Below are 112,202 nucleotides of genomic sequence, written 5' to 3' on the forward strand. Positions count from 1 at the left end.
TCGCTCGCCACCGTCTACAATTCGCTCCACCAGTTCACCGAGGCGGGCCTGCTGCGGATACTGGCCGTCGAAGGCTCCAAGACTTATTTCGACACCAATACCTCGGATCACCATCACTTCTACATCGAGGGCGAGAACCGTATCTTCGACGTCGAAGGCGAACAGATGACCGTGCACAACATTCCGGAACCGCCGGAGGGCATGGAAATCGCCAATGTCGATATTGTGATCCGGCTGCGGCCGAAGCAATAATCCGGAAAACCTGCCGTGACGACGGCGCTTCTGAGGCTGGAAGGCGCGGCGCTGCTGGCGGCCGCGCTGGCTCTCTATGCCGCTTCTGGCGCGAGCTGGTGGCTGTTCGCCGTCCTTCTCCTCGCTCCCGATCTCTCGATGCTGGCCTATTGGAAGGGCCCGCGCCTCGGCGCTTATGTCTACAACGCCTTTCACATCACGCCGTGGCCGCTGGCGCTGCTGGTCGGCGGCTATCTTTCCGATGCGGCGCTACCGCTCGGCCTTGGCCTGATCTGGCTTGCCCATATCGGCATGGATCGGGCGCTGGGCTATGGCCTGAAAGAGACAGTCGGATTCTGCGACACCCATCTCGGGCGCATCGGCAGGGGCTGAGCCTGGCTCAGTCCTTCACCTTCTCGCCCGGATAGGCACCCCAGACCAGTGACTGGCTGATCCAGCCCGAATTGCCCGAAAACGTCATTTCGCACCACCGGCCGTCGCACGACTTGATGGTGCCGATCACCCCGGGCTCCAGCATGGCGACCACGCCCGCGTCCTCCGCGGGACGGCGCATGAGGTTGATTTGCGTCTCCTTGCCCCGCTGCCAGGGAGCGACGATTGCCGTGCGCTTGCCCGACAGCAGCGACTGGTTGACCCAGCCTTCCGAGCCATCGGCATCGCGCACACGCCGCCAGTTGTCGTATTCCTGGATGATCTCCATCGGCAGGCCGGCCTTGGTGTACATCCAGTCCACCGAATAGTTGGTGCCGGGGCCGACGCGGGAATTGACGCGCGCCGACTTCAGGCTGACGAAGCGGGGCAGGGGCAGGCCGCTGGGGCCGAGCCGTACATTCTGGGTCTGGGAACCGGCCGACTGCGCGCCCGCCGACTGGGCGTAGGCGAAGTTCGGGGCGACAAGGCCGAGCAAAGCTGCGCCCAGGGCAAGATGGCTAAGGCGAAACGACACGAAACCAGACACTTTCGTTTCCTTGCAGGCATTCCGTTGAATGGGACGGGTGCGAATGCCACGCCCCTTTTTCTTTGTCTTCGCCGGTTCGGCTTGGTACATGAGGCTAACGAACCGGGACAGCTTTGCAGTTTCGCCGGTCTTGGTTAAAGAGGTCTCAACGGTAACCGCGATCGGGGTAAATATGGCCGGCAGGAAGAAGCCTCTCGTCGTCATCACGCGCAAGCTGCCCGACCCTGTCGAGACGCGCATGCGCGAGTTGTTCGATGCGCGGCTGAATGTCGAGGACCGGCCGATGAGCCAGGCGGAGCTGATCGCTGCGGTGAAGGAAGCCGACGTCCTGGTGCCGACCGTGACCGACACCATCGATGCGGCGGTGATTGCCGAAGCCGGCCCGAACCTGAAGCTGATCGCCAATTTCGGCAACGGCATCGAGAAGATCGACGTTGCCGCGGCAACCGCGAAGGGCATCACCGTCACCAATACGCCGGGCGTGCTGACCGAAGACACGGCCGACATGACCATGGCGCTGATCCTGTCCGTGCCGCGTCGGCTGACGGAGGGCGCGAATATCCTGCCCGAGGGCAAGAAATGGGCCGGCTGGTCGCCGACCTGGATGCTCGGCCGCCGCATCTGGGGCAAGCGGCTCGGCATCGTCGGCATGGGCCGCATCGGCACCGCCGTGGCCCGCCGCGCCAAGGCCTTCGGCCTGTCCATCCACTATCACAACCGCCACCGCGTCATGCCGGCGCTGGAGGACGAGCTGGAGGCGACCTATTGGGAAAGCCTCGACCAGATGCTGGCCCGCATGGATATCATCTCGGTCAACTGCCCCTCGACGCCGGCCACCTTCCACCTGCTTTCGGCGCGGCGGCTGGCCTTGCTGCAACCCTCCGCCTATCTGGTCAACACGGCCCGCGGCGACCTCATCGACGAGGAGGCGCTGCTCAAGATGCTGGAGACCGGCAAGCTTGCCGGCGCGGGCCTCGACGTCTACGAGAACGAGCCAGCCATCAATCCGAAGCTGCTCAAGCTGGCCGCCAAGGGCAAGGCGGTGCTCTTGCCGCATATGGGCTCGGCCACGCTGGAAGGCCGCATCGACATGGGCGAGAAGGTCATCATCAACATCCGCGCCTTCTGCGACGGGCACCGCCCGCCGGACCGTGTCATTCCAAGCCGCATTTGAGGCTCTCGCAGCGTAAACCCGCCCGCCATTGTCGGCGGCGGCCTCCCCCTCTATCGTCCACACAAGTGGAGGAGGGGACATGAAAAAGGTTCTTCGCCGGAGCCTCGGCATCGGGGCGGCTGTGATGGTGGCGGCTGGAGGGGCCGCCTGGGCCTATCGTGACACCATCCTCGATTATCGCGCGGCGCTTGAATATGCGGGCAACTTCAAGCCGGACGTGATCGATCAGAATTTTCGCTCCCTTTTCGTGAAGTACCCGTCGATCCGGGTGCCGAAGAGTGCGGCCGCCAGTCCGCTGGAAAAGCAGGAACGGCCGCTGCCGGACAGCTACGGTTTCGCGGGAGAAAGCAGGTCCGTCGAAGACTGGATCGCGCGCTCGCAGACGACGGGCCTGATCGTCATCAAGGATGGCGTCATCGTCCATGAACGCTATCTGCGCGGCAATGGGCAGGATACCCAGTCCATCGCCATGTCGCTTTCCAAATCCTTCGTCTCCGCGCTGGTCGGCAGGGCCGTGGAGGACGGGTTGATCGACATTTCACGGCCGGTGGAAAGCTACGCGCCGGCGCTGGCCGAAGGCGGCTACAAGGGCGTGACGGTCAAGAACGTGTTGCAGATGTCGTCCGGCATCGGCTTCAACGAGGATTACGGCGACCTCAATTCGGATATCGTCCGCTACATCATCCAGATCTTGCGCGGCTCGGTCGCCGAATTCACGGCGCATCTGAAGAACGACATCCCGCAAGGCACCCTCAATCGCTACGTTTCGGCCGATACGCAGGTGCTGGGCCTTGTGCTGGAAGGCGCGACGGGCAAGCCGCTGGCCGATTATTTCAACGAGATCCTGTGGTCGAAGCTCGGCACGGAGGCCGATGCCTTCTGGCTGGCGGACCAGAAGGGAGAGGCGGTCGCTGCCGGGGGTCTCAATGCGGTGCTGCGCGACTATGCGCGTTTTGGCTTGCTCTATCTGAATGAGGGCCGCAACCAGTCCGGCGAGCAGATCGTGCCCGTGGATTGGGTCAGGGCCTCGACCACGCCCGACGCTGAACACCTGATGCCGGGGCGCGACGATGGTTTTGGCGGCAAGAGCTATGGCTACGGCTATCAATGGTGGATACCGCCGGAGAGGAAAGGCGGCGACTTCACCGGCGTCGGCATCTACGGGCAGTTCATCTACGTCAACCCCGAGCGACGGGTGGTCATCGCCAAGACGTCCGCCTATGAGGACTACAACAACACCGGACAGGCGATGAAGCGCGAGAGCATCGCCGCCTTCCAGGCGATTGCCGAGGGTCTGTAGTCAGCCGTCACCGCTGTCGCGGCGCTTGTAGCGGATGGTGTCGAAGCGGGCGGCCAGCGCATCGTAGAGCAAAAGGCGTCCCACCAGCGGCTCGCCGATGCCGGTGATCAGCTTGATCGCCTCCATCGCCTGCAACGTCCCCATCACCCCCACCAGTGCGCCCACCACGCCGGCTGCGGCGCAGGAGGGCACTAGGCCCGGCGGCGGCGGCTCGGGGAAGAGGTCGCGGTAGGAGGGATTTTTGCCCCCGTCCGCGCTTGATTCGAACGGTTTCAGCACGGTGAGCGAGCCGTCGAAGCGCCCGACCGCGGCATGCACCAGCGGGCGCTTTTCCTGCGCGCAGGCGTCGGCCACGGCAAAGCGCGTCTCGAAATTGTCGGTGCCGTCGATGACCAGATCGTATCCGGCGACGAGGGCCGGGGCGTTTTCGGATGTCAGGCGCAGCTCATGCAACTCGACCTCGACATGCGGATTGATGCGCAGGATCGCGTCGCGGGCGCTTTCGGCCTTCGATCGGCCAAGCGAATCCGTGCCGTGGATGACCTGTCGCTGCAGGTTGGAGAGCGATACGGCGTCGTCGTCGACGATGCCGAGCATGCCCACGCCCGCCGCCGCCAGATAGGCCAGCACCGGCGCGCCGAGCCCGCCGGCGCCCACCACCAGCACCCGTGCCGCCTTGAGCTTGCGCTGGCCGGGGCCGCCGATCTCGGGCAGCACGATGTGGCGCGCATAGCGCTCAAGCTCGTCGTCGGTCAGGGGAGGCAGGGTCGTCATGCGGGGGAAACTAGCATTTTCCGTTGCGGCGTCATCCACAATACTTGCAACTTTCAGGCATGGATTCCCGACACTCTTCATTCGCTTCGCTCATTGCGAGGTCGGGAATCCATGCCTGAACATCGAAAAAAGTTGACGAGGGTTTCCGCCCTGCCCTGCCGCTACTGCGCCGTCTCACCAACCGTCCCGTGATCCACGGTCAGGAACTGCGCCCGTCCATCGAGGCTGGAGAACAGGGCGGCGTCGGTGCCGGTCATGAAGGCCTGGCATTGCATGTCCTCCAGAATGGAGAACAGTGCGGCGCGCCGTCCGGCATCGAGATGGGCGGCGATCTCGTCGAGCAGCAGGATCGGCGTCATGCCGGAAATCTCGCCGGTCAGCCTTGCATGGGAAAGCACGATGCCGACCAGCAGCGCCTTCTGCTCGCCCGTGGAGCACAGTTCGGCCGGCATGGATTTCGGCCGGTGCCGCACGATCAGATCGGAGCGGTGCGGCCCCTCCAGCGTGCGCCCGGCAGCGCGGTCGCGTTCGCGCCCGGCGGCCAGCGCGCGGCGGAAACCTTCCTCGACATCGACCGCCGGCATGGTGCCGACCTGCGCCTCCAGCTCGCCGGAAAGGGCGATATCGGCCTGCGGGAAGGGGCCGTCGCCCGGCAATTGCTCGATCTTGGCGGCAAGCAGCCGCACCAGTTCGGCGCGGGCGGCGGCGATCGCCACCCCGGTTTCGGCCAATTGCGTCTCGATGGCCTCGAACCATGCGCCGTCGCGCGAGTTTTCGGCCAGCAGCCGGTTGCGGCCGCGCATCGCCTTTTCATAGGCCAGCGCGCGCTGGCCGTGGACGGCGTCGATGGCCAGCACCAGCCGGTCGAGGAAACGGCGGCGGTCGCCCGCCGGCCCGGTGAACAGCGCATCCATGGAAGGCGTCAGCCACATCACGCGCAGCCATTGCAGCAGTTCGTCGGCATTGCGTGCCGGCGCGCCGTTGATGCGCACCCGCCTGCCGACTTCGGTCCCTTCGGCGGCCACGATGCCGGTGCCGATATCGACCTCGCCTTCGGGGCCGTCCAGCCTGGCATGCAGGGCAAAGCCGCCGTCGCCCCCCTCGCGCGCCACATCGGCATAGGGCGCCCGGCGCAGGCCGCGCCCCGGCGCCAGCAGCGATATGGCTTCCAGGAGGTTGGTCTTGCCGGCGCCGTTGTCGCCGCTCAGCACCACCGGCCCCGGCTTAAGCTCCAGCGACAGCGACGCGTAGTTGCGGAAGTTCGTCAGCGTGAGCCGACTTATGTAGGGGCCGGGAAGCGTTTCCATGGGTCGGGCATCGCAAGACACGTTGCGATGCGCGCTACACCCGCATCGGCATCAGCACATAGAGCGTGTTCTCGTCGCTGGTGTCGCGGATGAGGGTCGGCGAACCGGCATCGGCCAGCATGAACTCGGCATCGCCGCTGCCGAGCTGGGCGGCGACGTCCAGCAGGTAGCGGGCGTTGAAGCCGATCTCGATGGGCGCGGCGGTGTAGTCGGCGGCCAGTTCCTCGGTCGCGCTGCCGGAATCGGGATTGTTGACGGTCAGCGTGATCTGGCCTTCGCTGAGCGACAGCTTCACCGCCCGTCCGCGCTCGGACGAAATGGTGGAAACGCGGTCGACGGCGGCGGCGAAGCTCTGGCGGTCGATGAGGAGCCGCTTGTCGTTGCCGGTCGGGATGACGCGCTGGTAGTCGGGGAAGGTGCCGTCGATCAGCTTCGAGGTCAGCACGACCGAGCCGATGGTGAAGCGGATCTTGGTGTCGGAAAGCTCGGTCGTCGCCGCCACGTCCGGATCGTCGACCAGCTTCTGCAATTCGCCCACGGTCTTGCGCGGGATGATGATGCCCGGCATGCCTTCCGAGCCGGCGGGCGCGTCGATCTCGGCGCGGGCGAGGCGGTGGCCGTCGGTCGCCACCGAGCGCAGCTTGAGCTTGCCGTCCGCCTCATGCGTGTGCAGGAAGATGCCGTTGAGGTAGTAGCGCGTCTCCTCGGTGGAGATGGCGAACTGGGTCTTCTCGATCAGGCCCTTCAGCGCCGCGGAATCCAGCCGGAAGATGTGCGGGAAGGAGCCGGCCGACAGTTCGGGGAAATCCGACTGCGGCAGGCACTGGAGCCGGAAGCTGGAGCGCCCGGAGGTGACGGTCATGGCGTTGCCGTCCTCGTCGGTCTTCAGCATCACCTCGGCGCCGTCCGAGAGCTTGCGCACGATGTCGTAGAGCAGGTGCGCGGGCACCGTGGTGGCGCCGGGCTGCTCGACGCGCGCCGGCGTCGCCTCCGTCACCTCGAGGTCGAGGTCGGTGGCCTTCAGCTCGAGGCTGGAACCGTCGGTCGAGAGCAGGACGTTGGACAGGATCGGGATGGTGTTGCGCCGCTCGACCACGCGGTGGACGTGGTTCAGGGACTTGAGGAGGTTCGACCGTTCCAGGATTACACGCATGACGAAACAGGCTCGCTTGAAGGAAAGGGCAGGTTCCCGGACCGGCAACCTGCCTCAGTCTGCATTGCTTAGAGCATCGGGCCGAAAAGTGGAATCGGTTTTCGGAACATCCCGATGCTCAGTCAAGGTACCGGAGCGTTGCGTGTCCGCCCGCAAGGCCGCACACGGCTCCCGAATGGGAGCCAAACTGACAGGAAAAGCGCCCCGAAAGCAAGACCGAACGGCCTTTCGCAGCGGGTTTTGCAAGGTTTTCCGGCATGGCGGCAAAGGCTGCCGCCACGCCGCGATGGGCTTCGCTCAGGCCTGGTCGTTGATCAGCCGGCGCAGCAGTTCCAGTTCTTGCGCAAGCGTGTTGTCGCTGTCCGACATGCCCTCGATCTTGCGCACGGCATGCAGCACCGTGGTGTGGTCGCGGCCGCCGAAACGTCGGCCGATTTCGGGCAGCGAACGCGGCGTCATCACCTTGGAAAGATACATCGCCACCTGGCGCGGCTTGACGATGGTGCGCGTGCGCCGGTTGGACAGCAACTCCGTCTTGGAGACGTTGTAATGGCGGGCGACGATGCGCTGGATGTCCTCGATGCGCACCCGCTTCGGCTCGCCCGAGCGATAGATGTGGCCGAGGATCTCGTCGATGCGGTCGACCGTGATCTGCGGCTCGAAGGATTGGCGGAACAGAAGCTGGTTGAAGGCCCCTTCCAGTTCGCGCCCCGAACCGGTGACGGTGCGGGCCACGTGTTCCAGCACGGCATCGGAGATATCGAGCGCGGCATCCTCGGCCTTGGCTGCCGCCAGCCGCTGCTGGAGCATGGACAGGCGCATGGAGAAATCCGGCGTCGACATTTCCAGCGCCACGCCGCCATTGAGGCGCGAGCGCACGCGCGGCTCCAGCGATTCCAGCTCCGCCGGCGGCCGGTCGGCCGCCACCACCACCTGCTTGGCGCTGTCCAGCAGCATGTTGATGAGGTGGCAGAACTCGTGCTGGATCGACTTGCCCTGCAGGAACTGCATGTCGTCGATGATGAGCAGGTCGATGTCGCGAAGCTGCTCCTTGAGCGTCAGCGCATTGTTGTCGCGGATGGCGGTGGCGAAGCGCCACATGAAATATTCGGCCGTCAGGTAGACGACGCGCGACTTCGGGTTCTGGCGCAGCGATTCCGCCGCGATGGCCTGCAGGAGGTGCGTCTTGCCGAGGCCGACGGTGGCATGCAGGAACAGGGGGTTGAAGCGCACGGCGCTGGATTGCGATTCCGCCACGGCGCGGGCGGCGGCGAAGGCGACGCGGTTCGACGGGCCCTCCACGAAGGAAGCGAAGGTGTAGCGCGGATCGAGCGGGGAGCCCAGCACGTTCTGGCGGAACTCGGTCTCGACCGGGCCTGGGCGCTGCGCGGGCATGCGCTCGGCCTTGCCGGCATTGGTGCCGTTGTTGGCCATGGTGGAGGCAAGGGCCGTCTGCGACTGGCGCGACACCGGGCGCCGCTGGACCGCCGTTTCGGCATCCACCGCGCGGGTCTGCCTTGCGGCGGTGCGCACGATGATCTCCACCTTGAGGACCTCGGGGTCCTCTTCCTTCCACAGCCCGACGATCTGCTCGAGATAGTGGCCGTTGATCCAGGAGCGCAGGAAGGCGGTCGGCACCGAGATGCGCACCACGCCCTTGGAAGCCTCCGCCAGCTTCATGCGCCCGAACCAGCTCGAATAGACCTCTGCCCCCAGGCGCGCCTTGAGCTTTGCCTTGATCCGCTCGAACTTGTGATCCGCCTCCCCAAGAGTTGTCAGGTCATGTGCTTTGGCGACGTTCTCCTCATAGGAAAGATCGCCAAGCTCCGTGCCCATGCCGCTCTGCATCGTGTGATCCTTGTCCCGCACTTTCGCGCCATGGGCATGTCGCCCGTGGCGGCCTCGTTGTCATTTCTCCTCCGGCGCGGCCGCCGCTGGCCTTTGCCGGATGTTCTCGCTGCGGGCCGCACCGTCTCCGGCCCTGTCCCGCAACAGGGAAACTGCGCGCATGGCAAAGCAAGCCGTCCGGCGCGACGCCGGCCAAACTTCGATACGCCATACAAATGACTGGTCCCCTGCCAGTATCGAAAGCGAATAGTCGACCCGCCCGCGAACAAACGCCCGTGGTGCCAATGCTGCCATTTTTGATTAGGTCGAGGGCGTAGGGCCCGTCCCTTTCGATGAGGAGACACTACCGAAATCGTTGTGGAAAGGGCAAGGCCGCATCTTACCGGTTTTTAACGAATCTGGTTACCAAATAGCCCTTCGCAGCGGTGGTCCCGACACCGGCATTCTTGAAAGCCATTGGGATTCAAACTCTTTTCGCGAGCACCCCGAAACGGTAGCTGGCGAGATTCTTTTTTTTAATATTTTGCTTGACACTGGGTTGTCCCCTTTCGGCTGTCGCCGATATGAACAACCTGTGGACGACCTTCATCAAGCCTTTGAAATATATGCTACTTTTTTGCCATGCTCGCGATGCGGTGTTGCTGCCCGGTGCAACCTGAAAGACACATACCGGCAAAAATCCACGTTGTGAAAAAAATGCCGTAACGGAAGGTCGGGAGGGCCATTCCGGCTTTTCGCCGGGCAACGAAAAAAACCCGGCGCGAGCGCCGGGTTTCGAAGAATGGGTAAACTTTGTCTGGGATCAGGCCGACAGGCTCTTGAGCCGCTGGGCCAGGCGCGAGACCTTGCGCGAGGCGGTGTTCTTGTGAACCACGCCCTTGGTCGCGGCGCGCATCAGTTCCGGCTGCGCGGCCTGGAAGGCGGCCTCGGCGGCGGTCTTGTCGCCAGCGGCCAGAGCCTCCTCGACCTTGCGAATGAAAGTGCGGACGCGCGAGCGGCGGTTCTTGTTGATCGCCGTGCGGCGGGCGATCTTGCGCGTTGCCTTTTTGGCCGAGGGGGTGTTGGCCATGATGCCTCTCTTCTGATCTCAATGGTGGGCGCTTGCGGCAACCCGCAGGGCACAAAAACAAATGGGCAGCCGCAGGGCCACCTCAGTTGGGGCGGCTTATAGTTCAGCTTTCGAAGTCCGTCAATCTTGCTTCGCACGGAAAGGCTGATTTGAGCGGCATCGGGCCTGCTATTTGTTGCGGAATTCCGGCTTGCGCTTCTCCACGAAGGCGGCCATGCCCTCCTTCTGGTCGTCCAGCGCGAACATCGACTGGAAGACACGGCGCTCGAATCGCAGGCCCTCGGCCAGCGTCACCTCATAGGCGCGGTTGATGGCCTCCTTGTTCATGATCACCGAGGGCAGGGAGAAGCCGGCGATCTTGGCAGCCGCCTTCAACGCTTCCTCGACCAGTTCGCCGGCCGGCACGATGCGCGACACCAGGCCGGAGCGCTCGGCTTCCTCGGCATCCATCATGCGGCCGGTCAGGCACATGTCCATCGCCTTGGATTTGCCGACGAAGCGGGTGAGGCGCTGCGAGCCGCCCATGCCGGGCATGACGCCGAGCGTGATCTCGGGCTGGCCGAACTTGGCATTGTCACCGGCGATGATGAAATCGCACATCATGGCAAGCTCGCAGCCACCGCCGAGCGCGTAGCCGGCTACCGCCGCGATGATCGGCTTGCGGGTGCGGGTGAAATCCTCCCAGCCGGAGAACAGGTCGCCCAGATAGACGTCGACATAGCTCTTCGACTGCATCTCCTTGATGTCCGCCCCGGCGGCGAACGCCTTTTCGGAGCCGGTCAGCACCACCGCGCCGATATTGTCGTCGGCGTCGAAGGCCTTGGTGGCGGCGAGCAGTTCGCCAAGGACGGCGGAGTTCAGCGCGTTGAGGGCCTTCGGCCGGTTCAGCGTGATCAATCCGACCTTGCCGCGGGTTTCCACGATGATGTTTTCGTAAGCCATGCGCTTCCTCTCCTGAGCCGTTGTCCCGGACCTATCCTACTTCTGGCAGGCCCGGCAATAAAAGGTCGAGCGCCCGCTCTGCACGATCCGCTCGACATGGCCGGCGCAGCCCGGCGTGGGGCAGGGCTCGCCCTCGCGGTCGTAGACGGCGAAGCTGTGCTGGAAATAGCCCAGCGAGCCGTCGGTGTGCATGTAGTCGCGCAGCGAGGAGCCGCCGGCGGCGATGGCGTCGGCGATCACGGCGCGGATCGATGCAGCCAGTTTCTCGCGTTGCGCTGCCGCCTTGCGCCCCGGTACGGCGATGGTGCCAGCCGCCCTCAGCGGCGAGAGGCCGGCCCGCCACAGCGCTTCGCACACATATATATTGCCGAGGCCGGCGATCATGCGCTGGTCGAGCAGCGCGGCCTTCAGCGGGGCCTTGCGGTTGCGGAACAGGGTGGCGAGCAGGTCGGCGTCGAGGGCGTTGCCGGTCGGCTCCACGCCGAGGCCGGCCAGCATCGGGTGCTCGTCCGGCGGGGTTTCGGAAAACAGCATGAAGCCGAAGCGGCGCGGATCGTTGAACACGATGCGATGGCGGGCCTGCGTGGCGGACACCACGTCGAAGATGACGTGGTCATGGGCGGAATCCTTCGATCTCTCATAGTGGAAGCTGCCGGGGGTGGCGGTTTCCGCGCCGTCCTCGATGCGGAACGACCCGGTCATGCCGAGGTGGCAGATCAGCACGGGCCCGTCCTCGACATGCATGGTCAGGTATTTGGCCCGGCGGCCGAGGGCGGTGACGGTGCGGCTGTCCAGCCGTTCGGCGAAGCGCTCGGGCAGGGGAAAGCGCAGGTCGGGCCGCCTTGCTTCCACCTTGACGATCCGTGCGCCCTCCAGCACCGGCTGCAAGCCGCGCCGGACGGTTTCGACCTCGGGCAGTTCAGGCATGGCCACCGATCTCGCGATAGAAGGAGGTTCCGTATTTTCCGGGCGCGGTGCCCAGATGCCGGGCGACGGTTTCGCCGATGTCGGAAAAGGTGGGCCTCAGGCCCACGCTGCCGCCGGCAAGCCCGGGCGCCATGCCCATCAGCGGTATGCGCTCGCGTGTATGGTCGGTGCCGCGCCAGGTCGGGTCGTTGCCATGGTCGGCGGTGAGCAGGAACAGGTCGCCCGTTTTCAGCCGCGCCAGCGCTTCCGGCACGCGGCGGTCGAAGGCTTCGAGGGCCGCGGCATAGCCGGGCGTGTCGCGGCGATGGCCGAACTCGGTGTCGAAATCGACGAAATTGGCGAACACGAAGTCGCCGTCGCCGGCCTCGTCCATCGCCGCCAGCGCCTGGTCGAACATCGCCATGTTGCCGGCCGCCTTGCGCAGCTTGGTCACGCCGCGATGGGCGAAGATATCGCCGATCTTGCCGATGGCGAGCACGCGCCCGCCTGCCTCGGTGATGCGGTCGAGAAGCGTGGGCTCGGGCGGCGAGACGGAATAGTCGCGCCGGCCCGGCGTACGCGTGAATGTGCCGGGCGCTTCGCCGAGGAAGGGGCGGGCGATGACCCTGCCGATCTTCAGCGGGTCGCACAACCGCCGCACCACCTTGCAGAACCCATAGAGCCGTTCGAGGCCGAAATGCTCCTCGTGCGCCGCGATCTGCAGCACGGAATCCACCGAAGTGTAGCAGATCGGCTTGCCCGTCGCGATGTGCTCGGCCCCGAACTGCTCGATGATGGTGGTGCCGTCGGCATGGCGATTGCCGAGAATGCCCGGCACATGCCCCTCACGGATCATGGCTTTGGTAAGGGCGGCGGGAAATGCCGGCACCGTATCCGGAAACCGGCCCCAGCCGAAGCGCAGCGGCAGTCCCGCGATCTCCCAATGGCCGGAGGGCGTGTCCTTGCCGCTCGAAATCTCCTGCGCGGCGCCATGGAAGGCAAAGGGCAGGAGCGAACCATGGCCGGCCTCGAATGTGTATCCGGTCGCGACCCGCGCCGCTTCGCCGAGCCCGAGCGAGGCCATATGCGGCACATGAAGGGGGCCGGCGCGCAGGCCGGGCCGGTCGGCCAGCCCCGCGCGACAGGCATCGGCGATATGGCCGAAGGTATTGGCGCCCTCGTCTCCGAACTGGGCGGCATCCGCCGCACCGCCTATGCCGAAGGAATCGAGGACGAAGACGAATGCACGCGCCATTGCAGCCTTGCTGTGGCGATCGCGACGTTCGGAAGCGGCAAGGCGCCCGGGCGCGGATCGGAATGATCGGACGGGCAGGCATCAGGAGTGCAGCGACGCCGGCCCGGGCGCCCAGACATAGGCTTCGGGCCGGTCCTTTGCAATCGGCAAGCTGGAATGAACCCCTGCCGCCGCGTCAGCAATTGGTGCAGGAAATCTCGCGCCTGATGCGCGGACGGGCATAATAGACCTCGTTCATCTCGATATTGTTGAAGATGCCAATGAGGCCGGAGGCGTTCTCCTTGTCCGACCAGGCGATCACCGGCTTGTAGCCGAGGTTGCTTTCCACGCGGATGAGGAAACTGTCGCCGGTCTTGAGCGCCAGGGGCACCGTAACAGGGCTATTTTTGGCCGGGCCGGCAGCATAAGCGCCGTCGACCAGCTTTCCCGACCAGGCCACTGTGGGAACGGCGCCTTTCTCGTCGCTCGAAATCTTGATCGCGGTGACGGTGATCGTCGGGGTCGAGCGGTTATAGGGGCGCATCGTCGTCTCGCCGATCTGCATGATGCCTTTCAGCGCATCCGCCGACATGGTGTCCTGCTGTCCCACGAGATCGGCCACCATGGCGCCCAGCCGGCTGACCTGCCTGCTGGTTTCGATGCCCTGCACGGCCTCGACCGTGATGAAATAGAGGATGAGCATGATCGGCGCGATGAAGGCGAACTCCACCGCCGCGACGCCGCGCCGGTCACGGCCGAAGCGAATGATCCTTCCGGTAAGTGCCTTCATCATCTGCAGTGCCCCCGCACCAGCGCCATGGTTGCCGTTCCTCGCCATGGCCGATCAAAATGGCTCGTTCTGCCAGGTCATGGTGGCGAAGTGCAGTGTCTTGCCACCTTTGATATTGGCCATGTATTTGCTCATGAAATCGGTGATCACCGGCCATTTGTAGAACACCCGAAGCATGTTCTTCGACATGGTCGTTCCCGGATCGATGGCAAAGTCCTTTTCCTGGATATTGCCGGGTGTCAGGACAATCTTGTCCTCGTCGATAACAAAGCCGTATTGGGCGGCATCGGAGAATTTGTCGAAGCTGCGCAGGTCGATCAGCAGTCCCGGACATTCCTTGGTCACGATGATCTCGAGCCGCCGGCATATCTGTCCTTTGATCTCTTCCTTCAGCGCTTCCCTTTCCGGCGGCGTGGCCGGGGCCCTCAACTGCCCGGTCCGGAACTGGCGCGCCACGTCGTCGGCGGCATTGGCCAGAACCTGCTTGCCGGCGAACGATATGCAGCTTTCCAGGATGGCGAAGGTCAGCAGCGCGAACGGCAGGATCAGCATGCTGAATTCGATGGCGACGCTGCCGCTGGCGTCGCGCCGGAACCGCGAAAGCAGGCCGGTGCGCGGCTTGCCGCCTGCGCCGGAATTGTTGGAACCGCTGCCCATGTCTGTCTTGCCCGACCCCGTTGCCAGTGATCGGGACTATAGCCGCAAGCCGTTGAGGTCCGGTTTGGACGGCCGCTAAATTGCAGCGATCCGCATTAACCGCGCCTCAACCATCATCTGGGGTTCGGAAAAGCCTCGGCCCTTAATTGCCGCCGATGGGCGCGCCGTTCTGGGGCGCGTTTTCGCAATAGGGCGTGCAGAACAGGGTGAGCACGTCGGCACGACGGTAGATCCGCACGGTCGAGGCGGTCTGGCGCACCACTGTGACCTGCTCGTCCATGATCGGCGCGCCCTCCCTGTCGAGGATCACCAGATTGGTGACGCCGAAGCCCTTGCCGGTGAGGATGACGGTGGTGGCATCCTGCACCGACGCGTCGGCGATCGCCGAGTTGCCCACCACGATGGTGTCGGCGGCCCGCGGCAGCTTGACGATGCGCGCCTCGTTCATCACCACCTCGATGCCGGCCTGCATGGCTGCCGGCGCGGTGGCTTCCGCCACCGGTTCCGCCGGGGCGGGTTCGGCGGCGAAGGCCGCGCAGCCGCCGGCGGCAAGCATCGCGCCCGCAAGCAAAACCGATCTCGACATGGACATGCCAGTTCTCCCGCTCCGCCAGAGTGTTCAACGGAATATGAACGGCAGTGGTGAACCAACGGTTAAGCCGGCCGTCGAGCCTCGGATCGGCAAGATCACCGATCCTTAACGCCACGCCTGTAGAGTGCCGGTATCGCTCACTTCCGGTGTTCTGCCTATGCTTGAAGCTCTCATCTTCGTGGTTTTTCCGTTCTGCATGGTCTTTGCGGCGGTATCCGACATCTTGTCGATGACCATCGCCAACCGCGTCTCGCTGGTGCTGGTGGCGGCCTTCATGGTGATCGCGCCGCTGACCGGCATGGACTGGAGCGTGTTCGGCCTGCATCTGGCCGCCGGGGCGCTGGTCTTGTGCGCGACTTTCGTCCTGTTCGCCATCGGCGGCATGGGCGGGGGCGACGCCAAGCTCATGGCCGCCACTGCCGTCTGGATGGGCTTCGACATGCTTCTGGTGGAATATCTGATCTATGCGTCGTTCGTCGGCGGCCTGCTGACCCTGGCGACCATGGCCTACCGCAAGTCAGTGCTGGCGGATTTCACGCGCCACAATATGTTTCTGCGCCACTTCGCCGACACCCGGGTGGGCATCCCCTATGGCGTCGCGCTGGGCTTTGCCGGCTTGATGATCTATCCCAAGACGGCGCTCGTCGCCTGGGCGCTGGCGCGCCTGACGGTCTGATCCGTCCCGTTCTTCCGATTCCCGAGACGCCGCACCGCCTGTGCGGCGTTTCTTTTTTGCCGGACGGGAAGCGATAAACCTTGCGTTAAGCAAAATCGTAAGGGCGGCATTAACCATAATTTGAGGATTGCCGCTGCAATGTCCGACCCGGGTTGTGGTTTGCCAGGGGCTAGGGGTTGGACATATGCCTGCTTCCAGACTGATAATTCTGGGCGTTGCGGTCGCTGCTGCCGGCGGTGCGGGCTACGTCGCCAAGAACATGGCGGTGCCGCCGCCGCCCGAGGTCGTGGTGGCGCCGGGGCCGCAGGAACCGGCCATCAGGATGGTGGACGTGGCGGTGATGTCGGGCGATGTGCCGATCGGCGCCCCGCTCGGCTCCAACGTCACATGGGCTTCCTGGCCGGCCGACGCGGTCAACCAGCATTTCATCACACGCGAGAACGAGCCCGACGCGGTCGAGAAGCTCAAGGGCTCGGTCACGCGCATGGCCATGTACAGCGGCGAGCCGGTGCGGCGCGTCAAGCTGATCGACGAAGGCCAGAGCTTCATGTCCTCGATCCTGCCGTCCGGCCATCGCGCCGTGGCGACATCGATAGCCGCCGACACTTCGGCGGGCGGCTTCATCCTGCCCAACGACTATGTCGACGTCATCATGACGCGCCGCTCCGATACGGCCGGCGGTACGGGTTTCACCACCGAAACCATCTTGCAGAACATCCGCGTGCTCGCCATCGACCAGACCATCCAGGAGGATGAGGAAGGCAAGAAGACACGGGTCGGCCAGACGGCGACGCTGGAGCTGACGCCGCAGCAGGCCGAGATCATCACGGTTGCCCAGCAGATGGCCGACCGGCTGACGCTGGCCCTGCGCTCGATCAAGGACACGCAGGAAACCGGTCTGGACGAGGCCGACTATCTGGTCAGCGGTGCCGGCCGTCGGGGCACGGTACGGCTCATCAAGTCCGGCGAGATTTCCGAAGTGGGGGCAAGGAAATGAGGTCTTACGCAAAATTCCCTGCCGCCGTCGCCGCGGCCATGGTGCTGTTCGCTGTGGCCGGTCCGCCCGCAACGGTGCCGGCCGATGCCGCCAGCGGCGTGCGCGCCACGGCGGCCAACCAGCGCATCAAGCTCGGGCTCAACAAATCGGTGGTCGTCGACCTGCCGCGCGACGCCTATGACATTCTGGTGGCGAATCCCGGCGTGGCCGATGCGGTGACGCGCACCTCGCGGCGCATCTACCTGTTCGGCAAGTCGGTCGGCGAAACCAACATCTTCGTGTTCGGCCCCAACGGCGAGCAGATCGCCAGCTTCGACCTTTCCGTCGAGCGCGATGTGGCCGGCATCGAGGGCTATCTGAAGCGCTTCATCCCGAATTCCGACATCAAGGTCGAACTGGTCAACGACAATGTGGTGCTGACCGGCACCGTGGAGACCCCGCTGGACGCCAAGCGTGCCGTACAGCTCGCCAACGCCTTTGTTACCGGTGGTGAGGCCACGACCGGCCAGTATTCCCAGACCGCCGCCGGCGGTTCATCCAATTCGGGCGTCGATATCGACAATCCTGACAGCCAGCGCCAGCGCAGCGCCATCATCAACATGCTGCAGATCATGGGTGAGGATCAGGTCACCTTGAAGGTAACGGTGGCTGAGGTCAGCCGGTCGGTCATGAAGCAACTCGGCGTCAACATGGTGGCGCAGACGAGCGGCATACGCTTCGATATGCTCAATCCAACGAACCTCATCCAGGCCGGCACGGGTCTCGGGGGTGCCGATCTGGTGCGCGGCTATGTCAACGCCATGGAGCAGGCCGGCGTCATGCGTACGTTGGCCGAACCGACGCTGAGCGCGATCTCGGGTGAGAAGGCAACGTTCCGGGCCGGTGGCGAATACAACATCGTTGCCAATGTGGTTAATGAAGAAGGGCGGACCGTCCGCACTCTGGAAAAGATCGAATATGGCATAGGGCTCGAATTCCAGCCGGTGGTCCTGTCGCCCGGCCGCATCAGCCTGAAGGTTCGCACGTCGGTTTCCGAACCAACCCCGGAAGGTTCGGTCGACATGGAAGGCCAGAATATCCTGTCGCTGCGCAAGCGGCTGGCCGATACTACCGTCGAGTTGCCGTCGGGCGGTTCGATGATGATTGCCGGTTTGGTCAACGACAATTCACGCCAGATCTACAACCGCATTCCGGGCCTTTCGCAGGTTCCTGTGCTCGGCACCCTCTTTCGCAGTCGTGATTTTGTGCGCAGCGAGACCGAACTGGTGATCCTTGTCACGCCTTATCTGTCGAAGCCGGTGGCGCGGAACGAGCTGGCCAAGCCGGACGACAATTTCAATGCCGCCAGCGATGGCGCCGCCATGTTCCTCGGCCGGGTCAATCGCGTCTACGGCACCATGAAAACCGACAAGCCCGCTGGTCGCTATCACGGCGTGGTCGGCTTCATCTACAAGTGAGCGGGGAAACGAGCATGTTCAGGGCAAGGGCAAATGGTGCGGTCTTGGCTGTGGCCGTCGCCGCGCTGCTGGCAGGATGCGCCAAGCGCGACAGCATCGTCGTGGGGTCCATCCCCGACGACTACCGCACCAATCATCCGATCGTGATTTCGGAAAAGGACAGGACGCTTGACCTGCCGGTGGCGGCGTCGGCGCAAGGCGTTTCGAAGGCGCAGCGCCAGGCGCTGGCCGGCTTCCTCGACGGCTATGACACCGGCGCCGCACCTGTACTGACCATCGTGGCGCCGTCCGGATCGGCCAACGAATATGCGGCCGGCAAGGTCGCGCGCGAATTCGCCCGGCTGGCCGCCGCCAATGGCGTCAGGCCCAACCGCATCGCGATGGCCCGCTATCAGGCTTCGCCGGATGAGCTGACCGCGCCGGTAAGGCTCGTCTACAGCTCGATACAGGCGCAGACGGGCAAATGCGGCCGCTGGCCCAAGGACGTTCTGGATACGGCCGACAACAAGCACTACGCCAATTTCGGCTGCTCCTACCAGAACAACCTCGCTGCCCAGATCGCCAATCCGGCCGATCTGATGGGGCCGCGCAAGCAGACCACGATCGATGCGGAAAATCGCAATGAGGTCATTGATATCTATCGGGAAGCCGGAAACGGCACGACCGCCGGTGAAGTGAACTATTGACGAAGATGGCCTGTCCGGGGGGCAAGCAGCATGACCAATCTAGCCTATGAACATGCCATGGATGCCGGCGCCGATCTCCACGATTCGGCGGCCATGCAGGCCGTGCGGCCGATCCCGCGCATTTCCATCCAGGCCTTCTGCGAAAGCGAGGGGGTGACGGCCCCCATCGAGCGTGCCGGCGAGGACCGCCGCATGGCGAAGGCGCACCTCAAGGTGCATATGGGCGGCATCCCGACGGCCATCGAGTTCTACCAGACCGCGCCGACGCCGAACCTGATCCTGCTGGAATCGCGCAGCGAGCCGAGGGAATTGCTCGACCAGCTTGCGCGACTGGCCGAGCATTGCGACCCCAGCACCAAGGTGGTGGTCATCGGCCACTACAACGATGTCGGTCTCTATCGCGAGCTGATCCGCAACGGCATCTCCGAATATGTCGTCGCGCCGGTGTCCATGGCCGATATCGTCGGCGTCATCGCCGCCATCTTCGTCGATCCCGAGGCCGAGCCGATCGGCCGCTCCATCGCCTTCGTCGGCGCCAAGGGAGGCACCGGTTCCTCCACCATCGCGCACAATGTCGGCTGGGCGGTCTCCTCGCTGTTCAAGTCGGAGGTCGTGGTGGCCGACCTCGACCTGGCTTTCGGCACGGCCAACATCAATTTCGACCAGGACCCCGCGCAGGGCATCGCCGAGGCGGTGTTCTCGCCCGAGCGCGTGGACGAGGTCTATCTCGACCGCCTGCTGGCGCAGTGCGCCGACAATCTGTCGCTGCTCGCCGCGCCCTCGACGCTGGAGCGCGTCTATGATTTCGAGGCCGATGCCTTCGCGCAGATCATCGACACGGCGCAACGCACCGCGCCGATCCTCATTCTCGACGTTCCGCATATCTGGAGCGGGTGGAGCAAGCACACGCTCATCCATGCCGACGAGGTGGTCATCACCGCGACGCCCGAACTCGCCAATCTGCGCAACACCAAGAACCTGATGGATATGCTCAAGCGCCTGCGGCCGAACGATCCGCCGCCGAAGCTGGTGCTCAACCAGACCGGCGTGCCGAAGCGGCCCGAGATCTCCGCACAGGATTTCGCCGAACCGCTCGATATCGAGCCGATGGCGGTCATTCCGTTCGAGCCGCAGCTTTTCGGCAACGCCGCCAACAACGGGCGCATGCTGGGCGAGATGGACGCCAAGAGCCCGATCGTGGCCACCATCAACGAGATCGCCCATGTGCTGACCGGGCGCGCCGAGATCAAGACCCGCAGGAAGCCGGGCCTCGGAACGATCCTCGGAAAGCTGCGCCGCGCAAAGTAAGCGCCCCTGCGGCGCGTGATAGGTGAACGATCATGTTCGGAAGAAGAGGCAACGACGACAGGGGCAAGCCGGCATTCTCGCGCCCGGCGCCTGCACCGGCCGCACCCGCAACGGCCTCGGGCGGCGCGGATGCGCCGGCGGTCATGGCCCGCCCAGCGGCATCGCCCGCGGCCCCGCCGCCGGCCCGCCGCCCGGTCGAGGCGCCGCCGCTGGCGTCCCAGCCCCCGCGCACGCAGCGCCAGCGCAGCGAAAGCTACTACGACACCAAGAGCCAGGTCTTCGCCGCCCTGATCGACACGATCGACCTGTCGCAGCTTGCCAAGCTGGAGCCCGATGCGGCGCGCGAGGAAATCCGCGATATCGTCAACGACATCATCGCGATCAAGAATTTCGCCATGTCGATCGCCGAGCAGGAGGAATTGCTCGAGGACATCTGCAACGACGTGCTCGGCTACGGCCCGCTGGAGCCGCTTCTGGCCCGCGACGACATCGCCGACATCATGGTGAACGGCTCCCGCAACGTCTATATCGAGGTCAACGGCAAGGTCGAGCAGACCGGCATCCGCTTCCGCGACAACCAGCAACTGCTCAACATCTGCCAGCGCATCGTCAGCCAGGTAGGCCGGCGCGTCGACGAATCCTCGCCGATCTGCGACGCCCGCCTTCCCGACGGCTCCCGCGTCAACGTCATCGCGCCGCCGCTCGCCATCGACGGCACGGCGCTGACCATCCGCAAGTTCAAGAAGGACAAGCTCACCCTCGACCAGCTCGTGCGCTTCGGCGCCATCTCGCCGGAGGGCGCCGAAATCCTCAAGATCATCGGCCGCGTGCGCTGCAACGTGGTGATTTCGGGCGGCACCGGTTCGGGCAAGACCACGCTGCTCAACTGCCTGACCAACTATGTCGACCGTGAGGAACGCGTCATCACCTGCGAGGACTCGGCCGAATTGCAGCTCCAGCAGCCGCATGTGGTGCGCCTAGAAACCCGCCCGCCGAACCTGGAAGGCGAGGGCGAGGTGACCATGCGCGATCTCGTCAAGAACTGCCTGCGCATGCGACCCGAGCGTATCATCGTGGGCGAGGTGCGCGGCCCCGAGGTCTTCGACCTCCTGCAGGCCATGAACACCGGCCATGACGGCTCCATGGGCACCATCCACTCCAACAGCCCGCGCGAATGCCTCAACCGTATGGAATCGATGATCGCCATGGGCGGCTATTCGCTGCCGCAGCGCACCGTGCGCGAGATCATCGTCGGTTCGGTGGACGTCATCATCCAGGCCGCGCGCCTGCGCGACGGCTCGCGCCGCATCACCCACATCACCGAGGTGATCGGCATGGAAGGCGATGTCATCATCACCCAGGACCTCGTCGTCTACAACATCAAGGGCGAGGACAGCAGCGGCAGGTTGCTCGGCGAGCATGTCTCCACCGGCATCGGCCGCCCGCATTTCTGGGACCGCGCCCGCTATTATGGCGAGGAGCAGCGGCTGGCCAATGCTCTGGAAGCCATGGAGAAGCGCGCCGATTGAGCCGGTGAGCGTGGAGTGCGACCGCGATGTTTGGAATTGACAGCACCGTTCTGATGTTCATCGCGCTGGCCGGCGTCAGCGCCGGCGCTGTCGCCTATGCGTTCCTGTTCAACCGCATCAGCGAGGAAAAGAACGTCGGCAAGCGCCTGCAGACCATCAAGGCGGCCGAGACCGACCGCGGTGTGGTCAAGGCGTCGCGCGACCGCATGGCCGAGGCGGCCAAGCGGCGCAAGTCGGTGCAGGAATCGCTGAAGGAACTGGACGAGAAGCAGAAGCTCCAGGAGCGCAACGTCAAGAAGCCGCCGCTGAAGGTGCAGATCCGCCAGGCCGGCATGGACGTGACCATGGAGCGCTTCTACCTTTATTCGGCCGTCAGCGGCCTGGGGCTGACGCTGGTCGCCTTCGTCATCGGCCTGCCGACCATCATCCTGCCGGGCGTCCTGATCGCCGGGGCTCTGGGCCTGCCGCGCTGGTTCGTCTCCTTCCGGCGCGCGCGCCGCATCAAGGCCTTCCTGAACGAGTTCCCCAATGCGCTCGACATCATCGTGCGCGCGGTGAAGTCGGGCCTGCCGCTGAATGACGGCGTGCGCCTGATCGCCAACGAGGCGCCGGAGCCGGTGCGCGGCGAGTTCCGCCGCATCGTCGATTCGCAGCAGATGGGCCTGTCGATCCCCGAGGCGACCATGCGCATGCCCGAAACCATGCCGTGCTCGGAAGCGGCCTTCTTCGGCATCGTCATCCAGATCCAGTCCCAGGCCGGCGGCAACCTGTCGGAAGCGCTGGGCAACCTGTCGCGCGTGCTGCGCGACCGCAAGAAGATGAAGGCCAAGGTCTCGGCGCTGTCGATGGAAGCGCGGGCCTCCGCCGTCATCATCGGTTCGCTGCCGTTCATCATCGCCTTCCTGGTGTATCTCACCAGCCCGACCTACATCATTCCGCTGTTCACCACCTCGACCGGCCACCTCATCCTCGGCATATCCGGGGTGTGGATGTCGATCGGTATCCTGGTGATGCGCAAGATGATGAATTTCGAAGTCTAGAGCATGATGCCGAAATGGGGGAACCGGTTTCGGAAAGACCATGCTCTGACAAGATAGATGGAGCCAGATGACGTTCGGGAAAACGTCATCGAACTCTTCCGCGCCGGGATCGCCCGCCGGAGCCGTTGATTGGAGCATGCCGTGTCCGACCAAGCCATCAAGACCCTGACCGATCCGGCATTCCTGACGGCCATTCTGGTTGGCATCGCCGTATTCGCCACCATGATGACGCTGCTGCCGGCCTTCGGCGGCAACCAGCTCAAGAGCCGCATGAAGGCGGTGGCGCTGGAGCGCGACGAACTGCGCGCCAGGCAGCGCGCCCGCCTTGCCGCCGAGGCGGAGCAGCGCAGCCGCGGCCTGCGCGAGCAGCAATCCATCGGCATGCGCAATATCGTCGAGAAGCTCGACCTGCGCCGCCTCCTGGCCGACGAGAACACGGTCCGCCACCTCAAGACGGCCGGCTTTCGCGGCCAGAACCCGCTGACCAAATTCCTGTTCTTCCGCCTCGTCCTGCCGTTCGTCGGCCTCGCCTTCGCGGTGCTCTACATCTTCGGCCTCGGCGTGATGGAGGACAAGCCGCTGATGATCCGCATCTTCGCCTGCATCGGCGCGGCCTATGCGGGCTTCTATGCACCGGTCATCTACGTCACCAACCGGGCCACCAAGCGCAAGGAATCGATCAAGCGCGCCTGGCCGGATGCGCTGGACCTGATGCTGATCTGCGTCGAATCGGGCATGTCGATCGAGGCCGCGATGCGCAAGGTGGCCGAGGAGATCGGCACGCAGTCGGTCGAGCTGGCCGAGGAGTTCGTGCTGACCACGGCCGAACTGTCCTATCTGCAGGAGCGGCGGCAGGCTTACGAGAACCTGGCCGAGCGCACCGGGCTCGAGCCGGTCAAGTCGGTCACGCAGGCGCTGATCCAGGCCGAGCGCTACGGCACGCCGGTGGCCCATGCGCTGCGCGTGCTGGCCAGCGAAAGCCGCGACGCGCGCATGACGGAGGCCGAGAAGAAGGCGGCCGCCCTGCCGCCAAAGCTTACCGTGCCGATGATCCTGTTCTTCCTGCCGGTCCTGTTCGCCATCATCCTCGGGCCGGCCGGCATCCAGCTCAGCCAGAACGGCGGCTTCTTCGGCGACAAGCCGACCAGTTCCACCAGCGCCAGCAGTGAATGACAGGTGGGAAGGAGGGGGCCGCGAGCGCCCCCTTTCCGCTTACATGTGATCGCGCGGGATGCGGGCGCTGCGTTCGCGTTCGAACACGCCGCGCCCGTCATGGAACGCTTCCATGCGCTCGGAAACGATCCATTCCGTTTCGGTGCAGGAAAGCTTCATGGTGCTGCGCGTCCTGGCCTCCCAGCCTTCGCGCGCGGTGATGCATATGGACATGATCTCGGCGGTCATCGACAGCGGGTCGCCCGGCGAGATCGACCAGACCTGCTCGACGATGTCGCGCGCGCCGAGCCCGTTGCCGGGGTGCCGGTTCAGGCCGGTGTCTTCGCTCACGCGATAGCGGGTGACCCCGTTTTCCAGATCGCGCTCGACCGTCCGGGCCGAGGAACCTTTCTCCAGCGTCTCGTAACGCGGCAGGGGATCGGGATTGGCCGGCTCCGGCACGTCGATCCGGCGGTGGTCGCCGAGCAGAGGCAGGGCCAGTTCGACCGAGGAAAGGTCGATGTCGAGCGTCGCGTCATAGGGAGGCGGCAGCATGGTCGGCCAATAGGCGCTGGACAGCGACAGGCGGATGCGGTGGCCCGGCGCGAAGCGGTAGCCGCAGGCGTCGAGCACCAGTTCCACATCGACCGGCGCGCCCGGCTTCAGGACCTGCGGTTCGGCATTGCCGTTGCGGTGGGCGAGGTTGAGCACGCCATAGCAGACGCGGGTGGCCGTGCCGTCCGGGTGCACGTCCACCAGCCGTGCGGCCAGATTGGCGAGCGGCGCGTCGCTGGTCAGGCGCAGCTTCAGGACGGGCTGGCCGAGGATGACGCATTCCTCGCCGAGCGCCTCGCTGTCGAAGGTGAGCGAGCCGGCGTCGTCGAGGCGCTGGTCGCCGGCCATTTCCGAATCCGGCTTGAGAGTGAAGAACTCGCCCGCGGCGATGCCGGTGTCCAGCGGGGAACGCAGCGCGGCCGTGCCGGAAGCGGTGGCGCGGGGGCTGCCTTCCAGGCGGCCCGATGCGCCGAGGGCCAGCGTGATGGCTTCCGGCTCCTGCCACGCATCCTTGGCGATCCAGTAGCCCGGATCGGCCTCGCGCCAGCGCGCGGGGCGGGGGCCGTCGAGAATATAGGCGCGCACCTGCGGCACCTGCTCGGCGCCGTTTTCTTCGCCGCACAGCCAGCGCCGCCACCAGGCGATCGCCTCGGCGTGGAAGTCGGCGCGCGGCTTGGGATAGGCGAAATGCGGATATTTGTGCACCCACGGGCCGACCAGCGCCTTGGCCTTGTCCGGCATGCCGGCCACAGCCTTGAGCGGCGTATTGCGGTAGCCGTCCGCCCAGCCGGCGATCACCAGCGCGGGAACAGGAAACCCGTCGAAATCCTCGCAGATCGAGCCGTGCTCCCAGAAGGCGTCGCGGCGCTGATGGGCCAGCCATTCCTCCATGAAGAACGGCTCCTGCTCCAGCCGCTCCAGCCACATGTCGCGCCAACGTTCGCCGGCGATCTCCGGGTCGGGAGAGCGCGACTGGTAGGCGCTCATCGTCGCCGCCCAGGAAAACTGCGCCGACAGGTGCGTGCCGTTCTTGTAGTGGATGTCGTCATTGTAGCGGTCGACGGTCGAGGCGATGGAAATCACCGCCTTGAGCGCCGGCGGCTTCAGCGCCGCCACCTGCAGGCAATTGAAGCCGCCCCAGGAAATGCCCATCATGCCGACGCTGCCGTTGGACCATGGCTGCGCGGTGATCCATTCGATCACCTCGACTGCGTCGGAAAGCTCGCGCGGCGTGTATTCGCCGTCGATCACGCCTTCGGATTCGCCGCTGCCGCGGATATCGACGCGGACCCCCGCGATGCCCGCCGCGGCGAACACCGGATAGGTCGATTCATCGCGCGGCGCGGTGCCGTTGCGCTTGCGATAGGGCAGGAACTCCAGCACGGCCGGCACCGTCGCGCCGGGGCCCGCATCGTCCGGCATCCAGATGCGCGCCGCCAGGCGCGTGCCGTCCTTCAGGGGGATCCATTCGTTCTCGATGACGTGGAAGGTCTTGCTGGTCATGGGTCTCGTCGCAAAAATTCAAGGGCACGACAGGAATTGCCCGCCGTGCGAGGCTGGAAAGGGCAGGGCGGCTCAGGTCAGGCTTCGAGCCAGACCCGGCTGGCGATGCGGCCGTTGGAAACGTCGTTGCCGATGTCGTGGACGAAGCCTTTCAGCTTCTTGGTGGAGGCGTTCACATAGTCGTTGAACACCGGCAGGATCAGCCCGCCCTCGTTGTGGATCATCAGCGCCATGTCGCGATAGAGCGCGCGCCGCTTGGTTTCGTCCAGTTCGGCGCGGGCGCGCACCGCCATCTCGTCGAAGTCGGGGCGCTTGAAGCGGGTGTCGTTCCACTCGGCATTGGAGACGTAGGAGGTGGAATAGCGCGAATCCTGCGTTGGACGCCCGCCCCAGTAGGAGGCGCAGAAGGGCTGCACGTTCCACACTTCCGACCAGTAGCCGTCGCTCGGCTCGCGCCGCACGTCGAGCGTGATGCCGGCCTTGGCGGCGCTTTGCTGGAAAAGCTGCGCCGCATCGACCGCGCCGGGGAAGGCGGCCTCGGAGGTGCGCAGCAGGATCGGCCCGTCATGGCCGGACTTCTTGAAGTGGAACGCCGCCTTTTCGGGGTCGTAGACGCGCTGTTCGATATCGGTCGGCGCCAGCGCATAGTTGGCGTTGACCGGATAGTCGTTGCCGATGGTGCCGAAGCCGCCGACCACCTGCTTGAGGATCGCCTCGCGGTCGACCGCATATTTCAGTGCCATGCGCAGGTCGTTGTTGTCGAAGGGCGCCGTGTCGCAATGCATCAGGAACGAGTAGAAGCCCTTGCCGGAGCTTTGCAGGATCTCGACGGTCGGCGCCCGCGACAGCAGCGGCACCACCTTCGGCTCGACGACGTTGATGAAATCGACCTGTCCGGCGCTCAGCGCGCTGATGCGGGCGGTCGAATCGTTCATCACGATGATCTCGACGCCGTCGACGAAACCGCGGTCGTCGCGCCAGTCATTGGTGTTGCGCTCGAACGTGGCGCGGATGCCCGGCTCGAAGGCGACCAGCTTGTAGGGGCCGGTGCCGATCGCCGCATTGGGGTTGCCGGCGCCGCCCTCGGGCTGGATCTGGAGGTGGTAGTCGGTCAGCACCAGCGGCAGGTCGGCATTGCCTTCCTCCAGCACAATGACCAGATCGCCGCCGCGATCCTCGATCTGCTTGATTCCGGACAGAAGCCCCAGCGCGCCGGATTGGGAACTCTCGTCGGCATGGCGGCGCAGCGTGGCCACGGCATCGGCGACCGTCATCGGCTTGCCGTCATGGAAGGAAACGCCCTGCCTGATCTTGAAGGTCCATTCCTTGGCGTCGGGGGACGGCGACCAGGATTCGGCCAGCGACGGCAGCGCCGCGCCCGTCTCGGGATGGGACTCGATCAGCGTGTCGCCCCAGCAATGGGCCATGACGAACAGCACGCTGGCTGATGCCAGCGCCGGGTCCAGCGTGTCGGCGGAAGCGCCGCCCGCCAGTCCCATCCGCAGCGTGCCGCCGCGCACCGGCTCCTGCGCGCGGGCCGGCGCGGCGATCAGCGTGCCGGCGGTGGCCGAAAGGCCGAGGAGCGCGCTGCCTTGCAGGAAGCCGCGGCGGGAAACATTGAAGCTGCTGCGAAACTCGGACATCGGAAGCCCCTCGGTGCCATTGTTGTTGTGAGGAATAATGGACCCCGGCCCTGCGGACGCAATTTCGCTGCTTGACGCGTTTTTAAGCAAGTTTACGCTGCTTGGATGCGCAAATTCCATGAACATTTTGGTGAGAACCTGAGGCTGGCCTGCAGCACGCGGCATTCGATCTCCGAATTGTGCCGTGCGGTGGGCCTAAACCGGCAGCAGTTCAACCGCTATATCAATGGCGGCACGCTGCCGTCCGCCCACAATCGGCTCCGGATCGCGACCGTCTTTGGCCTCGATCCTGCCGATTTCGACCTGCCCCCCGGTGCGTTCCGGCGCAAGCTGGAGGAGAAGCGCCGGCCGGTTCTGGCGGAAGGGCCGCTGGCCGATGCCTTCCCGGGCAATTTGCAGGCCCTTCGCCCCTATCTGGGCTTTTACCAGACCTGGCATGTGTCGCTGTCCTGGCCCGACCTCATCGTCTGTTCCTGCGCGCATCTGCGCGAACGGGACGGTCAGATCCTCGTCACCTCGCTGGAGCGGATCGAGGATGCGCAGAGCGGCATCCGCCAGCGCTCGCGCTATGTCGGGCTGGCGGCCTTCCAGCGCCAGCGCATCTTCCTGACCGAGACGACACGCGGACAGGCGCCCACGTTCGGCCAGACGATCCTGATGCCGTTCGAAATCCACCAGCGCCAATACCTGCGCGGCCTGACGATGGGCGTCTCATGGCGCAACGACAATCTGCCCTATGCCACGCGCACCGTTTGGCGCTTTCGCGGCCCGCACACGGACAGGCGCGCGCTCATCGCCAATTGCGGCACCTACGCCCTCAATTCGGCCAGCCTGCCGTCGGTGGTGGTGTCGTTCCTGACGCAGGCCGAACCTGTCTCCCTGCGGGTTTGACAGGCAAAAGGCGCCCGATCCGGGCGTCTTGAGGTCCGCGCTCAGTTGGCGGCGGATTTCTTGCCGTCCTGCGCCTTGAGCTGGCTCCACGCGTTCTGCTGGGCCAGCATGGAGCGCAGATAGGCGACGTTGGCGCGCGCCTGGTCCGGCGAAAGCTCCTGCGAGGCGATGCGCTCGGCCTCGTCGAAACGGCCCTGCAGGCCGACGACCAGCGCGAGGTTCTGGCGCACGCGGCTGTCGGCGCCCGGCTGCCGCGCGGCCGAGGCGAGGAAGGTCTCCGCCGTCTTCAGATCGCCTTCGAGCACATAGGACATGCCCATGTTGGACAGCACCGAGGGCTCGTCCGGCTTCAGGTCGAGGGCCCGGCGATAGAGCTGGCGGGCCTCGTCCTTCTGGCCGATCTGGTCGAGGATGGCGCCCTCGGCCGACATCAGCCGCCAGTCGGGATATTCGGGCGTCTGGGCGCGGCGCACGGCGTCGAGGGCAGGTTCGAGCTGGCCGTTGGCGGCAAGCGCCTTGCCATAGGCGGCCAGCACCTGCCGGTCCTTCGGATGGGAGATGGCGAGCTTGCGCATGACGGCCAGCGACTGCTCGGCATTGCCGTCCATCTGCAGCACTGTGGCGAACTTGATCGCGGTGGCCTTGTCGTCCGGATTGGCGGCATAGGCCTTGCCGAGCCGCGCCGAGGCGCTGCGCAACTGGCCGCTCGACAGGGTTGCGATGGCCCCGTCGCTGCCGGTGCGGCCGATCGAGCCGGTCTTCATCTTGTCGGTGCCGCAGCCCGAGACGCCGGCCATCAGTGCAATGGCAAGTGCCGCCGTGGCAAGGCGACGTCCGGTTGCGGCGTGAATGCGCCATTGCTGCATGAGAGCCCCCATCTGCTGGCGCGGCCGTTTCAGGCGGCCGATCCTTATGCGCAGCAATAGTCCGTTAACCCTAATGCTTGGTTAATTCGGGCGCCGCACGCGCCGGAAGCGCTGCGAAATCAGGCGTTGTTTTCGAGGGCAGGAAAGCGCCGGCGAGGTCCGCCGGCGCCAATCCGGAAAGATCAAGCCTATGCCGCCCGTTCATGCTCCGTAGCTGCCTGCGGGTTCGCCATGTAAGGGCGGGTCGGCGTCCAGCCGCCGAGGTCGGCGCCGCTCGGGTTCTGGAAAACCGCCAGCCCGAATTCGGGCAGGATGGCGAACAGATGGTCGAAGATGTCGGCCTGTATGCCTTCATAGGAGGCCCACACCGTCGTGCCGGTGAAGCAGTAGATCTCGATCGGCAGGCCCTCGGGGCCGGGCGGCAACTGCCGCACCATGATGGTCATGGCCTTGTGCACGCCGGGGTGGTTGCGCAGGTAGGTTTCGACATAGGCGCGGAAGGTGCCGATATTGGTCACCCGGCGGGTGTTGGCCGCCACCTTGGCGCGCTCGCCGAGCTTGCCGTTCCATTCGCTGATCTCGGCCTGCTTGTGCTTCAGATAGGTTTCCAGATGTCCGAAGGATTCGAGCCTGGCCAGTTCCTCGGGCGTCAGGAAACGGATGCTGGTCTGGTCGAGACAGAGCGCCCGCTTGATGCGTCGCCCGCCCGATTCCTGCATGCCGCGCCAGTTCTTGAACGATTCGGTGACCAGTTTGCGGATCGGGATCGTGGTGATGGTCTTGTCGAAATTGCGCACCTGCACCGTATGCAGGGCGATCTCGATGACGTCGCCGTCGGCGTTGAGGCTCGGCATCTCGATCCAGTCGCCGACCCGCACCATGCCGGTCGACGAGATCTGGATGCCGGCGACCAGGGACAGCAGCGTGTCCTGGAAGACCAGGATGAGGACGGCGGCCATGGCGCCGAGGCCGGAAAGCAGGATCAGCGGCGAGCGGTCGATGAGCGTGGCGATCATCAGCAGCGCGGCGACGACGTAGACCGCGATCTTGACGACCTGGATATAGCCCTTGATCGGCTTCATCCGGGCGTCCGGCCGGCGGTGGTAGAGCGTGTCAACGATGTTGAAGACGGCGCTGATCGCCATCGCCACCATCAGGATCATGAAGGCGTTGGCGACGTTCATGACCACCGTGGCCAGCACCTCGGGCAGGCCCGGGACCAGCCCGATCCCGCCGGCGATCACCATGGCCGGCATCACATTGGCCAGCCGCTCGATGACGCCGTGGCGGCGCAGCTCCTCGTCCCGCCCGAAGGGCGTCCTGTCGACGATGTGGTTGAGAATCCGCAGAAGAACCGACTTCACGACGAAGTTGGCGAACAGCGCCGCCAGTATGAGCGCGCCCAGCGCAACCAATGTCTGGAGCCATGGGTAGGACTGGAAAAATTCCTGGATTGAGACCGTCACTGTCTCGCTTGCCTCATCTTTACGGGGATTGAGCCGGGTGGGGTTTGATGTGGCCGCAACATAGCGTTGCGGCTGTCGTTATTTAAACCCCCTACGGCAATGTTTACCCCGGATGACCGAATTGTTACCGGCGAGGGATCAAAACCAAACGGACAGGGGCATCGGCCGCCCCTGTCCGCCCGCAAGTCTGGCCATGGCTCATGACAAGACGGTGATGCGGCCTTTCATGTTGGGATGGAAGCGGCAGTAATATTCGACGCTGTCGCTTTGTTCGGCCACTTTCGTCGCCGTCTTGCCGGGCGGGATCATCACCTCCCATCTGCCCTTGACGGTCGCGGTGTGGGCGAATGGGTCCCTGTTCGTCCATTCGATCGTCTGGCCGGCCTTCACCTCGATCTCGGCGGGGATGAAGACCAGCTTTTCGATGGCGACATGGACGGTGCCAGCCTCCGCGCGGGCGAGGCGGCTGCCGGCCAGAACCGCGCTCCCCAGCGCAAGGAAACACCGCCGGTCGAGGAGCATGGCCATCACTTCAGTTCCGCCGCGACATGCTCGGCATGTTGCTGGTGGCCCTGGAACAGCTTCAGCCCGGTTTCCAGAAGCCCCTTCAGTTCGGCATTCTGGGCGGACGGGATCAGCAGCGTCTCCAGCGCCGCGTTGACCTGCTTGTGATAGGCGACCTCGTTGTCGATATAGGCCTTGTCGAAGGCGGCGCCGTCGAGCTTGGCAAGCTCGGCCCGCTTTTCCTCCGCCGCCTTGGCCAGCGCCTGGCTGGTGGCGTTGTCCTCGGGCGTGACGTTCAGCTTCTTGACCAGCGCCAGCGCCTGCTCGTTCACCGCCTCATGGTCCTTCTGCATGGATTGCGCGAACTCGGTGACGGCCTTGGTCTCGGTCTTGGTGAGCGCCAGCTTGGCCGCCTCGATGTCGATGAGGCCGGCGCTGTAGGCGATATGGGCGATCTGCGGGTCGGTCGGCTTGTCCTGTGCGTTCGCCAGAGGTGCGGCCAGCAGGAGGCATGCCGCGCCAAGCGCGGCGATCAGATGCGATCTCATGAATATCTCCTTCGCGGCGGCATGATCCGCCGCTTTCCGGGCATTTACGCAGCATTCGATGCTGTCGCCCCGGAAATGTTCCCGCTATTTCAGGAGATCGAGCCTTGCGAGCACCGCTTCGGTCAGCCGCTCGCAGCGCGTGCCGGCAAAGGGGAAGGCATCGACCAGGATCGGCCCGACCTGCGCTTCCAGCCGGTCCTTGACCAGCTTGCGGGCGCGGTGGAGCCGTGTCCTGACCGTGGCCGGCCGCAGGCCGAGCAGGGTCGCGGTCTCCTCGACGCTCAGCCCTTCGATGACCCTTGCCACGAACACGATGCGGAAGGCGTGGGGAAGGTCGTCGGTTGCCTGCTCGACGAGGTGGAGAAGCTGCCGCTGTGCCATGGTGCGTTCCGGGTCGTCGCCAGAAATGGCGGTGGGAAAGGGGATGATTTGCGATTGTCCCGTCGCGACATCGGCAGGGGCGGCACGCTTGAGGCGCTTTTGGGAACGCAGGCGCGCGAAGGCCTCGTTCAGCGTGATGCGCGACAGCCATGTGGCGAGCGAGGAATCGCCGCGAAAGCTGTCCAGGCTGGTGAAGGCACGCAGATAGGCCTCCTGAAGCACGTCCTCGGCATCCGCATTGGAGCCGACCACGGCCCGCGCGAGACGATAGAGCCGCTGGTTGTGGCGCTTGATGATCTGGCGGATGGCGTCGGCATCGCGCCGCGCGGCGCGCCGCACGAGATCGGCTTCCGGCTGCGGCTGAAGTCGGGACAAAGCTGGCGAAGCTGGCATCGGATTGCTCCTTCTGGAACTATATCCGATGGCGTCCGATCCGAAAGGTTCCCGTTTCGGATTGCAATATGCCGCCCTCTATCGACAATGACTGCCGGCCAACGCTGTCCGAGTCGCCGCCTTCTGGAGATGTTCATGCCTGTCGAACTTGCCGCCCCCGATCTTGCCGGAGCCCTTGCCGTCCATCTCGTTGCGAAGGACGGGCTCGAAAGCGCCGGCTTGTCGCCGCAGGCGGTGGCCTGGGCGAAGGCCAACGGCTTCAACGGCGAGGCCGGCAAGATGCTGGTGCTGCCCGGCGAGGGCGGCAGGATCGGCGGGGCGCTGTTCGGCCTCGGCAACGGATCCGGCGGCGCGCTGGCGCTGGGCAGCCTTGCCCGATCGCTGCCGGCGGGCGACTGGCGGTTGGACGGCAAGCTGGACAAGCCGGAAGTGGCGGCGCTGGCCCTTGCGCTCGGCGGCTATGTCTTCACACGCTACGGCAAGAAGCCGGGCCGGGCGCTCCGGCTCGCGCTGCCGGAAGGGGCGGATGCCGAACGTCTGGAGCGCCTTGCCGAAGGCGTGTTCCTGGCCCGCGATCTGGTCAACACGCCGACCAACGACATGGGCCCCGACGCGCTGGAACAGGCGGTGCGGGAACTGGCCGAAAGGCATGGCGCGAAGGTTTCCGTGACGGCCGGCGACGACCTTCTCACCGCCAATTTCCCGATGATCCATGCGGTGGGCCGCGCCGCGGCGCAGGCGCCGCGCCTTATCGATCTGCGCTGGGGGCCGGAAGACGCGCCAAAGGTGACGCTGGTCGGCAAGGGCGTGTGCTTCGACACCGGCGGGCTCGACATCAAGCCGGCTTCCGGCATGCTGTTGATGAAGAAGGATATGGGCGGGGCCGCCAATGTGCTGGGCCTTGCCTCGATGATCATGGCGGCCGGTCTCAGGCTGCGGCTGCGCGTGCTGATCCCGGCTGTCGAGAACGCCATTGCCGGCAATGCCTTCCGGCCGGGCGACGTGCTGCAAAGCCGCAAGGGCATCACAGTGGAGATCGGCAACACCGATGCCGAGGGGCGTCTGGTGCTTGGCGATGCGCTGGCGCTGGCCGACGAGGAGAAGCCGGACCTGCTGATCGACATGGCGACGCTGACGGGCGCGGCGCGCGTGGCGCTCGGCCCCGACCTGCCGCCCTTCTACACCGACGACGAGGCGCTGGCCGCCGAGATCGCTGCCGCATCCGCCGAGGTCGAGGACCCACTGTGGCGCATGCCGTTGTGGCGGCCCTACGACGCCAGGCTGGCCTCCAAGGTGGCCGACATGAACAACGTCACCACGGACGGCTTCGCCGGCTCGATCACCGCCGCCCTGTTCCTCAGGCGCTTTGTGGAGGATGCAGCCTCCTGGGTGCATTTCGATATCTTCGCTTGGAACCCAGCCGAACGGCCGCACGGGCCGGTGGGCGGGGAGGCCCAGGGAATCCGCGCGCTGGAGCGGGTGATTTCAAAACGCTTCGGGTAGTTATTCACGGCGGGGTCGATTATTCGGCACGCTCCAACGTTCCGGCATGGATTCCCGATACTTTGCGCTCCCTTCGGTCGCTTCAAGGCCGTGAATGACGGAAAACCCACCTCCGTCATTCCCGGCCTCGGCATGAGCGAAGCGAATGGAGAGTGTCGGGAATCCATGCCGGAACCTTGCCAAGCCCGGCAGAACCCCGCCCAAACTGAAACGGAACCGAAACGATTTTGATCCAGATTGGGGCATGGCGGTTTCCATGCGTCCGATACAGGCCTTGCGGCTGTGGCAACAGGTGTGCCTGCATGAGGTGCGCGACGACGCGCCGGACCTGACCATGCGCCAGATGGCGATCCTGTTCACCATCTATCTCGAACCGCCGCCGCATACGGTGCGCGGGCTGGCCACCAGGCTCAATGTCACCAAGCCGGTCATCACCCGCGCGCTCGACACCATGGGGGCGATGAAGCTCGTATCGCGCCATCGCGACGAGAAGGACCGTCGCAACGTGCTCATCCGGCGCACGGTGGAAGGCGCGCTCTATGTCGAGCGCTTCGGCGATGCTATTGTCGCCAAGGCACTCGACCTCCCGATCTGAAGGCATCCGACCTTGACCATCCGCGACCGCCGCCTGCATGCTTTCCGTCCCGACCTTGCCGATGCGCGGCTTGAAGGCGAAGTGGAGGCGGAACGCTTCGTTTCGGGCCGGCCGGCGCGAATTTCGGCTCCCCTGGCGGATGTGCTGACGGCGCCGCGGGCGGATGCCGGCGTCAACACCCAGTTCCTGTATGGCGACGACATACTGGTCTACGACGCCGCCGACGGCTGGGCCTGGGTGCAGGCCGAGCGCGACGGTTATGTCGGCTATGTGCGCGAGGCCGAGCTTGGCGCGCGCGGTACGCAACCGACGCATCTGGTGTCGGTGCCGCGCACCTTCCTCTATCCGGGTCCCGACCTGCGTTTTCCACGCGCCGGGGCGCTGTCGCTCGGCTCGGCGGTCACCGTGGTCGGCGCGGCCGAAACGCGCGGCACGCCCTATGCGCTGCTGGCGGACGGCAAGGCCGTGATCGCCCGCCATCTGGTGCCGGTGGAAGAGCGCGCGCCGGATTATGTGGCGGTGGCGGAAACGCTGATCGGCACGCCCTATCTGTGGGGCGGCGCATCGGGCTTCGGCATCGATTGCTCCGGCCTCGTCCAGCTTGCCATGCGCATGGCCGGCCGCGACGTGCTGCGCGATTCCGACATGCAGGCGGCGGGCCTCGGCGAACCGCTCGATCCGGGCGCGGATTATGCGGGCCTCAAGCGCGGCGACCTCGTGTTCTGGAAGGGACATGTCGCGATCATGACCGACCGGGACGGCATGATCCATGCCAACGGCCACACCATGACGGTGGCGCGCGAAGGCCTGCGCGAAGCCATCGACCGCATCGGCTATCTCTACGGCACTCCGACCGGCTTCCGCCGGCCGTAGCGGTGGTCAGGAATTGCCGCGCCGCAGGTGCTCGTCCAGCCGGGGCATGATCTCCACGAAATTGCAGGGCATGTGCCGGTAGTCGAGCTGCGCCTTCAGGATGCCGTCCCAGGCGTCGCGGCAGGCGCCGGGCGAGCCGGGCAGCACGAAGACATAGGTGGCGTTGACGACGCCGCCGGTGGCGCGGCTCTGGATCGCCGAGGTGCCGATCTTGTCGTAGGAGATGCGGTGGAACAGCGCCGAGAAGCCGTCCATGCGCTTCTCGAAGATCGGCTCCAGCGCTTCCGGCGTTACGTCGCGCCCGGTGAAGCCGGTGCCGCCGGTGGTGATGACCACGTCGATGCCGTCATCCTTCGACCAGCCGAGCACCTTGTCGCGGATCTTGTCCTGGTCGTCGGTCACGATGTCGCGCGCCGCCAATATATGGCCCGCTTCCGCGATGCGGTCGGCCAGCGTCTGGCCGGAGCGGTCCTCGGCGAGGCTGCGGCTGTCCGATACGGTCAGCACTGCGATGCGCACGGGGATAAAGGCGCGTTCCGTTGCCATGGGTCTATCCTGTCGTCGAGGTGGCGGCGACGAACCAGCCCGGCCGGTCGCGCCTGATGATGTCGGCCGCCGCCCGGGCGGCGCTGTCGCTGGCATAGAGGCCGAAGCAGGTCGCGCCCGAGCCCGACATGCGGGTAAAGGCCGCCCCGCTGGCCGCAAGGGCGGCGAGGCTTTCGGCGATCGCCGGGGCGATCGACAGCGCCGGCGGTTCCAGATCGTTGCGGCTGGCGGCGAGCCAGCCAAGCAGCGCCTCGAAATCGGCCTTGCCGGGCAGGGCCTGCAAGGGTGGATTCTCGCGGCTGGCGAGCCCGGAGAACACCTGCGGCGTCGACACCTCCACGCCCGGATTGACCAGAACCACGGCAAGCCTCGGCAGGCCGGAAACGGGCTCGATGCGCTCGCCGGCGCCGCGCGCCAGCAACGGCCGCGCGGCAAGGCACATGGGCACATCGGCACCGAGCGCCAGGGCGACGGCATCGGCAAAGGCGGTGTCCGCCAGCCGCCAGTGGCGCGCGAGTGCCCGCAGCGCCGCCGCCGCGTCGCTCGATCCGCCGCCGATGCCGGAAGCGATGGGCAGGTTCTTTTCAAGCCGTATGGATACGGGCCTCAGGTCCGCACCGCAGGCGCGCCGCAGCGCCTCGCGGGCGCGGACGACCAGATTGCCCTCGTCGACGGGCAGTTGGCCCCCATAGGACCCGTGAATGGAGAAATGGTCCCGTGCCGCCGGCTCGACCGTCAGGCGGTCGCCATATTCGGTGAAGACGACAAGGGTTTCCAGCTCATGATAGCCGTCCGGCCGCCGGTCGACGACATGCAAGGCGAGGTTGATCTTGGCCGGCGCGGCCTCGGCAAACGTGCCGACAGCCTCCGGCGGGGCATCCAGGGCGGTGTCCACGGATGGCAATCAGTCCTTGACGACGCGGTATTCGCCCGTCTTCGGGTCCTTCACCAAAGTGCCGTTCGCGCCCGTTTTCTGTTGCTGCTCGGCGCGGCGGATCTTGGCCGTCACCCGCTCGGCTTCGCGGACGAAGGCGCGGTAGCCGACATAGGCGATGATACCCACGGCAACGAAGAAAATGATCTGCGGCATCTCGGTTCTCCCGCGGCGCGATGCCGAAAGGCATCCGGCCGATCATAGCTCATGGTAGCGCGTGCGCGTGTCTTTTCAAAGGCCGAAGCGCGACCACAGGGCGCGCTCCTGTGCCGCATCGATCAGGCCGTCGGCCGCGGCGGCCGCGATCTCGGAGGGCATGGAGCCGGTCCGCGACCCGAACGGCCCGATCCGCGACAGCAGCCCGCGCTGGGCGCTGATCAGCTTGAGGCGGGTCTTGGCGCCATAGCGCTGCTTGAGCACCGAGCGCATGTCGCCCAGCGCGTCGACGAGGCCGAGTTCCAGCCCCTTGCCTCCGGTCCAGAACAGGCCGGTGAACAGATCCGGATCGTCGGCCAGCCTGCCGCCGCGCCTTTCCTTGACCATGTCGATGAAGGTGTCGTGGATCTCGAGTTGCAGGCTCTTCAGCCGTTCCACGTCTTCCTTCTTCTCCGGCCTGAACGGATCGAGCACCGACTTGTTCTTGCCGGCGGTGTGGACGCGGCGCTCGACGCCGATCTTCTTCAACAGCTCCGGAAAGCCGAAAGAAGCGGAGACCACGCCGATCGAGCCGACGATGGAGGAAGGGTCGGCGATGATCTCGTCGCCGGCCAGCGCGATCATGTAGCCGCCCGAGGCCGCCACATCCTCCACGAACACCAGAACCTTGCGGTTCTTCTCGGCCGCCAGGTCGCGGATGCGCTTGAAGATCAGGCGCGACTGCACCGGCGAGCCGCCCGGCGAATTGATCGAGATGGCGACGGCCGGCGCATCGAACGCGAAGGCCTTCTCGATCAGCCCGGCCGTGGTGGCCAGCGACAGGGCGGGACGCAGGGGCGAGCCGCCGGCCATGATGGTGCCATGCAGGCGCAGGACCGGGATGGTGACGACATTGGTGCGCAACGCTTTCGGCAGCAGGCGGTTGAAAAGTCTCTTCAAGGCAGGTGTCTCCGGCAATATGCGGGGCATGTAGGCATTCGGGCAGCCTCGGCAAAGGCATCAATCCCCGAAAAGCGAGGCGAGCCCGTTGTTGATGCTGTCGGTGTTCTGGCGGAAGCGGTCGCTGCCGGTTTCGTGAAGGACCAGCGGCGGGCGCATGACGAGCTTGCCGCGGCCGCCGCGCACCGCCCGGACCACGATACGGATCGCCGCCGCGTCCTCGCGCGGATGGATGGCCATGAGTTCGGCATTGCCGAAGCGGCCGCGCAGCGCATCGAGCAGGATCGGCAGGGATTCGGGCCGGGCGATGACCGAGACGCCGCCGCGCGGGCGGGTGACGGCGGCGGCACTTCGCAGCCAGCTTTCGAACAGCCCGTCCTCCATCACATGCGCCTGGCGTTTCAATTCGTCCGGTGTCGCCCGGTCCGCCCCCGCGTTGAAGGGCGGGTTCATGATGACGAAGTCGAAGCTGTTGTCGGCGAGCCCAGCCGCCTGCCTTGCCGTTCCGGTCAGCGCCACATCGGCCTGCAATATCTCGGCGCGGCCGGCCAGGGGCGCATTGTCCGGATGGGCGAGGGTGGCTTGCGCGAACGCCACCATCTCGGGCGCGCGCTCGACCAGCACCGCTTTCGCGCCGGCACAGCGCGACAGCACGGCAAGGCCGGCCGCTCCCGCACCCGCGCCGAAATCGGCCAGCCGCCCGGCGAAGGCGGAAGGCACGCTGGCCCCCAGCATCATGGCGTCCATGCCGGCGCGATGGGCGCCCCTTGCGGGCTGCACCAGGACGAAGCGGCCGCGATGGAAGGCATCGACGGTGTGCCGTGTGGCCTTGTCCGGCGCGGCCTGCGCCGTCATTGGCCGCGGATCTCGTTGGCGATGCCGGCATCCACCAGGATCTTGCGCGCGGCATCGGCCTGCTCGGCATCGACGAGGATGCGGCGCGGCAGGATGCCCAGCGAGCCGTCCACGATGCTCATGTTCTGGTCGGCCACCAGATAGGCGATGCCGGCGTCGCGCATCAGCGCTTCGATGAAGGAAATGACGACGGCGTCGTTGGTGCGCACAAGCTCGATCATGGCCGACATTTCGCAGCAAAAGACATGTCTGTAAACGCAGGGCTCATTGCGCCTCCGTCATGTGGGCGAAATGGGCCTTCAGGCGTTCTATGTCCGCGTCCGACCAGCCCTTCACGTCCGTCACCGCGACCCAGGCGTCGATATAGTGCTGCGGCGCATAGACGTGGCCGTGGCCCATGGGCGTGGTGGTGGCGGTCATCATGTCGACCAGCAATTGCAGGAAGCTGACGATCGGATACCACCGTATCTGCGGCGACACGTCCGGCCCGCGCGGCGCGTTCATCCATTCCGGCTGGCGATAGACCGACAGCGGATCGAAGAAGGTCACCGCGTCGCTCGCATATTGCAGATAGACGACGCGCAGCGGCCCCCAATGCGCGCCGGGAAGGTTCAGGGCGTTCTCCTGGCCGGTGAAGCGCACATAGGAGCCGTCGCGGAAGCGCGGCAGCCACACCGGGGAGCCGGCGTTGCGCCGTGCGGTGATCGAGCTCCAGAGCTGGCTGGAATAGGGCGGGCCGACCCACAGCGCGCCCTGATAGGGATCGCTAAGAATCTCGAACAGTTCGCTGGAGCGCTGGGAGTTCATCGCCCCGAGGCTCAGCCCGTAGAGATAGAGCTTTGGCCGGTTCTCCCGGGGCAACTGGGTCCAGTAGCCGTAGATTTCGGTGAACATCGCGCGCGAGACCTCGCCGCCATATTCGGGCTCGACCAGCAGCGACAGCCAGCTTGCCAGATAGGAATACTGGATGGCGACGCTGGCGACATCGCCGCCATGCAGGTAATCCAGCGTGTCGATGGCGGGCGGGTCGATCCAGCCGGTTCCGGTCGGCGTGATCAGCACCAGCGCCGAGCGCCCGAAGGCGCCGACGCGCTTCAGTTCCTCCAGCGCGAGGCGAGCGCGCTCCTCCGGCGTTTCGGCCGAGCGCAGGCCGACATAGACGCGCAGCGGCTCCATCGCCTCGCGGCCGAGGAAGGCGGCTATGTCGTCTTTGGAGGGGCCGGTCGCCACGAACTGCCGCCCGCGCCGGCCGATCCCGTCCCAGTCGAGCAGGGAGGCGGCGCTGCCGGTCTTGTTCGGGTCCTGCGGTTGCGGCGTGTCGGGCTCGATCAGCTCGTCGGCGGCCCGGAACGAGCTGTCCGCCACATAGATCCCGTAGCGCAGCAGCACGCCGTTGATGAGGCTGAAGAAGATCACCACCGCCGCCGCCACGCCGATCACCGCCGCGACGCGGCGCGGCAGGAAACCGCGCAGGCGGCGGTCGATGAAGTCGAGGGTGAGGCGGAACAGCCGGCTGATGCCGAGCAGCACGGCGAAGGTGGCAATGGCGATCAGGGCGATGCGCAGCGGGTCGACGCTGTCCACCGGCTCCATCCCCATCAGCTCGCGGATCGAGTTCTGCCATTCCGAAGCCTGCCACAGGAAGATCACCGCGATCGCCGCGCATATGGCGCCGGCCGCGCGCTTGACCCAGCGGGCGGCCGGCGCCTTGAGCACCGGCAGTTCGAGATAGCTCCACAGCCACACCCCCAGCACGCCGACGAGATAGCCGACGCCGAAGGCAAGCCCCGACAGCACGCCTTGCAGCAGCCAGTTGCGCGGAATCAGCGACGGCGTGAAGGACGCCGCGAAGAACAGCGTGCCGGTCAGCAGGCCGATCGTCGACAGGGACAGCGCCAGGCGCGAAAAGAGAGTGCCGGTGCGGGAAGTGAGGGAAAGGGACATCGTTTCGCCGTCGCCGTTGGAGCCATGAGCCGTGCCGGTTTCAGCTATAGGCGGTTGGAAGGGGTGTTTTCCAGACCATTCACGCGCCAATCGGGCACAAACCAGCTGTGTCCGCGCCAATTCGCCTCTTGCCGTCCAGCCGCCGTCTCCCTAGAGTCCGCCCGATATGCGGCCGCGTTGGCGGTCTCTCTGACGGGAGTTGTTTGTTGGGTATCGTTGTCAATCTCGAGGACGGCAAGCGCGAAGCCGCCACCATAAAGAAGCTGCTCGAGCTGACGGCTTCGGATATGGGCCGTGTCAACGAACTGATCCTGTCCAAGGCCGGTTCCGACGTGCAGATGATTCCGGAAGTGGCCAACCACCTGATCTCGTCCGGTGGCAAGCGCCTGCGCCCGATGCTGACGCTGGCGGCGGCGCAGATGTTCGACTATGCGGGCGACGGCCATATCAAGCTCGCCACCGCCGTGGAGTTCATGCACACGGCGACCCTTTTGCATGACGACGTGGTCGATGAGAGCGGCATGCGCCGCGGCAAGAAGACGGCGCGCATGATCTGGGGCAACCAGGCGAGCGTGCTGGTCGGCGACTTCCTGCTCGGCCAGGCCTTCCGCATGATGGTCGATGTCGGCTCGCTGGACGCGCTCGACATCCTGTCCACCGCCGCCTCGATCATCGCCGAGGGCGAGGTGATGCAGCTTGCTGCGGCGAAGAACCTCGACACCACCGAGGACGAGCACTTCGCCGTCATCAAGGCCAAGACGGCGGCGCTGTTTTCCGCGGCCGCCGAGGTTGGACCGGTGGTGGCCGGCGCCTCGCGCAACGACCGCGCCGCGCTGCGCTCCTACGGCATGAATCTCGGCCTCGCCTTCCAGCTCATCGATGACGCGCTGGACTATGGCGGGTCGAGCAGCGACCTCGGCAAGAATGTCGGCGACGATTTCCGCGAAGGCAAGGTGACCCTGCCGGTGATCCTGGCCTATCGGCGCGGCACCGGCGAGGAGCGCGCCTTCTGGAAGAAGGCGATCGAGGAGAATGACGCCGACGATGCGGCGCTTGAAAGGGCGATCGGCCTGCTGGCCCGCCACGGCGCCATTTCCGACACGATCGGCCGCGCCCGCCATTTCGGCGAAATCGCCCGCGACGCCCTGGCGCCGCTGGCTGCGACGCCGCAGAAATCGGCGCTCATCGACGTCATCGACTTCTGCATCAGCCGCGTGAACTGACCGCCGGTTCCTTCCATGACTTGTGCGAATGGGTGCGGTCGGCCAGCGTCTCGATGACCTGGCAATCGCACACGCGCCCCTGTGCGCATTCGTCGACCATCTTCTTCAGTTCCTTGCGCAGGGCCTGGAGGCCGGCAATGCGCCTGTCCACCTCGGCAAGGCGGATCGTGGCGATCTCGTCGGCCCGCGCGCAGGGCTGGTCGGGGTCGTCCTGCAACGACAGGAGCGTGCGGATGGCGTCGATGTCGAAGCCGAGTTCGCGGGCATGGCGGATGAAGGCGAGGCGGGCGACGGCCGCCGACCCGTAGCGGCGCTGCTGGCCTTCGGTGCGCAGCGTTTCCGGCATCAGGCCGATCTGCTCATAGTAGCGGATCGTCGGCACCTTCACATCGGCCCGCCGCGCCAGTTCGCCGATCGAGAAAGCCATGTTGAAGCCTCATAATTCTCTAGTCACTGGAGGAAAATAGGCATTCCATTCCCGCCTGTCATCCCGTCGGCCCGCATGATCATTCCTCTGCCGGCCGGATTGCGCGCGGCTGCCGGCAATCGTACAAATGCGCGCGACGCATCCGCCGGTCCGGCGGGCGCAAAATGACCCTGTATTGCGGCGTGATCCCAAAAAGGCCATGCTTCGCCGTCACAGGATGATATGATTGTCCCGGCACAGCGGCCGGGACGCTCTCGGCTGAAAGGATGACGATGCCGCATCAACGCATTCGCTGGCTCGCGGGTCTTACTGTGGCGACCGGGCTGGCCCTGTGCGGCCCGGTGGTCGTTGCCAAGGAAGCCTCGAAGCCCATTGAGATCACGTCGTTTTCCGGCGCCTATCTGGCCGCGCGCGTGGCCGAGGGCGACAACGATCTCGACAGCGCCATCATCTATTACAAGCAAGCCCTGGCCTTCGCGCCCGACGACGTGCAGTTGCAGCAGAGCCTGATGCTGACGCTGATCGCGCAGGGCCGTTTCGACGAATCGCTGCCCTATGCCGACAAGCTCAAGGAAGTGCCCGACATCGAACGCTTCTCGCGGCTGGCTCTGGCGGTCGATACCTTCCGCAAGAAGGACTATCCCAAGGCCGAATACTGGCTGAAGCTGTCGCTCCAGGCCGATCTCGACAGGCTGATCAGTGGCGTGATGACCGGCTGGGCGCGCCTTGGCGCCGGCCACGGCAATGACGCCGCCGCCTATGTCGGCAAGCTCAAGGGCCCGGAATGGTTCGACCTCTTCAAGTCCTATCACCGCGCCCTCATCGCCGATGCGGCCGGATTGAAGGACAAGGCGGCCGAGGCCTACAAGGCGACCGTCGACAACACCGCCGCCGGCGGCGCGGCGCCGGAAACCTGGCTGCGCAGCGCCGAAGCCTATGCCCGTTTCCTTGCCCGCGAGGGCAGGAAGGATGAGGCGCTCGCGGTGCTCGACCAGTCGGAAGCCTTTGTCACCGGCCGCGCCGAGATCGAGGCGCTGCGCGAGCGCATCGAAAAGGGCGAGGAGATCGCGCCCATGGTTTCGGGGCCGGCCGACGGTGCCGCCGAAATCCTGATCAACCTTGCCACCGCGCTCAACCGGGGCGGCGGCGAGCCCTTCGTGCGGCTTTATCTCGAATATGCGCTGGCGCTGAAGCCCAACAGTGACGTGGCGCTGGTGCAGCTTGCCGGCGTGGCCGAGCAGATGAAGGACGGCGAGCGCGCCATCTCCTATTACAAGCGCATCGCCGATGATTCGCCGCTCAAGCAGGTTGCCGAGCTGCAACTCGGCCTCAACCTGGCCGACCTCGGCCGCAACGACGAGGCCATCGCGCATCTGAAGGCGCTGGTCGAGGCGCAGCCCGACGAGATGCGCGGCTATCTGGCGCTCGGCGGCGTTTATGGGGCCAAGCAGAATTTCCGTGCCTCCGCCGAACTTTACGACAAGGCGGTGGAACGGCTGAAGGATCCGCAGCCGGAAGACTGGAACATCTTCTACCAGCGCGGCATCGCCTATGAACGGCTGAAGGAATGGACCAGGGCCGAGCCGAATTTCCGCAAGGCGCTGGAACTCAATCCGGACCAGCCGCAGGTCATGAACTATCTCGGTTATTCCTGGGTCGACAAGAACATGAACCTCGACGAGGCGCTGGAGATGATCCAGAAGGCCGTCGAACTGCGCCCGAGCGACGGCTACATCGTCGATTCGCTTGGCTGGGCCTACTACAAGCTCGGCCGCTTCGAGGATGCCGTGCGCGAGCTGGAGCGGGCCGTGTCGCTGCGCCCCGAGGACCCGGTGCTGAACGACCATCTGGGCGATGCCTATTGGCGCGTCGGCCGCAGGCTGGAAGCCACCTTCCAGTGGAGCTATGCGCGCGATCTGGAACCCGAGCCCGACGTTCTGGCCGAGGTGGAAAAGAAGCTCCAGAAGGGCCTGCCGCCCATCGAGACCAACACCGCGCAGGACACGGCGGCCTCGAAGTCAAAGCCGCCCGCACAGCAGGACGACTGACGGCAAGGGCCGGCTAAAGCGGATGCGGTGCGCGACGATGCGCCCCGCCTTTGCGGTACGCCGGCCGCGCTCTTTTCTTGACGCTCCGGGAGCGGGGCTCTAGAGCGTCGGATGCCCGGATAAATCCGGGCTGCCGCTCTACCGTCTGTTTTGCCGCATTTCTGCGACGCCAAGTGATTCCACTTGGCTGCAAAATGCTCTAGGGAAGGCGGCATCCTCCCATTGCCGTCGAGGCCGTTTCCGTGAACGCCGAACTTCCTGCCCATATGCATCCGAGCCGCTCGTTCCAGGGGCTGATCCTCACGCTGCACAATTACTGGGCCAATTACGGTTGTGCCGTGCTGCAACCCTACGACATGGAAGTGGGCGCGGGTACCTTCCACCCGGCCACGACGCTGCGCGCGCTTGGACCCAGGGCATGGAACGCCGCCTATGTGCAGCCGTCGCGCCGTCCCAAGGACGGCCGCTATGGCGAGAACCCGAACCGGCTCCAGCACTATTACCAGTATCAGGTTATCCTGAAGCCGAGCCCGCCGGACCTGCAGGAGCTTTACCTCGGCTCTCTGGCCGCCATCGGCATCGACCCGCTGCTGCACGATATCCGCTTCGTCGAGGACGACTGGGAAAGCCCGACGCTGGGCGCCTGGGGTCTTGGCTGGGAATGCTGGTGCGACGGCATGGAAGTGTCGCAGTTCACCTATTTCCAGCAGGTCTGCGGCATCGAATGCGCGCCGGTTGCCGGCGAACTGACCTACGGGCTTGAGCGCCTGGCCATGTATGTGCAGGGCGTCGACAATGTCTACGACCTCAATTTCAATGGCCGCGAGGGCGAGGAAAAGGTCACCTATGGCGACGTCTTCCTGCAGGCCGAGCAGGAATATTCCCGCTATAATTTCGAGTTCGCCGACACCGCGATCCTGCACCAGCACTTCATCGACGCGGAAAAGGAATGCATCGCGCTGCTCGCCGCCGGCGCGAAAAGACCCGAGGGCGAGCCTCATCGCCTCGTGCTGCCGGCCTACGACCAGTGCATCAAGGCCAGCCACGTCTTCAACCTGCTCGATGCGCGCGGCGTCATCTCAGTGACCGAGCGCCAGAGCTACATCCTGCGCGTGCGCAACCTCGCCAAGGCATGCGGCGAGGCTTTCCTCCAGACCGAAGCCGGCGGCTTCCAGAGCGCGCGGGAGGCTGCATAAATGCCCGATCTTCTGCTCGAACTTCGTTCCGAGGAAATTCCTGCACGTATGCAGCGCAAGGCTGCGGAAGACCTCAAGAAAATGGTCACCGACGGGTTGGTCGATGCCGGCCTGACCTATGAGGCGGCGCGCGCCTACTGGACGCCGCGCCGGCTGGCGCTCGACATTCGCGGCCTCACCGCCCGCTCGCGCGACGTGCGCGAGGAGCGCAAGGGCCCGAGCACCAGGGCGCCGGAAGCCGCCATCCAGGGGTTCCTGCGCTCGGCGGGGCTGGCTTCCATCGAGGAGGCGCATGTCCATTCCGACCCGAAGAAGGGCGATTTCTACGTCGCCCATATCGTCAGGCCGGGCAGGGCGGCGGAAGAGATCATCGCCGATCTGCTGCCGGGCATCATCCGCTCGTTCCCGTGGCCGAAGTCGATGCGCTGGGGCGCGGCCTCCGGCCCCAAGGGCAGGAGCTATGGCGGCGTCGAGGGACGCGGCGGCGACGCGCTGCGCTGGGTGCGGCCGCTGCAATCGATCCTGTGCACCTTCGGGCCCGAAACCGGCGAGCCGGTGGTGGTCGACTTCGAGGTCGAGGGCGTGCGGTCGGGCAACGTGACCTACGGCCACCGTTTCCACGCGCCGCAGGCCATCACCGTCCGGCGCTTCGAGGACTATGCGGCGGCGCTGGAGGCGGCGAAGGTCGTCATTGATGCCGACCGTCGCAAGGAAATCATCCTGACCGATGCGAAGAACCTCGCCTTCGCCAACGGCCTCGATCTGGTCGAGGACGAGGGCCTGCTGGAAGAGGTTTCCGGGCTGGTCGAATGGCCGGTGGTGCTGCTGGGTGAGTTCGAGAAGGAGTTTCTCGCCATCCCGCCGGAAGTGATCCGCCTCACCATCCGCGCCAACCAGAAATGCTTCGTCGCCCGCCCGCAGGGCGAGGCGGAGGCGCTGGCCAACCGCTTCGTGCTCGTCTCCAACATCGAGGCCAGGGACGGCGGCAAGGAAATCGCCCTCGGCAACGGCAAGGTGGTGCGCGCGCGCCTTTCGGACGCCGTACATTTCTGGAAGACCGATCAGGCCGATGTGCCGGATCTCGACCAACTCAAGGCTTCGGCGAAAAAGCTGGCGCTCGACCTGGCCAAGCCGCTCGACCAGCGCATGGCGCGCCTCGACCACCTGGGCGTGACCTTTCATGCCAAGCTCGGCACGCAGGGCGAACGCGTGGAGCGGATCGTCAGGCTGGCGCGCGAGATCGCGCCGCTGGTCGGCGCCGATCCCGACCTGGCGGCCCGCGCGGCGGTGCTCGCCAAGGCCGATCTCCAGACCGAGGTGGTGGGCGAGTTCCCCGAGCTTCAGGGAGCGATGGGCCGAAAGTATGCGCTGTTGCAGGGCGAGCAGCCTTCCGTCGCCGCTGCGATCGAGGAGCACTACAAGCCGCAGGGCCCGTCCGACCGCGTGCCGGCCGATCCGGTTTCGGTGGCCGTCGCGCTGGCCGACAAGCTCGACACGCTGGTCGGCTTCTGGGCCATCGACGAGAAGCCGACGGGTTCGAAGGACCCCTATGCATTGCGCCGAGCGGCGCTGGGCGTGGTTCGTCTGGCGCTCTCGGGCGAACGAAAGCTGGAACTGTCGAAGCTGTTCACGCTGGTTTTCGGCTGGCATGACGAGGCGCAAATCGAGAGGGATCTGGAGGATTACGAGGCCGCGCTGGCGGCCGAGGATTCCGGGGACGTCGATGGCGAGGAGGATTTTGACAACGCCGTTGCCGGCCATGAGCGGCGCATTCGGCGGGTGGCTGCCGAGAAGGTCGACCCCATGGTTGCCGATCTCCTTGCCTTCTTCCACGACCGCCTGAAGGTCTACCTCAGGGATCAGGGTGCGCGGCACGACCTGATCGATGCCGTCATCACGCCGCAGGCCGACGACCTGCTTGCCATCGTGCGCCGGGTCGAGGCGCTGGGCACCTTCCTCGACACCGAGGACGGCAAAAACCTGCTGGCCGGCACCAAGCGCGCGGCCAACATTCTGGCGGCCGAGGAGAAGAAGGGCACGGCGATTGCCGATGCGGTCGATCCGGGCCTGTTCCGGGACGAGGCGGAGAAGAAGCTGTTCGCGGCGGTGAATCAGGCCGAGACGGGCGCGCGCCAGGAGATCCGGAATGAAGACTTTTCCGCCGCCATGCGCGTGCTGAGCAGCTTGCGTGAACCGGTCGATTCCTTCTTCGAGCAGGTTCTCGTCAATGACGAGGACGCCGCCGTGCGCGCCAACCGTCTGGCCCTGCTGTCGCGCATCCGCGCGGCGACCGGCGAGGTGGCGGATTTCTCGCGCATCGCCGGCTGATCCGGCAAGGGGATGACAGAGCGTGGCCGAGATACTGCCCGCCGATAAGGCTCTGGAGCCGGCGCTGGCCCTGTTGAGGGCCGGCGAGGTCGTCGCCATTCCGACCGAGACCGTCTACGGCCTTGCCGGCGATGCCACCAATGGCGACGCGGTGGCGCGCATCTATGAGGCCAAGGGCCGGCCGCGCTTCAATCCGCTGATCGCCCATGTCAGCGACATGGAGATGGCCGGCCGCATCGGCCGGTTCGATCCGCTGTCGCAAAAGCTCGCCGAGACCTTCTGGCCCGGACCGCTGACGCTGGTGGTGCCGCTGAAGCCGGATGCCGGCATCCACCCGCTGGTGACGGCGGGGCTCGACACCATCGCCCTGCGCATGCCGCGCGGCTTCGGCGCGAAGCTCATCGCGGCGCTTGGGGCTCCGTTGGCGGCGCCCAGCGCGAATACCTCCGGGCGCATCAGTTCGACCTCCGCCGAGGCCGTGGCTGGCGATCTCGGGCCCCGCATCAGACTGGTGGTCGATGACGGGGCGACCTCGGTCGGGCTGGAATCGACCATCCTCAAGGTCGAGGACGGCAAGGTTCGGCTGCTGCGGCCGGGCGGCATCACGGCGGCGGAGATCGAGGCGGCGATCGGGATGAAGCCGGAGCGCGGCGCCAAGGGCATCGAGGCGCCGGGGATGATGCTTTCCCACTATGCGCCGGCGGCAGGCATGCGGCTCGCCGTCGAGGAGGTGTGCGCCGGCGAGGCGCTGCTGGCCTTCGGGCCGCAACGGGTCAAGGGCGCCGACAGGGCCGCGGCCACGCTCAACCTCTCGCCCTCGGGCAATCTGCGTGAGGCGGCGACCAATCTTTTTTCCTTCATGCGGGAACTGGACCGCGGCGGTACTGCTACGATTGCGGTCGAGCCGATTCCCGTGGAAGGGCTCGGCGAAGCGATCAACGACCGGCTGGCGCGGGCGGCGGCCCCGCGCGGCACTGAAAGCGGAGAATAGGACGCCATGGCTGACGCGGCACTTTCCCTCGACCCCGGTCTGGTGCAGCGTTTCGTGGAGATCGTCGGTGACAGGCACGCGCTGCGCGCCGCCGAAGACATCGCGCCCTATCTGGCCGAACCGCGCGGCCTGTGGCATGGGCACAGCCCGCTGGTGCTGCGGCCGGGCAGCGTCGAGGAAGTGAGCCGCATCATGGGTCTGGCGACGGAAACGCGCACGCCCGTCGTGCCGCAGGGCGGCAATACCGGGCTGGTCGGCGCCCAGGTGCCGGATGAAGGCGGCGGGCAGGTGGTGCTGTCATTGTCACGGCTCAACCGCATCCGCGAGATCGATCTTCTGTCGAACACGGTGACAGTCGAGGCCGGCGTCATCCTGCAGACCCTGCAGGAGGCGGCGGCAAACGCGGACCGGCTGTTCCCCCTGTCGCTCGCGGCGCAGGGTTCCTGCCAGATCGGCGGCAATCTTTCCTCCAATGCCGGCGGCACCAATGTGCTGGCCTACGGCAATGCGCGCGATTTGTGCCTCGGCGTTGAGGTCGTGCTGCCCACCGGCGAGGTGTTCGACGACCTGCGCAAGCTGAAGAAGGACAACACCGGCTACGACCTGAAGAATCTGTTCATCGGCGCGGAAGGCACCCTGGGCATCATCACCGCCGCCGTGCTGAAACTGTTCCCGAAGCCGAAGGGGCGCGAGGTGGCGTTCGTCGGCTTGCCTTCGGCCGAGGCCGCGCTTTCCCTGTTCGGCTTGGCGAGCGACCGGGCCGGCGGCGCGCTCACCGCCTTCGAGCTGATCGGCCGGCGGCCATACGACTACACGCTGCTGCACGCGGCGGGCGCGGTGCGGCCGCTGACCAGCGACTGGAACTGGTATGTGCTGATGGAAATTTCCTCCGGCCGCTCGGCCGAGGATGCGCGTGGCCTGATCGAGGACATTCTGGGCGCGGCGCTGGAGGCCGAACTGGCCGGCGATGCGGTGATCGCCGCAAGCCTCGGGCAGGCCGAAGCGCTCTGGAATTTCCGCGAGGTGCTGCCGGAGGCGCAGAAGGCCGAAGGCGCCTCGATCAAGCACGACATTTCGGTGCCGATAGCCTCGATCCCGACCTTCATCGAAGAGGCGGATGCGGCGGTGGAGCTTGTGTCGCCGGGCGCGCGCCCGGTGTGTTTCGGCCATATGGGCGACGGCAATCTGCACTACAACATCTCCCGTCCCGCAGATGGCGACGACGCGGCTTTCCTTGCCCAGTACCGCATCGTCAACGATGCCGTGCACAAGGTGGTGCGCGGTCTCCACGGTTCGATTTCGGCCGAGCATGGCATCGGCCAGCTGAAGCGCGACGAGCTGATCGCGACCGCGCCGCCCGTGGCCATCGACCTGATGCGCCGCGTGAAGGCGGCCTTCGATCCGGCCGGCATCATGAATCCGGGTAAGGTTATCTGATCCTATACGCGGACGGGTGTCGGTGGGATTTCCCTAACCATCTGGCAGATCAGCAAAATTTAACCGAATTTCTTAAGCGGGCCGGTAAGGCCCCCGCGTTACCTTGCCTTCATAACGAGGCCGAAAACGGCCCGGGGGAGACCGGAACACCGGCTCTCAGGAGAAACAGGAAGGCACTGATGCAATCTGGACTGAAGCCAGTCTGGGCGGGGCGCAACATGCGCCTCGACCCCTTTCGTTTGCCGCAGATGGTGAGCTATGCGAGCCGCGAGGCCCATGGCGACGTCACCCTGACCATCGACCATCGTGGCGCGGTGCTGCGCCGCACGCTGGAGATGAGCGGCCTGCCGGCGGTCATCGCGCTTCCGGCCAGCGTATTCCGCGGCGTTGCCGCCCGCGCGCTGGAGGACGAGGATGGCCACGTCACCGTCACGCTCGAACTGCTGCATGACGATCCGCTGCTTTCGGTGCCGCTGCTGGTCGCCCACGATCTGGACGATGTGGCGGCGGACTGGAGGGCCTGGGCCGAGGCCTATCGGTTGCCGATGCTGCTGATCGAGGCCGATGGCGTGGCGCGCACGCTGGAGGAATCGCTTGGCGCTGCGATCAAGAGCATGCCGGTGCAGGAGCGTCGTCAGGGCCGCGCGCCCGCCCGCCGCCGCCCGCGATTCCTCGCCCGCCGCCGCATGGGCGATCTGGGGCTGAGGCTGGTGATCGACGGCGAGGAGATCATCGCGCGGGAATAGGGCATCGGCCGAACCAGCGATGCGAACCGACGTTGGAACGAAAAGAACCCGGCAGGTGACTGCCGGGTTCTTCCGTTCAGGCGCTAAGAGCGATCTTAGAACGAACGCTGGAAGCGGATGTATCCACCCCAGTCGTCGTCGCCGTCGTTGTCGATATAGGCAACTTCCGGACGGATCACGAAGCCCGGGACGATGTCGTAGCGTGCGCCGACGACCGCGCCGAAGGTCTCGGAGTCGTCGTAGGAGAGCTGCACGTCCAGCGCGACCTTCTCATTGAAGCGGTACTGGCCACCGCCCCAGACGGCCCAGTCGCCACCCCAGGGCGCGTAGTAGCTGTCTTCGCCCTTCTTCCAGTCGGCGCTGGTGTAGCCGCCCATCACCCACAGGGTCAGAGCGTCGTTGACGTTGACGTCGACGCGGACCTTGCCGGAGACTTCTTCCCAGACCGAGTCATAGGCGACAACGCCCGAGATCTTGCCCCAGCCCTGCGTGAACGAGGCACCGGCCACGACATGCGGAACGTAGGAGTCGAGAGCTCCGTCGGCCGGAAGAGACCCGCCGCCGACTACACCCAGAACGGTGTTCGGGTTGACGAAGGTCGACCCCTCTTCCACGCCGAGGGTGGCGGAGAAGCCGTTGCCGGCATCGAAGGTGTAGGCGATCAGATGCGTGTTGCCCGGCGAATAGGCCACGATGTCATCGTTGACGACGGTGCCGGCCGAGTCGGTGAGCGTCTCGAACAGCGAGTAGGTGTAGGCGATGGTCAGGCCGCCGAGCTGGATGATCGCGTGATCGATGTTCCAGTTGTTGGTGGTGTAGGTGTAGCCTTCATCATCATTGATGGCGAAGCGTGCCGTCGAGTGATTGAAGTTGATGGCCATGTAGGCGCGCAACGTGCCGTACTCGGTCTCCGAACGGGCATCCAGGTTGATCTGGGCGCGCATCAGCTTCGAATAGGTGTCGTGCGTTCCATAGTCGGGACGAAGGCCGGCATCCCATTCGGCGAATTCCTCCTTGTCCACTACGTCTTGATGGCCGAACGCGCCAACGCCGATGTCGTAGCGCAGGTAGCCGCCGACCTTGAGGCAGGTTTCGGTGCCGGGGATGTAGTAGAAGCCCGCGCCGTAGACGTCGCAGATGCGGACGTATTCAGCGGGTTCCGGCTCGGCGACGACGATCGCGTCGGCGGCGCGCGCGCCGGATACTGCGACCAGGGCCGCAGCGGAGCCGAGGAGAAGGCTCTTGATGTTCATTTATGCTCTCCAGTTCAAAACTGAATGGTTTCCTAGATGCCCGAAGGCCGTGGGTGAAAAGATCGTGCGAGTCGCCCCTCTTTCCGTCCCGATTGATTTCCCAGCGGGCCGGTGGAGGCAAGGAAAATCACATCTTCAGGTTGTGTAAATTTATGAGATACAACCCTGATGTTGCAATAAGGGCACATTCTCGCCCCCTGCCGGACAGGGATGGAGAATGGATCCGCCCGTCAGATTTCAATCGTAAATAGATTATTGACAATAATACAACTTATGAGAGAGTGCGGTTCTCGATCTCCAGTCGAGAGAGGCCTCGTCCATGGGGAGGGGCGCGCCGTACCTTTGCGAGGCCTCTGTTTTTTTCCACTTTGCGCTCTTTTTGGCCGGCAGCAGGCGCCGGCTACCCGCGATCTGCGGGAAAGGAGCCATGCCCGCGCCGCACACCTAAAGGTTGCAAGGTGGCCTTGGGTGTTCCGCTTGATGCGAAGGCTGACCGGGCCGGCCAGGATCGTCGCCTGATCCGGAGATCGAACCAAGCTCAGGCCGGATCTGCTTCGAGAGAAAGCTTGGAAGCCGGTGCTCAAAGCATCGGCTTGAGGGCATTCCAGCAGGCGCCGCCGAGGAGGCCGAGGAAGATCAGCCAGCCGACCTGGTTGTTCGACTGGAAAAGCTTCAGGCACTGGTCGCCGTCATCGATGTCGAGAACCATGATCTGGCGGCCCATGTGAACGGCCGCCGCGATCAGCCCGGCCATGGCGGGCATCGGCACCTGGGCGTTGGCGAAGGCCGCGGCGAAGCACATCAGGGCGCCGGCGTAGAGCGCCACCAGCCACGATCTGGTGTTTTCGCCGAACAGGCGGGCGGTGGAACGCACGCCGACGATGGCGTCGTCCTCCTTGTCCTGGTGCGCGTAGATGGTGTCGTAGCCGATCACCCACATGATAGAGCCGACATAAAGCAGCACGGCGGGACCGTCGACGTCGCCGAATTCCGCCGCCCAGCCCATCAGCGCCCCCCAGGAGAAGGCGAGGCCGAGCACGAATTGCGGCCAGTTGGTGATGCGCTTCATGAACGGATAGGCCGCCACGATGGCCAGCGAGGAAATGCCGAGGCCGATGGCGAAGCTGTTGAACTGCACCAGCACGGCAAGCCCCACCAGCGCCTGCAGGATGAGGAACAGCCAGGCCTTGCGGCGGCTGACCTGACCGGAAGGCAGGGGGCGGGAACGGGTGCGCTCGACCTGATTGTCGATGTTTTCGTCGACGATGTCGTTATAGGTGCAGCCGGCCCCGCGCATGGCGACGGCGCCGATCAGGAACAGGATAAGCGTCGAGGGCAGGGGCAGCAGCGAAGCCAGCGAATCCTCGGGGCGCGCGTAGGCGGAAGCCGCCATCGCCGCCGCCCACCAGCATGGCCACAGAAGCAACTGCCAGCCGATCGGCCGATCCCAGCGGGCAAGCTGGGCATAGGGCCACAAGCCGCGCGGAAGGATGCGGTAGACCCAGTGGCCGCTCGGCGCGTCGGCGACGCGCCCCTGCGACGATCTCGACTGAATGGTTTCCATGCCAATCCAAGTGGCAGGCGGACGGCCAGGCGTCAAGAACCCTTGTCTCGTCTTGGGTGTACGCATATATGTACGCATAACGAATGGAGGCAACCATGGGCCATGTGACCGCCACGGAATTGCGAGCGAACCTTGCCGGCTATCTCGACAAGCTTGAGCAGGACCGGACGGAACTGATCGTCACCCGCCAGAATCACGAGCCCGTGGTGATGATGCCTCTGGCGGAACTGGAGGGTCTGCGGGAGACGCTCCACCTGTTGAGCACGCCGGCGAATGCCGAGCGGTTGCGCGAATCCATTGCGCAGGCGGATGCGGGTGAACTCGAAGAGCATGAATTGTTCGAACCATGAAGGTGCTCTGGACGCCTTCGGGCTGGGATGATTACCTTTACTGGCAGTCGGTTGATGTGGGCATCGTCGTTCGTATCAACGAACTTATAAAGGACGCGCGGCGTGCGCCGTTCGCAGGAATAGGCAAGCCCGAACCGTTGCGCGGTGAAGCTGCTGGATGGTGGTCCCGCCGCATCACGCGCGAGCATCGGCTTGTCTATCGCGTGACCGGCAAGGGCGATGCGCAGGCGCTGGAGATCGCCGCCTGCCGCTTTCACTACGGTAAATAGCCTTTCAAAACGAGGGATGCCGAGCCAGCGCCTTGACGTGGCGCGCTTGCGCCAATAGCGGAGCGTCATCGGTTTCGACGCGCGAGGTCTGCCCATGAACGTTCTTCTTATCGGCTCCGGCGGGCGCGAGCATGCACTGGCCTGGAGGCTGGCGGCTTCGCCTTTGCTGACGAAGCTCTATGCGGCGCCTGGTAATCCCGGCATCGCCAGGGAAGCCGAGCTGGTGGGGCTCGATGTGGACGATCATGACGCGGTGCGCCGCTTCTGCCTCGACCATGGCATCGACCTGGTCGTCGTCGGCCCGGAGGCGCCGCTGGTCGCCGGCCTTGCCGACGATCTGCGCCAGGTCGGCATCCGCGTGTTCGGCCCGTCGAAAGCGGCGGCACAACTGGAAGGCTCCAAGGGCTTCACCAAGGATCTGTGCGCGCGCTTCGGCATCCCGACCGGCGCCTACCGCCGCTTCTCGGCGCTGGAGCCGGCCAAAGCCTATGTGCGGGAGCAGGGCGCGCCGATCGTCATCAAGGCCGACGGTCTTGCTGCGGGCAAGGGCGTCACCGTGGCGATGACCTTGGAAGATGCGCTCGAAGCGCTGGACGCCTGCTTCGACGGCTCCTTCGGCAGCGCCGGGGCCGAGGTCGTGGTGGAGGAATTCCTGACCGGCGAGGAGGCGAGCTTCTTCTGTCTCTGCGATGGCATCACCGCACTGCCCTTCGGCACGGCGCAGGACCACAAGCGCGTCGGCGATGGCGACACCGGCCCCAACACCGGCGGCATGGGGGCTTATTCGCCCGCGCCCGTGATGACGCCTGAGATCGTCGAGCGCACCATGCGCGAGATCGTTGAGCCGACCATGCGCGGCATGGCCGAGTTGGGGCATCCCTTCCAGGGCGTGCTGTTCGTCGGCCTGATGATCGGCGAGGAGGGGCCGAAGCTCATCGAATATAATGTGCGCTTCGGCGATCCCGAATGCCAGGTGCTGATGATGCGCCTGAAGGAGGACCTGCTTGTCCTGCTCAACGCCGCCGTCGATGGCCAGTTGGCCCACACCTCGGCGCGCTGGCGCGAGGAGACGGCGCTCACCGTCGTTATGGCCGCCCGGGGCTATCCGGCCTCGCCGGAAAAGGGCAGCGTCATCCGTGGCGTCGATGCGGCGGGCAGGGACGATGTGGAAATCTTCCATGCCGGAACGGCCCTCCGCGATGGCGCGCTTGTGGCCAATGGCGGGCGGGTTCTGAACGTCACCGCCATGGGCGCCAGCGCCGGCATGGCGCAGACCCTTGCCTATGAGGCGGTCGCCCGCATCGACTGGCCGGAAGGGTTCTATCGCCGCGACATCGGCTGGCGCGCGGTGGAGCGTGAAAAAGCCTAGCGCAATTCCGGTTCAGGTGGAATCGCCCCTCATCCCCTGCCGGGACCTTCTCCCCGCAGGCGGGGAGAAGGATGCCGTCCGCAACGCTGGTGACTCCCCTCTCCCTGCTTGCGGGGAGAGGGTAAGGGTGAGGGGCCGTTTCGGGCAAAACCTGAACGATCTATCGCTTCGGTTCTAGCGAGCCGGTGCTGATCGGGTCGACACCGGCGGGCGGCGCGGCGGCCGCGACCTGTTGCGTGAGGGCTTCCAGCCGCGCGATGGTGTATTCGGCCATGCCGTGCCGGTAGCGGCCCATGGGCAAACCGTTCATGGCCAGCGACCAGCCTTGGCGCATTTTCTGCCAGCCTTCGCCCACGGCCGCTGCAAGTTGGCCAAAGCTCGGCAGCGGGAGGACCTCGGCATAGGCGATCCTGACCTCGCCCTTCAGCCCTTCGGCCCGCGCCACCGGAACCGGCACGCTGACCAGCATTTCGGCGGGAACGTCGATCAAGCCGCCGAACGGCCAGGCCTTGCGCAGCTCCTCGGCCGTCATGGCCGCGACATTGACGTCGATGTCGTAGGGGGTGCCGGGCACGCGATAGGGGCAGCGCCGCGCGTTGCAATTGGCCTGCGTGGCGAATTGCCAGAGTGCGTAGCCGCGCCAGTTGCCCTTCGGGAAATGCATGTCGATATCGGGCTTGTAGCGCGCATACCAGAGCGGCAGCCGCGACAGCAGCGGATAGCGGATACGGTTGTCGGCAATGTGCTTGGCGGTCGTGCCGTTGGTGTAGAGGATGGGAAAGCGCCCGACGCGCCGGTGCACATGGCGCACGAATTCCTCGGCATCCTCGAGCGACATCCATTTTTCCGGGTCGTTGTCCTCGATGTCGAGCGCCAGCAGGTCGTCCGGTCCGGGGTTGGCGAAATCGATGAAATTGTTGGCCTGCTCGATCGGGTTGCCGGGGCGGGCCAGATGATAGGCGCCCCATTCGAGCCCGAGCGCGCGCGCGATGGTGCGGCGGGTGTGGAACAGTTCCTTTGCCACCGCATGGCGGCGGAACAGCGCCCGGCACAGCCGCACCTCCGTCTCGTCGCCCTTGCAGGCATAGGGCGGCGGCAGCCCGTCGGAGGCCTTGTTGATGAAGCCGGTGATGCGCTTGTCGGTGGCCAGCGCCATCCAGTCGATGGAGTTGTACTCATAGGCGTCGATGACCAGCGCCCGGTCCTCGCGCTTCCACGGTTCCGTGAAGTCGGATGCCTGCGCCGAGGGCGTCGCGGTGGCGATCGCCGCTGCCGCCAGTACCATCCGCCAGAAGCTCAGCCGTCGCGTTCCCAAGCCGTGTTTTCCCTGCGATTGACCGTCAATCCTCGCCCTTTATGGTTAACGGATTGTTGTCACCGGCCGCGGCAGCTTTCGGCCCGCCGAAAGTCGCAGGCGGTCGGCGGAAAATCCGCGTGACAAAGTTTGACGTTTACGTAAAAAGGAAAACGACGAGGCCGGCGTTCGGGAATGCGGGCCTTCGCTGCGTCATCAGCTTCAGGAGGAGCCTGCATGTATCGTGCACCGGTCGATGAAATCGCCTTCACCCTCAAGCATGTCGCCGGGCTGGAGGAAGCGCTGGCTTCCGGCGCGCTGGGCGATCTGGGCAGCGATCTGGTCGATGCGGTGCTGGCCGAGGCCGGGCGTTTCGCGACCGAGGAGGTGGCGCCTCTCTACAAGGCGGGCGACGAGGTCGGCGCCGTTCTGAAGGATGCGGCGGTCACCACGCCGCCCGGCTGGAAGGAGCTCTACACCCGTTGGCGCGAAGGCGGCTGGAACGGGCTGACCGGGCCGGAAGAATTCGGCGGGCAAGGGCTGCCGATGATGCTGTCGGTTGCCGTTCTGGAGATGTGGAACTCGGCCTCCATGGCCTTCGGCATCGGGCCGACCTTGACCATGGGCGCGGTCGAGGCGCTGGAGAAGCACGCGACCGGGGACCTGAAGCGAACCTATCTGGAAAAGCTGGTGTCGGGCGAATGGATGGGCACCATGAACCTGACCGAGCCGCAGGCCGGCTCCGATCTTGCCGCGCTGCGCACCCGCGCCGAGCGGGCGGGCGACGGCACCTATCGCCTCTTCGGCCAGAAGATCTTCATCACCTATGGCGAGCACGATTTCACCGACAACATCGTGCATCTGGTGCTGGCGCGCCTGCCCGATGCGCCGGCCGGCACGCGCGGAATCTCGCTGTTCCTGGTGCCGAAGTTCCTCGTCAACGAGGACGGTTTGCCGGGCCGCCGCAACGATGTGTTCTGCTCGGGTCTGGAGCACAAGCTCGGCATTCACGGCTCGCCCACCTGCACCATGATCTATGGCGACGGCTTCGGCGGCGCGGAGCCCGGCGCTGTCGGCTGGCTGATCGGCGAGGAGAACAAGGGCCTCGCCTGCATGTTCACCATGATGAACAATGCGCGTCTGGCCGTCGGCATGCAGGGCGTGGCCATCGCCGAGGCGGCGTTCCAGAAGGCACTCGCCTATGCCAATGAGCGCCGGCAGGGCAAGGCGTCCTCCTATGCGGGCGAGGGCATGGCGCCGATCGTCCATCACCCGGACGTGCAGCGCAATCTGCTGACCATGAAGGCGCTGACCCGGATTGCCCGCTCCATTTCCTATGCGTGTGCCCATGCCATCGACATGGCGCGTGTCTCGAAGGGTGCCGATGCGCAGCACTGGCGCGACCGCGCCAATCTGCTGACCCCGCTCGCCAAGGCCTTTTCCACCGATGTCGGTGTCGATGCCGCCTCGCTCGGCGTGCAGGTGCATGGCGGCATGGGCTACATCGAGGAAACGGGCGCGGCCGCCTTCTATCGCGACGCGCGCATCGCCCCGATCTATGAGGGCACCAACGGCATTCAGGCCATCGACCTCGTCACCCGCAAGCTGCCGCTGGGCGAGGGGCAGCATGTGCATGGCTATATCGAGGAGCTTGGCTCGGTTGTCGCCGGGATGCGGGAAGCTTCCGGCCTCGGCCGCAGCGCCGACCTGCTCGAAACTGCCCTTGCCGATCTTTCGGAGGCGACACGCTATTTGCAGGAAAAGCTGGACGGCAATTCCGTGCAGGAGGTGCTGAGCGGCGCGACGCCCTATCTGCGCCTGTTCTCGCTGGGGGCGGGCGGGGCCTATCTTGCGCGCGCCGCACTGGCCGATCAGGGCGCCGACCGCGTGGCCCTCGCCCGTTTCTTCGCGGAGAACATGCTGGGCGAGGTCGCCGCCTTGAAGGAACGCGTCATCGGCGGGGCGGAAAGCCTCGGCCTTGCCGGCGCATCGCTGATAACGGCCTGACCGGCCCGGGAGGACATATCTTGACGCAGAACATCGAGATCGAGCGCCGCGGCGCGGTGCAGATCATCCGCATGAACAGGCCCGAGAAGAAGAATGCGCTGACCCGGGCCATGTATGCCGCCATGGCCGATGCGCTGACCGGCGGCGACGCCGACCCGCAGGTGCGCGTCCATGTCTTCCTCGGCGTGCCGGGCGCGTTTTCGGCCGGCAACGACCTTGCCGATTTCCTGGCCGTCGCCACCGGCGGCGAGGGCGGCAGCGAGGTGTGGGACTTCCTGCTGGCGCTGGCCGGCTCGCAAAAGCCGATCGTGTCGGGCGTGGACGGCATCGCCGTCGGCATCGGCACCACCATCAACCTGCATTGCGACATCACCTTCGCCACGCCGCGCACCGTGTTTCGTACGCCCTTCGTCGATCTCGGGCTGGTGCCGGAAGCGGGATCGAGCCTGCTCGCGCCGCGCCTGCTCGGCCGGCAGGGCGCCTTTGCCTTGCTGGGGCTCGGCGAGGGCTTTTCGGCCGCGCGCGCGCGCGATGCCGGCTTGATCTACGATGTGGTCGAGGAGGACGGGCTGGAAGAGGCCGCATTGGCGGCGGCGGAGGACATCGCCGCCAAGCCGCCGGAAGCGCTGCGGATCGCCCGCGACCTGATGCTGGGCTCGCGCGAGGAACTGAGGGAGCGCATCCGCATCGAGTCCGAGCATTTTCGCGAGCGCCTGACCTCGGATGAGGCCCGCGCGGCGCTGATGGCGTTCATGAACCGCAAGAAGGGCTGATCGGTCAGGCCAGCCCGTGATCCTTCATGGCTTGCGCCTCATCAGGTGTGATCCATGCGAATATCTTGGGTTCGCCGCCGGCGAAATTGACGAAATAGAGGTTGCGGAAAGCGATGGTTCCTTTCGCGCCGTCACGCGGGCGGACATAGTCGAATTCCCAATCCGCCTGGACCATGGCGTTGAAATCGTCCAGCGTCTCCACCTCAAGGTTGACGATCTCGAACCGCGTGCCGCCGCTGGCGCGATAGGCCTCGAATCCCTGCCGCAGGATTGCCGGGAACGATGGGTCCTTCGCACCGCCCATGACGCCCGCCGGGCTTGCGCCGACGAAATGGTCGGCGAAGGCGCTGGCCAGCGCGTCGGTATCGGCGCTTTCAGGGGCGTGCAGCGCCGCGTTGCTGCGCCGGCTGTAGTCCTTGAACAGTGCCCGCGCCTTGGCTTCCAGCGTGTTCATCGTCGCCTCACGGATAGAGTCGCGTCTTCTCCCAGCCGTCGCCCGAGCGCGAGAAGACCACGCGGTCGTGCAGCCGGAACGGCCGGTCGTGCCAGAACTCGATGGTCTGCGGCACGATGCGGAAGCCCGACCAATGGGCGGGGCGGGGGATGGAGCCGACCGCATAGCGCGCCGTATATTCCGCCACCGCCTTCTCCAGCGCAAACCGGCTTTCGAGCGGCCGCGACTGCTTCGAGGCCCAGGCGCCGATGCGGCTGCCGCGCGGGCGCGAGGCGTAATACTCGTCCGCTTCCGCATCGCTGACGATTTCCACAGGCCCGCGCACGCGCACCTGCCGGCGCAGCGATTTCCAGTGGAAGCACATGGCCGCCTTCATGCTGCCGAGGATTTCGCGGCCCTTGGCGCTCTCGAAATTCGTGTAGAAGGTGAAACCGCGCTCGTCGAACCCCTTGAGCAGCACCATGCGCACATCTGGCATCCCCCCCTGGTCGACGGTGGCCAGCGCCACGCCGTTCGGATCGTTCGGCTCGGATTTGGACGCATCCTCCAGCCATTGCGCGAACAGGCGAAACGGCTCCTCCTCCAGCGTAAAGTCATGATCTGTTAACTTCGCATCACTCATAAGTTTTTTCTCGAATTTTAACTTTCACCGGAGTTTGGCGATTGTCGCGCGCTGCGCAAGCTTCTGACAACCGGCGGGCCCGAAAACCGGTTCCCGGCTGCGTCAAGGCTGTCGCGATGGCGGCGCTGCTTTCCCTCGCTGGCTGCGGCATGGGTGGCTTCAGTCTCGACAAGGCCGAGATAGACCGCTCCATCATCACCGGCAATGTGCCATCCGCCGATACCGGCATGGCCACGGATGCCGGCTTTGCCGCCGACCAGATGACGATCCGCAATGCGGCCTCGGCCGCCGATCTGCAGGAACTGGGCGGCCAGCCGGTGATGTGGGCCAATGCCGACACCGGCTCGCGCGGTTCGATTTCCGGCATCGCCGAAACCCGCACCCGGGGCGAGTTGTGCCGCGCCTTCTCCACCACCCGCGAAAGCTTCGACGGCGTGACCCTCTATCAGGGGCGCATCTGCATGGTGGGCGCCGGCGCCTGGCGTCTCGACGAGTTCAAGGCCTCCTGAACGCCGGGCCCGGGAAGATTTCCGTAAGGCTCTGGAATTTGTTCCTATGGGGGCGCATATAAGGGCCGACACCAGATCCATTCGTCTAGCAGGCAGGATATATGCGCGACCCGTATGAGGTGCTGGGCGTTGCGAAAAACGCCTCGGCCAAGGAAATCAAGTCGGCTTACCGGAAGCTGGCCAAGAAGTATCATCCGGACCAGAACCCGGACGATCCCAAGGCCAAGGACCAGTTCGCGGCCGCGAACCAGGCCTACGAGATCGTCGGCGACGAGAAGCAGCGCGCCGCCTTCGACCGTGGCGAGATCGGCCCCGACGGCAAGCCGCTGTTCCACGGCTTCGAGGGCGCGGCCGGCGGTGACCCGTTCGCCGGGTTCCGGCGCGGGCAGCAGGGGCCGGGCGGCGCGCATTTCGAGTTCCGTTCGGCGGGTCCGGGCGGCGATGCCTTTGGCGACGACATCTTCAGCCACATTTTCGGCGATGCCTTCGCCCGTCAGCAGCAGGGCGCGCAGCAGGGGCCGTGGACTTCGACCGGCGAGCGCCGCCAGCAGGCGCCGCGCGGGCAGGACACCAATGTGGAACTGGGGATCAGCGTCGAGGAAGCCGCGACCACGCCCAAGGTGACGGCGCAGTTCCCCGACGGCCGCAAGATCGCGGTGAAGCTGCCCTCCTATGTCGAGGACGGCCAGACCATCCGCCTCAAGGGCCAGGGCGAACAGGGCTACGGCACGCCGGGCGATGCGCTGGTCAAGATCCGCTTCCTGCGCCATCCGCGCTACCGCGTGGAAGGGCGCGACCTGCATGTCGACCTGCCGGTGCCGCTGCGCGATGCCGTGCTCGGCGCCAAGGTGCCGGTGGAAACGCCGACCGGCCGGCTGGCGGTCAACGTGCCGGCATGGTCGAGTTCGGACAAGGTGCTACGGCTGAAAGGCAAGGGCTTGCCGACCAAGGCGGGCGGCCATGGCGACCTCTATGTGCATGTGCGCCTGATGCTGCCCGAGGGCGGCGACAGCGAACTCGAGGCGCTGATGCGCAGCCGCGGCTAAGCTGGGTTACCGGTGCGGTTGGCCCTTGAGGGGCGTTTTGAGAGCTTGAAGCGCGGGTAAGCCTGTGCGATAGGGCTTGCTTCCAAGCAAAAAGTTGCGGAGAACGCTGATATGGCGGGTGGACAGGGCCTCATGGCCGGTAAACGCGGCCTCATTCTGGGTGTCGCCAACAATCGCTCGATCGCTTACGGCATCGCCAAGGCATGCGTCGACAACGGCGCCGAGATCGCGCTGACCTATCAGGGCGAGGCCTTCAAGAAGCGTGTCGAGCCGCTGGCGGCGGAACTGGGCGCGCATATCGCCGGCCATTGCGACGTGACCGACCCGGCCAGCCTCGACGCCGTGTTCGACGAAGTGGCCCGCCATTTCGGCAAGATCGACTTCCTCGTCCATGCCATCGCCTTCTCCGACAAGGAGGAGCTGGATGGGCGCTATGTCGACACCACCCGGGCCAACTTCAACCGCACCATGGAGATTTCGGTGTTTTCCTTCACCGACATCGCCAAGCGCGCCGAAGCGATCATGAACGATGGCGGCTCGCTGCTGACGCTGACCTATTACGGCGCCGAGAAGGTGATGCCGCACTACAACGTCATGGGCGTCGCCAAGGCAGCGCTTGAAGCCAGCGTGCGCTATCTGGCGGTCGATCTCGGCGGCCGCGGCATCCGCGTCAACGCCATTTCGGCCGGCCCGATCAAGACGCTGGCAGCGTCCGGCATCGGCGACTTCCGCTATATCCTCAAGTGGAACGAGTACAATTCGCCGCTCAAGCGCACGGTCACGCCGGAAGAGGTTGGTGATTCGGGCCTCTATCTGCTGTCCGACCTGTCGCGCGGCGTCACCGGCGAGGTGCACCACGTCGATTCCGGCTATCATGTCGTCGGCATGAAGGCCGTCGATGCGCCGGACATCTCCACCGTCAAGGACTGACGCTCTCCAAACCCGCCTCCGGCCGAACCCGGAGGCTTCCGAAGGACGCCCGCAGAGCATGCCCGCGCCTGTCTACATCGTGCGTCACGGTCAGACCGACTGGAACGCCGAGTTCCGCCTTCAGGGGCAGGCCGACATCGACCTCAACGATCTCGGCCGCCGGCAGGCCGTGGGCAATGGCAGCAAGCTGGCCCGGCTGATTGACGAACCGCAGGCGTTCGATTTCGTTGCCAGCCCCATGATCCGCACCCGGCGGACCATGGAACTGCTGCGCGGCGCGATGGGGCTCGATCCGGCCGCGTACCGCACCGACGAACGCCTCAAGGAGCTGAACTTCGGCGACTGGCAGGGCTATACGGCCGAGGAGCTGGAGGCATTGCACCCCGGTTCGACCCGTCGGCGCGAGCTGGCCAAATGGGATTTCCGGCCGGTCGGCGAGGGGGCGGAGAGCTACCAGATGCTGCTGGAGCGGGTGGAGCCGGTGTTCCGCGTCTTGCGCGGCCCGGCCGTCTGCGTGACCCATGGCGGGATCATGCGTGTGCTTTTCCGCCTCGTCGGCGGGATGAGCAAGGAAGACGCCTGCGCGCTCGCCATTCCGCAGGATCGCATCCTGCGCTGGCAGGGCGACACGCTGGAATGGCTGTGAAGATCGCCCGGAAGGTGGGGCTTACTCGGTGACCTGCATGTCGGTGATGACGTTCTCGCCATTGGTCACGTCATAGGCGATGACAATGTCCATGCCCACCTGGAGGGCGTCGACGTCCATCTCGGCATTGAGCTTGTAGGATTTGCCGTCGTCCAGCGTCAGCGTCATCGCTTCCTTGTCGATCTTCTGGATCAGTCCCTCGGCCTGCTCGGCGAAGGCGGCGGTCGAGAGGAGCAGAACGGCAGTGGCGGCGCCGGCAACAATGCGCCCGATTCGGATTGGCATATGTCGTCCTCTTGTTTCTTGTCCCGGCCTTCTGCCGGATGCTTGCGGAGACGAAGCGATGTGAACAGAACCAGCCCAATGTGTCAAAGCTTAGACGGGCCCGATGACGGTTTGACCACCGCAAAAAACGCCAATAGAAGGCTGGCTGAACCAAATAGGAACTGAACCGGCATTGCCGGCTTCGACCCGCAGGGCAGGGCTTCCCGATGTCTCACAATACGTTCGGCCATCTGTTCCGCGTCACCACCTGGGGCGAGAGCCATGGAGCGGCGCTCGGCTGCGTCGTCGACGGCTGTCCGCCCGGCATCCGCTTCACGCTGGCCGACATCCAGGGCGAGCTGGATCGCCGCCGTCCCGGCCAGTCGCGCTTCGTCACGCAGCGGCGCGAGCCCGATCAGGTCAAGGTGCTGTCGGGTTTCATCCTCGACGATGACGGCGAGACGATGCTCACCACCGGCACGCCGGTGTCGATGATGATCGAGAATGTCGACCAGCGTTCCAAGGACTATGGCGAGATCGCCCGCCAGTACCGTCCCGGCCATGCCGACTACACCTATGACGCGAAATACGGCCTGCGCGACCATCGCGGCGGCGGCCGTTCCTCGGCCCGCGAGACGGCCGCCCGCGTCGCCGCCGGTGCGCTGGCGCGCAAGGTGGTGCCGGGCCTCGTGGTGCGCGGGGCGCTGGTTTCCATGGGCGTGAAGGACATCGACCGCGCCAACTGGGACTGGGACTTCGTGCGGAACGGGGAAAACCCGTTCTTCACGCCCGATCCGGCCTCGGTGCCGGTTTTCAGCGCCTATCTGGACGACGTCCGCAAGGCCGGTTCCTCGGTGGGCGCCGTGGTCGAGATCGTGGCCGAAGGCGTGCCGGCAGGTCTTGGCGCGCCGCTTTACGGCAAGCTCGACCAGGACATCGCCGGCAACCTGATGTCGATCAACGCCGTCAAGGGCGTGGAGATCGGCAACGGCTTCGAGGCCGCCCGCATCACCGGCGAGGAAAATGCCGACGAGATGCGCATGGGCAATGACGGTCGCCCGCGTTTCCTCTCCAACAAGGCCGGCGGCGTTCTCGGCGGCATCTCGACCGGCGAGCCGGTCGTCGCGCGCTTCGCGGTGAAGCCGACCTCCTCGATCCTGACGCCGCGCCTCTCCATCGACAAGGACGGCGCCGAGGTGGAAGTGCGCACCAAGGGCCGCCACGACCCCTGCGTCGGCATCCGGGCCGTGCCGGTGGGCGAGGCCATGGTTGCCTGCGCCATAGCCGATCATTATCTGCGCCACAGGGGGCAGACTGGGAAGGCAATAGGGGAGTAAGGCAGGAGGGCAGTATGTCGGGCACTTGCCCGCTTTCATCCAAAGCCCTATTCCCTTACTGCCTTACTGCCTTACTGCCTTACTGCCTTACTGCCTTACTGCCTTGCGAGCGAAGCGAGCCTCCCATGTACGACCAGAAGAAGATCGTCGAAGCCATCCGCGCCTTCGAGCGCGGCGAGATCGTCGTCGTCATGGACGATGACGGGCGCGAGAACGAGGGCGACCTGATCGTCGCGGCCGTGCACTGCACGCCGGAGAAGATGGCCTTCATCGTGCGCCATACCTCCGGCATCGTCTGCACGCCCATGCTGCGCGACGATGCGCGCCGGCTGAACCTGGCGCCGATGGTGGCCGACAACGATTCCGCCCACACCACCGCCTTCACCGTCAGCGTCGATTTCAAGCACGGCACCACCACCGGCATCTCGGCCGACGACCGCACACTGACGGTGCGCAACCTCGCCAACGGCAATGTCGGCCCGTCCGATTTCGTGCGCCCCGGCCACATCTTCCCGCTCATCGCCCGCGAGGGCGGCGTGCTGATGCGCTCCGGCCATACCGAGGCGGCTGTCGACCTGTGCAAGCTTGCCGGCCTGCCGCCGGTCGGCGTCATTTCAGAACTGGTCAACGACGACGGCACCGTGATGCGCGGGCCGCAGGTGCAGGCTTTCGCCGAGGAAAACGGCCTGAAGCAGGTGTCGGTCGCCGATCTCATTGCCTATCGCCAGCGGCAGGAAACGCTGGTCGAGCGCGTCGCCTGCACCGATGTCGAGACGCCCGGCGGCAAGGCCAGGCTCTATGCCTACACGCTGCCCTGGGACCCGATGCAGCATCTGGCCCTCGTCTTCGGCGATATCCGCGACGGCGAGGAGGTGCCGGTGCGCCTGCATCCGGAAAATGTCGTGGCGGATGTGTTCGGAACCAGCCACCGGCTGGACGGCATCATGAGCACCATGGGCGAGCAGAAGCGCGGCGTCATCGTCTATCTGCGCGAGGGCTCGGTCGGCGTGGCGCATCATGAAAGCCGGCGCCGGGGCGGTGAGGGCGAGGATCATGAGGAGGCCCGCCGCCGCGAGAACGAGTGGCGCGAGATCGGGCTCGGCGCCCAGATCCTCAAGGATCTCGGCATTTCGTCCATCAACCTCATCGCCTCGCGCGAGCGCCACTATATCGGGCTGGAAGGCTTCGGCATCCGTATCGTCTCGACTGAAATCCGGTAGAGGAAGCAGATCCCGGACAGCTTCGCCGGGATCCGCCAGATTTGACGGCGGGTCACTCCGCCGGTTGTGCCAGGGCCTCGCGTGGCATCTCCTGCCGGCCTCCGGCGAGGCTCCTCTGGCCCAGAAGCACGGTCAGCAGCGATGCGAAGCCGGCCACGACCGACACCCAGAAGCCGCTGCGCGCGCCGAAAGCGTCGACGACCCAGCCGGCCGCGAATGCTCCGAGCGCCATGCCGATGCCGATGCCCGTCATCACCCAAGTGATTCCTTCGGTCAGCATCGATTCGGGCACGCGACGCTCGATCAGGCCGAAGGCGGTGATGAAGGTCGGCGAGATCGCAAGCCCGCTTATGAATACGGTCACGGCCAGCAGCTGCACCGTGTCGGCGAACAGCAGCGGCACTGTCGTCAAGGCGATGGCGGCCACCGATATGACGAGCCGGCGGGGCAGCGGCATGGTCAGGTTGAGGGCTCCCACGATCAGGCCGAGGATGAACGAGCCGAGGGCATAGACGCCGATCACGAGGCTGGCGGCACCCGGCTGGCCGAGTTCCTTGGTCATCGCGACCGTGCTTACCTCCGCTGTGGCGAAAATGACGCCGACGAATATCAGGGCAAGGGTGATGATCTGGACCGGACGGAAGCGGATGGCCGAACCTCCGGAACCGTTCGCCGATTGCCGCAGGCGCGGCTCCGTCGAACGTTGCAGGATGAATGCCGCCGTACCAGCGGCCAGGAACAGCGTGCTTGCCAGCATCCCCGCTTCGGGAAACAGGGCCACGCTCAGGCCCACCGACAGCGATGCGCCTGCAATATAGACCAGCTCGTCCGCTACGGATTCGAAGGCGAAGGCCGTATACAGTTCGGGCCTGTCCCGGAAAATCTCGGTCCACCGCGCCCGCACCATTGCCGGTATGCTGGGCATCGCCGCGGCCAGCAGCGCCGACACGAACAGCGTCCACACCGGCCAATCCTGATTGGCCGCCACGATCAGCAGGACGAAGGCGATCACGGAAACCGCTGTGGCCGGCGCGACCACCGCCGTCTGGCCGGCGCGGTCGACCAGTCGCGAGATCTGCGGCGCCAGAAAGGCGTTCGTCAGCGCATAGGTCGCGGAGACGGCTCCGGCCAGCCAGTATTCGCCGTGGGTCTGCGACAGCATGGCCACGATGCCGATTGGCGCCATGGCGATAGGCAGGCGCGCGATGAAGCCGGCAGCGGCAAAGCCTTTTGCGCCGGGCGCGCGGAATATCTCGCGATAGGGGTTGGACATCTGGAAGACTCCTCGACATTTTGCGGAGCGCCACTTACATGTTCTTGCATACGTGGCGTATGTGATTTCAGATAAAGACATACGCGCCGTATGTCAATTGGCATACGTTACGTATGTGAATGGATGAGGAAGAATGCACAGACCACGCTCGGAGATGATCGCTGAGACCCGCGCCAAGCTGATCACTGCCGCCCGCAAGGCGTTCGGCGAAAAGGGCTATGCCGGGGCGTCGATGGACGACTTCACGGCCGAGGCCGGACTGACCCGCGGCGCCCTCTACCATCACTTCGGCGACAAGAAGGGCCTGTTGCTCGCCGTCATTACCGAGATCGATGCCGAAATGACGGAGCGGCTGGCCGTTATCTCGGGCAGGGCGGCGAGCCGTTGGCAGCGCTTCGTGGACCAGAACGTCAATTACCTGAAGATGGCGCTGGAGCCGGAGATACAGCGCATCGTGCTCCGGGACGGGCCTTCCGTGCTGGGCGACCCCTCGGCCTGGCCGACTGCGCTGAACTGCGTGGAGGTGATCTCCTCCAGCATCAAGGCGCTTCAGGAGGAGGGCATCGTGCGCCAGATGGATCCGGAAGCGGCAGCCCGGCTAGTCACCGGCGCCTCCACATACGCGGCCCAATGGATTGCCAACGCACCCGATCCCGCAGCCACCGCCGAGAAGGCGGTTGCGGCTTTCAAGACGATTCTGAATGGATTGCTGGTCAGCCCGGCGGCGACCGATCCCGACTGTTGACGGAGCGCTGCACTGCGGTTTCCGGCATGGCCAAATGTCGTGCGTGAGCCTATATCAGGTCGAATGACGACCCGTCTCTATACCCATCCGATCTATCTGGAGCATCTGACGCCGCCCGGGCATCCGGAGCGGCCCGACCGGCTGCGCGCCATCGAGCGGGTGCTGATGGAGGAGCCGTTCGACGGGCTCGACCGGGTCGAGGCGCCGCAAGGCGACGAGGCGACGATCCTCTACGCGCACCCGCAAGACTATGTGGAGCGCATCCGCGCCGCGGTGCCGGCGGAGGGCATCGGCCATATCGATGGCGACACCGTGCTGAGCCCGAAGAGCTGGCAGGCGGTCATGGCGGCGATCGGCGCGGCCAATGCCGCGGTGGACGATGTGTTCGAGGAACGGGCGGACAATGTCTTCGTGGCCTCGCGCCCGCCCGGCCACCATGCCGAGAAGACGAGGGCCATGGGCTTTTGCCTGTTCAACCACGCGGCGATCGCAGCCCGCCATGCCCAGAAGAAGCACGGCGCCGAGCGGGTCGCCATCGTCGACTGGGACGTGCACCACGGCAACGGCACGCAGGACATCTTCTGGGACGATCCCACGGTGCTCTACTGCTCGACGCACCAGCTGCCGCTGTTTCCGGGCACCGGCTCGCGCAACGAGACCGGCGGCATGGGCAATGTCGTCAACGTGCCGCTGTCTCCCGGCTCCGGCTCGGCGGCGTTCCGCGAGGCGTTCGGCACCCGTATCCTGCCCCGGCTGGACGATTTCAGGCCCGATCTCATCATCATCTCGGCCGGTTTCGATGCCCACCGCCGCGATCCGCTGGCGGACATCAACCTGGATGAGGACGATTTCGACTGGGCGACGGGCTATCTGCTGGAACGCGCCGGCCGCCATTGCGAGAACCGTCTCGTGAGCCTGCTGGAAGGCGGCTACGATCTGCAAGGATTGGCGTTTTCGGTCGCGGCCCATGTCGGCCGCCTGATGAAGGGATGAACTTATGGATGCTTCGGCCAACGAAGACGTGAAGTCGATGAGCTTCGAGCAGGCGCTGGACGCGCTGGAGAAGATCGTCGAGGACCTGGAGCGCGGCGAGGTGCCGCTCGACCAGTCGATCCGCATCTACGAGCGTGGCGAGGCGCTGAAGGCCCATTGCGACCGGCTGCTGAAGGCGGCCGAGGACAAGGTGGAGAAGATCCGGCTTGCCCGCGACGGCAAGCCCGCCGGGACCGAGCCGCTGGACGGGGAATAGGGCCGGCCCGGGGTAGGTTGCGGTAAATTGAACGGTCCGTAGCCTTCCAGCCGCTTTCCGTTCGTCCGGTCGGGGCCTAGATTGCGGGTTCGAACCCCAATCCTGGAGGCCGGCAATGAGCTTTTTTCCCGGAAACGACCCCAATGTCGGCGATGCTTTCGCCTGCGACCAGATCGAACTCATGGTCATCCCGAATGCCCGCGACATCGACGGGTTCCAGGTGCGGCGCGCCTTGCCGACCGCCCGCCGGCGGCTGGTCGGCCCCTTCATCTTCTTCGACCGCATGGGCCCCGCCATATTGAGGGCGGGCGACGCGCTGGACGTGCGGCCCCATCCCCATATCGGCCTTTCCACCGTCACCTATCTGTTCGACGGCAAGATCAGGCACCGCGATTCGCTCGGCACCGAAATGGTGATCGAGCCGGGTGACGTGAACCTGATGACGGCCGGGCGCGGCATCGTCCATTCGGAGCGCACGCCGGAGGAACTGCGCGGCGCGCCGATGTCGGTGTCGGGCCTCCAGACCTGGCTCGCCCTGCCGGACGACAAGGAAGAGGTCGAGCCCCTGTTCGATCACACGGTGAAGGCCGAGCTGCCGCGCTTCGAGGCGGACGGCGTGAAGGGCCGGGTGGTGATCGGCTCCTTCGAGGGCATGCATTCGCCCGTCAAGGTGGCCTCGAAGACGCTTTATGCCGATGTCCGGCTCGACGCCGGGGCGAGCGTGAGAATACCGCAGGACGCCGAGGAGCGCGCCATCTACACGCTGGACGGCGAGGTTTCCATATCCGGCGACACCTTCCCGGCCGACCGCCTGCTGGTGTTCAAGCCCGGCGATGAGATCGTCGTGTCCTCGGAGCGCGGCGCGCATTTCATGCTGTTCGGCGGCGATTCCCTCGGTTCAAAGCGCTACATCTGGTGGAATTTCGTGTCGTCCTCCAAGGAACGCATCGAGCAGGCCAAGGAGGAATGGCGCACCGGCCGCTTCGACATCGTGCCCGGCGACGAGGAGGAGTTCGTGCCGCTGCCGCAGGGCTGAGAGACGTTTCCAGGCGCGGCCGTTTCACCCTTCGCGACCTCCTGCGCGTTTACATTCCCGCCCTGCCGTCCTATGCCGGCTGCGTGCATCAGCTTCGGGAGGTAGCAGCCGATGAACGCCGGACCCCAGCCGCCGCTTCCTGAGACGCCGCTTCTCGACAAGGTTCGCATTCCGGCGGACCTGCGAAACCTTCCCGAAAGCGCCCTGCCGCAACTGGCCGACGAATTGCGCCGCGAGACCATCGACGTGGTGTCGCGCACCGGGGGGCATCTCGGCGCCGGCCTCGGCGTCATCGAACTGACCGTGGCGCTGCATTATGTGTTCGACACCCCGCGCGACCGGGTGATCTGGGATGTCGGGCACCAGACCTATCCGCACAAGATCCTCACCGGACGCCGCGACCGCATCCGCACGCTGCGGCAGGAGGGCGGGCTTTCCGGTTTCACCAAGCGCGACGAGAGCGAATACGACCCGTTCGGCGCGGCGCATTCCTCCACCTCCATCTCGGCCGGGCTCGGCATGGCGGTGGCGCGCGATCTCGCCGGCGGGCGCAACAACGTCATCGCCGTCATCGGCGACGGCTCCATGTCGGCCGGCATGGCCTATGAGGCGCTGAACAATGCCGGCGCGCTGGGCTCGCGGCTGATCGTCATCCTCAACGACAACGACATGTCGATCGCGCCGCCGAGCGGGGCGATGAGCGCCTATCTGGCGCGGCTGGCTTCGGGGCGCACCTACCAGGGCTTTCGCGAACTCGGCAAGAAGCTGACCGCCTATCTCGGCAAGCGGGCCGACCGGGCCATCACCCGCGCGGTGGAACATGCGCGCGGCTATGTCACCGGCGGCACGCTGTTCGAGGAGATGGGATTCTTCCACATCGGCCCTATCGACGGGCACAATCTGGAGCATCTGGTGCCGGTGCTGAAGAATGTGCGCGACCATGGCGAGGGGCCGGTGCTCATCCATGTGGTGACGCAAAAGGGCAAGGGCTACGCGCCGGCCGAGGCCGCTGCCGACAAGTATCACGGCGTCAACAGGTTCGACGTCATCACCGGCGCGCAGGCCAAGGCCCCCGCCAACGCGCCGGCCTATACGAAAGTGTTCGCCGAAAGCCTGATCCGGGAAGCGCGCGAGGACGAGAAAATCGTCGCCGTCACCGCCGCCATGCCCTCGGGCACCGGGCTCGATCTGTTCGGCGAGGCGTTCCCGAGCCGCACCTTCGACGTGGGCATCGCCGAGCAGCATGCCGTGACCTTCGCTGCGGGCCTTGCCACCGAAGGCTATCGCCCCTTCGCCGCCATCTATTCCACCTTCCTGCAACGCGCCTACGACCAGGTCGTGCACGACGTGGCGATCCAGAAGCTGCCCGTGCGCTTTCCCATCGACCGCGCCGGTTTCGTCGGCGCAGACGGCCCGACCCATTGCGGCGCCTTCGACACGACCTTCCTCGCCTCGCTGCCCGGCTTCGTGGTGATGGCGGCCGCCGACGAGGCGGAGCTGAGGCACATGGTACGCACCGCCGCGGCCTATGACGAGGGGCCGATCTCCTTCCGCTATCCGCGCGGCAACGGCGTCGGCGTCGACATGCCCGAACGCGGCGAGGTGCTGGCCATCGGCAAGGGTCGCATCGTGCGGCAGGGCACGCGCGTGGCGCTGCTGTCCTTCGGGACGCGGCTGGCGGATTGCCTTCTGGCCGCCGAGGCGCTGGACGCGGCCGGCCTTTCCACCACCGTGGCCGATGCACGTTTCGCCAAGCCGCTGGACGAGGACCTTGTGCGCCGGCTGGCGGGCGAGCACGAGATTCTGGTGACGGTGGAGGAGGGCGCGATCGGCGGCTTCGCCACGCAGGTTCTCCACCTCCTTGCCCATGAAGGGCTTCTGGAAAGCGGCCTGAAAGTGCGCCCGCTGGTGCTGCCGGACGCGTTCACAGATCACGGCAAACCGGAAAAAATGTATGCCGAGGCCGGGCTCGACTGTTCCGGCATCGTGCGCACCGTCTTTGCAGCACTTGGCCACGTGGAAAGCGTCCAGCGTGCCTGATGTTGGCGCAGCGTTTTTGAATCGATGCGTGAACGGCCTGAATCAATTCCTGCCGTTTCCGTCGTAACCTTCTGTTTACGCTTGTTTTTGGCGTTTCGCTTACCCTCGCTGTTGGTCGAATCTCAACGCCGCGCTGCTAGCTCTGGCCCGGGTAAAGGGCATGGTGGCAGTGAAAGCGTTTTTCTACAGTCTGGTGATCCTGTTGGCGGCGGCACAGAGCGCTGCCGAATCGCGCCTCGACAGCCGCATCGACGAGGCGGCGCGCGAGATCCTGGCCGCGAAGATGGGGGACCTGCGCGGCGGTTTCAGGCCCGGCGAGGAGCCGCTGCTCGTGTCGCGGGAGACGGCGCTTCGGCAGAAGACGCGCGAACCGCTGAAGGTGCTGCACTATGGCCGCTATCGCGAGGAGGCCCCGGCGGCCCCGCAAAGCACGAAGGCGCGCTGACGGCGCTTGCGTTCGCGTCCGCCTTTCGCCAATGAAGGCGGATGAAGCCCGAAGCACCAGCCAGCCGGCGGCTGCGGCTCGATGAACTGCTCGTCGAGCGCGGCCTGTTCGCCAGCCGATCCCGCGCCCGCGATGCGATCGAGCGCGGCACCGTGCGCGTCGATGGCGAAGCCGCGGCCAAGCCCGGGCGGACTGTCGCCACCGATGCCGCGATAGAAATCGACGATCCGGCCCGCACCTATGTCTCGCGCGCGGCGCTCAAGCTGATCGCCGGGCTCGACTGCTTCGGCTTCGACCCGGCCGGCGCGGAGGCGCTCGACATTGGCGCCTCGACGGGCGGCTTCACGCAGGTGCTGCTGGAGCGCGGCGCCGCCCATGTCACGGCGATCGATGTCGGCCATGGCCAGATGCGCGCCGAAATCGCCGCCGATCCGCGCGTGACCTCGATCGAGGGACTGAATGCCCGCGACCTCACCGCAGCCGATCTCGGCGGCCGCATCCCGGATTTCATCGTCTCCGACGTCAGCTTCATCTCGCTGAAACTTGCCCTGCCGCCGGCGCTGGAACTGGCCGCGCCGGGGGCGAGGGCGGTGCTGCTGGTCAAGCCGCAGTTCGAGGCGGGCAGGGAGGCCATCGGCAAGGGTGGCCTTTTGAAGAACCCGGACGATGCGGAGCGTGTCGCCATAGACTTGCGCGACTGGCTGGATGCGCAGCCGGGCTGGCGCGCGTTCGGCCTCTCCCCATCGCCCATCGAGGGGGGCGACGGCAACCGCGAATTCCTGCTGGGTGGAGTGAAGGATCGATGAGCGTGCGCTTCACCATCGACAGGCTGGGCGCGCAGGGCGACGGCGTGGCCAATACCGAAACCGGGCCGGTGTTCATTCCCTTCACCCTGCCCGGCGAGGTGGTGACCGCCGCCCGCGAGCGTGACCGCGCCACGCTGATGGCGGTGCTCGAAAAATCGCCGCTCCGGATCGAGCCGGCGTGCCGTCATTTCGGCGATTGCGGCGGCTGTGCCGTGCAGCATCTGGAGGCCGGGGCCTATCGCGCCTGGAAGCGCGACAAGGTGGTGCATGCGTTGAGGGCCGCGCGCATCGAATGCGAGGTGGACGACCTTGTGCCCTGCGCGCCTCATACGCGCCGCCGGGTCACGCTGAGCGCCCGGCGCACCGAAGCCGGCCTGCTGCTCGGCTTCAACCGCCACATGTCGACGCAGATCGTCGATCTCGACGAATGTCCGATCGCGCTGCCGCAGATCGTCGGTGCGCTGGATACGCTGCGCGAACTGGCAAGCCTGATCTGCGCGACGTCCAGGCCGTTCCACATGGCCGTCACCGTGACGGCCTCCGGTCTCGATATTGCCGCTTCCGATTCGGGACGCATGGGCGAACGCCAGCGCCAGATCGCCTCCAATTTCGTCATCCATCATGGGCTGGCGCGGCTTTCGGTGGATGGCGAGATCATCATCGAGCCGAAGAAGCCGGTGGTCATGTTCGGCACGGCGGCGGTTCCGGTGCCGCCCGGTTCGTTCCTCCAGGCCACCGAGCCGGCCGAGCAGGCCATGGCCGATCTGGCCGGCCAGCATCTGGCCCGGGCGAAGAAGGTTGCCGATCTCTTTGCTGGCTGCGGCAGCTTCGCGCTGCGGCTGGCGATGAAATCGGAAGTGCATGCGGTGGAAGGCGATGGCGCTGCCCTTGCCGCGCTGGATCGCGGCTTCCGCTTCGCTTCCGGCCTCAAGCGCGTGACCTCGGAAAAGCGCGACCTGTTCCGCCGCCCGCTTACCTTCAAGGAATTGAACGGTTTCGACGGGCTGGTCTTCGACCCGCCGCGTGCCGGCGCGGAGGACCAGTGCCGCCAGATCGCACGTTCGGACGTACCGCTGGTCGTGGCGGTGTCCTGCAACCCCGCCACGCTCGCCCGCGATCTGGCGATCCTGCTGGCCGGTGGCTACCGGCTCAAGCGGGTGACGCCGATCGACCAGTTCCTGTGGTCGCCGCATGTCGAGGCGGTGGCCCTGCTGGAGAAGCCGAAGAAAAGGCGGTGAGGGCAGGTTGGTTTCCCGGCTACCTCTCGTCCGCTCCCCCTCATCCGACCTCGCTGCGCGAGGCCACCTTCTCCCACAAGGGGAGAAGGGGAAGCGTTGCGCCGGCGTCGGTGCAAATCATCGCCTTGAGATTGGCTTGGACGGGAATGCCTGCTCCCCCTTCTCCCCTTGTGGGAGAAGGTGTCGCCGCAGGCGACGGATGAGGGGTTCTCTTTGCCGGTCCATCAAGCCATTTCCGCCTTGTGCTTGAACTGCGCATGGATTGCGCCTATTTTAAGCAGGAAATATTCAAAACCTGAAAGGAGGGTGCATCATGACCTCCATAGTCCTGGACAGCCCGGCTTCGCGCTTCGGTGAGGGGAACACACCCTTCCTGTCGCCGCGCCGCGTGGCGGAACTGCTCGGCGTCACGCTTTCGGAACTGGCCGCGCTCATCGGTGTCGCCCGCAACACGCTGGCCGCCAAGGCCGGCGCGCGCAAGGTGGATGCCGCGCTGAGCCCCGTCGTGCGCATACTGACGATGGCTGAGGAAATGGCGGGAGACGAGCGCCGCGCCGCGATCTGGTTCAAGCACCAGCCCATACCCGGCTGGGCCGGCAAGACCGCCTACGACCTCGTGCGCGAGGGCAAGGCCGACAAGGTGCTTGCCTATCTGGAGGCCGTCCGCTCCGGCGTCTATGCCTGACAGGGCGCCGCTCACCCTGTGGCGTGCCTTCGTGCCGCAATGGGCGCATATGCCCCTGTCGGGCGAAGGCGCCTCCCGCTTCGGAGGGCGCTGGAACCCGGTCGGCGCGTCGGCCATCTATGCCGCGCGGGAGCTTTCCACGGCCTGGGCCGAATACAATCAGGGCTTTGTCCAGCATCCGGCGCTGATCGCCCAACTGGAACTGACGGGCGCGAGGCTTGCCGACCTCACCGATGCCGAAACGCTGGAGGCGGTTGGCGCAACGCCGGCGATCCATGCCTGCGAGTGGCGCGACATGATCGACCGCGGCGAGGTTCCCGAGACCCACAGGCTGCGCGCGAAACTGCTCCGGCAAGGGTGGGACGGCGTTATCTATCCGTCCTTCATGTCGCCGGGCGGCACCTGCGTGGCGCTGTGGCGCTGGAACGACAAGGGCGCGCCTCGGCTTGACGTCATCGATCCGGACCACAGGCTGCCGAAATCGGCCGCTTCCTGGCTGTAGGTCCCTGCCTTACCGACGCGCCCGCGCGGCCAGCGCGCCCCATTCGGCCAGCAATGCGTCCCGCGCGCGCAGGCCTCCCGAGCGTTTTTCGCGCTGCTCGTCCTGAGCGAGGCGCGCGAACACCAGTGTTACGCCGTCCTTGCTCGCCCAGCCGACATACCAGCCCCACATGCGGGCGCGATCAAAGGCCCCGTCGGCCTTTCGAGGGTATGCAGATCCCGTCTTGCCGGAAATCCGCCATCCATCGGATACCTCGCTGCTTTCGACGATCGCCATGGTCTTTGCCACGGCGTCGGGCGAGATCGGCAATTGCCCGGTAATCAGCTTGCGCAGGAAAACGGTCTGCTCGAGAGGAGAGATGGTCAGCGAGGAGGAGATCCATGCGCGTTCCAGCGCATTGTTCTTCCCGGCGTCTCCCGAAAAATCGGCATTGCCATAAGCGAAGCGCCGGCCGTAGCCGCGCAGCCTTTCAACACCCAGCTCGCGCGTGATCTGCTGCGAGTACCAGACTACCGAATGGCGCATCCAGGCGGCAGGATCGGTGGGCCTGCGCCAGACATCGCCGCCCCAGTCCGGATAGCCCCGGCGAAAGGGCAGCGCCGGATTGCCGGCATCCACCAGAAACCCGGAATCGTAGCCCATTGCCGCCAGGGCGATCTTGAATGTGGAGGCGGGCGTGACCCGGTCTTCGCACCGGCCTTCGCTCAGCAGCACGCTCCCGGTGCGGGCATCGGCGATCACCGTGCAGACCACAGCCGCCCGTGCCGGAGAAACGGTAAGGGCCGCAAGCACGGCCCCCAGCACGATTGCGAACGTCCTTATGCGTGCCATCAGGTTTGCGTGCCGCCGACCGTCATCTGGTTCATGCGCAGATGCGGCTGGCCGACGCCGACCGGCACCCATTGGCCGGCCTTGCCGCAATTGCCGATGCCGGTGTCGAGCTTCATGTCGTTGCCGATCATGCTGACGCGATGCATCGCGTCCGGGCCGTTGCCGATCAGCATGGCGCCCTTGATCGGCTGGGTCACCTTGCCGTCCTCGATCATATAGGCCTCGGTGCAGCCGAACACGAACTTGCCGGAGGTGATGTCCACCTGGCCGCCGCCGAAGGAGACGGCATAGACGCCCTTCTTCACCGAGGCGATAATGTCTTCCGGGGTCTTGTCGCCGGACATCATGTAGGTGTTGGTCATGCGCGGCATGGGCTGGTGCGCATAACCCTCGCGCCGCCCGTTGCCGGTCGCCTTCATGCCCATCAGGCGGGCGTTCTGCCGGTCCTGCATGTAGCCGACCAGCTTGCCGTCCTCGATCAGCACGTTGTGCGCGCTGGGTGTGCCCTCGTCGTCCACGGTGATCGAGCCGCGCCGTTCGGCGATGGTGCCGTCGTCGACGACGGTGACGCCCCTGGCGGCCACCTGGCTTCCCATCAGCCCGGCGAAGGCCGAGGTCTTCTTGCGGTTGAAATCGCCTTCCAGCCCGTGGCCGACCGCCTCGTGCAGCATCACGCCGGGCCAGCCATTGGCCAGCACGATGTCGAACGTGCCGGCCGGGGCCGGCGCCGCCTCCAGGTTGACCAGCGCCTGGCGCAGTGCCTCGCCTGCCGAATATTTCCAGTTTTCCTCCGTAAGGAATTCCCCGAAGGACCTGCGGCCGCCGGTGCCGTAGGAGCCGCTTTCCTGCCGGTCGCCGTCACCGACCACCACGGCCACGTTCATGCGCACCAGCGGGCGGATGTCGCGCACCACCTGCCCGTCGCCGCGCAGGATTTCCACATGCTGCCAGGAGGAGGCGAGCGATGCTGTCACCTGCCGCACGCGCGGATCGGCGTTGCGCAGATAAGCGTCGATCTCCTGCAGGAGCTTCGCCTTGGCCTCGAAGCCGGGCGTGGGGATCGGGTTTTCGTCGCCGTAGAGATGGCGATTGGTGCGCGCCGGCGCTTCGGCCAACGTGCCCTCATGGCCGCTCTTGACGGTTGCCACGGCGTCGGCGGCCCGCATCAGCGCGGCATGGGAAAGCTCGCTGGAATGGGCGTAGCCGGTCGCCTCGCCGGCCACCGCGCGCAGGCCGAAGCCGCGGTCGGTGTTGAAATTGGCGGTCTTGAGGCGGCCATTGTCGAACAGCAGGGATTCGCTTTCGCTGTGCTCGAGGAACAGCTCGCCGTCGTCGGCGCCATGCAGCGTGTCGGCGACGAGCTTGCGGATGCGCTCGTCGGAAATGTCGAACTGGGAAAGCAGGCTGGTCATGGCGCGTCCTCGGGATAAGGGTCTCGCTGCCATGTAGGCGCGCGAAACCCGTTCGGCAATGTTCGCGAAAGAGGGCGCGTCAGGCGCGGCCGGTCAGGGAAGGGCCGCGAACCCGTCGGCGAAGCCCTTGAGGTCGACCGGGATGCCGATGCCTTCTTCCGGGGTCTGGAAGATGATGAAGGTGGCCGCGGCGCCCGCCTTCAGCGTATCCAGCAACTGCTTTTCGAGGATCACCTCGGCATAGCAGCCGTCCTGGAAGCAGCGCACGAAATAGGCGCGGCCTATATCCTTGCCGTCGACATTGAGGCCGAGCCCGTTGGGCAGGAGCACGCCGAGCGGCGCCAGCACGCGCAGGATTTCCGCCTTGTTGTCGGCCGTGCGCAGCACGACGACGGACAGGCCCATTTCCGGCCTGTCTTCGGCGACGACGTTCTGCATCATCACGCATTGCTCGGTGGTGGCACCCGCCGGCGTGTCGCAGATGATCGACCAGGCGCCGTGCGTGGACCGCACCGTGCCGCTCTGCTGCGCCAGGGCAGGACCCGTGACGGATGCCGCCCCCAGCGTGGCGGCGAGAAAGATGACCTTCGCCAAGGTTCCCGAAACCCAAGACTTCATGACGGCTCCACTGCGAATCGCCTCACTTTAAGCCGCGCGGGGGCCGAGCGGAAGGACGCGAACCGGCCCAATCGCTCCCGACTGCGGCAATAATGCGGTTTTTCACTTCTATTTTGCCCTCGCCGACGGCTGTCGGCAAGAATCCGCCATCATAAAGGCGACACCGCCTTGATGCCGCGCGCAAAAATGCCGCATGGATGAGCCCTGTCCTTCCTTGCGGAGGGAAACAGAGTATGGTTTGAACCAGCATCGACTGCCGGGATTCCCGTTCCGGCATCAATTGGATTATTCTCGCAGCATATTTGCATGTGTGCGAGCAAGGGAGATGATTAGGGCGATGAAAAGATCCATTGCAGGGGGACTCGGTGCTGCCGCCGCATTGTTTGCCGCAACGTCCGCCTGGGCGGCTCAGCCGGCCGAGTGGGAAATGAGGTTCCAGCCTGCTGCCACCGATATCATGCAGCAGATCACCTGGTTCGAAGGGTACACGCTCGCCTTCATCATCCCGATCACGCTTCTGGTGCTGGTGCTGCTCGCCTATTGCATCGTCAGGTTCCGCGCGAGCGCCAATCCCGTTCCCTCGCGCACCAGCCACAACACGGTGATCGAGGTGATCTGGACCGTCGGGCCGGTGCTGATCCTGCTCCTGCTGGCCGTTCCCTCCTTCCAGCTCCTCACCAACCAGTACACGCCGCCGGAAGAGGCCAAGCTGACCATCAAGGCGACGGCCAACCAGTGGAACTGGGACTACGAGTACCAGACCGAGGATGCGCTTTCGTTCAACTCCGCCATGTTGGCGGAAGAGGATCGCGCGGCCGCCGGCAAGGAAGACAAGGCGGTCTATCCGCGCCTTCTCGCCGTGGACAACGAGCTGGTCGTTCCGGCCAACACCATGGTGCGCGTGCTGGTGACCGCTTCCGATGTCATCCATGCCTTCGCCATGCCGGCCTTCGGCCTGAAGACCGACGCCGTCCCCGGCCGCATCAACGAGGTCTGGTTCAAGGTCGAGAAGGAAGGCTTCTATTACGGCCAGTGCTCCGAGCTGTGCGGCAAGGACCACGCCTTCATGCCGATCGCCATCCGTGTCGTGTCGCCCGAGCAGTACGAGACCTGGCAGGCTGCGGCCAAGGCCGATCTGCCCGCCGCCAACAAGGCGCTGACCGCGCAGATCGAAGCGGCCAGCAAGCTGGCGGCCGCGAACTGAGCCCGCAACCCAGGTATACAAGGTAACGGAGCCGAAAATGGCACATACTGCAACACATGACGAGCACCACGCCCCGCGTGGCTGGGTTCGCTGGGTCTACTCGACCAACCACAAGGACATCGGTACGCTCTATCTGATCTTCGCGATCATCTCGGGCATCATCGGCGGCTTCATGTCGATCATGATGCGCTGGGAGCTGGCCGAGCCGGGTATCCAGATCTTCCACGGCCTCGCCTCGATGGTCTACGGCGTGGAAGGCGCTGCCGCGCTGGATGCCGGCAAGCACATGTTCAACGTCTTCACCACCATGCACGCGCTGATCATGATCTTCTTCATGGTCATGCCGGCGCTGATCGGCGGCTTCGCCAACTGGATGATCCCGATCATGATCGGCGCGCCGGACATGGCGTTCCCGCGCATGAACAACATCTCGTTCTGGCTGCTGCCTCCGGCGCTGCTCATGCTGCTGATCTCGTTCTTCGTTCCGAGCGCCCCGGGCGCCCATGGCGTCGGCGGCGGCTGGACGATGTATCCGCCGTTCTCGACCGCCGGCCAGCCCGGCCCGGCCATGGATTTCGCCATCCTGGCGCTCCACATCGCCGGTGCGTCGTCCATTCTCGGCGCCATCAACTTCATCACCACCATCTTCAACATGCGCGCGCCCGGCATGACCATGCACAAGATGCCGCTGTTCGCGTGGTCGGTGCTGATCACCGCCTTCCTGCTGCTGCTGTCGCTCCCGGTTCTGGCCGGCGGCATCACCATGCTGCTCACCGACCGCAACTTCGACACGGCGTTCTTCTCGCCCGAGGGCGGCGGCGACCCGATCCTGTTCCAGCACCTGTTCTGGTTCTTCGGTCATCCCGAGGTCTACATCCTGATCCTGCCGGGCTTCGGCATCGTCAGCCACATCGTGTCGACCTTCTCGCGCAAGCCGGTGTTCGGTTATCTCGGCATGGCCTACGCCATGGTCGCGATCGGCGCCGTCGGCTTCGTGGTGTGGGCGCACCACATGTTCACCTCGGGCATTTCGCTGAACGCCCAGCGCTACTTCACCTTCGCCACCATGGTCATCGCGGTGCCCACCGGCATCAAGATCTTCTCGTGGATCGCGACGATGTGGGGCGGCTCGATCTCCTTCCGCACGCCCATGCTGTGGGCGATCGGCTTCATCTTCCTGTTCACCGTCGGCGGCGTGACGGGCGTGCAGCTCGCCAATGCGGGCCTCGACCGCTCGCTGCACGACACCTACTACGTGGTCGCGCACTTCCACTACGTGCTGTCGCTGGGTGCCGTGTTCGCCATCTTCGCCGCCTGGTACTACTGGTTCCCGAAGATGACCGGCTACATGTACTCGCCGGCGATCGCCCGCCTCCACTTCTGGGTCACCTTCATCGGCGTGAACATCCTGTTCTTCCCGCAGCACTTCCTCGGTCTGTCGGGCATGCCGCGCCGCTACATCGACTATCCGGATGCCTATGCCGGCTGGAACATGGTGTCCTCCTACGGCTCCTACATCTCCGGCATCGGCGTGCTGATCTTCCTGTTCGGCATCTTCGAGGCCTTCCAGAAGAAGCGGGTGGCCGGTGCCAACCCGTGGGGCGAGGGGGCCACCACGCTGGAGTGGCAGCTTCCTTCGCCGCCGCCCTACCACCAGTGGGAGCAGTTGCCCCGTATCCGCTGATACGGACCATGATGCGAACCGCCGGCTCCGGCCGGCGGTTTGGCCACACGGAATGATCGGACTTTTGAGTACGCATGGCCCTGATCGACGATAGATGCATTGACGAAGCGCCCCTGCGCATGTCGGAAGCGACGCCGGGCGACTACATCGCGCTGCTCAAGCCGCGGGTGATGTCGCTGGTCGTGTTCACGGCCGTGGTGGGGCTCGTCGCCGCGCCGGGTGCGATGAACCCGTTGCTGGCCATGATCGCCATCCTGTCGATCGCCATCGGCGCCGGGGCCTCCGGTGCGCTCAACATGTGGTACGACGCCGACATCGACAAGGTGATGAGCCGCACCGCCAAGCGGCCGGTGCCTTCGGGGCGCGTCACCGCGGGCGAGGCGCTCGGCTTCGGCCTGGTGCTGTCCGTGCTGTCGGTGATGACGCTCGGCGTGCTGGTCAACTGGCTGTCGGCGTCGCTGCTGGCCTTCACCATCTTCTTCTACGCCGTCATCTACACCATGTGGCTGAAGCGCTGGACGCCGCAGAACATCGTCATCGGCGGCGCGGCCGGCGCCTTCCCGCCCATGATCGGCTGGGCCGCCGCCACCGGCACGATCGGCCTGGAAAGCGTCATCCTCTTCCTCATCACCTTCCTGTGGACGCCGCCGCATTTCTGGGCGCTGGCCCTGTTCAAGTCGGGCGACTACGAGCGCGCCGGCATTCCCATGATGCCCAACGTGGCCGGCCATGCCTCGACGCGCCGCCAGATCTTCGCCTATGCGCTGCTTCTGGCCCCGGTCGGCGTGGCGCCCTGGCTGCTCGGCTACACCAGCCTGTTCTATGGTCTGGTCTCGCTCGGGCTGGGCGCCGGCTTCGTCTGGTATGCGTGGGGCGTCCTGAAGATGTCCGACGAAGACAAGGCCATGGCGCCGGCCAAGGCCTTGTTCGGCTTCTCGCTGATCTATCTCTTCGTGATCTTCGCCGCCTATCTCGGTGACCGCGTCGTCGCCGAGATGATGGGCTCCATGGCCGGCATGGGAGCATAGCGTCATGGACAAGCTTGAAACGGTCGACCTGACCGAACAGCAGAAGAAGGCGCGGCGCCGGCGGTCGATCGCCATCGGGCTCGCGCTGGCCGCGCTGGTCGTCATATTCTATGTGGCGACCCTGGCGAAGTTCGGCCCCGCCGTGCTGAACAGACCATTGTGAGGCGATAGATGACGAGCGCGCCACAAACGGACGAAGGCCGCCAGAAAAGCAACCGTAGGATCGCGGGGTTCTGTGTCGCCTTCTTCTGCGGCATGGTCGGCATGGCCTACGCGGCCGTGCCGCTCTACACGCTGTTTTGCCAGGTCACCGGCTATGGCGGCACCACGCAGCGCGTGACGCAATATTCCGACCGGGTGCTGGACCGCGACATTACCATCCGCTTCGACGCCAATACGGCCGGCGGCGTGCCGTGGAAGTTTGCGCCGGTCGATCGCTCGGTCACCGTCAAGATCGGCGAGACCGCCCAGGCGCACTACACCGCCACCAATCTGGCGCCCAAGCCGACCGGCGGCCGCGCCACCTTCAACGTCACGCCGGAAGCGGCCGGCGCCTATTTCAACAAGGTCGAGTGCTTCTGCTTCACCGACACCACGCTCGCTTCGGGCGAGACGATGGACATGCCGGTGATCTTCTTCGTCGATCCGGACATCGTCGATGCGCCGGAACTGAAGAACGTGAAGACCATCACCTTGTCCTACACCATGTTCCCGATCGACGCGGCCGAACCGGTGACGACGGGCTCGATCGACACGGACAACCAACCCACCACGAACACCGAAGCAAATGTCGGGGGCTGATATGGCTGAAGCGCACGCGAAACAACACGACTATCATATCCTCGATCCGAGCCCCTGGCCGGCCCTGGGCTCGCTCGGCGCCCTTGTCATGTGCGTCGGCGGCGTCTTCTGGATGCAATACCTGAAGGGCAACGAGTTCCCGATCTTCGGCGTCAACATGGCGTCGCCGTGGCTGTTCTTCATCGGCCTGCTGATCGTGCTCTACACCATGTATGGCTGGTGGTCGGACACGGTGAAGGAAGCCCATGAGGGCCACCACACCCGCGTCGTGTCGCTGCACCTGCGCTACGGCATGATGATGTTCATCGCCTCCGAGGTGATGTTCTTCGTCGCCTGGTTCTGGGCCTTCTTCGACGCCAGCCTGTTCCCCGGCGAGGCGGCGCAGTATGCGCGCGCCGAATATACGGGCGGGATCTGGCCGCCGAAGGGCATCGAGGTGCTCGACCCCTTCTACCTGCCGCTCTACAACACCATCATCCTGCTGCTCTCGGGCACCACCTTGACCTGGGCGCACCACGCCCTGCTGCACAATGACCGCAAGGGCCTGATCACCGGTCTTGCGATCACCGTGGCGCTCGGCATCCTGTTCAGCTTCGTGCAGGCCTACGAGTACGTGCACGCCCCGTTCAACTTCAAGGACTCGATCTACGGCGCCACCTTCTTCATGGCGACCGGCTTCCATGGCTTCCACGTCATCGTCGGAACCATCTTCCTGATCGTGTGCCTGATCCGTGCCATCCGCGGCGATTTCACCCCGAAGCAGCATTTCGGGCTCGAGGCCGCCGCCTGGTACTGGCACTTCGTTGACGTGGTGTGGCTGTTCCTGTTCGCCACCATCTATGTCTGGGCTTCGGTCGGCGCGACCATCGCCGTCCACTGAGGGGAAGCGGATAGCATCGACAAGGGCGGCTGCGGCAACGTGGCCGCCTTATCTTTTGCCGGTTCGGGGTGATAGGATCGATCCATGTCGAATGAAGGAAATCCGTCCGGTGGGGACAAGGCGCTGTGGGCGCCTGTCGACCCGGTGCGCGCCGGACTGGCCGGGCGCTGCCCGCGTTGCGGGGAGGGGCGGCTGTTCTCGGGTTTCCTCGCGGTCGGCAAGGAATGCACGAGTTGCGGCCTCGACTATTCCTATGCCGATGCGGGTGACGGGCCGGCGGTGTTCGTCATCCTCATCATCGGCTTCATCGTCGTCGGCCTCGCCCTTTGGGTGGAGGTGACCTACAGCCCGACGCTGCTGATTCATTTCCTGCTCTGGATTCCGCTGTCCCTCGCCCTGGGATTGCTGTCGCTGCGCTGGATCAAGGGCATCCTGCTGACGCTGCAATATGCCAACAAGGCGGCCCAGGGCCGGCTGGACCGGGACGAATGAACGGAACGCAGGAAGCCAGCGTCAAGACGCCCTCGCGCGGCCGCATGTGGCTGGCGGGCGTGCTGGGCATCGCCGCCATGGCCGTGCTCCTTGCGCTGGGCACATGGCAGGTGCAGCGCCTTCACTGGAAGGAATCCCTGCTGGCCACCATCGACCAGCGCATGCACGCCGCCCCGATATCGCTGACCGAGGCGGAGCGGCTTTTCGCGCAGACCGGCGACGTGGACTATGTTCCTGTCACCGTCACCGGCAGCTTCCTCCATGAGGGGGAGCGGCATTTCCTTGCGACGTGGAAAGGGCAGGCGGGTTTCTTCGTCTACACCCCCCTGCGGCTGGAGGATGGCCACTTCCTGCTGGTGAACCGTGGTTTCGTGCCCTACGGCATGAAGGACGCGTCGAGCCGCGCCGAGGGCCAGGTGCCGGGCACGGTTTCGGTCACCGGTCTCGCCCGCAACCCGCTGTCGGAAAAGCCGTCCGGCATGATGCCGGACAACGATCTCGCCAAGAACGTCTTCTACTGGAAGGACCGCGACGTCATGGCGGCGTCCGCCGGCCTGCCTTCCGGCTATGCCTTGGTGCCGTTCTTCGTCGATGCCGACGCCGCGCCCAATCCCGGCGGCTGGCCGGTGGGCGGGGTCACGTTGATCGACCTGCCCAACAATCACCTTCAATATGCGGTGACGTGGTATGGGCTCGCCGCGGCGCTCGCCGGCGTGCTCCTGGTGTCGTGGGCCGGACGGCGGAGGTCTCCGCGGCGCTGACGGGGGCTGGCGCGCCGCGCCGCCCTTGACAGGATGGCCATGCTCGCCCATGTCGGGCTGACAGGCTGGAGCAGTTCCGGCAAGGATGCGCAATGCCCTTGCGCCGGGAATTGCGAACAGAGCAAGGACAAGATGCTTCAGACCAGACCGGCCGAGGCCGCAACGACCGAGACCAAGCCGCCGCTGACGATCCGGCTCTGCCAACCGCGCGGGTTCTGCGCGGGCGTGGATCGGGCGATCCAGATCGTGGTGCTGGCGCTCAAGAAATACGGCGCGCCGGTCTATGTGCGCCATGAGATCGTGCACAATCGCTATGTGGTCGAAGGCTTGCAGAATCTCGGCGCCGTGTTCATCGAGGAACTCAGCGAGATCCCGGACGATCACCATCACTGCCCCGTGGTGTTCTCTGCCCATGGCGTGCCGAAATCGGTTCCGGCCGATGCGGTGGAGCGCAATCTCTTCTATCTCGACGCCACCTGCCCGCTGGTCTCCAAGGTCCACAAGCAGGCGATCCGCCATCATCGCCATGGCCGCCATGTGCTGCTGATCGGCCATGCCGGCCACCCTGAGGTCATCGGCACGATGGGGCAATTGCCCGAAGGCGCGGTGACGCTGATCGACACGGAAGACGATGCGCGCACCTTCGTGCCGGCCGATCCGGAGGCGCTGGGCTTCGTCACCCAGACCACGCTATCGGTCGAGGACACGGCCCATATCCTGGAAGCCTTGCAGGAGCGCTTTCCGGCCATGCAGGCGCCGGCGGCCGAGTCGATCTGCTACGCGACGACCAACCGTCAGGAGGCGGTGAAGGAAACCGCGCCCGGCGCCGATCTTTATCTGGTGGTCGGGGCGCCCAATTCGTCCAACTCGCGCCGGCTGGTCGAGGTGGCGGAGCGCGCAGGCGCGCGCATGTCGCTGCTGGTGCAGCGCGCCAGCGAGATACCGTGGAACGAGATCGGCGACATCGCCACGCTCGGGCTTTCGGCCGGCGCGTCGGCCCCCGAAATCATCGTCGACGAGATCATCGATGCCTTCCGCGCCCGGTTCGATGTCACCGTGGACCTCGCCGTCACCGCAACCGAGACCGAGGACTTTCCGGTGATGCGCGTGCTGCGCGATGTGGAGCTCACCCCGGCCGACATGGCCTTCGTCAACGGCGAGAGATAGCAGGCAGGCATGGCCGTCTACACCGATGTCACCGAGGGTGAGCTGGGCGCGTTCCTGCGCGACTATCCGGTCGGCGAACTGCTGTCCTACAAGGGTATCGCCGAGGGAACCGAGAATTCCAACTTCCTGCTGCACACCAGCGCCGGTTCCTTCATCCTCACCCTCTACGAGAAGCGTGTGGAGAAGTCCGATCTGCCGTTCTTCCTCGGCCTGATGGACCATCTGGCGGGCAAGGGCATTTCCTGCCCCCTGCCGGTGCACCGCCACGATGGCGGGATCATCGGCATGCTGGCTGGCCGGCCGGCCGCCATCATCACCTTTCTCGAAGGCATGTGGCCGCGCCGCCCGGCGGCCGCGCATTGCCGGGAGGTGGGCAGGGTGCTGGCGTCGATGCATCTGGCGGGCGCCGATTTTCCGATGACGCGCCCGAACGCGCTGGCGCTCGACGGCTGGCGCGATTTGTGGGCGGCCTCGCGGGAGCGCGCCGACGAGGTCGAGGCCGGCCTGGCGCGCGAGGTCGATGCCGATTTCGCTGCCTTCGAACGGGATTGGCCTGCCGATCTGCCGAGCGGCATCATCCATGCCGACCTGTTCCCCGACAATGTGTTCTTCCTCGGCGAGAAGCTGTCGGGGCTGATCGATTTCTATTTCGCCTGCAACGACCTGCTTGCCTACGATCTCGCCACCTGCCTCAACGCCTGGTGCTTCGAGAAGGATTTTTCCTACAACATCACCAAGGGTTCGGCCCTGCTCGCCGGCTACCAGAGCGTGCGGCCGCTGACGGAAGCCGAGAAGCAGGCGCTGCCGATGCTGGCGCGCGGCTCGGCCCTGCGTTTCATGCTGACCCGGCTCTATGACTGGCTGCACGGGCCGTCCGGCGATCTCGTCATCAAGCGCGATCCTGCCGAATATATCCGCAAGATGCGCTTCCATCGCGCAATCGTCTCGCCGCAGGAATATGGACTGTCATGAAGCGCGTGGAGATTTTCACCGACGGGGCCTGCTCCGGCAATCCGGGGCCCGGCGGCTGGGGCGCCATTTTGCGCTTCAACGGCGCGACCCGCGAATTGTCGGGCGGCGAGGCGCAGACCACCAACAACCGCATGGAGCTGATGGCCGCGATTTCGGCGCTGAACGCGCTGAAGGAGGCGTGCGAGGTCGATCTGCACACCGATTCCAACTATGTGAAGGACGGCATTTCAAGCTGGATCGACGGCTGGAAGCGCAGGGGCTGGAAGACGGCGGACAACAAGCCGGTCAAGAACATGGAACTGTGGCAGGCGCTGGACGAGGCCCGCCGCCGCCACAAGGTGACGTGGCATTGGGTCAAGGGCCATGCCGGCCATGCCGAGAACGAGCGCGCCGACGAATTGGCCCGCGAGGGCATGGCCCCGTTCAAGAAAGGGCCCGTGCGGACTGCGGCCGCGGTGCCGAAACCGGATATGGAAAAACCGGCACGGGCAAAGCCGCGCCGGTCATCGCAGAGCTACTGAGGGTCGGTTTCCCGGCCCCTGCCGTCAAAGCTGTTCGAGAATTTTTGCCGCCGCGGTCTCGTCGGCCCTGCCGGGGACCGGCTCGATGTTGAGCGCGACCACCTTGCCGTCGTCGACGATCATGGAAAAGCGCTTGGAGCGCAGGCCCATGCCGGCGCCGCTGAGGTCGATGTCGAGGCCGAGCGCCTTGACGAAGGTGCCGCTGCCATCGGCCAGATAGAGGATCTTGCCCTCGCCGCCGGTGAATTTTTCCCAGGCGCCCATCACGAAGGGGTCGTTGACGGCGACCACGGCGATGGTGTCGACACCCCGGGCGCGGATGGCGTCGTTGTTTTCCAGGTAGCCCGGCAGGTGGTTGTTGTTGCAGGTGGGCGTGAAGGCGCCGGGCACGCCGAACAGGACGACCTTCTTGCCGGCAAAGACCTCGGCCGTCGTCACTTCCTTGGCGCCGTCGGCGGTCATCGTCTTCAGGGTGGCTTCAGGCAGGTTGTCGCCAACAGAGATCGTCATTGCAATTCCTCACCAAATCAAAGGGACGCGACAGCGATAGCGGACTATGCCTGCCGCCGCAATGAGCGCGGTCAGGGATAGGGCAGGAAGCCTGAAACCGCGCCGGCGGACGATGTCAGCGTATAGGGCAGGCCCTGTCCGTCCGGCTTGTGCGCAGGCTTCGCCACCACCGGCACCTCGAACACCAGCTTGCCGTCCGCAGGCTTGGCAACCGGGGTGGCGAAGGCGTAGCCACCCTCGCCGGCAAGGAACAGCTCGGCCGATCTGGCGTCCTCGGGCAGCGTGGCCTCCACGGTGAGCGTGTCGTCCGAAGCCGTGGCGATGCTGGCCTCGAAGCCGGGCGAGGCCGGGGCGGGAAGGGCGGCCAGGGCGTTGTGCACCATGGCCTCTTCCACCACCTGCTGCGAAGACCGGTCCGGATCGACGACGAGATCGGCATGCACGGGTATGCAGATCCTCTCGCACATGCCGATCATCACCTTCGCGGCGATCGTGGCCGGCTGGTGATGCCCGGCCAGCGTGAACTGGATCGGCAACAGCACGGAACTGTCATAGCCCGCCCATTCGGAATAGCCGTCGTCATGGCGCGTCGGGGCGGGAAAGGAGAGTTCCGCCTGCCGGACCTCGGGGCCATCGACCATGATCTGCGGCGGCACGCCGCTGTCGCCGGGGTCGCGCCAGTAGGTCTTCCAGCCGGGCTTCAACTCGATCTGCAGCACGCCGCGCAGGTTTCCGCCGGCATCCGGCTGGTTCGCGGTGACGATGCGGATGCGGCCCCCCTCGCTGACATGCCAGTCGGACGAGGCGGCATGGGCGGGCGGACCGGACAGCGTGGCGGCAATCAACAGGGCCGGAAGGATCGACAGGCTGCGCATGGGCCCGATTTGATCTTCTCGCGCCATGGCTGCAACCACTTTCGGCGTAAGCCGGCCATCATTTTTGCGTGAGCACCTGTCGCATGGCTTGATCGCGGCGAGGCCGGCGCGACATTGCCCCATCTTTCAAGTGCTGCGGAAACGCGCTAACTTTCCTTCCATGGATATTTTGTCCGGCAAGAACGCGGACTCGGGGCGCGGCGGTTTCCTCGAAGACCAGTTCCTCATTGCCATGCCCGGCATGAAGGACGACCGCTTCGCGCGCTCGGTCATCTATGTCTGCGCCCACAGCGAAGAGGGCGCGATGGGGCTGATCATCAACCAAACCCAGCAGATCCTGTTCCCTGACCTTCTCGTGCAACTCGGCATCATGAACGAGCAGGAGGCGATCCGCCTGCCGCCGCCGGCGCGCGATCTGGTGATCCGCAATGGCGGCCCGGTCGACCGCAGCCGCGGCTTCGTGCTGCATTCGGGAGACTACCGCGTCGAGTCCTCGCTCAACGTCGCCCAGAACATCTGCCTCACGGCGACGGTGGATATCCTGCGGGCCATCTCCACCGGGCGCGGCCCGCGCCGGGCGCTGATGGCGCTCGGCTATTCCGGCTGGGGCGCCGGCCAGCTCGAAACCGAGATCGCCCAGAATGGCTGGCTGACCTGCCCGGCCACGCCGGAACTGCTTTTCGATGCCGACATCGAGAGCAAATACGATCGCATCCTCGCCTCGATCGGCATCGACATCGCCCACCTGAGCTCAAGCGCCGGCCACGCCTGATCCGTTGCGGGCTGTCAGGCCTGCGCGAGCGGGTACTGTTCCTTCAGCAGCTTGATGACCTGGTCGCCGCCGACCGGCGGGCCGAACATGAAGCTCTGCACATATTCGCAGCCGATCTGGCGCAGTTCCAGCGCGTCGCTCTGATCCGACACGCCTTCCGCGACCACCGAAAGCCCCAGCTCATGCGCCATGTTGACCATGGATTTGATCAGCATGGTGCGCTTGGGCGTGGTGTCGTCGACAAAGCTCTTGTCGATCTTGATGGTGTCGAAGGGGAAACGGGTGAGGTAGGCGAGCGACGAATAGCCGGTGCCGAAATCGTCGAGCGACAGGCCGATGCCGAGGCGTTTCAGCTTGTTCAGCACATGGGCGGTCTGCTCGGGATTGTCCATCACCAGGGATTCGGTGAGTTCCAGCCGGAAGCAGCGCGCCTTGAGGTTGGCGCGCGCGAGGATGGAGCGCACGTCGCTGACCAGGTCGCGACGGATGAGCTGGCGGCTGGACAGGTTGACCGAGACCGAGAGCGGAACGTCGCCGATCTGCTTCTGCCAGGAAACGAGGTCCTCGGCGGCCTTCTGCATGGCGAACAGGCCGAGCGGCACGATCAGCCCGCAATTTTCCGCTACCGGGATGAAATCGGCCGGCGGGATCATGCCGCGGCGCGGATGCTCCCAGCGCATCAGGGCCTCGAAGCCGGCGATGCTGTTGTCTTCCAGCCGCACGATCGGCTGGTAGGCAAGGGTGAGTTCCTTGCGCTCGATGGCGCGCCGCAGGTCGGATTCGAACTGTAGCTTGTCGGTGCCGACGGTGCGGAAGGAGGGGCGGAACGGCTCGATCCTGTCGCCGCCGAAGCGCTTGGCCTGATGCAGCGCCAGTTCGGCATCCTTGACCATGTCCTCGGCCGAAGTCTGGTCCGATGTCCAGGTGATCAGGCCGATCGAGGCGGCCAGCACGATCTCGCGCTTGGCGAAGGTGATCGGCGCGCTGATGGCGTGCCTGATGGCATCGGCCACGGCGGCGATGCGCGCCGGCTCCTGTTCGGAAAGCAGCATCAGCGCGAACTGGTCGCCGGCGAAGCGCGACAGCGAATCCTGCGGCTTCAGCAGCCGGTGCAGGCGCCGCCCGATGGTGAGCAGGATGGTGTCGCCGGCCGAGATGCCCAGCCCGTCATTGACCTGCTTGAAGCGGTCGATGTCGATGACGAATACGGTCGGCCGTACCTTCTCCTCGGTGCGAGCTATCGCGATCACGGCCTCCAGCCGGTTCATGAACAGCTCACGGCTGGGCAGGCCGGTGAGGTTGTCGTGCACGGCATCGTGCAGCAGGCGTTCCTCCGCCTTCTTGTGCTCGGTGACGTCGATCATGGTGCCGACGCAACGGATGACCTCGCCGTCGGAGCCGATCACCGGGCGGGCGCGCAGCGCGAACCAGTGATAGTGGCCGTCGGCGCCGCGCAGCCGGAACTGCTGGGCGACGCGCCCGCGCCGGTGCTCCAGCACGATGTCGAGCGTGGTGCGGAAGGCGTCGCGGTCGTCGGCGTGCAGGACGGGAAGCCAGTTGCGCGCCGGGCCGCCGAGGCTGTTGGGCTCAAGGCCGAGCTGGGTGCTGATGTCGGGACGGGTGACCACCCGATCGCGCAGCACGTCCCAGTCCCATACGGTGTCGCCGGCGCCCATGACGGCCAGCGCCTGCCGTTCGATGTCGGAGAACAGGCCCTGATGCAGCGCACCCCCGGCGAAGGCATGCTGCATGACGGTGAAGCCGATGAGCAGGATGATGAGGATCAGCCCGCCGCCCAGCGCCGGCTGCACGATGTCGTTGTCGAGCAGGCCGGTCACTGCCATCCATGAACCGGTGAGCCACAGGAGCACCATCACCCAGCTTGGCACCAGCATGATGGCGCGGTCGTAGCCGCGCACGCCCAGGAGCACGATCAGCCCGATGCCGACCAGCGCGGTGGCGGCGAAGGAGAAGCGGGCGATGCCGGCGGCGATCGGCGGATCGATGATGGCGATGCCGGCGATCAGCGCCAGGCACAATATCCACACCAGCGCGCCGTAGCTGAAATGGCCGTGCCAGCGGTTGAGGTTGAGATAGGTGAACAGGAACACGACGAATGTCGCGGCAAGGCCGATCTCCGTTCCCGCTCGCCATATCTGCTCGTTGCCGGGCGACATCTCGATGATCTTGGCGAGGAAGCCGAAATCGACGCAGATATAGGCCAGCACCGCCCAGGAAAGGGCGGCCGTTGCCGGGAACATGGAAGTGCCCTTGACCACGAACAGGATGGTCAGGAACAGGGCGAGCAGGCCGGCGATGCCGATGACGATGCCGCGATAGAGCGTGTAGGAGTTGATGGAATCCTTGTAGGCTTCCGGCTCCCACAGGTAGACCTGCGGCAGCTTGGGCGAAGCGAGGTCGGCCACGAAGGTCACCACCGCGCCGGGATTGAGCGTCACGCGGAAGACGTCGGCGTCGGGGCTTGCCTGCCGGTCGAGCGCGAAGCCCTCGCTGGGCGTGATGGCGGCGATGCGGGTGGAGCCGAGGTCGGGCCAGAACAGGCCGGAATTGACCAGCCTGAAATGCGGCGCGACGATCAGCCTGTCGATCTGCTGGTCGGTGGTGTTGGCGAGTGCGAACACGGCCCAGTCGCCGGTCGAGCGGTTGTCGTTGGCCTCGACCTCGATGCGGCGCACGATGCCGTCCGGGCCGGGCGCGGTGGAGACCTGGAAGTTCTCGCCCTGGTTGCGGTAGATTTCGACGGCCCCGGAAAGGTCCAGCGCCACATCGTCGCGCGCGATCTTGATCGGTTCGACCGCATGCGCTGCGGCAAGCTGGAAAAGGAGAGCCATGGCTGCGAGAAGGGCGGCCAGCAGCGACCTCGCTTTCGGGGATATCGTCAAAGTCAGTCCTTCATTCACATAGCCGGCAGGTCGTCGTCGACGATGCGGGCATAGAGATAGTGGTCCTGCCAGATGCCATTGATCTTCAGGTAAGACCGCAGCAGTCCTTCGCGCCGGAATCCGGCTTTTTCAAGCACGCGGACCGATCGAATGTTTTCGGGAATACAGGCAGCTTCGATCCGGTGCAACTTCAGCTCGCCGAAAGCGAAACGCGAAAGCGTCTTCACCGCGTCGGTCATCAGGCCCTGCCCGCCATAGGGCTGGCCGATCCAGTAGCCGATCTGGGCGCTCCTGGAGACGCCATGGCGGATATTGCCGAGCGTTATGCCGCCGGCCAGCTTGCCGTGGCATTTCTCGAAGATGAAAAAGGCCATGGCGCAGCCTTGCGCATGGTCCTGGCGATAGTGGTTGATGCGCAGGCGCCAGGCGGTGCGTTCCAACTCGTCCGGCATCCAGCGCGGTTCCCAGGGCTCCAGGAAGGCGCGGCTGGCCGCGCGCAGCTCCGCCCATTCGCGGTAGTCGCCGATCTGCGGCAGGCGCAGCCGAACCTTCTCGCCTTCCAGTGCCCGCGTCTCGCGGCGAATGAAGGGAAGGGCGAACACGGCTGCGGAGAAGGCTTACACGGCTAGCCGGTGCGGCATCGCCGTGGAGGAGGGCAGCGAACCGACGACGGACTCATAGGACGTCAGCGTGCCGACGGGGCCGACCGCTGCCAGCGTGGGCTTGGTGGAGAACAGCCGGCCGGACAGGTCGGTCAGCCGCTCCACGGTCAGCGCCGACAGGCGCTCCATGAGTTCTTCCTTCGGGATCGGCCGGCCGAACAGCAGGAGCTGGCGGGCGATCTGCGAGGCGCGGCTGGCGGGGCTTTCGCCCGACATGATGAGGCCCGCGCGATATTGCGCCCGCGCGCGGTCCAGCTCCTCCTGCAGGATGCCCTCGCCGGCCTTCTGCAATTCGCCGGCGATCACCGGCACCAGCTCGGCCAGGTTGTTCTGGCCGGTGGCGGCATGGACGCCGAAGATGCCGGTATCGGAAAAGCCCCAGTGGAAGGCATAGACCGAATAGCAGAGGCCGCGCTTTTCGCGCACTTCCTGGAACAGGCGGGACGACATGCCGCCGCCGAGGATCATCGACAGCACCTGCGAGGCATAGAAGTCGCGCACGTGATAGGCGCGGCCCTCGAAGCCGAGGATCACCTGCGCATCCATGAGGTCGCGGTCCTCGCGGAAGTCGCCGCCCACATATTGCGCATATTGGGAGATGGCGCCCTGCGCATGCGGACGGAAGCCGCCCAGCCTGCTCTCGACCTCGCGCACGAAATCGTCATGCTTCACGGCGCCGGCGGCGACGACGATCATGCGGTCGGCGCCATATTCGCGCTGCATGAAGCGGTGCAGCTGCGCCGAGTTGAACGACAGGACCGTTTCCGGCGTGCCGAGGATGGAGCGGCCGAGCGTCTGGTGACGGAAGGCGGTTTCGGTGAAGCGGTCGAAGACGACGTCGTCGGGCGTGTCGTGGGCGGCGCCGATCTCCTGCAGGATGACGTTCTGCTCGCGCTCCAGCTCTTCCGGGTCGAAGGTGGAATTCTGGAGGATGTCGGCCAGCAGGTCGACCGCCAGCGGAACGTCGTCTGCCAGCACGCGGGCGTAGAAGGACGTGGTTTCGACGCTGGTTGCGGCATTGATCTCGCCGCCGACATTCTCGATCTCGGACGCGATCTGGAAGGCGGTGCGCTCGGCGGTACCCTTGAAGGCCATGTGCTCGAGCAGGTGCGCCATCCCGTGCTCGTCGTCACGCTCGTTGCGGGCACCGGACTTGACCCAGACGCCGAGGGCGACGGAATCCATGCTTGGAAGGGTTTCGGTGGCGACTGTCAGGCCGTTCGACAGACGGCTTACCTCAACACCCATATAGATCAGGCTCCCTACCTGTGGATCGCCGCGCGGCCGGGGCGGCGCACGCAAGACGATCTGACAATTTGATAGAGCACCGGCCGAAAACCGGATTCCACCTTCCGGTCGATGCGCTAGGCCCGCGTGTGGCGGGAAATATGATCTTCCAACATTTTTTTGTCCGATGGAAGCACTGTGTAGTTTTCCTTTGCGCTCATCAGGCCGGAGAGCCAGGCGGGCAGGGCGGGAGCGATGCCGCTGGCCGCTTCGACCGCGGCCGGGAACTTGGCCGGATGGGCGGTGCCGAGGATGACGTTGGGGGTGGCCGATCCGCCCTTCTGCGCCGCGACATGCACGGCGGTGGCCGTATGCGGGTCGAGCAGGTAGCCATTGGCGGCAAGGGTGGCGCGGATGGTTTCGGCGGTCTCGTCCATCGTGGAGCGGCCGGCGTCGAAGCCCTCGCGGATCGTCTCGATCTCCTGCCGCTCGATGGTGAAGGCGCCGGACTGCCGGAGCCCGTTCATGTAGCGCCGCACCGTTTCGGCATTGCGCCCCGAGGCCTCGAACAGCAGGCGCTCGAAATTGGACGACACCTGGATATCCATCGAGGGCGAGGTCGTGGCGACCACGCCCTGCATCCGGTATTCGCCGGTTGCCAGCGTGCGGGCCAGGATGTCGTTGTCGTTGGTGGCGATGGTCAGCGTTTCCACCGGCAGGCCCATGCGCCTGGCGGCATAGCCCGCGAAGATGTCGCCGAAATTGCCGGTCGGCACGGTGAAGGTGACCGCGCGGTCCGGCGCGCCGAGCGACAGGGCGGAGGTGAAGTAGTAGACGATCTGGGCCATGATGCGCGCCCAGTTGATCGAGTTCACGCCAGACAGCGCCACGCGGTCGCGGAAGGCGTGGTCGTTGAACAGCTCCTTCACCAGTCCCTGGCAGTCGTCGAAATTGCCTTCGATGGCGAGCGCGTGGACATTGTCGGCCGTCGAGGTCGTCATCTGGCGCTGCTGCACCGGCGACACCTTGCCGTGGGGGAACAGGATGAAGATGTCGGTGCGGCTGCGCCCGGCGAAGGCCTCGATGGCCGCGCCGCCCGTGTCGCCCGACGTGGCGCCGACGATGGTGGCGCGCTGGTCGCGTTCCGTCAGCACATGGTCCATCAGGCGGGCCAGCAGTTGCATGGCCACGTCCTTGAAGGCGAGCGTGGGGCCGTGGAACAGTTCCAGCACGAAGCTGTTCGGGCCGAGCTGCACCAGCGGGCAGATCGCCTCGTGGCGGAAGATGGCATAGGCCTCGTTGACCAGCTTCTCCAGAACCGGAGCGGCGATCTCGCCGCCGACGAAGGGCGTCAGCACGCGCAGCGCGACCTGCTGATAGGTCAGGCCGCGCATGGCGCGGATCTCGGCCGCCGAGAATCGCGGCCACTCCTGCGGCAGGTAAAGGCCGCCGTCGCGCGCCAGCCCGGCAAGGACGGCATCGGAAAAGCCGAGACGAGGCGCTTCGCCGCGAGTGCTTGTGTAGTTCATGAAGAATATTCCGTCGTTTCCAGCCAGCGGGCGTGTGGATTTGTCGCTTTCGTCAGTCGCATTTTCGCCGCCGGATTGCTATAGGACACCACCGTCGCGAGAGGGAAGTGCACTTCATGGTGGTTGCTACATCGAATTTTCGCTTTTTCACGGGCCTGGCTCTTTCCGGCCTGATGCTGGCGATAGCCGGGTGCCAGTCGAACAGCGGCGATGTGCTGAAGGTGCAAGGCAATCAGGCAGCCAGCGCGTCCGGCGAGAAGGTGCTGGCCAGCGAGTTGATGGCCTATTGCCCGACGCTGACGCTGCGTGAGGGAACCGCCTATTTCAACACCTATGCGCGGGGCGGGCAGGGTGATCCGAGCAAGATCGTCTACCAGGCCTCGATCAGCGAGGTGACGCGCGACTGCAAGCGCGGCAACGGCCAACTGACCATGAATGTCGCGGCCGCCGGCCGCGTGGTGCCCGGGCCGCAGGGCGCTGCCGGTTCCATCACCATGCCGATCCGCGTGGTGGTGACGCGCGGCAGCGACGTGCTCTATTCGCAGCTTCACCAGTACAAGGTGCAGGTGAACAGCACCTCGTCCGCCACCCAGTTCGTGTTCAACGATCCCAATGTGACGGTTCCCGAGCCGACGTCGCGCAACTACCAGGTGTTCGTCGGCTATGACGAAGGCCCGCCGAAGGCCAAGGCCGAGGAGCAGCCGAGGCGCGTGGTGCGCAGGAAGCGTCCGGCCCCGGCTCCAGCCGCGCAGCCGGCGCCGCAACCGGCCACGACCACCTCGGAATCCGATATTCCGCGCTGATGACCACATGAAAAAGGCCGCTGCAAAGCGGCCTTTTGTTTGCGGCTGTCAGGCTTCCTCGGACCAGTGCAGCAGGGCGTCGAGCACGCCCTTCAGGTCTGCCCAGCGGCGGATGACCGTCTCCGCGCCTGCCTCCATCAGCACGTCGGCATGGCCGGGATAGCTGTGGGCGCCGCCGGTGAAACCGATGACGCGCATGCCCGCCGCCCGCGCGCCGGCAATGCCGTGCACCGAATCCTCGATCACGAAAGTGCGCGCCGGATCGGCCCCGAATTCCTTGGCCGCGTACTGGAACACGTCCGGTGCCGGCTTTGTCCTGCCGGTCGGCAGTTCGGGCGCGGAAAAGACCGGTCCCTTGAACAGGGGCAGGATGCCGGTCTTCTCCAGCATGGCGCGGATACGGTCGCTGGGCGAGTTGGAGCAGATGCAGCAGGGCCACGGAACCTGCATGATGGCCTCGCGCACGCCGTTCACGGCCCGCACGTCCTGCCGCAACCGCCGGTCCACGGCCGCCTCGGCCTTGTCGATCAGCGTGGCCTGCAAGGGCAGGCCGGAGATTTCCTCGATGCGCAGCAAGATGTCCTTGAAGGTGAGGCCGGCATAGGTCTGCGCCAGTTCCTCCGCCGATATCTCGAAGCCGGCCTCGGTCAGCAACTCGGCTTCGACGCGCGCGGCGATGATCTCGGAATCGACCAGGACGCCGTCGCAGTCGAAAATGATGAGGTCTGGCTTGTCCATGGAGGTCCGCAGTTCGAATTGGGGGAAGGGGCACCGGCAACCGGTGGCGCGGGCATACATCAAGGTGCGCCGGCGCGCAAATCACGCTGCAAGCTTCACCGATTGTTTACGCTGATCGGTAACCATAACGGCGAGTAAACAGTAACGCGTATCCTGGGTGTGCCAAATGTCTGCAGTACGTCGTCTCGGCGAGTTTTCCGGTGTGTCTTCGAAGCCGGCCCAGACAGGGGAATGGCTGGACACGATCCTCAAGGGCGACTGCGTGGCGGCCATGAACCGTTTGCCCGACGCCTCCGTTGACGTCATCTTCGCCGACCCGCCCTACAACCTCCAGCTCAATGGCGATCTGCACCGTCCCGACCAGTCGAAGGTCGATGCCGTGGACGACGAATGGGACCAGTTCGAGAGCTTCGAGGCTTATGACGCCTTCACCCGCGCCTGGCTGCTGGCCGCGCGCCGCGTGCTGAAGCCGAGCGGCACGATCTGGGTGATCGGCTCCTATCACAACATCTTCCGGGTCGGCGCGAAGATGCAGGATCTCGGCTTCTGGATCCTCAACGACATCGTCTGGCGCAAGACCAACCCGATGCCGAATTTCCGTGGCCGCCGCTTCCAGAACGCGCATGAGACGATGATCTGGGCCTCGCGCGACGCCAAGGCCAAGGCCTACACCTTCAATTACGAAGCCATGAAGGCGGCCAATGAGGACGTGCAGATGCGCTCCGACTGGCTGTTCCCGATCTGCACCGGCAATGAGCGGCTGAAGGACGCCAAGGGCGAGAAACTGCATCCGACCCAGAAGCCGGAGGCGCTTCTGGCGCGCGTCATGCTGGCCTCGACCAAGCCGGGCGACGTGGTGCTCGATCCGTTCTTCGGCTCCGGCACCACCGGGGCCGTGGCCAAGCGCCTCGGCCGGCATTTCGTCGGCATCGAGCGCGAGCAGGGTTATATCGACGCCGCCATGGAACGCATCGAGGCGGTGAAGCCGCTGGGCGCGACCGAACTGACCGTGCTGACCGGCAAGCGCGCGGAGCCGCGCGTGGCCTTCGGCAGCCTGGTCGATACGGGCCTGGTGAAGGCCGGAACCACGCTGTGGGATTCCAGGCGCCGCTGGTCGGCCAAGGTGCGCGCCGACGGCACGCTGTCGATCGGCGAGGATGCCGGCTCGATCCACAAGATGGGCGCGCGCGTGCAGGGGCTCGACGCCTGCAACGGCTGGACGTTCTGGCACTATGAGCGCGCCGGCGGCCTTACCCCCATCGACGAGCTGCGTCGCATCGCGCGCCTCGGCATGGAGAAGGCCGGAGCCTGATCTAGATCCTGATTCCGCGCGCGGCGAGATCGCGTTCGAGCGCGCGGGCATCGGTGAACAGCACCGCCTGCCAGCCGGCGGCCATGGCGCCGTCGACATTCTTCTGGCTGTCGTCGATGAACAGCGCGGCGGACGGCTCGAGGCCGAAACTGGCGGCGTGATGATCGTAGATGGCGCGGTCGGGCTTGATCAGCCCGATTTCGCCGGAAACGGTGATGCCGCGCGGCTTTTCGAGGAAGGGAAAGCGGACCCGCGCTTCCGAAAACGTGTCGGCGGCCCAGTTGGTCAGCATGGTCACGTCATGGCCGCCCGCAACCAGCCGTTCCAGAAGGGCGACGCTGTCGTCATAGGCATGCGGCACCATTTCGTGCCAGTGGCGGCGGAAGGCGCGGATGTTGTCGGCATGGGCCGGATGCTCGGCGACCAGCAGCGCCTCTGCCTCCTCCCACGAGCGGCCGCGATCCTGCTCGATGTTCCAGGCGCTGGTGCAGACATTGTCGAAGAACCATCGGCGCTCCGCCGGGTCCGGGATGATGCGGCTGAACGGAATATCCGGGTCGTAGTGGACCAGCACCTTGCCGATGTCGAAAACGATGTGGCGGATTTCCATGCGTTCATCCCTTCTTTCGTTTCGTTGCCCCGGGAATGGCCGTCTCGATGGCTTTTTTCATGACGGTGGGCAGGGCCTCGCCGGCAAGCTCATGCGGCAGCGACCAGAAATGGCCGGCCGGCGCGCTGCCTTGGAAGCCGGCGCGATAGACGGCCAGTTCCAGCGCGAAATGCGTGAACACATGGGTGATCTGCCCGGCCCGCTCCCATTGCGACGGGAAGGGGGCGGCGGCCGCTGAGGTTTCGCCGTTTTGTCTGGCGGTCCAGGCGGTGGTGGGCACCTCGGTCATGCAGCCGAGCAGGCCCTTTTCGGGGCGCTTGCGCAAAAGCACGGCGCCATCGGCGCGGATCGCGACGAAGGCCGCCCCCTGGCGCGTCGGCTTTTCGGGCTTCGCCAGCTTCACCGGGTAGAGTTCGGGATCGCCGGCGGCGAGCGCGTCGCAATCCTCGCGCAGCGGGCACAACATGCATTTCGGCCGGCGCGGCGTGCAGATCGTGGCGCCGAGATCCATCGTCGCCTGCGCGAAATCGCCCGGCCGGTCGGCCGGCACCATCTGCTCCACAAGAGCGCGGATTTCCGTCTTAGCCTGAGGCAGCGGCGTTTCGATGCGGAACAGCCTGGAAATGACACGCTCGACATTGCCGTCCACCACGGCGGCGGGCCGGTCGAAGGCGATGGAGGCGATGGCAGCAGCCGTATAGGGGCCGATGCCGGGCAGGGCGCGCAGGCCTTCCTCCGTATCGGGAAACGCCGCGCCGCGTGAGGCGACGAGATCAGCGCATGCTTTCAGGTTGCGGGCGCGCGAATAATAGCCGAGCCCGGCCCATGCCTTCATGATGTCGTCATTGGCGGCGGCAGCGAGCGCGGAAACGCTCGGCCAGCGGCCGACAAAGGCATTGAAATAGGACTTCACCGCCTCGACCGTGGTCTGTTGCAGCATAATCTCGGAGAGCCAGACGCGGTAGGGATCGGGCCGCTCGCCTTTCGCGAGCGCAGCGGGGCCTGTCCGCCATGGCAGCTCGCGATGGTGGGCGTCGTACCACTCCAGAAGTCTGGCCGCGATGGCGGGCTTGCGGCTTTTGTCCTGCGGTGCCATTGATCGGGAAATGCCGGTTTCCGGTGCCTGAGGTTCGAGAATTCGTCGCTGGAGTACGCACATGGCAGGGAAACCCTTCGCGGGCAATCCCGTTCCGGTCAGCGATCTGGCAACGGGCATCCTCGATCCGGTGCTGCGCAAACGCGCCGGCATATCGGTGGGCCTCGTCCAGTCATGGGAAGAGATCGTCGGCGAGCGGCTGGCTTCGAGCTGCCGGCCGGAGAAGATCCAGTGGCCGCGCCGCATGCGCGAGGAAGACCCCTTCGAGCCGGCGGTTCTGGTCATCGCCTGCGAAGGGCTGGCGGCGCTCCACATCCAGCACCAGAGCGGCGAAATCATCGGCCGCGTCAACGCCTTCCTCGGCTTCGCCGCCATCGGCCGCATCCGCATCGTGCAGAAGCCGCTGACGGGCACGACGCGCAAGAAGCCGCCAACCCTGCGGCCCCTGTCCGAGCCGGAAAAGGCGAAGCTGGCGCGCACGGTCGGCAAGATCGAGGACGAAGGCCTGCGTGCCGCGCTGGAACGGCTGGGTGAAACCGTACTCGGCCGCAAGAAGCAGGGCTGAGGCGACGCCATCGCGCTTTCGTGATCATGCGGACACGGCTTGATGATTGGCTTGGCTACCGGAATGCCTTAATTGGCCGCGACTCTCGCTTTTACTTGGCTTCACGTTGCACAATCGAAAAACAATCGGGTGATTCGCATGACCTTGTCCCGCAGAACTGTCCTGTCTTCCCTAGCCGTGGTGCCCGCAGGACTCATCCTGTCGGCCTGTAGCGATTCCGGGCAGGAGAGCACCGCCGCCAACGCCGCGCCCGCCTCGGCCGCTTCCGCCGCGCCGCAACCTTCCGGCACGCTGGACATGGCCGAGGTGCTGAAGCCGGGCGCCTTGCCCGACAAGGCCAAGGGCAGCGACGACGCCAAGGTCACGGTGGTCGAATATGCCTCGATGACCTGCTCGCACTGCGCCAATTTCGCCGTCAACACTTATCCCGAGGTGGAGAAGAAGTACGTCGACACCGGCAAGGTGCGCTTCATCCTGCGCGAATTCCCCTTCGATCCGCGCGCCGAGGCCGGCTTCATGCTGGCACGCTGCGCCGGCGACAACTATTTCCCGATGGTGGACGTGCTGTTCAAGCAGCAGCAGAACTGGGCGGCGGCAGAGAACGTCAAGGACGCGATGTTCCAGCTTGCCAAGCTTGCCGGTTTTACACAGGAGAGCTTCAACGCCTGCTTGACGGACCAGAATCTTCTTGAACAAGTGAGGGCTGTCCAGAAGCGCGGTGCGGAGGAATTCAAAATCGACTCCACGCCGACCTTCATCATTAACGGAAAAGTCTACAAGGGGGCTTTGTCGATTGACGAAATCTCGGCGGTCATCGATCCGCTGCTTTGACGTCTCGGCAGCATCGGGGCGGCCCGCCATCGGCGCGCCGCCGTCCCTGATGCACGGCGTCCCGGTTCCTGACCGAGGGCGCGCATGAAGTTCTCGCGCCTTCGCCTGCTTGGCTTCAAGTCATTCGTCGAGCCCGGCGAATTCGTCATCGAGCGCGGCCTGACCGGCATCGTCGGGCCGAACGGCTGCGGCAAGTCCAACCTTGTCGAGGCCCTGCGCTGGGTGATGGGCGAAAGCTCCTACAAGAACATGCGCGCGTCCGGCATGGACGACGTGATCTTTTCCGGTTCCTCCACGCGCCCCGCCCGCAACACGGCCGAGGTGACGCTGTTCCTCGACAATGCCGACCGTACCGCGCCGCCGGTCTTCAACGACGCCGACGAGTTGCAGGTTTCCCGCCGCATCGAGCGCGAGGCAGGCTCGGTCTACCGTATCAACGGCAAGGAAGCGCGCGCCAAGGATGTGCAGCTTCTGTTCGCCGACCAGTCGACCGGCGCGCGCTCGCCCTCGATGGTGGGGCAGGGCCGCATCGGCGAGCTGATCCAGGCCAAGCCGCAGGCACGGCGCGCGCTGCTCGAAGAAGCTGCCGGCATTTCCGGCCTGCATACGCGCCGCCATGAGGCGGAACTGCGCCTGCGCGCCGCCGAGCAGAATCTCGAACGGCTCGACGATGTGGTCGGCGAGCTGGAAGGCCAGATCGAAAGCCTGAAGCGGCAGGCGCGGCAGGCCTCGCGCTTCAAGAACCTGTCCGCCGATATCCGCAAGGCCGAGGCGACGCTTCTGCACCTGCGCTGGAGCGCCGCCAAGGCACAGGAGGGCGAGGCGCGTTCGGCATTGGCCGAGGCGACGTCGCTGGTCGGCGATCGCGCCGCCGCCCAGATGAATGCCGCCAAGGAACAGGCCATTGGCGCTCACAAGCTGCCGGAGCTGCGCGAGGTCGAAGCCGCCGCGGCCGCCGCGTTCCAGCGCCTGTCCATCGCCAGCGCCCAGCTCGAGGAGGAGGCGAAGCGCATCCGCTCGCGCCAGTCCGAACTCGATCGCCGCCTCGAGCAGCTCGACGCCGACATCGCCCGCGAGGAGCGCATGGTGGCCGAGAACGCCGACGTTCTGGAGCGGCTTGCCGAGGAGGAAGCGCTTCTCAACGAGGAGAATGCGGGCGCCGCCGAGCGCGAGGCGGCGACGCGCGCGGCGTTCGAGGCCGCCGCCGAAACGCTTGGCCACAGCGAGGAAAAGCTGGCGCGGCTGACCGCCGAGCGCGCGGAAGCCGCCGCTTCCCGCAATCAGGCCGAGCGTTCGCTGCGCGAAGCCGGCGAACGCCGCGACCGCTTCGCGCGCCAGCTCGGCGAGATGGACCGCGAGCTGTCGGAGATCGGGGCGCGCATCTCCGGCCTGGCCGATCCGGCCGAGAAGAGGCTTCTGGTCGAGCAGGCCGAGGCGGCTCTGGAAGAGGCTGAAGCGGCTGTCGAAGCGTCCGAGCAGGCGGTTGCCGAGGCGCGAGAGGCCGAAAATGCCGCGCGCGGCCCGTTGCAGGATGCGCGGGCGGAACTGGCCCGCATCGAGACCGAGGCGCGCACGCTGGCGAAGATGCTCAATGCCGGCGGCGGTGACCTGTTTCCGGCCGTGCTGGAGCAGATCACCGTCGAGCGCGGCTTCGAGACCGCGCTGGGCGCGGCCTTGGGCGAGGATCTCGACGTGCCGCTGGACCGCAGCGCGCCGGTGCATTGGGGCGATGTCGCGTCTTCGGACAGCGATCCGGCGCTGCCGCAGGGCGTGCGAAGCCTTGCCTCGGTGGTGCGCGCGCCGGGCCAACTGGCACGTCGGCTGGCGCAGATCGGCATTGTGGATGCGGCGGGAGGACCGGTCCTCCAGCCGTCGCTTGCGCCCGGCCAGCGGCTGGTGACGCGTGAAGGCGCCTTGTGGCGCTGGGACGGGTTCACCGCCAGCGCCGATGCGCCCACGGCGGCAGCCCTTCGGCTGGAACAGAAGAACCGGCTGGCTGAACTCGATGCGGAGGCGATTGCCGCGACGCGGGCCGTACGGGCGGCGCAAGAGGTGTTGGCCGCGGCGGAAGCGTCGATCCGCACCCATGCCGAGGCCGAGCGCACCGCGCGGCAGGCGTTGCGCGAGACCCAGGCGCAGCTCGACGGGGCCCGCACCGCGCTGGCGCAGGCGGAGCGCGCCGCCGGCGAGATCGCCAGCCGCCGCGATGCGCTGGAGGATGCGCGCCAGCGGCTGATGGAAGAACTGGAGGAAGCCTCGGCGCTGCATGGGCAAGCCGAGGAGGCGCTGCGCGATGCGCCCGATCCGGGCGATCTGCAGCTTCGGCTGGAACAGGCCGCAGCAATCGTGTCGGACGATCGTGCCGCCCTTGCCGACGCCCGTGCCGTGCATGACGGCCTCAGCCGTGAGGCGGAAGCCCGGTCGCGCCGGCTTCAGGCGATCGAGGGCGAGCGTCGCAACTGGCTGATACGGGCCGAGAATGCCGACAGCCATATCCGCGCCCTGCATGAACGGCGCGCCGAAGCGCTCGAGGAGCGCGAGGCGCTGGCCGACGCGCCGGATGAATTCGACCAGCGCCGTCGCGCGCTGCTGTCCGAGCTTTCGCGTGCCGAAGCGCAGCGCAAGGATGCCGCCGACCGTCTTCAGGAGGCCGAAAACCGGCAGGCCGGACTGGACAAGGCCGCGACGGCCACCATTCAGGGGCTGGCCGAAGCCCGCGAGGCGCGCGCCCGCGCCGAGGAACGGCTGACAGCGGCCGACGAACGGCGGCAGGAGGTCGAGGCGCGCATTCAGGAGGCGCTGAACACGCCGCCGTATCTGGTCATCCGCCACACCGGCTTACAGCCGGACGACCCGATGCCGGACATGGGCAATGTCGAACGCACGCTGGAACGGCTGAAGATCGAGCGCGAGCGGCTGGGCGCGGTCAATTTGCGCGCCGAGGAAGAGCAGCGCGAGCTTGCCGGGCGGCTGGAAACCATAGTTTCCGAGCGCGACGACGTCATCGAGGCGATCCGCAAGCTGCGGCAGGCGATCCAGAGCCTCAACCGCGAGGGGCGCGAGCGCCTGCTGGCTGCCTTCGAGGTGGTCAACGGCCATTTCCAGCGCCTGTTCGCGCATCTGTTCGGCGGCGGCACGGCCGAATTGCAGCTCATTGAATCCGACGATCCGCTGGAGGCGGGGCTTGAGATTCTCGCCCGTCCGCCCGGCAAGAAGCCGCAGACCATGACCCTGCTTTCGGGCGGCGAGCAGGCGCTGACGGCGATGTCGCTGATCTTCGCCGTCTTCCTCACCAATCCGGCGCCGATCTGCGTGCTGGACGAGGTCGACGCGCCGCTGGACGACCACAATGTCGAGCGGTTCTGCAACCTGATGGACGAGATGTCGGCGTCGACGGAGACGCGCTTCGTCGTCATCACCCACAACCCGATCACCATGGCCCGCATGGATCGCCTGTTCGGGGTGACCATGGCGGAGCAAGGCGTGAGCCAGCTCGTATCGGTCGACCTGCAGGAGGCCGAGGCCCTGCGTGAGGCGGGTTGAGAGAATAATTCAACTACAACCTGTAGTAGTTCTCAGGCATTTGGCGATCACGTTCTGTGCAAAGCTGATATCGTTCTTGTTCGGCGCGATTGACGCTTCCGACTTATCGCGCTGATATGAAAGGTGTTTGCAGTCGCGTAACTGTCGATAATGCGACATTCGGTTCGGACAATCCCGATTGTAATAATTTGATGTTGAACTTTTTCTAGTGAATGAGTGTTTACGGTGTTGGCGGGCGATGTTGTTTTGGCTGCCCTGCGGAAAGTCGGTCCCTGGGGGTAGGGACGTTTTGGACTGTCCGCATAGGAGAATTGCGACAGCATGAAATTGCGTGAATTCATAGGTGGGGCGCGGCTGTGGCGAGCCGCAGGCTCCCTGCTCGATGTCTTTACGGCGTTCGCGGCCTTCGTCCTCTCCTACGTCACCGCCTATGGCGAGCGTTTCCTGTTCGCCGTGCCCGGTCTTGAAGAGAAGGCGCTGGGCTTCACCGCGATCTTCATCTGTTTCTTCTGGCTTTTCTCCATGCACCGCGGGTCGTGGCGCTATTTCTCGATCCCCGACATCATGACGATCCTCAAGGTCGTCTCGGCATCGGTGATAGCCTATACGATTGCCGCCTTCCTGCTGACGCGCGGCTCGAACGTGCCGCGGTCGGTGCCGGTGTTGACGCTGATCTATCTGGTTGCCGGCCTGTCGTTCAGCCGGATGACCTATCGTATGGTGATGGAGAGGGCCTTCTTCTTCTGGCCAGGGACGATGAACGGCCGTCAGGGCAGGCCCACGCGCAACGTGCTTCTCTATGGCCTCACCGACAACGCCGAGAGCTTCGTGCGGGCCAACAGGCGCGGCGCGACCAGCGAATTCAACATCGTCGGCATATTGGACGACGGAATTCTCAACCAGGCCCGCATCATCCAGGGCGTCAAGGTCCTGGGCGATTTCGACGAGCTGGAAGCGCTTGCCGACCGTTTCGCGCGGAAAGGGATGCCGATCTCCGAACTGATCGACACCGAATCCGGGCCCAGCAGGCAGCATCTGGCCGAGGTGGTGCAGGCGGCCACCCGGCTGGGCATCAAGGTGTCGCGCATTCCCGACTTCACCGAAACGGCGCTGCTGACGGGCCAGAGCCTGCTTCAGCCGAAGCAGATCGACCTGGGGCATCTGCTGGGCCGGCCGGAGATCGCGGCGGATCTGGAAAGCGTCGCCCGGCTCATCAATGGCCGGGTCGTTCTGGTCACCGGGGCCGGTGGCTCGATCGGCTCCGAACTGAGCCGCCAGATCGCCGAATATGGGCCGTCCGAGCTCATCCTTGCCGACGCTTCCGAATTCCATCTCTACAAGCTCGATATGGAGCTTCGCGAGCACTATCCGCAGATCCGCATGGTGACGAGCCTGGCCAATGTGCGCGACCGCGCCAAGGTGGAGAGCATCTTCGAACGGTTCCGGCCGAACCTCGTCTTCCACACCGCGGCCCTCAAGCATGTGCCGATCGTGGAAGGCAATCCTGTCGAGGGGGTCAAGACCAACCTGCTCGGCACCAGGAATGTCGCCGAGGCGGCCGTCAAATACGGCGTCTCGAATTTCGTGATGATCTCGACCGACAAGGCTGTGAACCCGACCAATGTGATGGGCGCCAGCAAGCGTGCCGCCGAGGCTTACTGCCAGTCTCTGGACATCGCTTGCCAGACGACCTTGTTCACGACGGTCCGGTTCGGCAACGTGCTGGGCTCCAACGGCTCCGTCGTTCCCCGGTTCGAAAAGCAGATCGCCGCCGGCGGCCCGGTGACGGTGACGCATCCCGAAATCACCCGCTTCTTCATGACCATTCCGGAAGCCGTCTGCCTCGTGCTCAACGCGGCGGCCGCCTATGCCGGCAGGAAGCGCGGCGACATCATGGTGCTGGACATGGGCAAGCCGGTGAAGATCGTCCATCTTGCCGAACGCATGATCCAGCTTGCCGGCCTCAAGCCCTATGTCGACATCGACATCGTCTTTACCGGCCTGCGCCCCGGCGAGAAGCTCTACGAGGAGCTTTTCGATCCGTCCGAGGTTTCTCAACGCAGTGAGGACGCTCCTTATTTCGTGGCCTCGCCGCGGGTGATCGACAAGGAGCTGTTCCACAAGACCCTCGGTTTCCTCGAGGGCGCCGTGGAGAGCGAGGACCATGCCCGGGTGGTGGAACTGCTGCGCCACATCGTGCCGGAATTCAGGCCCGGTGCCGTGGTGTCGAGCGATGACGACAACTACGATCCCGAAGCCATTCCCACCGCCGGCAAGGACCGGGAAACGCCTTCCTTTCCGAAGCCTGTCGCATAGTCCGGGACAGTCGCGCGCCCATTTCACCCAGGTGCACCCTGATATTTCCTGTGCCCGCGCCTTCCGGCAAGGGGGTGCGATTTGCACTGCGGCCAAGGTTTCCGGCCCGCTTTTCTGCCAATTTCCGCAGTTTCCGCTAATTCAGGCCTTCTATGCCAATGTATAATGGAATTGTTCCAGCAGGCAGATTCCCTTTTGACTATCTGTAAAGAGAAGCTATGAATATTTGACTATCTGTAAAGAGAAGCTATGAATAATAGCCATGGGGGAACGCCAGTTAGGCGTTGGCATCTGCAAGGGGTTGTTTGATCCTTGCGGAAGTCGAGGGGTTTTGAGTTCAGCATGTCGGACTGGTTTGTTGTCACGACCAAGCCTCGAAAAGAGGTTCAGGCAGCTTTCAATCTGGCCAACCAGGGATTTGACGTGTTCTTGCCGCGGATGCGCAGGACCGTCCGCCATGCCCGTCGCTTTCACATCGCCGTCATCCCGCTGTTTCCCGCCTATCTGTTTCTGGAAGCGTCCTCTGCGGTGCGCTGGCGATCGATCAACGGCACATTTGGCGTGAAACGCATCATCACTGGCGATGATGGTCCCGTTACGGTCGAGCGCGGTTTCGTGGAAGCCCTGAAAAGCCGCGCGAATGACAATGGCGTCGTTGATTTCAGTTCTGAATTGAAGCCCGGTGACAGCGTCGAAATCCTGGATGGGCCGCTGGCGCAGCAAATCGGCCAGCTTGTCGATCTCGATGAGCGTGGCCGGGTAACGGTGTTGATGGAGTTTTTGGCCAGTCGTGTGCCTGTGCAGATGACGGTCGACAGGCTGATGCGAGCCTAGCGGGGCGAGATGTACGACGTGAAGCATGTCCGTTCAAAATGGAGCCCGGTGACGGGATAAGGACATGCGGGGGGCTGAGGCACGTCTGGCGGTTCTGGCGCCTGAGACGTGCCCGTGCGGGGGATAAGACGACACTGGTGCGGTATTTGCACCGGGTGTGCGGTAGCCTTAAACCGAAAAGTCAATGAGGCGATGGGGAGCAGGACGAGCCATAGCTGTATCGGCACAGTGATGTAGCCATAGCTATCCGCCCGCTCGCCCAACATTGGCCGGTAGGTAGCCTTAATCCATGCATATCCGGACTCCGGTTACAGGCAAAAATGCCCTGCCGTTCGAGAACCCGCAGCTTCTCTACTGCTTCGCCATTACACGAACAACTTCCCTTTTCGGGGGAGCCTGACCTGCCACCTTCCGTTCCCAGTCCATGGATGTCCTGACCTGACGAGGCATGACATGATTCCTCTTCAATTGCAACAAATGGTTGCAGATCGCGGTTGCATACATCTACAGATGCGGCTGCGATATCGGCTGCTTGGGGGCCTGCTTCTGGCCGTCGGCATTCCGCTGCTGATAAGGGCGATGGCGGAACCGAAGGTCGTGTACTCCATCAACCTTCAGGTGACGATCACGGCGGCCATCTTCGCCCACATCTCGGGCTATCTGATTTACCGCCGTCTGGATGCGTTTCCAGGTGTCGCCACCTTCGGCACCTTGTTGCCGGCCTTTACCTTGAGCTACGGCTTGGTGTTTCTCGTCATCTTCTTTTTCCGGCTGGACTACAGCCGGTTTCAGGCGGCGGGCTCCTTTCTCATCTCGACATTGTGGTACTTCAGCCTTGCCGCCTCCCTGAACCGCCTGGAGCCCGGCAGGCTGGCGGTGGTCCCCGTGGGAAGTGTCCATCGCCTGGCGGCAGTCAGGGGCGTCGCCTGGCACAGGCTTCAAAGGCCCGGCCTGGTTCCGGGAAGGATCCAGGGCGTCGTGGCGGATTTGCGTGCCGATTTGCCGGATGCCTGGGTTCGCTTCATCACCGGTTGCGTGCTGTCCGGCATGCCGGTCTATCACGTCAAGCAGGTGCTGGAATCCCTGACCGGCCGGGTAGAGATAGAACACCTGTCCGAAAATACGCTGGGGTCCCTCCATCCGAACCAGGCCTACAGCAGGATCAAGCAGGCCGCCGACTGGCTGGTCGCTCTGGCCGTCCTGATCGTGGCATCGCCGCTGCTGCTCATCGTGGCGCTTTTGATCCGGCTCGACTCGCCGGGACCGGCCCTGTTTCGCCAGCAGCGGGTCGGTCATCGAGGAGCGGTGTTCACGCTCTACAAGTTCCGCACCATGCGCGACGATCGCGGCGGCCCCGTAACCGCGCGGGAGAAGGCCATAACCCGGGGAGACGATCCGCGCATCACCCGCATCGGGCGCGTTTTGCGGCGCACCCGTCTCGATGAACTGCCGCAGCTCTTCAACATATTGCGCGGCGAGATGAGCTG

At 65.5% G+C, this 112,202-nt stretch carries 110 protein-coding genes (2 of these 110 running past the window's edge); 64 read left to right on the forward strand and 46 right to left on the reverse strand.

Annotated elements, in window-relative coordinates; genetic code table 11:
* Together irrA and ABID37_RS16030 are read left to right on the forward strand one after the other, a co-directional pair.
* Positions 1-252: the 3' portion of an iron response transcriptional regulator IrrA gene (gene irrA / locus ABID37_RS16025; protein ID WP_354196773.1), read on the forward strand. It extends 153 nt beyond the left edge of the window; 252 of the gene's 405 nt are visible here — the last part of the coding sequence; its start codon lies off the left edge, out of view; its stop codon occupies positions 250-252.
* 15 nt (positions 253-267) lie between these two features.
* Positions 268-624, forward strand: a complete 357-nt coding sequence (locus ABID37_RS16030; protein WP_354196524.1) for a DUF4260 domain-containing protein — start codon at positions 268-270, stop codon at positions 622-624.
* Positions 625-631: 7 nt separating this feature from the next.
* Here ABID37_RS16030 and ABID37_RS16035 read toward each other — a convergent pair whose 3' ends face one another.
* Complete coding sequence (locus ABID37_RS16035; RefSeq protein WP_354196526.1) at positions 632-1,210, reverse strand: SH3 domain-containing protein; 579 nt, start codon at positions 1,208-1,210, stop codon at positions 632-634.
* Positions 1,211-1,382: 172 nt separating this feature from the next.
* Here ABID37_RS16035 and ABID37_RS16040 point away from each other — a divergent pair, with 172 nt between their 5' ends.
* Together ABID37_RS16040 and ABID37_RS16045 are read left to right on the forward strand one after the other, a co-directional pair.
* Positions 1,383-2,384 (forward strand): 2-hydroxyacid dehydrogenase, encoded by a 1,002-nt coding sequence (locus ABID37_RS16040; protein WP_354196528.1) that lies wholly within the window; start codon positions 1,383-1,385, stop codon positions 2,382-2,384.
* A gap of 79 nt (positions 2,385-2,463) precedes the next feature.
* Positions 2,464-3,684 (forward strand): serine hydrolase domain-containing protein, encoded by a 1,221-nt coding sequence (locus ABID37_RS16045; protein WP_354196530.1) that lies wholly within the window; start codon positions 2,464-2,466, stop codon positions 3,682-3,684.
* Here the strand turns inward: ABID37_RS16045 and ABID37_RS16050 are convergent, their stop codons facing one another.
* The 11 genes from ABID37_RS16050 to ABID37_RS16100 form a co-directional block, all read right to left on the reverse strand.
* Positions 3,685-4,458 (reverse strand): molybdopterin-synthase adenylyltransferase MoeB, encoded by a 774-nt coding sequence (locus ABID37_RS16050; protein WP_354196532.1) that lies wholly within the window; start codon positions 4,456-4,458, stop codon positions 3,685-3,687. It abuts the gene before it with no gap.
* 161 nt (positions 4,459-4,619) lie between these two features.
* A complete protein-coding gene (gene recF / locus ABID37_RS16055) occupies positions 4,620-5,765 on the reverse strand; it encodes a DNA replication/repair protein RecF (RefSeq protein ID WP_354196534.1) in 1,146 nt (381 codons plus the stop codon).
* 34 nt (positions 5,766-5,799) lie between these two features.
* Positions 5,800-6,918, reverse strand: coding sequence for a DNA polymerase III subunit beta (dnaN, locus tag ABID37_RS16060; RefSeq protein WP_354196536.1), 1,119 nt, complete (start codon positions 6,916-6,918; stop codon positions 5,800-5,802).
* Between the two features lie 297 nt (positions 6,919-7,215).
* Positions 7,216-8,766, reverse strand: coding sequence for a chromosomal replication initiator protein DnaA (gene dnaA / locus ABID37_RS16065; RefSeq protein ID WP_354196538.1), 1,551 nt, complete (start codon positions 8,764-8,766; stop codon positions 7,216-7,218).
* 802 nt (positions 8,767-9,568) lie between these two features.
* Positions 9,569-9,835 carry a 30S ribosomal protein S20 gene (rpsT, locus tag ABID37_RS16070; protein WP_354196540.1) on the reverse strand — a complete coding sequence of 89 codons (267 nt, stop codon included), beginning with the start codon at positions 9,833-9,835 and terminating at the stop codon, positions 9,569-9,571.
* 168 nt (positions 9,836-10,003) lie between these two features.
* Complete coding sequence (locus ABID37_RS16075; protein WP_354196542.1) at positions 10,004-10,777, reverse strand: enoyl-CoA hydratase; 774 nt, start codon at positions 10,775-10,777, stop codon at positions 10,004-10,006.
* Between the two features lie 36 nt (positions 10,778-10,813).
* Positions 10,814-11,704 carry a bifunctional DNA-formamidopyrimidine glycosylase/DNA-(apurinic or apyrimidinic site) lyase gene (gene mutM / locus ABID37_RS16080; RefSeq protein WP_354196544.1) on the reverse strand — a complete coding sequence of 297 codons (891 nt, stop codon included), beginning with the start codon at positions 11,702-11,704 and terminating at the stop codon, positions 10,814-10,816.
* Positions 11,697-12,938: a phosphopentomutase gene (locus tag ABID37_RS16085; RefSeq protein ID WP_354196546.1), complete on the reverse strand. Its 1,242-nt coding sequence runs from the start codon at positions 12,936-12,938 to the stop codon at positions 11,697-11,699. Before ABID37_RS16085 ends, mutM begins: the two co-directional genes overlap by 8 nt.
* A gap of 175 nt (positions 12,939-13,113) precedes the next feature.
* Positions 13,114-13,710 carry a TadE/TadG family type IV pilus assembly protein gene (locus tag ABID37_RS16090; RefSeq protein WP_354196548.1) on the reverse strand — a complete coding sequence of 199 codons (597 nt, stop codon included), beginning with the start codon at positions 13,708-13,710 and terminating at the stop codon, positions 13,114-13,116.
* Between the two features lie 51 nt (positions 13,711-13,761).
* Positions 13,762-14,364: a TadE/TadG family type IV pilus assembly protein gene (locus ABID37_RS16095; protein ID WP_354196550.1), complete on the reverse strand. Its 603-nt coding sequence runs from the start codon at positions 14,362-14,364 to the stop codon at positions 13,762-13,764.
* A gap of 142 nt (positions 14,365-14,506) precedes the next feature.
* Positions 14,507-14,956, reverse strand: coding sequence for a pilus assembly protein N-terminal domain-containing protein (locus ABID37_RS16100; protein ID WP_354196552.1), 450 nt, complete (start codon positions 14,954-14,956; stop codon positions 14,507-14,509).
* Positions 14,957-15,113: 157 nt separating this feature from the next.
* Here ABID37_RS16100 and ABID37_RS16105 point away from each other — a divergent pair, with 157 nt between their 5' ends.
* The 8 genes from ABID37_RS16105 (at position 15,114) to ABID37_RS16140 (ending at position 23,822) form a co-directional block, all read left to right on the forward strand.
* Positions 15,114-15,632 carry an A24 family peptidase gene (locus ABID37_RS16105; protein WP_354196554.1) on the forward strand — a complete coding sequence of 173 codons (519 nt, stop codon included), beginning with the start codon at positions 15,114-15,116 and terminating at the stop codon, positions 15,630-15,632.
* A gap of 184 nt (positions 15,633-15,816) precedes the next feature.
* Entirely contained in the window at positions 15,817-16,629 is an 813-nt protein-coding gene (cpaB, locus tag ABID37_RS16110; RefSeq protein WP_354196556.1) for a Flp pilus assembly protein CpaB, read from the forward strand.
* A complete protein-coding gene (locus ABID37_RS16115) occupies positions 16,626-18,086 on the forward strand; it encodes a type II and III secretion system protein family protein (protein WP_354196558.1) in 1,461 nt (486 codons plus the stop codon). The genes cpaB and ABID37_RS16115 overlap by 4 nt, the downstream gene beginning before the upstream one ends.
* Before the next feature lie 14 nt (positions 18,087-18,100).
* Entirely contained in the window at positions 18,101-18,772 is a 672-nt protein-coding gene (locus ABID37_RS16120) for a CpaD family pilus assembly protein (RefSeq protein WP_354196560.1), read from the forward strand.
* Positions 18,773-18,802: 30 nt separating this feature from the next.
* A complete protein-coding gene (locus ABID37_RS16125; protein ID WP_354196562.1) occupies positions 18,803-20,080 on the forward strand; it encodes a CpaE/TadZ family protein in 1,278 nt (425 codons plus the stop codon).
* 32 nt (positions 20,081-20,112) lie between these two features.
* Positions 20,113-21,609: a TadA family conjugal transfer-associated ATPase gene (locus ABID37_RS16130; RefSeq protein WP_354196564.1), complete on the forward strand. Its 1,497-nt coding sequence runs from the start codon at positions 20,113-20,115 to the stop codon at positions 21,607-21,609.
* Between the two features lie 26 nt (positions 21,610-21,635).
* Positions 21,636-22,649 carry a type II secretion system F family protein gene (locus ABID37_RS16135; protein WP_354196566.1) on the forward strand — a complete coding sequence of 338 codons (1,014 nt, stop codon included), beginning with the start codon at positions 21,636-21,638 and terminating at the stop codon, positions 22,647-22,649.
* A gap of 141 nt (positions 22,650-22,790) precedes the next feature.
* Positions 22,791-23,822, forward strand: coding sequence for a type II secretion system F family protein (locus tag ABID37_RS16140; RefSeq protein ID WP_354196568.1), 1,032 nt, complete (start codon positions 22,791-22,793; stop codon positions 23,820-23,822).
* A 39-nt stretch (positions 23,823-23,861) separates the two neighbouring features.
* Here ABID37_RS16140 and ABID37_RS16145 read toward each other — a convergent pair whose 3' ends face one another.
* Positions 23,862-25,859: a CocE/NonD family hydrolase gene (locus ABID37_RS16145; RefSeq protein ID WP_354196570.1), complete on the reverse strand. Its 1,998-nt coding sequence runs from the start codon at positions 25,857-25,859 to the stop codon at positions 23,862-23,864.
* 77 nt (positions 25,860-25,936) lie between these two features.
* A complete protein-coding gene (locus ABID37_RS16150; RefSeq protein WP_354196572.1) occupies positions 25,937-27,502 on the reverse strand; it encodes an ABC transporter substrate-binding protein in 1,566 nt (521 codons plus the stop codon).
* Positions 27,503-27,607: 105 nt separating this feature from the next.
* Between ABID37_RS16150 and ABID37_RS16155 the strand changes: the two genes are divergently transcribed.
* Complete coding sequence (locus ABID37_RS16155) at positions 27,608-28,393, forward strand: helix-turn-helix domain-containing protein (protein ID WP_354196574.1); 786 nt, start codon at positions 27,608-27,610, stop codon at positions 28,391-28,393.
* Positions 28,394-28,434: 41 nt separating this feature from the next.
* On the opposite strand, the gene ABID37_RS16160 is transcribed toward ABID37_RS16155, so the two are convergent.
* The 5 genes from ABID37_RS16160 to ABID37_RS16180 form a co-directional block, all read right to left on the reverse strand.
* Positions 28,435-29,259, reverse strand: a complete 825-nt coding sequence (locus tag ABID37_RS16160) for a tetratricopeptide repeat protein (RefSeq protein WP_354196576.1) — start codon at positions 29,257-29,259, stop codon at positions 28,435-28,437.
* A gap of 188 nt (positions 29,260-29,447) precedes the next feature.
* Positions 29,448-30,713, reverse strand: a complete 1,266-nt coding sequence (locus ABID37_RS16165; RefSeq protein WP_354196775.1) for a mechanosensitive ion channel family protein — start codon at positions 30,711-30,713, stop codon at positions 29,448-29,450.
* A 210-nt stretch (positions 30,714-30,923) separates the two neighbouring features.
* Positions 30,924-31,247: a cupredoxin domain-containing protein gene (locus tag ABID37_RS16170; protein WP_435521574.1), complete on the reverse strand. Its 324-nt coding sequence runs from the start codon at positions 31,245-31,247 to the stop codon at positions 30,924-30,926.
* A gap of 5 nt (positions 31,248-31,252) precedes the next feature.
* Positions 31,253-31,777, reverse strand: coding sequence for a DUF4142 domain-containing protein (locus ABID37_RS16175; protein WP_354196580.1), 525 nt, complete (start codon positions 31,775-31,777; stop codon positions 31,253-31,255).
* An 84-nt stretch (positions 31,778-31,861) separates the two neighbouring features.
* Positions 31,862-32,551, reverse strand: coding sequence for an RNA polymerase sigma factor (locus ABID37_RS16180; protein ID WP_354196582.1), 690 nt, complete (start codon positions 32,549-32,551; stop codon positions 31,862-31,864).
* Positions 32,552-32,686: 135 nt separating this feature from the next.
* Between ABID37_RS16180 and ABID37_RS16185 the strand changes: the two genes are divergently transcribed.
* From ABID37_RS16185 to ABID37_RS16195, 3 genes are all read left to right on the forward strand, one after another.
* Positions 32,687-34,054, forward strand: a complete 1,368-nt coding sequence (locus tag ABID37_RS16185; protein ID WP_354196584.1) for a leucyl aminopeptidase family protein — start codon at positions 32,687-32,689, stop codon at positions 34,052-34,054.
* A gap of 244 nt (positions 34,055-34,298) precedes the next feature.
* Positions 34,299-34,649 (forward strand): MarR family transcriptional regulator, encoded by a 351-nt coding sequence (locus tag ABID37_RS16190; RefSeq protein ID WP_354196586.1) that lies wholly within the window; start codon positions 34,299-34,301, stop codon positions 34,647-34,649.
* Positions 34,650-34,661: 12 nt separating this feature from the next.
* Complete coding sequence (locus ABID37_RS16195) at positions 34,662-35,522, forward strand: C40 family peptidase (RefSeq protein ID WP_354196588.1); 861 nt, start codon at positions 34,662-34,664, stop codon at positions 35,520-35,522.
* Between the two features lie 6 nt (positions 35,523-35,528).
* On the opposite strand, the gene moaB is transcribed toward ABID37_RS16195, so the two are convergent.
* From moaB to ABID37_RS16230, 7 genes are all read right to left on the reverse strand, one after another.
* Positions 35,529-36,068: a molybdenum cofactor biosynthesis protein B gene (gene moaB, locus ABID37_RS16200; protein WP_354196591.1), complete on the reverse strand. Its 540-nt coding sequence runs from the start codon at positions 36,066-36,068 to the stop codon at positions 35,529-35,531.
* 4 nt (positions 36,069-36,072) lie between these two features.
* Positions 36,073-36,963, reverse strand: a complete 891-nt coding sequence (locus tag ABID37_RS16205) for a 4-(cytidine 5'-diphospho)-2-C-methyl-D-erythritol kinase (RefSeq protein WP_354196593.1) — start codon at positions 36,961-36,963, stop codon at positions 36,073-36,075.
* A gap of 9 nt (positions 36,964-36,972) precedes the next feature.
* The gene (locus ABID37_RS16210; RefSeq protein WP_354196595.1) at positions 36,973-37,158 is read right to left on the reverse strand and encodes a hypothetical protein; all 186 of its coding nucleotides are present in this window, start codon (positions 37,156-37,158) and stop codon (positions 36,973-36,975) included.
* A gap of 75 nt (positions 37,159-37,233) precedes the next feature.
* Entirely contained in the window at positions 37,234-38,097 is an 864-nt protein-coding gene (locus ABID37_RS16215; RefSeq protein ID WP_354196597.1) for a S49 family peptidase, read from the reverse strand.
* 60 nt (positions 38,098-38,157) lie between these two features.
* Positions 38,158-38,952, reverse strand: a complete 795-nt coding sequence (locus tag ABID37_RS16220) for a tRNA1(Val) (adenine(37)-N6)-methyltransferase (protein WP_354196599.1) — start codon at positions 38,950-38,952, stop codon at positions 38,158-38,160.
* A complete protein-coding gene (locus ABID37_RS16225) occupies positions 38,949-39,173 on the reverse strand; it encodes a putative signal transducing protein (protein WP_354196601.1) in 225 nt (74 codons plus the stop codon). The genes ABID37_RS16220 and ABID37_RS16225 overlap by 4 nt, the downstream gene beginning before the upstream one ends.
* A gap of 43 nt (positions 39,174-39,216) precedes the next feature.
* Positions 39,217-40,896 (reverse strand): alpha/beta hydrolase, encoded by a 1,680-nt coding sequence (locus ABID37_RS16230; RefSeq protein ID WP_354196603.1) that lies wholly within the window; start codon positions 40,894-40,896, stop codon positions 39,217-39,219.
* 206 nt (positions 40,897-41,102) lie between these two features.
* Between ABID37_RS16230 and ABID37_RS16235 the strand changes: the two genes are divergently transcribed.
* A complete protein-coding gene (locus ABID37_RS16235; protein ID WP_354196605.1) occupies positions 41,103-42,119 on the forward strand; it encodes a polyprenyl synthetase family protein in 1,017 nt (338 codons plus the stop codon).
* On the opposite strand, the gene ABID37_RS16240 is transcribed toward ABID37_RS16235, so the two are convergent.
* Complete coding sequence (locus ABID37_RS16240) at positions 42,103-42,546, reverse strand: MerR family transcriptional regulator (protein WP_354196607.1); 444 nt, start codon at positions 42,544-42,546, stop codon at positions 42,103-42,105. The two genes, ABID37_RS16235 and ABID37_RS16240, sit on opposite strands and share 17 nt — an antisense overlap.
* A 272-nt stretch (positions 42,547-42,818) precedes the next feature.
* On the opposite strand from ABID37_RS16240, the gene ABID37_RS16245 reads away from it, so the two are divergent.
* The 6 genes from ABID37_RS16245 (at position 42,819) to ABID37_RS16270 (ending at position 51,292) form a co-directional block, all read left to right on the forward strand.
* Positions 42,819-44,594, forward strand: a complete 1,776-nt coding sequence (locus ABID37_RS16245; RefSeq protein WP_354196609.1) for a tetratricopeptide repeat protein — start codon at positions 42,819-42,821, stop codon at positions 44,592-44,594.
* Positions 44,595-44,836: 242 nt separating this feature from the next.
* The gene (locus ABID37_RS16250) at positions 44,837-45,790 is read left to right on the forward strand and encodes a glycine--tRNA ligase subunit alpha (protein ID WP_354196611.1); all 954 of its coding nucleotides are present in this window, start codon (positions 44,837-44,839) and stop codon (positions 45,788-45,790) included.
* The gene (gene glyS / locus ABID37_RS16255; RefSeq protein WP_354196613.1) at positions 45,791-48,118 is read left to right on the forward strand and encodes a glycine--tRNA ligase subunit beta; all 2,328 of its coding nucleotides are present in this window, start codon (positions 45,791-45,793) and stop codon (positions 48,116-48,118) included.
* 22 nt (positions 48,119-48,140) lie between these two features.
* Complete coding sequence (locus ABID37_RS16260) at positions 48,141-49,109, forward strand: L-threonylcarbamoyladenylate synthase (RefSeq protein ID WP_354196615.1); 969 nt, start codon at positions 48,141-48,143, stop codon at positions 49,107-49,109.
* 6 nt (positions 49,110-49,115) lie between these two features.
* Positions 49,116-50,546 (forward strand): FAD-binding oxidoreductase, encoded by a 1,431-nt coding sequence (locus tag ABID37_RS16265; RefSeq protein WP_354196617.1) that lies wholly within the window; start codon positions 49,116-49,118, stop codon positions 50,544-50,546.
* Positions 50,547-50,725: 179 nt separating this feature from the next.
* Positions 50,726-51,292, forward strand: coding sequence for a DUF6101 family protein (locus tag ABID37_RS16270; protein WP_354196619.1), 567 nt, complete (start codon positions 50,726-50,728; stop codon positions 51,290-51,292).
* Positions 51,293-51,387: 95 nt separating this feature from the next.
* Here ABID37_RS16270 and ABID37_RS16275 read toward each other — a convergent pair whose 3' ends face one another.
* The gene (locus ABID37_RS16275; protein ID WP_354196621.1) at positions 51,388-52,545 is read right to left on the reverse strand and encodes a porin; all 1,158 of its coding nucleotides are present in this window, start codon (positions 52,543-52,545) and stop codon (positions 51,388-51,390) included.
* Positions 52,546-53,125: 580 nt separating this feature from the next.
* On the reverse strand, positions 53,126-54,109 hold the full coding sequence (gene ubiA / locus ABID37_RS16280) for a 4-hydroxybenzoate octaprenyltransferase (protein ID WP_354196623.1): 984 nt from the start codon (positions 54,107-54,109) through the stop codon (positions 53,126-53,128).
* A 95-nt stretch (positions 54,110-54,204) separates the two neighbouring features.
* Between ubiA and ABID37_RS16285 the strand changes: the two genes are divergently transcribed.
* The 3 genes from ABID37_RS16285 to purD all read left to right on the forward strand — a co-directional run bounded on the left by ABID37_RS16285 (position 54,205) and on the right by purD (position 56,097).
* Positions 54,205-54,459, forward strand: coding sequence for a type II toxin-antitoxin system Phd/YefM family antitoxin (locus ABID37_RS16285; RefSeq protein WP_354196625.1), 255 nt, complete (start codon positions 54,205-54,207; stop codon positions 54,457-54,459).
* Positions 54,456-54,728: a Txe/YoeB family addiction module toxin gene (locus ABID37_RS16290; protein ID WP_354196627.1), complete on the forward strand. Its 273-nt coding sequence runs from the start codon at positions 54,456-54,458 to the stop codon at positions 54,726-54,728. The genes ABID37_RS16285 and ABID37_RS16290 overlap by 4 nt, the downstream gene beginning before the upstream one ends.
* Before the next feature lie 94 nt (positions 54,729-54,822).
* The gene (gene purD, locus ABID37_RS16295; RefSeq protein WP_354196629.1) at positions 54,823-56,097 is read left to right on the forward strand and encodes a phosphoribosylamine--glycine ligase; all 1,275 of its coding nucleotides are present in this window, start codon (positions 54,823-54,825) and stop codon (positions 56,095-56,097) included.
* 160 nt (positions 56,098-56,257) lie between these two features.
* Here the strand turns inward: purD and ABID37_RS16300 are convergent, their stop codons facing one another.
* Positions 56,258-57,382 (reverse strand): glycoside hydrolase family 25 protein, encoded by a 1,125-nt coding sequence (locus tag ABID37_RS16300; protein WP_354196777.1) that lies wholly within the window; start codon positions 57,380-57,382, stop codon positions 56,258-56,260.
* A gap of 246 nt (positions 57,383-57,628) precedes the next feature.
* Between ABID37_RS16300 and ABID37_RS16305 the strand changes: the two genes are divergently transcribed.
* Entirely contained in the window at positions 57,629-59,398 is a 1,770-nt protein-coding gene (locus tag ABID37_RS16305; RefSeq protein WP_354196631.1) for an acyl-CoA dehydrogenase family protein, read from the forward strand.
* Positions 59,399-59,418: 20 nt separating this feature from the next.
* Entirely contained in the window at positions 59,419-60,171 is a 753-nt protein-coding gene (locus ABID37_RS16310; protein ID WP_354196633.1) for a crotonase/enoyl-CoA hydratase family protein, read from the forward strand.
* 4 nt (positions 60,172-60,175) lie between these two features.
* Here the strand turns inward: ABID37_RS16310 and ABID37_RS16315 are convergent, their stop codons facing one another.
* Both ABID37_RS16315 and pdxH read right to left on the reverse strand, forming a co-directional pair.
* A complete protein-coding gene (locus tag ABID37_RS16315; protein WP_354196635.1) occupies positions 60,176-60,625 on the reverse strand; it encodes a hypothetical protein in 450 nt (149 codons plus the stop codon).
* A gap of 7 nt (positions 60,626-60,632) precedes the next feature.
* The gene (gene pdxH / locus ABID37_RS16320) at positions 60,633-61,247 is read right to left on the reverse strand and encodes a pyridoxamine 5'-phosphate oxidase (protein WP_354196637.1); all 615 of its coding nucleotides are present in this window, start codon (positions 61,245-61,247) and stop codon (positions 60,633-60,635) included.
* 116 nt (positions 61,248-61,363) lie between these two features.
* Between pdxH and ABID37_RS16325 the strand changes: the two genes are divergently transcribed.
* The 4 genes from ABID37_RS16325 to ABID37_RS16340 all read left to right on the forward strand — a co-directional run bounded on the left by ABID37_RS16325 (position 61,364) and on the right by ABID37_RS16340 (position 64,378).
* Positions 61,364-61,756 (forward strand): RT0821/Lpp0805 family surface protein, encoded by a 393-nt coding sequence (locus tag ABID37_RS16325; protein ID WP_354196639.1) that lies wholly within the window; start codon positions 61,364-61,366, stop codon positions 61,754-61,756.
* Between the two features lie 101 nt (positions 61,757-61,857).
* Positions 61,858-62,802 carry a DnaJ C-terminal domain-containing protein gene (locus tag ABID37_RS16330; RefSeq protein ID WP_354196641.1) on the forward strand — a complete coding sequence of 315 codons (945 nt, stop codon included), beginning with the start codon at positions 61,858-61,860 and terminating at the stop codon, positions 62,800-62,802.
* Positions 62,803-62,913: 111 nt separating this feature from the next.
* Positions 62,914-63,732 carry an enoyl-ACP reductase FabI gene (gene fabI, locus ABID37_RS16335; RefSeq protein WP_354196643.1) on the forward strand — a complete coding sequence of 273 codons (819 nt, stop codon included), beginning with the start codon at positions 62,914-62,916 and terminating at the stop codon, positions 63,730-63,732.
* A 58-nt stretch (positions 63,733-63,790) separates the two neighbouring features.
* Positions 63,791-64,378, forward strand: coding sequence for a histidine phosphatase family protein (locus ABID37_RS16340; protein ID WP_354196645.1), 588 nt, complete (start codon positions 63,791-63,793; stop codon positions 64,376-64,378).
* 21 nt (positions 64,379-64,399) lie between these two features.
* On the opposite strand, the gene ABID37_RS16345 is transcribed toward ABID37_RS16340, so the two are convergent.
* A complete protein-coding gene (locus ABID37_RS16345; protein WP_354196647.1) occupies positions 64,400-64,663 on the reverse strand; it encodes a DUF1344 domain-containing protein in 264 nt (87 codons plus the stop codon).
* 206 nt (positions 64,664-64,869) lie between these two features.
* Here ABID37_RS16345 and aroC point away from each other — a divergent pair, with 206 nt between their 5' ends.
* Both aroC and ribB read left to right on the forward strand, forming a co-directional pair.
* Entirely contained in the window at positions 64,870-65,979 is a 1,110-nt protein-coding gene (gene aroC / locus ABID37_RS16350) for a chorismate synthase (RefSeq protein ID WP_354196648.1), read from the forward strand.
* Between the two features lie 125 nt (positions 65,980-66,104).
* A complete protein-coding gene (ribB, locus tag ABID37_RS16355) occupies positions 66,105-67,199 on the forward strand; it encodes a 3,4-dihydroxy-2-butanone-4-phosphate synthase (RefSeq protein ID WP_354196650.1) in 1,095 nt (364 codons plus the stop codon).
* A gap of 52 nt (positions 67,200-67,251) precedes the next feature.
* On the opposite strand, the gene ABID37_RS16360 is transcribed toward ribB, so the two are convergent.
* On the reverse strand, positions 67,252-68,472 hold the full coding sequence (locus ABID37_RS16360; protein WP_354196652.1) for an MFS transporter: 1,221 nt from the start codon (positions 68,470-68,472) through the stop codon (positions 67,252-67,254).
* 133 nt (positions 68,473-68,605) lie between these two features.
* Here ABID37_RS16360 and ABID37_RS16365 point away from each other — a divergent pair, with 133 nt between their 5' ends.
* From ABID37_RS16365 to ABID37_RS16410, 10 genes are all read left to right on the forward strand, one after another.
* Positions 68,606-69,217: a TetR/AcrR family transcriptional regulator gene (locus ABID37_RS16365; protein ID WP_354196654.1), complete on the forward strand. Its 612-nt coding sequence runs from the start codon at positions 68,606-68,608 to the stop codon at positions 69,215-69,217.
* A gap of 63 nt (positions 69,218-69,280) precedes the next feature.
* Positions 69,281-70,210: a histone deacetylase family protein gene (locus ABID37_RS16370; protein WP_354196656.1), complete on the forward strand. Its 930-nt coding sequence runs from the start codon at positions 69,281-69,283 to the stop codon at positions 70,208-70,210.
* 4 nt (positions 70,211-70,214) lie between these two features.
* Positions 70,215-70,466, forward strand: coding sequence for an exodeoxyribonuclease VII small subunit (locus ABID37_RS16375; RefSeq protein WP_354196658.1), 252 nt, complete (start codon positions 70,215-70,217; stop codon positions 70,464-70,466).
* A gap of 115 nt (positions 70,467-70,581) precedes the next feature.
* Entirely contained in the window at positions 70,582-71,502 is a 921-nt protein-coding gene (locus ABID37_RS16380) for a pirin family protein (RefSeq protein WP_354196660.1), read from the forward strand.
* Between the two features lie 111 nt (positions 71,503-71,613).
* Positions 71,614-73,542 (forward strand): 1-deoxy-D-xylulose-5-phosphate synthase, encoded by a 1,929-nt coding sequence (gene dxs, locus ABID37_RS16385; RefSeq protein ID WP_354196662.1) that lies wholly within the window; start codon positions 71,614-71,616, stop codon positions 73,540-73,542.
* Positions 73,543-73,702: 160 nt separating this feature from the next.
* The gene (locus tag ABID37_RS16390) at positions 73,703-73,987 is read left to right on the forward strand and encodes a hypothetical protein (RefSeq protein WP_354196664.1); all 285 of its coding nucleotides are present in this window, start codon (positions 73,703-73,705) and stop codon (positions 73,985-73,987) included.
* Between the two features lie 41 nt (positions 73,988-74,028).
* Positions 74,029-74,793 carry a TlyA family RNA methyltransferase gene (locus ABID37_RS16395; RefSeq protein ID WP_354196666.1) on the forward strand — a complete coding sequence of 255 codons (765 nt, stop codon included), beginning with the start codon at positions 74,029-74,031 and terminating at the stop codon, positions 74,791-74,793.
* A complete protein-coding gene (locus tag ABID37_RS16400) occupies positions 74,790-76,031 on the forward strand; it encodes a class I SAM-dependent RNA methyltransferase (RefSeq protein WP_354196668.1) in 1,242 nt (413 codons plus the stop codon). The genes ABID37_RS16395 and ABID37_RS16400 overlap by 4 nt, the downstream gene beginning before the upstream one ends.
* 313 nt (positions 76,032-76,344) lie before the next feature.
* On the forward strand, positions 76,345-76,716 hold the full coding sequence (locus ABID37_RS16405) for an antitoxin Xre/MbcA/ParS toxin-binding domain-containing protein (RefSeq protein ID WP_354196670.1): 372 nt from the start codon (positions 76,345-76,347) through the stop codon (positions 76,714-76,716).
* Entirely contained in the window at positions 76,709-77,218 is a 510-nt protein-coding gene (locus ABID37_RS16410) for an RES family NAD+ phosphorylase (protein ID WP_354196672.1), read from the forward strand. The genes ABID37_RS16405 and ABID37_RS16410 overlap by 8 nt, the downstream gene beginning before the upstream one ends.
* 9 nt (positions 77,219-77,227) lie before the next feature.
* Here ABID37_RS16410 and blaOXA read toward each other — a convergent pair whose 3' ends face one another.
* The 3 genes from blaOXA to ABID37_RS16425 form a co-directional block, all read right to left on the reverse strand.
* Positions 77,228-78,049, reverse strand: a complete 822-nt coding sequence (gene blaOXA, locus ABID37_RS16415) for a class D beta-lactamase (protein WP_354196674.1) — start codon at positions 78,047-78,049, stop codon at positions 77,228-77,230.
* Positions 78,049-79,461 carry a metalloprotease TldD gene (gene tldD, locus ABID37_RS16420; protein WP_354196676.1) on the reverse strand — a complete coding sequence of 471 codons (1,413 nt, stop codon included), beginning with the start codon at positions 79,459-79,461 and terminating at the stop codon, positions 78,049-78,051. Before tldD ends, blaOXA begins: the two co-directional genes overlap by 1 nt.
* A 93-nt stretch (positions 79,462-79,554) precedes the next feature.
* Positions 79,555-80,079 (reverse strand): invasion associated locus B family protein, encoded by a 525-nt coding sequence (locus ABID37_RS16425; RefSeq protein WP_354196678.1) that lies wholly within the window; start codon positions 80,077-80,079, stop codon positions 79,555-79,557.
* Between the two features lie 337 nt (positions 80,080-80,416).
* Between ABID37_RS16425 and coxB the strand changes: the two genes are divergently transcribed.
* The 11 genes from coxB to rnhA all read left to right on the forward strand — a co-directional run bounded on the left by coxB (position 80,417) and on the right by rnhA (position 89,589).
* Complete coding sequence (gene coxB / locus ABID37_RS16430; RefSeq protein ID WP_354196680.1) at positions 80,417-81,283, forward strand: cytochrome c oxidase subunit II; 867 nt, start codon at positions 80,417-80,419, stop codon at positions 81,281-81,283.
* Positions 81,284-81,320: 37 nt separating this feature from the next.
* Positions 81,321-82,967, forward strand: coding sequence for a cytochrome c oxidase subunit I (ctaD, locus tag ABID37_RS16435; protein ID WP_354196682.1), 1,647 nt, complete (start codon positions 81,321-81,323; stop codon positions 82,965-82,967).
* Between the two features lie 74 nt (positions 82,968-83,041).
* Positions 83,042-83,995, forward strand: coding sequence for a heme o synthase (locus tag ABID37_RS16440; protein ID WP_354196684.1), 954 nt, complete (start codon positions 83,042-83,044; stop codon positions 83,993-83,995).
* 4 nt (positions 83,996-83,999) lie between these two features.
* Positions 84,000-84,158 carry a cytochrome c oxidase system small membrane protein gene (locus tag ABID37_RS16445; protein ID WP_354196686.1) on the forward strand — a complete coding sequence of 53 codons (159 nt, stop codon included), beginning with the start codon at positions 84,000-84,002 and terminating at the stop codon, positions 84,156-84,158.
* Positions 84,159-84,166: 8 nt separating this feature from the next.
* Complete coding sequence (locus ABID37_RS16450) at positions 84,167-84,796, forward strand: cytochrome c oxidase assembly protein (RefSeq protein ID WP_354196688.1); 630 nt, start codon at positions 84,167-84,169, stop codon at positions 84,794-84,796.
* Between the two features lies 1 nt (position 84,797).
* Positions 84,798-85,676: a cytochrome c oxidase subunit 3 gene (locus ABID37_RS16455; RefSeq protein ID WP_354196690.1), complete on the forward strand. Its 879-nt coding sequence runs from the start codon at positions 84,798-84,800 to the stop codon at positions 85,674-85,676.
* Positions 85,677-85,760: 84 nt separating this feature from the next.
* Complete coding sequence (locus ABID37_RS16460; RefSeq protein WP_354196692.1) at positions 85,761-86,168, forward strand: DUF983 domain-containing protein; 408 nt, start codon at positions 85,761-85,763, stop codon at positions 86,166-86,168.
* The gene (locus ABID37_RS16465; RefSeq protein WP_435521572.1) at positions 86,165-86,929 is read left to right on the forward strand and encodes an SURF1 family protein; all 765 of its coding nucleotides are present in this window, start codon (positions 86,165-86,167) and stop codon (positions 86,927-86,929) included. Before ABID37_RS16460 ends, ABID37_RS16465 begins: the two co-directional genes overlap by 4 nt.
* 132 nt (positions 86,930-87,061) lie before the next feature.
* On the forward strand, positions 87,062-88,096 hold the full coding sequence (ispH, locus tag ABID37_RS16470; protein WP_354196694.1) for a 4-hydroxy-3-methylbut-2-enyl diphosphate reductase: 1,035 nt from the start codon (positions 87,062-87,064) through the stop codon (positions 88,094-88,096).
* A 9-nt stretch (positions 88,097-88,105) separates the two neighbouring features.
* Entirely contained in the window at positions 88,106-89,068 is a 963-nt protein-coding gene (locus ABID37_RS16475) for a homoserine kinase (RefSeq protein WP_354196696.1), read from the forward strand.
* Complete coding sequence (gene rnhA, locus ABID37_RS16480; protein ID WP_354196698.1) at positions 89,065-89,589, forward strand: ribonuclease HI; 525 nt, start codon at positions 89,065-89,067, stop codon at positions 89,587-89,589. Before ABID37_RS16475 ends, rnhA begins: the two co-directional genes overlap by 4 nt.
* A 24-nt stretch (positions 89,590-89,613) precedes the next feature.
* On the opposite strand, the gene ABID37_RS16485 is transcribed toward rnhA, so the two are convergent.
* Positions 89,614-90,099, reverse strand: a complete 486-nt coding sequence (locus ABID37_RS16485) for a peroxiredoxin (RefSeq protein ID WP_354196699.1) — start codon at positions 90,097-90,099, stop codon at positions 89,614-89,616.
* A gap of 71 nt (positions 90,100-90,170) precedes the next feature.
* Positions 90,171-91,001, reverse strand: a complete 831-nt coding sequence (locus ABID37_RS16490) for a protein-disulfide reductase DsbD domain-containing protein (RefSeq protein ID WP_354196700.1) — start codon at positions 90,999-91,001, stop codon at positions 90,171-90,173.
* Between the two features lie 133 nt (positions 91,002-91,134).
* On the opposite strand from ABID37_RS16490, the gene ABID37_RS16495 reads away from it, so the two are divergent.
* Positions 91,135-91,746, forward strand: a complete 612-nt coding sequence (locus ABID37_RS16495; RefSeq protein WP_354196702.1) for a YqgE/AlgH family protein — start codon at positions 91,135-91,137, stop codon at positions 91,744-91,746.
* A 14-nt stretch (positions 91,747-91,760) separates the two neighbouring features.
* On the opposite strand, the gene ABID37_RS16500 is transcribed toward ABID37_RS16495, so the two are convergent.
* The 4 genes from ABID37_RS16500 to thrC all read right to left on the reverse strand — a co-directional run bounded on the left by ABID37_RS16500 (position 91,761) and on the right by thrC (position 98,067).
* Positions 91,761-94,598: an EAL domain-containing protein gene (locus ABID37_RS16500; RefSeq protein WP_354196781.1), complete on the reverse strand. Its 2,838-nt coding sequence runs from the start codon at positions 94,596-94,598 to the stop codon at positions 91,761-91,763.
* A gap of 65 nt (positions 94,599-94,663) precedes the next feature.
* The gene (locus ABID37_RS16505; RefSeq protein WP_354196704.1) at positions 94,664-95,251 is read right to left on the reverse strand and encodes a GNAT family N-acetyltransferase; all 588 of its coding nucleotides are present in this window, start codon (positions 95,249-95,251) and stop codon (positions 94,664-94,666) included.
* Positions 95,252-95,266: 15 nt separating this feature from the next.
* Positions 95,267-96,559 (reverse strand): M16 family metallopeptidase, encoded by a 1,293-nt coding sequence (locus ABID37_RS16510; RefSeq protein WP_354196706.1) that lies wholly within the window; start codon positions 96,557-96,559, stop codon positions 95,267-95,269.
* 116 nt (positions 96,560-96,675) lie between these two features.
* Positions 96,676-98,067, reverse strand: a complete 1,392-nt coding sequence (thrC, locus tag ABID37_RS16515; RefSeq protein ID WP_354196708.1) for a threonine synthase — start codon at positions 98,065-98,067, stop codon at positions 96,676-96,678.
* Between the two features lie 116 nt (positions 98,068-98,183).
* Here thrC and ABID37_RS16520 point away from each other — a divergent pair, with 116 nt between their 5' ends.
* The gene (locus ABID37_RS16520) at positions 98,184-98,870 is read left to right on the forward strand and encodes a hypothetical protein (RefSeq protein ID WP_354196710.1); all 687 of its coding nucleotides are present in this window, start codon (positions 98,184-98,186) and stop codon (positions 98,868-98,870) included.
* A gap of 48 nt (positions 98,871-98,918) precedes the next feature.
* Here ABID37_RS16520 and ABID37_RS16525 read toward each other — a convergent pair whose 3' ends face one another.
* Entirely contained in the window at positions 98,919-99,608 is a 690-nt protein-coding gene (locus ABID37_RS16525) for an HAD family hydrolase (protein WP_354196712.1), read from the reverse strand.
* A gap of 166 nt (positions 99,609-99,774) precedes the next feature.
* Between ABID37_RS16525 and ABID37_RS16530 the strand changes: the two genes are divergently transcribed.
* Positions 99,775-100,920 carry a site-specific DNA-methyltransferase gene (locus ABID37_RS16530; protein WP_354196714.1) on the forward strand — a complete coding sequence of 382 codons (1,146 nt, stop codon included), beginning with the start codon at positions 99,775-99,777 and terminating at the stop codon, positions 100,918-100,920.
* A gap of 1 nt (position 100,921) precedes the next feature.
* On the opposite strand, the gene ABID37_RS16535 is transcribed toward ABID37_RS16530, so the two are convergent.
* Both ABID37_RS16535 and mutY read right to left on the reverse strand, forming a co-directional pair.
* Entirely contained in the window at positions 100,922-101,530 is a 609-nt protein-coding gene (locus ABID37_RS16535) for an HAD family hydrolase (RefSeq protein ID WP_354196716.1), read from the reverse strand.
* Between the two features lie 4 nt (positions 101,531-101,534).
* Positions 101,535-102,626 carry an A/G-specific adenine glycosylase gene (gene mutY / locus ABID37_RS16540; protein ID WP_354196718.1) on the reverse strand — a complete coding sequence of 364 codons (1,092 nt, stop codon included), beginning with the start codon at positions 102,624-102,626 and terminating at the stop codon, positions 101,535-101,537.
* A gap of 61 nt (positions 102,627-102,687) precedes the next feature.
* Between mutY and ABID37_RS16545 the strand changes: the two genes are divergently transcribed.
* From ABID37_RS16545 to ABID37_RS16570, 6 genes are all read left to right on the forward strand, one after another.
* Positions 102,688-103,191, forward strand: a complete 504-nt coding sequence (locus tag ABID37_RS16545; RefSeq protein WP_354196720.1) for a DUF721 domain-containing protein — start codon at positions 102,688-102,690, stop codon at positions 103,189-103,191.
* Between the two features lie 138 nt (positions 103,192-103,329).
* Positions 103,330-104,022: a DsbA family protein gene (locus tag ABID37_RS16550; protein ID WP_354196783.1), complete on the forward strand. Its 693-nt coding sequence runs from the start codon at positions 103,330-103,332 to the stop codon at positions 104,020-104,022.
* Positions 104,023-104,106: 84 nt separating this feature from the next.
* On the forward strand, positions 104,107-107,565 hold the full coding sequence (gene smc / locus ABID37_RS16555; RefSeq protein WP_354196722.1) for a chromosome segregation protein SMC: 3,459 nt from the start codon (positions 104,107-104,109) through the stop codon (positions 107,563-107,565).
* 321 nt (positions 107,566-107,886) lie between these two features.
* Positions 107,887-109,881 carry a polysaccharide biosynthesis protein gene (locus ABID37_RS16560; RefSeq protein ID WP_354196724.1) on the forward strand — a complete coding sequence of 665 codons (1,995 nt, stop codon included), beginning with the start codon at positions 107,887-107,889 and terminating at the stop codon, positions 109,879-109,881.
* A 342-nt stretch (positions 109,882-110,223) separates the two neighbouring features.
* Positions 110,224-110,715 carry a transcription termination/antitermination NusG family protein gene (locus ABID37_RS16565; RefSeq protein ID WP_354196725.1) on the forward strand — a complete coding sequence of 164 codons (492 nt, stop codon included), beginning with the start codon at positions 110,224-110,226 and terminating at the stop codon, positions 110,713-110,715.
* Positions 110,716-111,225: 510 nt separating this feature from the next.
* Positions 111,226-112,202: the 5' portion of an exopolysaccharide biosynthesis polyprenyl glycosylphosphotransferase gene (locus tag ABID37_RS16570; RefSeq protein WP_354196727.1), read on the forward strand. It continues 259 nt past the right edge of the window; only the first 977 of its 1,236 coding nucleotides appear in the window; it begins with the start codon at positions 111,226-111,228; its stop codon lies off the right edge, out of view.

The organism is Aquamicrobium terrae (assembly GCF_040545735.1).
Lineage (GTDB): Bacteria > Pseudomonadota > Alphaproteobacteria > Rhizobiales > Rhizobiaceae > Mesorhizobium > Mesorhizobium terrae_A.

Excerpts from the sequence above, each read along its gene's own strand:
- ABID37_RS16040 (WP_354196528.1), top strand. The coding sequence starts at position 1,383 with ATGGCCGGCAGGAAGAAGCCTCTCGTCGTCATCACGCGCAAGCTGCCC.
- ABID37_RS16045 (WP_354196530.1), top strand. The coding sequence starts at position 2,464 with ATGAAAAAGGTTCTTCGCCGGAGCCTCGGCATCGGGGCGGCTGTGATG.
- ABID37_RS16050 (WP_354196532.1), bottom strand. The coding sequence starts at position 4,458 with ATGACGACCCTGCCTCCCCTGACCGACGACGAGCTTGAGCGCTATGCG.
- recF (WP_354196534.1), bottom strand. The coding sequence starts at position 5,765 with ATGGAAACGCTTCCCGGCCCCTACATAAGTCGGCTCACGCTGACGAAC.
- dnaN (WP_354196536.1), bottom strand. The coding sequence starts at position 6,918 with ATGCGTGTAATCCTGGAACGGTCGAACCTCCTCAAGTCCCTGAACCAC.
- dnaA (WP_354196538.1), bottom strand. The coding sequence starts at position 8,766 with ATGCAGAGCGGCATGGGCACGGAGCTTGGCGATCTTTCCTATGAGGAG.
- rpsT (WP_354196540.1), bottom strand. The coding sequence starts at position 9,835 with ATGGCCAACACCCCCTCGGCCAAAAAGGCAACGCGCAAGATCGCCCGC.
- ABID37_RS16075 (WP_354196542.1), bottom strand. The coding sequence starts at position 10,777 with ATGGCTTACGAAAACATCATCGTGGAAACCCGCGGCAAGGTCGGATTG.
- mutM (WP_354196544.1), bottom strand. The coding sequence starts at position 11,704 with ATGCCTGAACTGCCCGAGGTCGAAACCGTCCGGCGCGGCTTGCAGCCG.
- ABID37_RS16085 (WP_354196546.1), bottom strand. The coding sequence starts at position 12,938 with ATGGCGCGTGCATTCGTCTTCGTCCTCGATTCCTTCGGCATAGGCGGT.
- ABID37_RS16090 (WP_354196548.1), bottom strand. The coding sequence starts at position 13,710 with ATGATGAAGGCACTTACCGGAAGGATCATTCGCTTCGGCCGTGACCGG.
- ABID37_RS16095 (WP_354196550.1), bottom strand. The coding sequence starts at position 14,364 with ATGGGCAGCGGTTCCAACAATTCCGGCGCAGGCGGCAAGCCGCGCACC.
- ABID37_RS16100 (WP_354196552.1), bottom strand. The coding sequence starts at position 14,956 with ATGTCCATGTCGAGATCGGTTTTGCTTGCGGGCGCGATGCTTGCCGCC.
- ABID37_RS16105 (WP_354196554.1), top strand. The coding sequence starts at position 15,114 with ATGCTTGAAGCTCTCATCTTCGTGGTTTTTCCGTTCTGCATGGTCTTT.
- cpaB (WP_354196556.1), top strand. The coding sequence starts at position 15,817 with ATGCCTGCTTCCAGACTGATAATTCTGGGCGTTGCGGTCGCTGCTGCC.
- ABID37_RS16115 (WP_354196558.1), top strand. The coding sequence starts at position 16,626 with ATGAGGTCTTACGCAAAATTCCCTGCCGCCGTCGCCGCGGCCATGGTG.
- ABID37_RS16120 (WP_354196560.1), top strand. The coding sequence starts at position 18,101 with ATGTTCAGGGCAAGGGCAAATGGTGCGGTCTTGGCTGTGGCCGTCGCC.
- ABID37_RS16125 (WP_354196562.1), top strand. The coding sequence starts at position 18,803 with ATGACCAATCTAGCCTATGAACATGCCATGGATGCCGGCGCCGATCTC.
- ABID37_RS16130 (WP_354196564.1), top strand. The coding sequence starts at position 20,113 with ATGTTCGGAAGAAGAGGCAACGACGACAGGGGCAAGCCGGCATTCTCG.
- ABID37_RS16135 (WP_354196566.1), top strand. The coding sequence starts at position 21,636 with ATGTTTGGAATTGACAGCACCGTTCTGATGTTCATCGCGCTGGCCGGC.
- ABID37_RS16145 (WP_354196570.1), bottom strand. The coding sequence starts at position 25,859 with ATGACCAGCAAGACCTTCCACGTCATCGAGAACGAATGGATCCCCCTG.
- ABID37_RS16150 (WP_354196572.1), bottom strand. The coding sequence starts at position 27,502 with ATGTCCGAGTTTCGCAGCAGCTTCAATGTTTCCCGCCGCGGCTTCCTG.
- ABID37_RS16155 (WP_354196574.1), top strand. The coding sequence starts at position 27,608 with ATGCGCAAATTCCATGAACATTTTGGTGAGAACCTGAGGCTGGCCTGC.
- ABID37_RS16160 (WP_354196576.1), bottom strand. The coding sequence starts at position 29,259 with ATGCAGCAATGGCGCATTCACGCCGCAACCGGACGTCGCCTTGCCACG.
- ABID37_RS16170 (WP_435521574.1), bottom strand. The coding sequence starts at position 31,247 with ATGCTCCTCGACCGGCGGTGTTTCCTTGCGCTGGGGAGCGCGGTTCTG.
- ABID37_RS16175 (WP_354196580.1), bottom strand. The coding sequence starts at position 31,777 with ATGAGATCGCATCTGATCGCCGCGCTTGGCGCGGCATGCCTCCTGCTG.
- ABID37_RS16180 (WP_354196582.1), bottom strand. The coding sequence starts at position 32,551 with ATGCCAGCTTCGCCAGCTTTGTCCCGACTTCAGCCGCAGCCGGAAGCC.
- ABID37_RS16185 (WP_354196584.1), top strand. The coding sequence starts at position 32,687 with ATGCCTGTCGAACTTGCCGCCCCCGATCTTGCCGGAGCCCTTGCCGTC.
- ABID37_RS16190 (WP_354196586.1), top strand. The coding sequence starts at position 34,299 with ATGGCGGTTTCCATGCGTCCGATACAGGCCTTGCGGCTGTGGCAACAG.
- moaB (WP_354196591.1), bottom strand. The coding sequence starts at position 36,068 with ATGGCAACGGAACGCGCCTTTATCCCCGTGCGCATCGCAGTGCTGACC.
- ABID37_RS16210 (WP_354196595.1), bottom strand. The coding sequence starts at position 37,158 with ATGCCGCAGATCATTTTCTTCGTTGCCGTGGGTATCATCGCCTATGTC.
- ABID37_RS16220 (WP_354196599.1), bottom strand. The coding sequence starts at position 38,952 with ATGACGGCGCAGGCCGCGCCGGACAAGGCCACACGGCACACCGTCGAT.
- ABID37_RS16225 (WP_354196601.1), bottom strand. The coding sequence starts at position 39,173 with ATGATCGAGCTTGTGCGCACCAACGACGCCGTCGTCATTTCCTTCATC.
- ABID37_RS16230 (WP_354196603.1), bottom strand. The coding sequence starts at position 40,896 with ATGTCCCTTTCCCTCACTTCCCGCACCGGCACTCTCTTTTCGCGCCTG.
- ABID37_RS16240 (WP_354196607.1), bottom strand. The coding sequence starts at position 42,546 with ATGGCTTTCTCGATCGGCGAACTGGCGCGGCGGGCCGATGTGAAGGTG.
- ABID37_RS16245 (WP_354196609.1), top strand. The coding sequence starts at position 42,819 with ATGCCGCATCAACGCATTCGCTGGCTCGCGGGTCTTACTGTGGCGACC.
- glyS (WP_354196613.1), top strand. The coding sequence starts at position 45,791 with ATGCCCGATCTTCTGCTCGAACTTCGTTCCGAGGAAATTCCTGCACGT.
- ABID37_RS16265 (WP_354196617.1), top strand. The coding sequence starts at position 49,116 with ATGGCTGACGCGGCACTTTCCCTCGACCCCGGTCTGGTGCAGCGTTTC.
- ABID37_RS16270 (WP_354196619.1), top strand. The coding sequence starts at position 50,726 with ATGCAATCTGGACTGAAGCCAGTCTGGGCGGGGCGCAACATGCGCCTC.
- ABID37_RS16275 (WP_354196621.1), bottom strand. The coding sequence starts at position 52,545 with ATGAACATCAAGAGCCTTCTCCTCGGCTCCGCTGCGGCCCTGGTCGCA.
- ubiA (WP_354196623.1), bottom strand. The coding sequence starts at position 54,109 with ATGGAAACCATTCAGTCGAGATCGTCGCAGGGGCGCGTCGCCGACGCG.
- ABID37_RS16285 (WP_354196625.1), top strand. The coding sequence starts at position 54,205 with ATGGGCCATGTGACCGCCACGGAATTGCGAGCGAACCTTGCCGGCTAT.
- ABID37_RS16290 (WP_354196627.1), top strand. The coding sequence starts at position 54,456 with ATGAAGGTGCTCTGGACGCCTTCGGGCTGGGATGATTACCTTTACTGG.
- purD (WP_354196629.1), top strand. The coding sequence starts at position 54,823 with ATGAACGTTCTTCTTATCGGCTCCGGCGGGCGCGAGCATGCACTGGCC.
- ABID37_RS16300 (WP_354196777.1), bottom strand. The coding sequence starts at position 57,382 with ATGGTACTGGCGGCAGCGGCGATCGCCACCGCGACGCCCTCGGCGCAG.
- ABID37_RS16305 (WP_354196631.1), top strand. The coding sequence starts at position 57,629 with ATGTATCGTGCACCGGTCGATGAAATCGCCTTCACCCTCAAGCATGTC.
- ABID37_RS16315 (WP_354196635.1), bottom strand. The coding sequence starts at position 60,625 with ATGAACACGCTGGAAGCCAAGGCGCGGGCACTGTTCAAGGACTACAGC.
- pdxH (WP_354196637.1), bottom strand. The coding sequence starts at position 61,247 with ATGAGTGATGCGAAGTTAACAGATCATGACTTTACGCTGGAGGAGGAG.
- ABID37_RS16325 (WP_354196639.1), top strand. The coding sequence starts at position 61,364 with ATGGCGGCGCTGCTTTCCCTCGCTGGCTGCGGCATGGGTGGCTTCAGT.
- ABID37_RS16330 (WP_354196641.1), top strand. The coding sequence starts at position 61,858 with ATGCGCGACCCGTATGAGGTGCTGGGCGTTGCGAAAAACGCCTCGGCC.
- fabI (WP_354196643.1), top strand. The coding sequence starts at position 62,914 with ATGGCGGGTGGACAGGGCCTCATGGCCGGTAAACGCGGCCTCATTCTG.
- ABID37_RS16340 (WP_354196645.1), top strand. The coding sequence starts at position 63,791 with ATGCCCGCGCCTGTCTACATCGTGCGTCACGGTCAGACCGACTGGAAC.
- ABID37_RS16345 (WP_354196647.1), bottom strand. The coding sequence starts at position 64,663 with ATGCCAATCCGAATCGGGCGCATTGTTGCCGGCGCCGCCACTGCCGTT.
- aroC (WP_354196648.1), top strand. The coding sequence starts at position 64,870 with ATGTCTCACAATACGTTCGGCCATCTGTTCCGCGTCACCACCTGGGGC.
- ribB (WP_354196650.1), top strand. The coding sequence starts at position 66,105 with ATGTACGACCAGAAGAAGATCGTCGAAGCCATCCGCGCCTTCGAGCGC.
- ABID37_RS16360 (WP_354196652.1), bottom strand. The coding sequence starts at position 68,472 with ATGTCCAACCCCTATCGCGAGATATTCCGCGCGCCCGGCGCAAAAGGC.
- ABID37_RS16365 (WP_354196654.1), top strand. The coding sequence starts at position 68,606 with ATGCACAGACCACGCTCGGAGATGATCGCTGAGACCCGCGCCAAGCTG.
- ABID37_RS16370 (WP_354196656.1), top strand. The coding sequence starts at position 69,281 with ATGACGACCCGTCTCTATACCCATCCGATCTATCTGGAGCATCTGACG.
- ABID37_RS16375 (WP_354196658.1), top strand. The coding sequence starts at position 70,215 with ATGGATGCTTCGGCCAACGAAGACGTGAAGTCGATGAGCTTCGAGCAG.
- ABID37_RS16380 (WP_354196660.1), top strand. The coding sequence starts at position 70,582 with ATGAGCTTTTTTCCCGGAAACGACCCCAATGTCGGCGATGCTTTCGCC.
- dxs (WP_354196662.1), top strand. The coding sequence starts at position 71,614 with ATGAACGCCGGACCCCAGCCGCCGCTTCCTGAGACGCCGCTTCTCGAC.
- ABID37_RS16390 (WP_354196664.1), top strand. The coding sequence starts at position 73,703 with ATGGTGGCAGTGAAAGCGTTTTTCTACAGTCTGGTGATCCTGTTGGCG.
- ABID37_RS16395 (WP_354196666.1), top strand. The coding sequence starts at position 74,029 with ATGAAGCCCGAAGCACCAGCCAGCCGGCGGCTGCGGCTCGATGAACTG.
- ABID37_RS16400 (WP_354196668.1), top strand. The coding sequence starts at position 74,790 with ATGAGCGTGCGCTTCACCATCGACAGGCTGGGCGCGCAGGGCGACGGC.
- ABID37_RS16405 (WP_354196670.1), top strand. The coding sequence starts at position 76,345 with ATGACCTCCATAGTCCTGGACAGCCCGGCTTCGCGCTTCGGTGAGGGG.
- ABID37_RS16410 (WP_354196672.1), top strand. The coding sequence starts at position 76,709 with ATGCCTGACAGGGCGCCGCTCACCCTGTGGCGTGCCTTCGTGCCGCAA.
- blaOXA (WP_354196674.1), bottom strand. The coding sequence starts at position 78,049 with ATGGCACGCATAAGGACGTTCGCAATCGTGCTGGGGGCCGTGCTTGCG.
- tldD (WP_354196676.1), bottom strand. The coding sequence starts at position 79,461 with ATGACCAGCCTGCTTTCCCAGTTCGACATTTCCGACGAGCGCATCCGC.
- ABID37_RS16425 (WP_354196678.1), bottom strand. The coding sequence starts at position 80,079 with ATGAAGTCTTGGGTTTCGGGAACCTTGGCGAAGGTCATCTTTCTCGCC.
- coxB (WP_354196680.1), top strand. The coding sequence starts at position 80,417 with ATGAAAAGATCCATTGCAGGGGGACTCGGTGCTGCCGCCGCATTGTTT.
- ctaD (WP_354196682.1), top strand. The coding sequence starts at position 81,321 with ATGGCACATACTGCAACACATGACGAGCACCACGCCCCGCGTGGCTGG.
- ABID37_RS16440 (WP_354196684.1), top strand. The coding sequence starts at position 83,042 with ATGGCCCTGATCGACGATAGATGCATTGACGAAGCGCCCCTGCGCATG.
- ABID37_RS16445 (WP_354196686.1), top strand. The coding sequence starts at position 84,000 with ATGGACAAGCTTGAAACGGTCGACCTGACCGAACAGCAGAAGAAGGCG.
- ABID37_RS16450 (WP_354196688.1), top strand. The coding sequence starts at position 84,167 with ATGACGAGCGCGCCACAAACGGACGAAGGCCGCCAGAAAAGCAACCGT.
- ABID37_RS16455 (WP_354196690.1), top strand. The coding sequence starts at position 84,798 with ATGGCTGAAGCGCACGCGAAACAACACGACTATCATATCCTCGATCCG.
- ABID37_RS16460 (WP_354196692.1), top strand. The coding sequence starts at position 85,761 with ATGTCGAATGAAGGAAATCCGTCCGGTGGGGACAAGGCGCTGTGGGCG.
- ABID37_RS16465 (WP_435521572.1), top strand. The coding sequence starts at position 86,165 with ATGAACGGAACGCAGGAAGCCAGCGTCAAGACGCCCTCGCGCGGCCGC.
- ispH (WP_354196694.1), top strand. The coding sequence starts at position 87,062 with ATGCTTCAGACCAGACCGGCCGAGGCCGCAACGACCGAGACCAAGCCG.
- ABID37_RS16475 (WP_354196696.1), top strand. The coding sequence starts at position 88,106 with ATGGCCGTCTACACCGATGTCACCGAGGGTGAGCTGGGCGCGTTCCTG.
- rnhA (WP_354196698.1), top strand. The coding sequence starts at position 89,065 with ATGAAGCGCGTGGAGATTTTCACCGACGGGGCCTGCTCCGGCAATCCG.
- ABID37_RS16485 (WP_354196699.1), bottom strand. The coding sequence starts at position 90,099 with ATGACGATCTCTGTTGGCGACAACCTGCCTGAAGCCACCCTGAAGACG.
- ABID37_RS16490 (WP_354196700.1), bottom strand. The coding sequence starts at position 91,001 with ATGGCGCGAGAAGATCAAATCGGGCCCATGCGCAGCCTGTCGATCCTT.
- ABID37_RS16495 (WP_354196702.1), top strand. The coding sequence starts at position 91,135 with ATGGATATTTTGTCCGGCAAGAACGCGGACTCGGGGCGCGGCGGTTTC.
- ABID37_RS16500 (WP_354196781.1), bottom strand. The coding sequence starts at position 94,598 with ATGGCTCTCCTTTTCCAGCTTGCCGCAGCGCATGCGGTCGAACCGATC.
- ABID37_RS16510 (WP_354196706.1), bottom strand. The coding sequence starts at position 96,559 with ATGGGTGTTGAGGTAAGCCGTCTGTCGAACGGCCTGACAGTCGCCACC.
- thrC (WP_354196708.1), bottom strand. The coding sequence starts at position 98,067 with ATGAACTACACAAGCACTCGCGGCGAAGCGCCTCGTCTCGGCTTTTCC.
- ABID37_RS16520 (WP_354196710.1), top strand. The coding sequence starts at position 98,184 with ATGGTGGTTGCTACATCGAATTTTCGCTTTTTCACGGGCCTGGCTCTT.
- ABID37_RS16525 (WP_354196712.1), bottom strand. The coding sequence starts at position 99,608 with ATGGACAAGCCAGACCTCATCATTTTCGACTGCGACGGCGTCCTGGTC.
- ABID37_RS16530 (WP_354196714.1), top strand. The coding sequence starts at position 99,775 with ATGTCTGCAGTACGTCGTCTCGGCGAGTTTTCCGGTGTGTCTTCGAAG.
- ABID37_RS16535 (WP_354196716.1), bottom strand. The coding sequence starts at position 101,530 with ATGGAAATCCGCCACATCGTTTTCGACATCGGCAAGGTGCTGGTCCAC.
- mutY (WP_354196718.1), bottom strand. The coding sequence starts at position 102,626 with ATGGCACCGCAGGACAAAAGCCGCAAGCCCGCCATCGCGGCCAGACTT.
- ABID37_RS16545 (WP_354196720.1), top strand. The coding sequence starts at position 102,688 with ATGGCAGGGAAACCCTTCGCGGGCAATCCCGTTCCGGTCAGCGATCTG.
- ABID37_RS16550 (WP_354196783.1), top strand. The coding sequence starts at position 103,330 with ATGACCTTGTCCCGCAGAACTGTCCTGTCTTCCCTAGCCGTGGTGCCC.
- smc (WP_354196722.1), top strand. The coding sequence starts at position 104,107 with ATGAAGTTCTCGCGCCTTCGCCTGCTTGGCTTCAAGTCATTCGTCGAG.
- ABID37_RS16560 (WP_354196724.1), top strand. The coding sequence starts at position 107,887 with ATGAAATTGCGTGAATTCATAGGTGGGGCGCGGCTGTGGCGAGCCGCA.
- ABID37_RS16565 (WP_354196725.1), top strand. The coding sequence starts at position 110,224 with ATGTCGGACTGGTTTGTTGTCACGACCAAGCCTCGAAAAGAGGTTCAG.